The sequence below is a fragment of the Nocardia sp. PE-7 genome, from assembly GCF_030486425.1.
In the GTDB taxonomy this organism is placed as follows: Bacteria; Actinomycetota; Actinomycetes; order Mycobacteriales; family Mycobacteriaceae; genus Nocardia; species Nocardia salmonicida_A.
Genome location: NZ_CP129614.1, coordinates 804,832 through 920,174, shown reverse-complemented (window position 1 = coordinate 920,174; position 115,343 = coordinate 804,832). Strand labels below are relative to the sequence as shown.

108 protein-coding genes, 2 tRNA genes and 6 rRNA genes (2 of these 116 only partly in view) are annotated in these 115,343 nt (G+C 66.3%); 36 read left to right on the top strand and 80 right to left on the bottom strand.

The genetic code is table 11. From position 1 onward, the window contains the following. Positions 1-1,030, bottom strand: partial view of a KasA/KasB family beta-ketoacyl-ACP synthase gene (locus QX204_RS04245; protein ID WP_301905259.1) — the 5' portion only. Its footprint begins 191 nt before the window's first position; the window shows 1,030 of its 1,221 coding nt (coding positions 1-1,030); it begins with the start codon at positions 1,028-1,030; its stop codon lies off the left edge, out of view. A gap of 227 nt (positions 1,031-1,257) precedes the next feature. Between QX204_RS04245 and QX204_RS04240 the strand changes: the two genes are divergently transcribed. Next, positions 1,258-2,250 (top strand): acyl-ACP desaturase, encoded by a 993-nt coding sequence (locus QX204_RS04240; protein ID WP_301905258.1) that lies wholly within the window; start codon positions 1,258-1,260, stop codon positions 2,248-2,250. An 18-nt stretch (positions 2,251-2,268) separates the two neighbouring features. Here QX204_RS04240 and QX204_RS04235 read toward each other — a convergent pair whose 3' ends face one another. From QX204_RS04235 to QX204_RS04210, 6 genes are all read right to left on the bottom strand, one after another. After that, entirely contained in the window at positions 2,269-3,561 is a 1,293-nt protein-coding gene (locus QX204_RS04235) for a sensor domain-containing diguanylate cyclase (protein WP_301905257.1), read from the bottom strand. Positions 3,562-3,596: 35 nt separating this feature from the next. Next, positions 3,597-4,406 carry an SAM-dependent methyltransferase gene (locus QX204_RS04230; RefSeq protein WP_301905256.1) on the bottom strand — a complete coding sequence of 270 codons (810 nt, stop codon included), beginning with the start codon at positions 4,404-4,406 and terminating at the stop codon, positions 3,597-3,599. A gap of 138 nt (positions 4,407-4,544) precedes the next feature. Continuing rightward, positions 4,545-5,198, bottom strand: coding sequence for a YdcF family protein (locus tag QX204_RS04225; protein WP_301905255.1), 654 nt, complete (start codon positions 5,196-5,198; stop codon positions 4,545-4,547). A gap of 122 nt (positions 5,199-5,320) precedes the next feature. Continuing rightward, positions 5,321-5,437 (bottom strand): 5S ribosomal RNA (rrf, locus tag QX204_RS04220). A gap of 136 nt (positions 5,438-5,573) precedes the next feature. Continuing rightward, a 23S ribosomal RNA gene (locus QX204_RS04215) occupies positions 5,574-8,710 on the bottom strand. Positions 8,711-9,041: 331 nt separating this feature from the next. Next, positions 9,042-10,558, bottom strand: a 16S ribosomal RNA gene (locus QX204_RS04210). The 16S, 23S and 5S rRNA genes sit together here, the layout of an rRNA operon. Before the next feature lie 704 nt (positions 10,559-11,262). Between QX204_RS04210 and QX204_RS04205 the strand changes: the two genes are divergently transcribed. Beyond that, complete coding sequence (locus QX204_RS04205) at positions 11,263-11,748, top strand: MarR family winged helix-turn-helix transcriptional regulator (RefSeq protein WP_301905254.1); 486 nt, start codon at positions 11,263-11,265, stop codon at positions 11,746-11,748. Positions 11,749-11,823: 75 nt separating this feature from the next. Here the strand turns inward: QX204_RS04205 and QX204_RS04200 are convergent, their stop codons facing one another. Beyond that, on the bottom strand, positions 11,824-12,228 hold the full coding sequence (locus QX204_RS04200; protein ID WP_301905253.1) for a DUF7144 family membrane protein: 405 nt from the start codon (positions 12,226-12,228) through the stop codon (positions 11,824-11,826). 80 nt (positions 12,229-12,308) lie between these two features. Continuing rightward, on the bottom strand, positions 12,309-13,808 hold the full coding sequence (locus tag QX204_RS04195) for a flavin-containing monooxygenase (RefSeq protein WP_301905252.1): 1,500 nt from the start codon (positions 13,806-13,808) through the stop codon (positions 12,309-12,311). Positions 13,809-13,908: 100 nt separating this feature from the next. Between QX204_RS04195 and QX204_RS04190 the strand changes: the two genes are divergently transcribed. From QX204_RS04190 to QX204_RS04180, 3 genes are all read left to right on the top strand, one after another. After that, positions 13,909-14,463 (top strand): YdcF family protein, encoded by a 555-nt coding sequence (locus QX204_RS04190; protein WP_357221458.1) that lies wholly within the window; start codon positions 13,909-13,911, stop codon positions 14,461-14,463. A gap of 65 nt (positions 14,464-14,528) precedes the next feature. Next, the gene (locus QX204_RS04185) at positions 14,529-16,136 is read left to right on the top strand and encodes a GMC oxidoreductase (protein ID WP_301905251.1); all 1,608 of its coding nucleotides are present in this window, start codon (positions 14,529-14,531) and stop codon (positions 16,134-16,136) included. A 9-nt stretch (positions 16,137-16,145) separates the two neighbouring features. Beyond that, positions 16,146-16,871: a VIT1/CCC1 transporter family protein gene (locus tag QX204_RS04180; RefSeq protein ID WP_301905250.1), complete on the top strand. Its 726-nt coding sequence runs from the start codon at positions 16,146-16,148 to the stop codon at positions 16,869-16,871. Positions 16,872-16,998: 127 nt separating this feature from the next. Here QX204_RS04180 and QX204_RS04175 read toward each other — a convergent pair whose 3' ends face one another. The 11 genes from QX204_RS04175 to QX204_RS04125 all read right to left on the bottom strand — a co-directional run bounded on the left by QX204_RS04175 (position 16,999) and on the right by QX204_RS04125 (position 28,619). Continuing rightward, positions 16,999-18,570: a Na+/H+ antiporter gene (locus QX204_RS04175; RefSeq protein ID WP_301905249.1), complete on the bottom strand. Its 1,572-nt coding sequence runs from the start codon at positions 18,568-18,570 to the stop codon at positions 16,999-17,001. 135 nt (positions 18,571-18,705) lie between these two features. Further along, complete coding sequence (locus tag QX204_RS04170; protein ID WP_301905248.1) at positions 18,706-19,347, bottom strand: hypothetical protein; 642 nt, start codon at positions 19,345-19,347, stop codon at positions 18,706-18,708. A 128-nt stretch (positions 19,348-19,475) separates the two neighbouring features. Beyond that, on the bottom strand, positions 19,476-20,429 hold the full coding sequence (locus QX204_RS04165) for an MlaD family protein (protein WP_301905247.1): 954 nt from the start codon (positions 20,427-20,429) through the stop codon (positions 19,476-19,478). Further along, a complete protein-coding gene (locus QX204_RS04160) occupies positions 20,426-21,478 on the bottom strand; it encodes an MlaD family protein (protein ID WP_301905246.1) in 1,053 nt (350 codons plus the stop codon). Before QX204_RS04160 ends, QX204_RS04165 begins: the two co-directional genes overlap by 4 nt. Then, on the bottom strand, positions 21,475-22,572 hold the full coding sequence (locus tag QX204_RS04155) for an MlaD family protein (protein ID WP_301905245.1): 1,098 nt from the start codon (positions 22,570-22,572) through the stop codon (positions 21,475-21,477). Before QX204_RS04155 ends, QX204_RS04160 begins: the two co-directional genes overlap by 4 nt. Further along, positions 22,572-23,591, bottom strand: a complete 1,020-nt coding sequence (locus QX204_RS04150) for an MlaD family protein (protein ID WP_301905244.1) — start codon at positions 23,589-23,591, stop codon at positions 22,572-22,574. The genes QX204_RS04155 and QX204_RS04150 overlap by 1 nt, the downstream gene beginning before the upstream one ends. Further along, on the bottom strand, positions 23,579-24,583 hold the full coding sequence (locus QX204_RS04145) for an MlaD family protein (protein WP_301905243.1): 1,005 nt from the start codon (positions 24,581-24,583) through the stop codon (positions 23,579-23,581). The genes QX204_RS04150 and QX204_RS04145 overlap by 13 nt, the downstream gene beginning before the upstream one ends. Continuing rightward, positions 24,580-25,614, bottom strand: a complete 1,035-nt coding sequence (locus tag QX204_RS04140; protein ID WP_301905242.1) for an MlaD family protein — start codon at positions 25,612-25,614, stop codon at positions 24,580-24,582. Before QX204_RS04140 ends, QX204_RS04145 begins: the two co-directional genes overlap by 4 nt. 3 nt (positions 25,615-25,617) lie before the next feature. Further along, positions 25,618-26,484 carry an MlaE family ABC transporter permease gene (locus tag QX204_RS04135; protein WP_301905241.1) on the bottom strand — a complete coding sequence of 289 codons (867 nt, stop codon included), beginning with the start codon at positions 26,482-26,484 and terminating at the stop codon, positions 25,618-25,620. Beyond that, positions 26,484-27,329, bottom strand: coding sequence for an MlaE family ABC transporter permease (locus QX204_RS04130; RefSeq protein WP_301905240.1), 846 nt, complete (start codon positions 27,327-27,329; stop codon positions 26,484-26,486). The genes QX204_RS04135 and QX204_RS04130 overlap by 1 nt, the downstream gene beginning before the upstream one ends. A 198-nt stretch (positions 27,330-27,527) precedes the next feature. Then, positions 27,528-28,619, bottom strand: a complete 1,092-nt coding sequence (locus QX204_RS04125; protein WP_301905239.1) for a calcium:cation antiporter — start codon at positions 28,617-28,619, stop codon at positions 27,528-27,530. A gap of 104 nt (positions 28,620-28,723) precedes the next feature. Between QX204_RS04125 and QX204_RS04120 the strand changes: the two genes are divergently transcribed. The 4 genes from QX204_RS04120 to QX204_RS04105 all read left to right on the top strand — a co-directional run bounded on the left by QX204_RS04120 (position 28,724) and on the right by QX204_RS04105 (position 31,357). Continuing rightward, positions 28,724-29,374 (top strand): phosphate signaling complex PhoU family protein, encoded by a 651-nt coding sequence (locus QX204_RS04120; RefSeq protein ID WP_301905238.1) that lies wholly within the window; start codon positions 28,724-28,726, stop codon positions 29,372-29,374. A gap of 198 nt (positions 29,375-29,572) precedes the next feature. Continuing rightward, positions 29,573-30,349 (top strand): HNH endonuclease family protein, encoded by a 777-nt coding sequence (locus QX204_RS04115; protein WP_301905237.1) that lies wholly within the window; start codon positions 29,573-29,575, stop codon positions 30,347-30,349. A gap of 35 nt (positions 30,350-30,384) precedes the next feature. Further along, the gene (locus QX204_RS04110; protein ID WP_082844342.1) at positions 30,385-30,609 is read left to right on the top strand and encodes a hypothetical protein; all 225 of its coding nucleotides are present in this window, start codon (positions 30,385-30,387) and stop codon (positions 30,607-30,609) included. A 25-nt stretch (positions 30,610-30,634) separates the two neighbouring features. Further along, on the top strand, positions 30,635-31,357 hold the full coding sequence (locus QX204_RS04105; RefSeq protein WP_301905236.1) for a phosphatase PAP2 family protein: 723 nt from the start codon (positions 30,635-30,637) through the stop codon (positions 31,355-31,357). Here the strand turns inward: QX204_RS04105 and QX204_RS04100 are convergent. Next, complete coding sequence (locus QX204_RS04100) at positions 31,306-32,382, bottom strand: zinc-dependent alcohol dehydrogenase family protein (protein WP_301905235.1); 1,077 nt, start codon at positions 32,380-32,382, stop codon at positions 31,306-31,308. The two genes, QX204_RS04105 and QX204_RS04100, sit on opposite strands and share 52 nt — an antisense overlap. A 123-nt stretch (positions 32,383-32,505) precedes the next feature. Here QX204_RS04100 and QX204_RS04095 point away from each other — a divergent pair, with 123 nt between their 5' ends. Beyond that, positions 32,506-33,309 carry a helix-turn-helix domain-containing protein gene (locus QX204_RS04095; protein WP_301905234.1) on the top strand — a complete coding sequence of 268 codons (804 nt, stop codon included), beginning with the start codon at positions 32,506-32,508 and terminating at the stop codon, positions 33,307-33,309. 51 nt (positions 33,310-33,360) lie between these two features. Here the strand turns inward: QX204_RS04095 and QX204_RS04090 are convergent, their stop codons facing one another. The 4 genes from QX204_RS04090 to QX204_RS04075 form a co-directional block, all read right to left on the bottom strand. Then, the gene (locus tag QX204_RS04090) at positions 33,361-34,572 is read right to left on the bottom strand and encodes an FAD-dependent oxidoreductase (protein ID WP_301905233.1); all 1,212 of its coding nucleotides are present in this window, start codon (positions 34,570-34,572) and stop codon (positions 33,361-33,363) included. 145 nt (positions 34,573-34,717) lie between these two features. Continuing rightward, positions 34,718-35,353 carry a PadR family transcriptional regulator gene (locus QX204_RS04085; protein ID WP_301905232.1) on the bottom strand — a complete coding sequence of 212 codons (636 nt, stop codon included), beginning with the start codon at positions 35,351-35,353 and terminating at the stop codon, positions 34,718-34,720. Positions 35,354-35,434: 81 nt separating this feature from the next. Further along, the gene (locus QX204_RS04080; RefSeq protein ID WP_301905231.1) at positions 35,435-37,465 is read right to left on the bottom strand and encodes an MDR family MFS transporter; all 2,031 of its coding nucleotides are present in this window, start codon (positions 37,463-37,465) and stop codon (positions 35,435-35,437) included. A 68-nt stretch (positions 37,466-37,533) separates the two neighbouring features. Beyond that, a complete protein-coding gene (locus QX204_RS04075) occupies positions 37,534-38,163 on the bottom strand; it encodes a TetR/AcrR family transcriptional regulator (RefSeq protein ID WP_301905230.1) in 630 nt (209 codons plus the stop codon). 126 nt (positions 38,164-38,289) lie between these two features. Here QX204_RS04075 and QX204_RS04070 point away from each other — a divergent pair, with 126 nt between their 5' ends. Both QX204_RS04070 and QX204_RS04065 read left to right on the top strand, forming a co-directional pair. After that, entirely contained in the window at positions 38,290-39,207 is a 918-nt protein-coding gene (locus QX204_RS04070) for a sigma-70 family RNA polymerase sigma factor (protein ID WP_301905229.1), read from the top strand. A 37-nt stretch (positions 39,208-39,244) separates the two neighbouring features. Next, positions 39,245-40,120, top strand: coding sequence for an oxidoreductase (locus QX204_RS04065; RefSeq protein WP_301905228.1), 876 nt, complete (start codon positions 39,245-39,247; stop codon positions 40,118-40,120). A 1-nt stretch (position 40,121) separates the two neighbouring features. Here the strand turns inward: QX204_RS04065 and QX204_RS04060 are convergent, their stop codons facing one another. After that, on the bottom strand, positions 40,122-41,054 hold the full coding sequence (locus QX204_RS04060; RefSeq protein WP_301905227.1) for an NADP-dependent oxidoreductase: 933 nt from the start codon (positions 41,052-41,054) through the stop codon (positions 40,122-40,124). Positions 41,055-41,174: 120 nt separating this feature from the next. Between QX204_RS04060 and QX204_RS04055 the strand changes: the two genes are divergently transcribed. The 3 genes from QX204_RS04055 to QX204_RS04045 are packed head-to-tail and all read left to right on the top strand — an operon-like array spanning position 41,175 to position 42,995. Next, the gene (locus QX204_RS04055; RefSeq protein ID WP_301905226.1) at positions 41,175-42,140 is read left to right on the top strand and encodes a GlxA family transcriptional regulator; all 966 of its coding nucleotides are present in this window, start codon (positions 41,175-41,177) and stop codon (positions 42,138-42,140) included. A 43-nt stretch (positions 42,141-42,183) separates the two neighbouring features. Then, positions 42,184-42,621, top strand: a complete 438-nt coding sequence (locus tag QX204_RS04050) for a transcriptional regulator (RefSeq protein ID WP_301905225.1) — start codon at positions 42,184-42,186, stop codon at positions 42,619-42,621. A gap of 26 nt (positions 42,622-42,647) precedes the next feature. Further along, positions 42,648-42,995: a DUF3817 domain-containing protein gene (locus tag QX204_RS04045; RefSeq protein WP_194830084.1), complete on the top strand. Its 348-nt coding sequence runs from the start codon at positions 42,648-42,650 to the stop codon at positions 42,993-42,995. Between the two features lie 72 nt (positions 42,996-43,067). Here QX204_RS04045 and rdgB read toward each other — a convergent pair whose 3' ends face one another. The 10 genes from rdgB to clpS form a co-directional block, all read right to left on the bottom strand. Then, positions 43,068-43,673, bottom strand: coding sequence for an RdgB/HAM1 family non-canonical purine NTP pyrophosphatase (gene rdgB, locus QX204_RS04040; RefSeq protein WP_301905224.1), 606 nt, complete (start codon positions 43,671-43,673; stop codon positions 43,068-43,070). A gap of 2 nt (positions 43,674-43,675) precedes the next feature. Then, positions 43,676-44,440, bottom strand: a complete 765-nt coding sequence (rph, locus tag QX204_RS04035) for a ribonuclease PH (protein ID WP_301905223.1) — start codon at positions 44,438-44,440, stop codon at positions 43,676-43,678. Positions 44,441-44,511: 71 nt separating this feature from the next. Then, positions 44,512-45,276 (bottom strand): cyclic nucleotide-degrading phosphodiesterase, encoded by a 765-nt coding sequence (locus tag QX204_RS04030; RefSeq protein ID WP_056817804.1) that lies wholly within the window; start codon positions 45,274-45,276, stop codon positions 44,512-44,514. Between the two features lie 69 nt (positions 45,277-45,345). Continuing rightward, complete coding sequence (locus QX204_RS04025) at positions 45,346-46,032, bottom strand: rhomboid family intramembrane serine protease (protein WP_301905222.1); 687 nt, start codon at positions 46,030-46,032, stop codon at positions 45,346-45,348. Positions 46,033-46,103: 71 nt separating this feature from the next. Beyond that, a complete protein-coding gene (locus tag QX204_RS04020) occupies positions 46,104-47,066 on the bottom strand; it encodes a cysteine synthase (protein ID WP_301905221.1) in 963 nt (320 codons plus the stop codon). 4 nt (positions 47,067-47,070) lie between these two features. Beyond that, positions 47,071-47,346, bottom strand: coding sequence for a MoaD/ThiS family protein (locus QX204_RS04015; protein ID WP_062991799.1), 276 nt, complete (start codon positions 47,344-47,346; stop codon positions 47,071-47,073). A 38-nt stretch (positions 47,347-47,384) separates the two neighbouring features. Then, the gene (locus QX204_RS04010) at positions 47,385-47,798 is read right to left on the bottom strand and encodes a M67 family metallopeptidase (protein WP_056817810.1); all 414 of its coding nucleotides are present in this window, start codon (positions 47,796-47,798) and stop codon (positions 47,385-47,387) included. 207 nt (positions 47,799-48,005) lie between these two features. Beyond that, positions 48,006-49,064, bottom strand: coding sequence for a P1 family peptidase (locus tag QX204_RS04005; protein WP_301905220.1), 1,059 nt, complete (start codon positions 49,062-49,064; stop codon positions 48,006-48,008). A gap of 73 nt (positions 49,065-49,137) precedes the next feature. Continuing rightward, positions 49,138-49,707 (bottom strand): oxidative stress transcriptional regulator AosR, encoded by a 570-nt coding sequence (locus tag QX204_RS04000; RefSeq protein WP_301905219.1) that lies wholly within the window; start codon positions 49,705-49,707, stop codon positions 49,138-49,140. 22 nt (positions 49,708-49,729) lie between these two features. Next, a complete protein-coding gene (gene clpS, locus QX204_RS03995; protein WP_056817816.1) occupies positions 49,730-50,077 on the bottom strand; it encodes an ATP-dependent Clp protease adapter ClpS in 348 nt (115 codons plus the stop codon). 121 nt (positions 50,078-50,198) lie between these two features. On the opposite strand from clpS, the gene QX204_RS03990 reads away from it, so the two are divergent. The 6 genes from QX204_RS03990 (at position 50,199) to QX204_RS03965 (ending at position 57,035) form a co-directional block, all read left to right on the top strand. Next, positions 50,199-51,452 (top strand): nicotinate phosphoribosyltransferase, encoded by a 1,254-nt coding sequence (locus tag QX204_RS03990; RefSeq protein WP_301907902.1) that lies wholly within the window; start codon positions 50,199-50,201, stop codon positions 51,450-51,452. Between the two features lie 78 nt (positions 51,453-51,530). Next, positions 51,531-52,085 (top strand): isochorismatase family protein, encoded by a 555-nt coding sequence (locus tag QX204_RS03985; protein ID WP_301905218.1) that lies wholly within the window; start codon positions 51,531-51,533, stop codon positions 52,083-52,085. A gap of 11 nt (positions 52,086-52,096) precedes the next feature. Next, positions 52,097-52,633, top strand: a complete 537-nt coding sequence (locus QX204_RS03980) for a DMP19 family protein (protein WP_301905217.1) — start codon at positions 52,097-52,099, stop codon at positions 52,631-52,633. Positions 52,634-52,688: 55 nt separating this feature from the next. Beyond that, a complete protein-coding gene (locus QX204_RS03975) occupies positions 52,689-54,734 on the top strand; it encodes an ATP-dependent DNA helicase (protein ID WP_301905216.1) in 2,046 nt (681 codons plus the stop codon). Between the two features lie 94 nt (positions 54,735-54,828). Next, positions 54,829-55,533 carry a malonyl-ACP O-methyltransferase BioC gene (locus QX204_RS03970; RefSeq protein WP_301905215.1) on the top strand — a complete coding sequence of 235 codons (705 nt, stop codon included), beginning with the start codon at positions 54,829-54,831 and terminating at the stop codon, positions 55,531-55,533. 200 nt (positions 55,534-55,733) lie between these two features. Next, complete coding sequence (locus QX204_RS03965) at positions 55,734-57,035, top strand: glycosyltransferase 87 family protein (protein ID WP_301905214.1); 1,302 nt, start codon at positions 55,734-55,736, stop codon at positions 57,033-57,035. A 1-nt stretch (position 57,036) separates the two neighbouring features. Here QX204_RS03965 and QX204_RS03960 read toward each other — a convergent pair whose 3' ends face one another. From QX204_RS03960 to QX204_RS03935, 6 genes are all read right to left on the bottom strand, one after another. Continuing rightward, on the bottom strand, positions 57,037-57,846 hold the full coding sequence (locus tag QX204_RS03960; RefSeq protein ID WP_301905213.1) for a hypothetical protein: 810 nt from the start codon (positions 57,844-57,846) through the stop codon (positions 57,037-57,039). A gap of 216 nt (positions 57,847-58,062) precedes the next feature. After that, entirely contained in the window at positions 58,063-58,611 is a 549-nt protein-coding gene (locus tag QX204_RS03955; RefSeq protein WP_301905212.1) for a DoxX family protein, read from the bottom strand. A gap of 182 nt (positions 58,612-58,793) precedes the next feature. Beyond that, positions 58,794-59,207 (bottom strand): MTB12 C-terminal domain-containing protein, encoded by a 414-nt coding sequence (locus QX204_RS03950; protein ID WP_301905211.1) that lies wholly within the window; start codon positions 59,205-59,207, stop codon positions 58,794-58,796. A 68-nt stretch (positions 59,208-59,275) separates the two neighbouring features. Continuing rightward, a complete protein-coding gene (locus tag QX204_RS03945; RefSeq protein WP_301905210.1) occupies positions 59,276-60,637 on the bottom strand; it encodes an NCS2 family permease in 1,362 nt (453 codons plus the stop codon). 83 nt (positions 60,638-60,720) lie between these two features. Then, on the bottom strand, positions 60,721-63,291 hold the full coding sequence (glgP, locus tag QX204_RS03940; RefSeq protein WP_301905209.1) for an alpha-glucan family phosphorylase: 2,571 nt from the start codon (positions 63,289-63,291) through the stop codon (positions 60,721-60,723). 36 nt (positions 63,292-63,327) lie between these two features. Then, positions 63,328-63,747, bottom strand: coding sequence for a VOC family protein (locus tag QX204_RS03935; RefSeq protein ID WP_301905208.1), 420 nt, complete (start codon positions 63,745-63,747; stop codon positions 63,328-63,330). A gap of 80 nt (positions 63,748-63,827) precedes the next feature. On the opposite strand from QX204_RS03935, the gene QX204_RS03930 reads away from it, so the two are divergent. The 4 genes from QX204_RS03930 (at position 63,828) to glgB (ending at position 69,336) form a co-directional block, all read left to right on the top strand. Then, positions 63,828-64,418, top strand: coding sequence for a TetR/AcrR family transcriptional regulator (locus QX204_RS03930; protein WP_301905207.1), 591 nt, complete (start codon positions 63,828-63,830; stop codon positions 64,416-64,418). Between the two features lie 51 nt (positions 64,419-64,469). Then, positions 64,470-65,114, top strand: a complete 645-nt coding sequence (locus QX204_RS03925; RefSeq protein ID WP_301905206.1) for a LysE family translocator — start codon at positions 64,470-64,472, stop codon at positions 65,112-65,114. Positions 65,115-65,179: 65 nt separating this feature from the next. Then, on the top strand, positions 65,180-67,180 hold the full coding sequence (locus QX204_RS03920; RefSeq protein WP_301905205.1) for an alpha-1,4-glucan--maltose-1-phosphate maltosyltransferase: 2,001 nt from the start codon (positions 65,180-65,182) through the stop codon (positions 67,178-67,180). Further along, entirely contained in the window at positions 67,180-69,336 is a 2,157-nt protein-coding gene (gene glgB, locus QX204_RS03915; protein ID WP_301905204.1) for a 1,4-alpha-glucan branching protein GlgB, read from the top strand. The genes QX204_RS03920 and glgB overlap by 1 nt, the downstream gene beginning before the upstream one ends. Here glgB and QX204_RS03910 read toward each other — a convergent pair. The 4 genes from QX204_RS03910 to QX204_RS03895 all read right to left on the bottom strand — a co-directional run bounded on the left by QX204_RS03910 (position 69,333) and on the right by QX204_RS03895 (position 72,408). Next, a complete protein-coding gene (locus QX204_RS03910; RefSeq protein WP_301905203.1) occupies positions 69,333-69,725 on the bottom strand; it encodes a nitroreductase/quinone reductase family protein in 393 nt (130 codons plus the stop codon). The genes glgB and QX204_RS03910 overlap by 4 nt on opposite strands. Before the next feature lie 95 nt (positions 69,726-69,820). Then, positions 69,821-70,690 (bottom strand): tetratricopeptide repeat protein, encoded by an 870-nt coding sequence (locus QX204_RS03905; RefSeq protein WP_301907901.1) that lies wholly within the window; start codon positions 70,688-70,690, stop codon positions 69,821-69,823. Positions 70,691-70,751: 61 nt separating this feature from the next. After that, positions 70,752-71,120 carry a DUF3817 domain-containing protein gene (locus QX204_RS03900; RefSeq protein WP_301905202.1) on the bottom strand — a complete coding sequence of 123 codons (369 nt, stop codon included), beginning with the start codon at positions 71,118-71,120 and terminating at the stop codon, positions 70,752-70,754. A 103-nt stretch (positions 71,121-71,223) separates the two neighbouring features. Further along, a complete protein-coding gene (locus QX204_RS03895; RefSeq protein WP_301905201.1) occupies positions 71,224-72,408 on the bottom strand; it encodes an acetyl-CoA C-acetyltransferase in 1,185 nt (394 codons plus the stop codon). Between the two features lie 131 nt (positions 72,409-72,539). On the opposite strand from QX204_RS03895, the gene mce reads away from it, so the two are divergent. Together mce and QX204_RS03885 are read left to right on the top strand one after the other, a co-directional pair. Continuing rightward, positions 72,540-73,001: a methylmalonyl-CoA epimerase gene (gene mce, locus QX204_RS03890; protein WP_194830079.1), complete on the top strand. Its 462-nt coding sequence runs from the start codon at positions 72,540-72,542 to the stop codon at positions 72,999-73,001. Positions 73,002-73,087: 86 nt separating this feature from the next. Beyond that, positions 73,088-74,086, top strand: coding sequence for a coiled-coil domain-containing protein (locus tag QX204_RS03885; protein ID WP_301905200.1), 999 nt, complete (start codon positions 73,088-73,090; stop codon positions 74,084-74,086). A 91-nt stretch (positions 74,087-74,177) separates the two neighbouring features. On the opposite strand, the gene QX204_RS03880 is transcribed toward QX204_RS03885, so the two are convergent. The 28 genes from QX204_RS03880 to argS all read right to left on the bottom strand — a co-directional run bounded on the left by QX204_RS03880 (position 74,178) and on the right by argS (position 105,199). Then, positions 74,178-74,468, bottom strand: coding sequence for an Rv1322 family protein (locus tag QX204_RS03880; RefSeq protein ID WP_194830080.1), 291 nt, complete (start codon positions 74,466-74,468; stop codon positions 74,178-74,180). A gap of 12 nt (positions 74,469-74,480) precedes the next feature. After that, positions 74,481-75,224 carry an endonuclease NucS gene (gene nucS / locus QX204_RS03875; RefSeq protein WP_301905199.1) on the bottom strand — a complete coding sequence of 248 codons (744 nt, stop codon included), beginning with the start codon at positions 75,222-75,224 and terminating at the stop codon, positions 74,481-74,483. A gap of 76 nt (positions 75,225-75,300) precedes the next feature. Continuing rightward, positions 75,301-75,417: ribosomal RNA gene (gene rrf, locus QX204_RS03870) — 5S ribosomal RNA — on the bottom strand. Positions 75,418-75,505: 88 nt separating this feature from the next. Next, positions 75,506-78,642: ribosomal RNA gene (locus tag QX204_RS03865) — 23S ribosomal RNA — on the bottom strand. A gap of 331 nt (positions 78,643-78,973) precedes the next feature. Next, positions 78,974-80,490, bottom strand: a 16S ribosomal RNA gene (locus QX204_RS03860). A gap of 437 nt (positions 80,491-80,927) precedes the next feature. Then, entirely contained in the window at positions 80,928-82,217 is a 1,290-nt protein-coding gene (gene murA / locus QX204_RS03855; protein ID WP_301905198.1) for a UDP-N-acetylglucosamine 1-carboxyvinyltransferase, read from the bottom strand. A 91-nt stretch (positions 82,218-82,308) separates the two neighbouring features. Further along, positions 82,309-82,887, bottom strand: a complete 579-nt coding sequence (locus QX204_RS03850) for a cob(I)yrinic acid a,c-diamide adenosyltransferase (protein ID WP_062984468.1) — start codon at positions 82,885-82,887, stop codon at positions 82,309-82,311. Beyond that, on the bottom strand, positions 82,884-83,312 hold the full coding sequence (locus QX204_RS03845) for a DUF2550 domain-containing protein (RefSeq protein WP_301907900.1): 429 nt from the start codon (positions 83,310-83,312) through the stop codon (positions 82,884-82,886). Before QX204_RS03845 ends, QX204_RS03850 begins: the two co-directional genes overlap by 4 nt. Before the next feature lie 185 nt (positions 83,313-83,497). Beyond that, positions 83,498-83,875 carry a F0F1 ATP synthase subunit epsilon gene (locus QX204_RS03840; RefSeq protein ID WP_056817892.1) on the bottom strand — a complete coding sequence of 126 codons (378 nt, stop codon included), beginning with the start codon at positions 83,873-83,875 and terminating at the stop codon, positions 83,498-83,500. Positions 83,876-83,881: 6 nt separating this feature from the next. Further along, positions 83,882-85,330: a F0F1 ATP synthase subunit beta gene (gene atpD / locus QX204_RS03835; protein ID WP_056817894.1), complete on the bottom strand. Its 1,449-nt coding sequence runs from the start codon at positions 85,328-85,330 to the stop codon at positions 83,882-83,884. A 25-nt stretch (positions 85,331-85,355) separates the two neighbouring features. Next, entirely contained in the window at positions 85,356-86,327 is a 972-nt protein-coding gene (locus QX204_RS03830; protein ID WP_301905197.1) for a F0F1 ATP synthase subunit gamma, read from the bottom strand. A gap of 58 nt (positions 86,328-86,385) precedes the next feature. After that, entirely contained in the window at positions 86,386-88,026 is a 1,641-nt protein-coding gene (atpA, locus tag QX204_RS03825; protein ID WP_301905196.1) for a F0F1 ATP synthase subunit alpha, read from the bottom strand. A gap of 67 nt (positions 88,027-88,093) precedes the next feature. Next, the gene (locus QX204_RS03820) at positions 88,094-88,906 is read right to left on the bottom strand and encodes a F0F1 ATP synthase subunit delta (protein ID WP_056817900.1); all 813 of its coding nucleotides are present in this window, start codon (positions 88,904-88,906) and stop codon (positions 88,094-88,096) included. A 19-nt stretch (positions 88,907-88,925) separates the two neighbouring features. After that, the gene (locus QX204_RS03815; protein ID WP_056817902.1) at positions 88,926-89,483 is read right to left on the bottom strand and encodes a F0F1 ATP synthase subunit B; all 558 of its coding nucleotides are present in this window, start codon (positions 89,481-89,483) and stop codon (positions 88,926-88,928) included. 5 nt (positions 89,484-89,488) lie between these two features. After that, the gene (locus tag QX204_RS03810) at positions 89,489-89,737 is read right to left on the bottom strand and encodes an ATP synthase F0 subunit C (protein WP_056817903.1); all 249 of its coding nucleotides are present in this window, start codon (positions 89,735-89,737) and stop codon (positions 89,489-89,491) included. A gap of 73 nt (positions 89,738-89,810) precedes the next feature. Continuing rightward, positions 89,811-90,665, bottom strand: a complete 855-nt coding sequence (gene atpB / locus QX204_RS03805) for a F0F1 ATP synthase subunit A (protein ID WP_301905195.1) — start codon at positions 90,663-90,665, stop codon at positions 89,811-89,813. Between the two features lie 286 nt (positions 90,666-90,951). Next, positions 90,952-91,410 (bottom strand): Cg1360 family ATP-synthase-associated protein, encoded by a 459-nt coding sequence (locus QX204_RS03800; protein ID WP_056817905.1) that lies wholly within the window; start codon positions 91,408-91,410, stop codon positions 90,952-90,954. 28 nt (positions 91,411-91,438) lie between these two features. Beyond that, the gene (locus tag QX204_RS03795) at positions 91,439-92,569 is read right to left on the bottom strand and encodes an MraY family glycosyltransferase (protein WP_062984462.1); all 1,131 of its coding nucleotides are present in this window, start codon (positions 92,567-92,569) and stop codon (positions 91,439-91,441) included. Positions 92,570-92,582: 13 nt separating this feature from the next. Next, positions 92,583-93,248 (bottom strand): L-threonylcarbamoyladenylate synthase, encoded by a 666-nt coding sequence (locus QX204_RS03790; protein ID WP_056817909.1) that lies wholly within the window; start codon positions 93,246-93,248, stop codon positions 92,583-92,585. A 254-nt stretch (positions 93,249-93,502) separates the two neighbouring features. Beyond that, on the bottom strand, positions 93,503-94,384 hold the full coding sequence (gene prmC, locus QX204_RS03785) for a peptide chain release factor N(5)-glutamine methyltransferase (protein ID WP_301905194.1): 882 nt from the start codon (positions 94,382-94,384) through the stop codon (positions 93,503-93,505). A gap of 126 nt (positions 94,385-94,510) precedes the next feature. Further along, complete coding sequence (prfA, locus tag QX204_RS03780; protein WP_067447677.1) at positions 94,511-95,590, bottom strand: peptide chain release factor 1; 1,080 nt, start codon at positions 95,588-95,590, stop codon at positions 94,511-94,513. 214 nt (positions 95,591-95,804) lie between these two features. Continuing rightward, a complete protein-coding gene (gene rpmE / locus QX204_RS03775) occupies positions 95,805-96,041 on the bottom strand; it encodes a 50S ribosomal protein L31 (protein ID WP_301905193.1) in 237 nt (78 codons plus the stop codon). A gap of 220 nt (positions 96,042-96,261) precedes the next feature. Next, positions 96,262-98,340: a transcription termination factor Rho gene (gene rho / locus QX204_RS03770; RefSeq protein ID WP_301905192.1), complete on the bottom strand. Its 2,079-nt coding sequence runs from the start codon at positions 98,338-98,340 to the stop codon at positions 96,262-96,264. Positions 98,341-98,701: 361 nt separating this feature from the next. Continuing rightward, entirely contained in the window at positions 98,702-99,628 is a 927-nt protein-coding gene (gene thrB, locus QX204_RS03765; protein ID WP_301907899.1) for a homoserine kinase, read from the bottom strand. Between the two features lie 25 nt (positions 99,629-99,653). Beyond that, positions 99,654-100,748 carry a threonine synthase gene (gene thrC / locus QX204_RS03760; protein ID WP_301905191.1) on the bottom strand — a complete coding sequence of 365 codons (1,095 nt, stop codon included), beginning with the start codon at positions 100,746-100,748 and terminating at the stop codon, positions 99,654-99,656. After that, on the bottom strand, positions 100,745-102,085 hold the full coding sequence (locus tag QX204_RS03755) for a homoserine dehydrogenase (RefSeq protein ID WP_056817919.1): 1,341 nt from the start codon (positions 102,083-102,085) through the stop codon (positions 100,745-100,747). The genes thrC and QX204_RS03755 overlap by 4 nt, the downstream gene beginning before the upstream one ends. Beyond that, positions 102,082-103,503 (bottom strand): diaminopimelate decarboxylase, encoded by a 1,422-nt coding sequence (gene lysA / locus QX204_RS03750; RefSeq protein ID WP_301905190.1) that lies wholly within the window; start codon positions 103,501-103,503, stop codon positions 102,082-102,084. The genes QX204_RS03755 and lysA overlap by 4 nt, the downstream gene beginning before the upstream one ends. A 34-nt stretch (positions 103,504-103,537) precedes the next feature. After that, positions 103,538-105,199, bottom strand: coding sequence for an arginine--tRNA ligase (gene argS, locus QX204_RS03745; protein ID WP_301905189.1), 1,662 nt, complete (start codon positions 105,197-105,199; stop codon positions 103,538-103,540). A gap of 89 nt (positions 105,200-105,288) precedes the next feature. Between argS and QX204_RS03740 the strand changes: the two genes are divergently transcribed. The 3 genes from QX204_RS03740 (at position 105,289) to QX204_RS03730 (ending at position 107,083) form a co-directional block, all read left to right on the top strand. Continuing rightward, positions 105,289-106,176 (top strand): thioredoxin-like domain-containing protein, encoded by an 888-nt coding sequence (locus tag QX204_RS03740; RefSeq protein ID WP_301905188.1) that lies wholly within the window; start codon positions 105,289-105,291, stop codon positions 106,174-106,176. Then, on the top strand, positions 106,176-106,898 hold the full coding sequence (locus tag QX204_RS03735; protein WP_301905187.1) for a DUF305 domain-containing protein: 723 nt from the start codon (positions 106,176-106,178) through the stop codon (positions 106,896-106,898). Before QX204_RS03740 ends, QX204_RS03735 begins: the two co-directional genes overlap by 1 nt. Before the next feature lie 112 nt (positions 106,899-107,010). Next, positions 107,011-107,083, top strand: a tRNA-Arg gene (locus QX204_RS03730). Between the two features lie 176 nt (positions 107,084-107,259). Here the strand turns inward: QX204_RS03730 and QX204_RS03725 are convergent. The 4 genes from QX204_RS03725 to QX204_RS03710 all read right to left on the bottom strand — a co-directional run bounded on the left by QX204_RS03725 (position 107,260) and on the right by QX204_RS03710 (position 109,579). Continuing rightward, positions 107,260-107,913 (bottom strand): GAD-like domain-containing protein, encoded by a 654-nt coding sequence (locus QX204_RS03725; protein WP_301905186.1) that lies wholly within the window; start codon positions 107,911-107,913, stop codon positions 107,260-107,262. 358 nt (positions 107,914-108,271) lie between these two features. Beyond that, complete coding sequence (locus QX204_RS03720; protein WP_301905185.1) at positions 108,272-108,706, bottom strand: hypothetical protein; 435 nt, start codon at positions 108,704-108,706, stop codon at positions 108,272-108,274. A gap of 181 nt (positions 108,707-108,887) precedes the next feature. After that, positions 108,888-109,220 (bottom strand): MafI2 family immunity protein, encoded by a 333-nt coding sequence (locus QX204_RS03715; protein ID WP_301905184.1) that lies wholly within the window; start codon positions 109,218-109,220, stop codon positions 108,888-108,890. Between the two features lie 185 nt (positions 109,221-109,405). Then, a complete protein-coding gene (locus tag QX204_RS03710) occupies positions 109,406-109,579 on the bottom strand; it encodes a hypothetical protein (RefSeq protein WP_301905183.1) in 174 nt (57 codons plus the stop codon). A gap of 13 nt (positions 109,580-109,592) precedes the next feature. Here QX204_RS03710 and QX204_RS03705 point away from each other — a divergent pair, with 13 nt between their 5' ends. Beyond that, positions 109,593-109,931: a hypothetical protein gene (locus QX204_RS03705; RefSeq protein WP_301905182.1), complete on the top strand. Its 339-nt coding sequence runs from the start codon at positions 109,593-109,595 to the stop codon at positions 109,929-109,931. A 64-nt stretch (positions 109,932-109,995) separates the two neighbouring features. After that, the gene (locus QX204_RS03700; RefSeq protein WP_301905181.1) at positions 109,996-110,832 is read left to right on the top strand and encodes a Cof-type HAD-IIB family hydrolase; all 837 of its coding nucleotides are present in this window, start codon (positions 109,996-109,998) and stop codon (positions 110,830-110,832) included. A 23-nt stretch (positions 110,833-110,855) separates the two neighbouring features. On the opposite strand, the gene QX204_RS03695 is transcribed toward QX204_RS03700, so the two are convergent. Further along, positions 110,856-111,887: an alpha/beta fold hydrolase gene (locus tag QX204_RS03695; RefSeq protein ID WP_301905180.1), complete on the bottom strand. Its 1,032-nt coding sequence runs from the start codon at positions 111,885-111,887 to the stop codon at positions 110,856-110,858. Positions 111,888-112,234: 347 nt separating this feature from the next. Between QX204_RS03695 and QX204_RS03690 the strand changes: the two genes are divergently transcribed. From QX204_RS03690 to QX204_RS03675, 4 genes are all read left to right on the top strand, one after another. Continuing rightward, positions 112,235-112,861: an Rv0361 family membrane protein gene (locus QX204_RS03690; protein WP_301905179.1), complete on the top strand. Its 627-nt coding sequence runs from the start codon at positions 112,235-112,237 to the stop codon at positions 112,859-112,861. A gap of 103 nt (positions 112,862-112,964) precedes the next feature. Next, positions 112,965-113,036, top strand: a tRNA-Cys gene (locus tag QX204_RS03685). 39 nt (positions 113,037-113,075) lie between these two features. Further along, on the top strand, positions 113,076-113,663 hold the full coding sequence (locus QX204_RS03680) for a MarR family winged helix-turn-helix transcriptional regulator (protein ID WP_301905178.1): 588 nt from the start codon (positions 113,076-113,078) through the stop codon (positions 113,661-113,663). Between the two features lie 25 nt (positions 113,664-113,688). Further along, positions 113,689-114,741 carry a hypothetical protein gene (locus QX204_RS03675; protein WP_301905177.1) on the top strand — a complete coding sequence of 351 codons (1,053 nt, stop codon included), beginning with the start codon at positions 113,689-113,691 and terminating at the stop codon, positions 114,739-114,741. Here the strand turns inward: QX204_RS03675 and QX204_RS03670 are convergent. After that, on the bottom strand, positions 114,738-115,343 hold the 3' portion of the coding sequence (locus QX204_RS03670) for an enoyl-CoA hydratase (protein WP_301905176.1). Its footprint extends 189 nt past the window's final position; the window shows 606 of its 795 coding nt (coding positions 190-795); its start codon lies off the right edge, out of view — the gene reads right to left on this strand; the stop codon is at positions 114,738-114,740. The genes QX204_RS03675 and QX204_RS03670 overlap by 4 nt on opposite strands.

Sequence of the window (115,343 nt, the reverse complement as noted above, 5' to 3'; positions counted from 1 at the left end):
CCAGCGCACCGACCGCGCCGATCGAATGCCCGAGTGCCGATTTCGGCGCGTACACCGAGGCGTGTGAGCCGATGGCCTTGGCGATCGCATTGGCCTCGGCGGTGTCGCCGATCGGGGTCGCGGTGGCGTGGGCATTGATGTGCGTGACGTCGGTGCGGCTGATCCCGCCGGTCTCCATCGCCCGCGTCATCGCCCGCGCGGCGCCGGTGCCCTCGGGATCCGGTGCGACGAGGTGGAATCCGTCGGAGGTGACGCCGGCGCCGAGCAGGCGCGCGTGGATCGTCGCGCCACGCGCCTTGGCGTGTTCCTCGGTCTCGATCACCATCATCGCGCCCGCCTCGCCGAAGACGAACCCGTCGCGGTCCGCGTCGAAGGGACGCGAGGCCGCCTTGGGATCGTCGTTGCGGGTACTCATGGCCCGCATCTGCGTGAACGCCGCGATCGGCACCGCCTGGATGGAGCCCTCGACACCACCGGTGACCACCATGTCGGCATCGCCCATCATGATCATCCGCCACGCGTTCGCGATGGCCTCCGAGCCCGACGAGCAGGCCGAGACGGGAGTGGAAACCCCCGCGCGCGCACCCAATTCGATGCCGACGCAGGCCGCGGGGCCGTTGGGCATGATGGCCTGCACGGTGAGCGGGGAGACCTTGCGGTAGCCGCCGTTGCGGAGCCGGTCGCGGGCGTAGATCAGCGATTCCGCGCCGCCGAGGCCGGTGCCGATCGAGACGCCGAGCCGGTCGCGGTCCACTTCGGGACTGCCCGCGTTGCGCCACACCTCGCGGCCGAGGACCACCGCCATCTGTTCGACGTAGGACAGTTTGCGCGCCTCTTCGCGGGTGAGCGAGAAGGTGGGCGACACTTTCAGGTGGCCGCCGATTCGCACCGGAAGTTCGAAGTCGTCGATGAAGGAATCTTCCAAGACGTCGATTCCGCTCTCGCCGTTGAGCAGACCTTTCCAGGTCGAGTCGACGTCGCCCGCGATCGACGTGGTCGCCGCCAGGCTCGTGACCACGATGTCCGTCATAATTTTTCGCTCACTCTCTCTAGCTATGCCACGACTGAACGGGAACCGCTGATGGAGCTGAACTGGTGGAGCGTATATGCACACGACGCGACGCGCCCAAATTCCGAACAGTGCCGAGGAGCACCGTGTCGTTTCCAGGCGCGATGCGCCGGGTCTATTGTGACGACGGGCAACACTACCGGACCGACGCAACTCTCGCTTTTCACTAACCGGAAAGGGCAACGAGCGTGGCCAGGAACCTGACCCAACTGGAACTACTGATCGAGCTGGAACCCATCGCCGCGAGCAATGTGAACCGCCATCTTTCGATGGCCAAGGACTGGCATCCGCACGATTATGTGCCGTGGGACCACGGCCGCAACTTCGCGGCCCTTGGCGGAATCGATTGGGACCCAGAACAATCCGCCCTCAGCGAACTAGCCAAGGCGGCGATGGTCACCAACCTGCTCACCGAGGACAACCTGCCCTCCTACCACCGTGAGATCGCCGAGAACTTCTCCAAGGACGGCGCCTGGGGCACCTGGGTGGGCCGCTGGACCGCCGAGGAGAACCGGCACGGGATCGTCCTGCGCGACTACCTCGTAGTGACCCGTGGAGTCGACCCGGTGGCGCTCGAGCAGGCACGAATGATCCACATGACCAACGGCTATTCGGCGATGGCCGTCGTGGACGACAAGGCCCCGGGCTTCGACATCCACACCTCGACCGGTGCCGGATTCTTGTTCTCCGTCGCCTATGTGACCTTCCAGGAACTGGCCACCAGGGTCAGTCACCGCAATACCGGTCGCGTCTGCGACGATCCGATCGCCGACCGCATGCTCGCCCGCATCGCCGCCGACGAGAACCTGCACATGATCTTCTACCGCAACCTGTGCGCCGCCTCGCTCGACCTGGCCCCCGACCAGACCATCGAGGCGATCAACACCATCGTGCAGAACTTCCAGATGCCCGGCGCCGGCATGCCGGGCTGGCGGCGCAACGGCGTGCTGATGGCCAAGCACGGCATCTACGACCTGCGCCAGCATCTGGAAGAAGTTCTGATGCCGGTGTTGCGCAAGTGGGAGATCTTCGAGCGCAACGATTTCGGCCCGCGCGGCGAGCGCGCACGCGAGGATCTGGCGGCATTCCTCGAGCGACTGCGCGAGGACGTGCTGCGCTTCGAGGAACAGCGGGATCGCTCACTCGCGCGGGCGGCCGAGCGTCAGCGCGAAACGGTCTGAACGGATCCGGCCCGGCCGCTACCGGGCCGGATCGCGGCGCGCGTCGTTCTTGTTGCGATACATCGCCGAGTCGGCCGCGTGCACCAATTCGTCTACGGCACCGGGCAATTGCTCGAAGAAGGCGACCCCGATGCTGGCTCCGACGGCGAGCATGTGTCCGTCCACCGCCAGCGGCTCGGTCAGGGCGGTCAGCAACTCGTCGGCCAGCTGCGCCAATTGTGCTTCACCGGAACAGTTTTCGACCAGCACGAGGAACTCGTCACCGCCGATGCGGGCGGCGAACGCGGCGGCCGGGCGCACCGCGTCGCGCATCCGATCGGCCACGACCTGGAGCACACGGTCCCCGATCGTGTGTCCCCACAGGTCGTTGATCTCCTTGAAGCCGTCCAGGTCGAGGTAGCAGACCCCGATCGGGGATGTCGCGTCGGCGAGTCTGTTGAACAGGTGCGGGCGATTCGGTAGGCCGGTGAGCGCGTCGTGATTGGCGTCGTGCCACAGGCGGTCGGCGAGCTCCTTGCGCTCGGTGACATCGACCGCGACGCCGATCAAGAACTCGATACCGCCGTCGGTGCCGCGCACCGCCGACATCGACAGGTCGATCGTGGTGACCCGGCCGTCGGTGTGCAGGTGCTCGGTCTCGGTGCGGAAGCTCTCGGACTCGCCCGCGACCATGCGCTGGAGTTGTTCGAACGCGAAGTTCAGGTTATGCGGGCCGAGGATTTCGGCCACGGTCCGGCCAGGCATCGTCTCCGGGGTCCGGCCGAGCATCTGAGCCATGGTGGCATTGCAGTTCACCACCTGACCGGACATGTCGACGGTGCCGATACCGACGAGAGCGCCGTCGAAAACCGCCTCGAAACGCGCTTCCGACAGCGCTCGGCGGTTCTCGGCTTCCTGCGCCGCGGCGAGCACGGCGGCCAGCGTGGCCTCCTGCTCGGCCAGCGCGGCGGCCCGCAGCGCCGCGGTGAAGCCTGCCGCGAAGTCGGCGGCCAAGCGGATCGCCCGGTCGCGGATCCACGGCAGCGCGGGGTCTGCTGGACCCTCGGAGGCGATCTCGACCAGATCGGCGCACATCACCGGTACCGAACGGCTGACCGCCGCCGGATCACGGTAGTTGGCGGCGACCAGCATCCGAGCGGCCCGGCGCGCGATATCGGGATCGTCCCCGCCGCGCGCCGCGTCGATCAGACCGGTACAGAGGGCGGCCAGCATCTCCTCGATCTGCGAGCGGTTGAGGGTAGGAGCTACAACGCCGTCGAGGGCATCCGCCCACCGCTGCGCCAGCTCCCACGACCCCACTGCTTCATCCACCTGTCATCGTCTATCGCCCCGCCATGTCAGGCGGTCTACTTCTTGATCGCGACTCCACCCAGGCCGAGCGAACGGCCGGGCTTCTCGTGCTGGTCGCGCTCGGACTCGGGCCGCCACAGCGGCAGCTCGACAACGCCGGGCTCGACCGAGTCCCATCCCTCGAACAGGGCGACGATCTGATCCTTGGACCGGAAATGAATTCCGACCTTGGACTGGTTCACCGAGTGCGTACCCAGTTTACCGGCGTCATCAGGCCGAAGCTCCGACGTGAGATGTGAAATGGCTATGAAACTACCCGGTACCACCGCTTCCCGCAGCGCGGTCACCTTACTGACCGGGTCGTCGACGTCGGGCACCAGATGCAACACCGCGATCAGCAGCAGTCCCACCGGCTCGTCGAAGTCGATCAGCCCGGTCTCGCGCACGGCCTCGATCAAATCGCCGGATTTGCGCAAGTCGGCCTCGATCGCGCCCGCGCGCTCGTTGCCCTGCAGGATCGTTCGCGAATGGGCGACCGCCACCGGGTCGATGTCGACATAGAGCACCCGAGCCTCCGGGTCGAGCTCGTGCACGATCTCGTGCACATTGCCCGCGGTGGGGATACCCGACCCGATGTCGAGGAACTGCCGGATACCCGAGTCGAGCATGAAACGGACAGCACGGCGCAGGAACGCGCGATTGCTCAGCGCCAGCCGAGGCAGATCGGGGACAAGCTTGATCGCAGTCTCCGCGGCATCCCGGTCGACGGCGAAATTGTGCGAACCACCGAGCAAGGCGTCGTACATCCGAGCCGGGCTCGGATACTGCATGTCGACACCCTCCGGCGCCCACAGTGGCCTGTCCATCGAAATCCCCTATCTGCCAACACCGACAGCGCCATCGCAACCCGCGATGGCGCCAGTCGCATAGTAAACGGCGTCACCGACATCGGCGCGACCTATCGGTTAGCGGGGGTCACTTACTACTTCTCTGTGCCGTAGGCGTTACTTCTCCGTGCCATACGGCTGGGCCCACAGGGGGGCTACGTCCGGTGTCATCGTGGCGACTACCGGGACGCCGGCGGCCAGGAAATTGTCCAGGGCTCGACGCATATGGTCGGCGGAGGTGATCAGGACGGCCTTGTGCGCGCCGAGGGCTTCCATCATGCGCGCCGAGAACTCCGCGTTCTGCACTGTGGAACCGGCCTCGGTCTCGGCGTGCAGCCGGTGCCCGGCGATGCCGCGAACATTGAGCCAGTCGGCCATCACCTGAGCCTCGGTGACACCGTTGCGCGGGTTTCCGCCGGTGACGATCACCGGAGACTCGGGTGACATGTAGGCCTGAATCAGGGCCGCGTGCAAGCGATTACCCAATTCGGCCCGCATCGTGCCGTCGGGCAGCAGCCCATATCCGAGCACCACGATCGCCGTCTCGGGCCCGTAGGTGGCGGGCAGCTCGATGCCCGCGATGCCTGCGATCGAATCGACAACCCCGATCAGCGGGTCAGGCGCGGCGGCGCCGGCGGGCGCGGTGGCGACGATCGTCGCGATCAGCGCGGCGGGCAGCACCAGCGCGGCCGCGCCACGACACAGAGTCCGATGAGTGCAGAACCAGTCCATGGTGACCTCCCGAAGAGACGTCGCATCATCGTCGCTCACCGGGAGTTCGAGCATGGAGGTTTTCTGAAATGTTGATGATTCGGATTGCGATCCTCCACCCAAGGGCATCCGGGAACGCAAAAAGGCCCCCAACCAATGGTTGAGGGCCTTTCGCAATGATGTTCCGGCAGTGTCCTACTCTCCCACACCCTGTCGAGTGCAGTACCATCGGCGCAGGTGGCCTTAGCTTCCGGGTTCGGAATGGGACCGGGCGTTTCCCCACCGCTATAACTACCGTAACTCTATGAAACTGTCACACAGAGAGCCACCACCAGAAACCCAAACCCTCCCTCACGGGAAGACCTGGACAACCAGTCGTTGTCTCCATGATCTGTGTGCTGTTTCAGAAACCGCACAGTGGACGCGTAACACCTTCGTAGTAAGCCCTCGGCCTATTAGTACCAGTCACCTACACCAGTTACCTGGCTTCCAATTCTGGCCTATCAACCCCATGGTCTGTAGGGGGCCTTAACCCATCAAGTGGGAGAGAAACCTCATCTTGGAACAGGCTTCCCGCTTAGATGCTTTCAGCGGTTATCCCTTCCGAACGTAGCCAACCAGCAGTGCTCCTGGCGGAACAACTGGCACACCAGAGGTTCGTCCGTCCCGGTCCTCTCGTACTAGGGACAGCCTTCCTCAAGTTTCTTACGCGCGCGGCGGATAGAGACCGAACTGTCTCACGACGTTCTAAACCCAGCTCGCGTGCCGCTTTAATGGGCGAACAGCCCAACCCTTGGGACCTACTCCAGCCCCAGGATGCGACGAGCCGACATCGAGGTGCCAAACCATCCCGTCGATATGGACTCTTGGGGAAGATCAGCCTGTTATCCCCGGGGTACCTTTTATCCGTTGAGCGACACCGCTTCCACTTGCCGGTGCCGGATCACTAGTCCCGACTTTCGTCCCTGCTCGACCTGTCAGTCTCACAGTCAAGCTCCCTTGTGCACTTGCACTCAACACCTGATTGCCAACCAGGCTGAGGGAACCTTTGGGCGCCTCCGTTACATTTTGGGAGGCAACCGCCCCAGTTAAACTACCCACCAGGCACTGTCCCTGAACCAGATCATGGTCCGAGGTTAGAAGTCCAATACGATCAGAGTGGTATTTCAACGACGACTCCACAAACACTAGCGTGCCCGCTTCACAGTCTCCCACCTATCCTACACAAACCGTACCGAACACCAATACCAAGCTATAGTGAAGGTCCCGGGGTCTTTTCGTCCTGCCGCGCGTAACGAGCATCTTTACTCGTAATGCAATTTCGCCGAGTCTGTGGTTGAGACAGCAGAGAAGTCGTTACGCCATTCGTGCAGGTCGGAACTTACCCGACAAGGAATTTCGCTACCTTAGGATGGTTATAGTTACCACCGCCGTTTACCGGGGCTTAAATTCTCAGCTTCGCGGATAAATCCGCTAACCGGTCCTCTTAACCTTCCGGCACCGGGCAGGCGTCAGTCCGTATACATCGTCTTACGACTTCGCACGGACCTGTGTTTTTAGTAAACAGTCGCTTCTCTCTGGTCTCTGCGACCCCACCCAGCTCCAACCGCAAGGGTTATCACCGGGCGTGGTCCCCCTTCTCCCGAAGTTACGGGGGCATTTTGCCGAGTTCCTTAACCACAGTTCTCTCGATCGCCTTAGTATTCTCTACCTGACCACCTGTGTCGGTTTGGGGTACGGGCCGTGTACCAGCTCGCTAGAGGCTTTTCTCGGCAGCATAGGATCACTGAATTCCCCTCAACGGGTACGCATCACCTCTCAGGCTATATGAGACACGGATTTGCCTATGTCTCGCCCTACAGGCTTACACCAGGACTTCCATCACCTGGCCCAGCTACCTTCCTGCGTCACCCCATCGCTTACCTACTACAGCGAAGGTCCTGTGCAGCCGTCATCCCTCTCGCCCGAAGGCTCGATAAGACAACATTTGGACAGTTAGTACCACTGATTCAGCATTGGGCGCGGATACACGGGTACGGGAATATCAACCCGTTGTCCATCGACTACGCCTGTCGGCCTCGCCTTAGGTCCCGACTCACCCTGGGCGGATTAACCTGGCCCAGGAACCCTTGGTCATTCGGCGGACGAGTTTCTCACTCGTCTTTCGCTACTCATGCCTGCATTCTCACTCCCGTGGCCTCCACAGCTAGTTCACACTGCTGCTTCCACGGCCACAGGACGCTCCCCTACCCATCCCAGCACCTGGCCCAACCCCAAAGGATTGGACGGGCTATTGCTGAAATGCCGCGGCTTCGGCGGTGTACTTGAGCCCCGCTACATTGTCGGCGCAGGATCACTTGACCAGTGAGCTATTACGCACTCTTTCAAGGGTGGCTGCTTCTAAGCCAACCTCCTGGTTGTCTAAGCGACCCCACATCCTTTTCCACTTAGTACACGCTTAGGGGCCTTAGCCGGCGATCTGGGCTGTTTCCCTCTCGACTACGAAGCTTATCCCCCGCAGTCTCACTGCCACGCTCTCACACACCGGCATTCGGAGTTTGGCTGACTTCGGTAAGCTTGTAGGCCCCCTAGGCCATCCAGTAGCTCTACCTCCGATGTGAAACACGTGACGCTGCACCTAAATGCATTTCGGGGAGAACCAGCTATCACGGAGTTTGATTGGCCTTTCACCCCTACCCACAGCTCATCCCCTCAGTTTTCAACCTAAGTGGGTTCGGGCCTCCACGACGTCTTACCGTCGCTTCACCCTGGCCATGGGTAGATCACTCCGCTTCGGGTCCATAATGTGCGACTAAAGTTTCGCCCTATTCAGACTCGCTTTCGCTACGGCTACCCCTCGACGGGTTAACCTCGCCACACACCGATGACTCGCAGGCTCATTCTTCAAAAGGCACGCCATCACCCCACACATCCGAAGATGGAAGGCTTTGACGGATTGTAAGCGCACGGTTTCAGGTACTATTTCACTCCCCTCCCGGGGTACTTTTCACCTTTCCCTCACGGTACTAGTCCGCTATCGGTCACCAGGGAGTATTCAGGCTTACCGGGTGGTCCCGGCAGATTCACAGCAGATTTCACGGGCCCGCTGCTACTCGGGAGACATCCACAACAGCCAAGAAGTTTTCGTTTACCGGACTATCACCGTCTATGGCAGGCCGTTCCAGACCACTTCAACTAACCACTTGGTTTCTTACTGTTGCCCTGATCGGCAGATCAGAGAAGAATGTTCCCACTACCCCAGCTAGACAACGACTGCCGTCTATCACATCTAACTGGTTTAGCCTCATCCGCTTTCGCTCGCCACTACTCACGGAATCACTGTTGTTTTCTCTTCCTGTGGGTACTGAGATGTTTCACTTCCCCACGTTCCCTCCACACACCCTATATATTCAGATGCGGGTAACACGACATCACTCGTGCTGGGTTTCCCCATTCGGAAATCCTCGGATCTCAGCTCGGTTGACAGCTCCCCGAGGCTTATCGCAGCCTCCTACGTCCTTCATCGGCTCCTGGTGCCAAGGCATCCACCGTACGCTCTTAAACACTTACTAACAAAGATGCTCGCGTCCACTGTGCAGTTCTCAAACAACACACCCGAAGTGACCTCATACCCGGACCAACTCGGCGTTACCGCCGGCGGTATCTAGGAAGATCTCTCCAGATCGTTTGTTTTGCCATGAAAAAACACTTCGCGTGTTCTTTCAGGACCCAATAGTGTGTCGGTATACCCATCGCGAATGATCACTGAGGACCATCCGTATGCGATGAAAGTTGTCAGCGTTCCACCCATGAGCTCCAGCCGGACCACGAATGGGTCCGAAACTGTCTCTGCCAGCAGCGATCTCGACTCTTCGAGACACTCACTGGAGAATTGCTCCTTAGAAAGGAGGTGATCCAGCCGCACCTTCCGGTACGGCTACCTTGTTACGACTTCGTCCCAATCGCCGATCCCACCTTCGACGGCTCCCTCCACAAGGGTTAGGCCACCGGCTTCGGGTGTTACCGACTTTCATGACGTGACGGGCGGTGTGTACAAGGCCCGGGAACGTATTCACCGCAGCGTTGCTGATCTGCGATTACTAGCGACTCCAACTTCACGGGGTCGAGTTGCAGACCCCGATCCGAACTGAGACCGGCTTTAAGGGATTCGCTCCACCTCGCGGTATCGCAGCCCTCTGTACCGGCCATTGTAGCATGTGTGAAGCCCTGGACATAAGGGGCATGATGACTTGACGTCGTCCCCACCTTCCTCCGAGTTGACCCCGGCAGTCTCTCACGAGTCCCCGCCATTACGCGCTGGCAACATAAGATAAGGGTTGCGCTCGTTGCGGGACTTAACCCAACATCTCACGACACGAGCTGACGACAGCCATGCACCACCTGTACACCGACCACAAGGGGGCCTACATCTCTGCAGGTTTCCGGTGTATGTCAAACCCAGGTAAGGTTCTTCGCGTTGCATCGAATTAATCCACATGCTCCGCCGCTTGTGCGGGCCCCCGTCAATTTCTTTGAGTTTTAGCCTTGCGGCCGTACTCCCCAGGCGGGGTACTTAATGCGTTAGCTACGGCACGGAGTCCGTGGAAGGAGCCCCACACCTAGTACCCACCGTTTACGGCATGGACTACCAGGGTATCTAATCCTGTTTGCTACCCATGCTTTCGCTTCTCAGCGTCAGTTACTTCCCAGAGACCCGCCTTCGCCACCGGTGTTCCTCCTGATATCTGCGCATTTCACCGCTACACCAGGAATTCCAGTCTCCCCTGAAGTACTCTAGTCCGCCCGTATCGCCTGCAAGCTTAAGGTTGAGCCCCAAGTTTTCACAAACGACGCGACGAACCGCCTACAAGCTCTTTACGCCCAGTAATTCCGGACAACGCTCGGACCCTACGTATTACCGCGGCTGCTGGCACGTAGTTGGCCGGTCCTTATTCTACAGGTACAGTCACTTGCGCTTCGTCCCTGTCAAAAGCGGTTTACAACCCGAAGGCCGTCATCCCGCACGCGGCGTCGCTGCATCAGGCTTGCGCCCATTGTGCAATATTCCCCACTGCTGCCTCCCGTAGGAGTCTGGGCCGTGTCTCAGTCCCAGTGTGGCCGGTCACCCTCTCAGGTCGGCTACCCGTCGTCGCCTTGGTGAGCCGTTACCTCACCAACAAGCTGATAGGCCGCGGGCCCATCTCGCACCGATAAATCTTTCCACCCGAAGTCATGCAACCTCAGGTCATATCCGGTATTAGACCCAGTTTCCCAGGCTTATCCCGAAGTGCAAGGTAGATCACCCACGTGTTACTCACCCGTTCGCCGCTCGTGTACCCCGAAGGGCCTTACCGCTCGACTTGCATGTGTTAAGCACGCCGCTAGCGTTCGTCCTGAGCCAGAATCAAACTCTCCGTTGAAGACTCTCGAAACAACCCTCCCAAGGGAGAGCGAATCAAAATTATCTAACTAGAGTCCGAAAACCTAGCAAATGCGAACACCAGCAAAAAGTTCGCTGTTGTTCAATGTCCAACCTCCCACGACCGGGGGGTACATGAAAGATTGGAACCAATAATAATTATTGGCACTGACATTCATCGACACACTATTGAGTTCTCAAAGAACACACGCACACACTTCTACCAACAACATGTCGTCGGGGTTTCGGTGAGGCAAGGGTTCAAACTTAGCTCAGACAACCAACCGGAAGCAAATCCGATCCCAGTCGCACTGAACACGCAATCAGTCAGGCGCTCAACGTCCTACCTCGTGTCCCAGCCAGTGGCTGAGTCGGTGTCCGTGTCGCTCTGACTCGAATAAAGTTACGTGCCGACAAACACGAAGTCAAATCGCCTGCAAAATCCGGCATTTCCCCAGGTCGCGACCACCATCTCACCCAGGGCCGAAGGCCGGCGCTCATCGATGGACATGGCGCGCGACGGCAGTGAACAATCGGCGATCGGTCGGCAACTGATCACTTGTCCAGTGTGTTCTTGATCAATAAGAAGCTGTTTACCTGGCGATATGACGCGACATACATAGACAGCATTCACCGCTCGCTATACAGTTTGCCGACATTCAGCAATTTTGTAGCTATCAAGCGGGTGGAAGGCAGGCCGAGGTGATGGAGTATCTCGACCCGGTCGAGCGGCGCGCGTGGAGCGCGATGATCACCCTCTCGACGCTCGTACCGAGCGCACTCGACGCACGACTGCAGCGAGAGTTCGGGGTAACCCATTTCGAGTACCGGGTCATGGCCTTGCTCCACGACGCGCCGCGGCGCCGGATGCGGTTGAGCGTGCTCGCGGCGCGCGGGCACGGGTCCATCTCCCGGGTCTCCCACGTGATTTCGAAGCTGGAACGGGTGGGGTGGGCACGGCGTGAGGCCGCGGAATCGGGCCGCGGGATCGACGCGGTACTCACCACGAGCGGGCAGGCCAAGGTGCTGGAGGCGACGCCCGACTATCTCCTCGCGGTGCGCAAGCTGGTGCTCGACGGACTCGACGATCCGCAGAAGGCCGAGCTCGCGGTGTTGGGCGAGCGGCTCTCGCTGCACATCGTCCGCACGCTCGGCCCCGTCGAAGCGGGGCATTCGGCCCTCGACCCCTGAACGATCCGACGACCGAACAGACGAACAACGCCGCCCCGGTGACCGGGGCGGCGTTGTCGAATGGATCAGAACAGCTCAGACTCGGTTCGGTCGCCAGGTGGCCACCGCCCAGATCACCACGATGTCGACGGCGATGATCAGGATCGACCACCACGGGTAGTAGGGCAGCCACAGGAAATTGGCGATGATCGACAGTGCCGCGATCACCATCGCCGATACCCGGCCCCACGTCTGACCGGCCAGCAGGCCGATCGCGACGATCACCGCGATAGCGCCGAGAACGATGTGCCACCAGCCCCAGCCGGTGATGTCGAACTGATAGAGGTACTCCGGTCCGACGACGATGAGGTCGTCCTTGGCGACCGCGGAGATTCCCTGGAGAATCTGCAGAACACCGACCACGGCCAGCAGGATGCCAGCGCCGATGGAGGTTCCTGCCGCAATTCCGTCGCGCAGCTGGTGCTGATTCGTGTCTGTCATCGCTGGGCCTTCCCATGAGGTCAACGCCACGTGCCACCACGGCACACGTCAACGGTAGGAAACCCGGCGAGTCGCGCGCCTCACCCGTTGCGGGTGAACTCCCCTACCCGACGCGACACCGGTCGCAGGGTTTTGCCGAGGTCGGTGCGCAAGGTGATCAGCGCGTCGAGCAGGTAGTTCTGTCTGACCCGCCACGGATGACGGTCGCCCTGACGTGGGAACGCGGCGATCGAGCGCAGGACGTAGCCGGCGTTCAGATCGAGTAGCGGACGCTCGGCGAGCGAGCCCCTGGGCTCGGGGACCACCGCGGCGCTACCGGTGCGGTCCAGATGGGTGAGGACTTTGCAGACCAGACGGGAAGTGAGGTCGGCGCGCAGGGTCCACGACGCGTTGGTGTATCCGACGCAGATGGCGAAGTTGGGCAGGCCGGTGAGCATGGCGCCCTGCCAGACGAATTGATCGGCCAGCGGCACGGGGGTCCCGTCGACCGAGGGCGCGATGCCGCCGAACGCCAACAGGCGCAGGCCCGTGGCGGTGATCACGATATCGGCGGGCAGCGTCTCCCCCGAGACCAGGCGGATCCCCTCCGGGACGAAAGCATCGATGTGGTCGGTGACCACCGAAGCCTTGCCCTTCTTCATCGCCTTGAAGAAGTCGGCGTCGGGGGCGGCGCACAGGCGCTGGTCCCACGGGTCGTAGTCGGGCGTGAAGTGTTCGGCGACGAGCCTGTCGTCTTTGAGGATGCGCGCGGTGAGGTCGGTGAGCAGTTTGCGCGCGGCGACGGGACGACGGCGGCAGAATTGGTAGAAACCGATGCTGAACAGGATGTTCTTGGTGCGGATGAGCCGGTGGGCGAGTCCGGCGGGGAGCAGTTTGCGGAGCTTGTCGGCGTGCTTGTCGCGGCCGGGAACGGCGCTGATCCAGGTGGGGCTGCGCTGCAACATGGTGACGTGTGCGGCGTCGGCGGCGAGGTTGGGCACCAGGGTGACGGCGGTGGCGCCGCTGCCGATCACGACGATGCGCTTGCCGCTGGTGTCGAGGTCGGCGGGCCAGAACTGCGGGTGCACCACGGTGCCGGCGAAGTCGTCGCGGCCGGGGAACTCGGGGGCGTGCGGCTGCTGGTAGTCGTAGTAGCCGGCGCAGGCGTAGAGGAAACCGCAGGTCAGGGTGCTCAGTTCGGGGCCGTCGGGGCCCTCGTGGGCGATGGTGAGCTGCCAGTGGGCCTGCGCCGATGACCAATCCGCGCCGATCACCCGGGAACCGAAGCGAATGCGCCGATCGATGCCGTTCTCCTGCGCGGTCTCGCGGATGTAGTCCAGGATCGCGGAGCCGTCGGCGATGGAGCGGGCCGCGCGCCACGGCTTGAACGGGTAGCCGAGGGTGAACATGTCCGAATCCGAGCGGATGCCCGGGTAACGGAACAGGTCCCAGGTGCCGCCGAGGTCGGCGCGCGCCTCGATGACGGCGTAGCTGCGATGCGGGTGCTCGGTCTGCAGCCGGTAAGCGGCCCCGATGCCGGACAATCCGGCGCCGACGATGACGACGTCGAGGTGTTCGGGGGCAACGGCGGTGTCGGTCATGGGCTCCAGTGTGCCTGGCGTGCGACCGTGACAGAAGAGCGTGTGCCCGGTCGACAGCGGGACCGACGGCCCACTTCGAGATTTCGGTATCGTCGGAGCCGTGTCGATTTTTCGGCGTGCGGGATGGTTGCTCGTCGGCGCACTGGTCACCGTGCTGGCTGCCGCGTTCGCTGGATGGCCGGTCTTCGTGCACCCCCAGGTCGACCCGCTGCGGCCCGCGGACGTGATCGTGGTGCTCGGTGGCACCGCCTACGAACGGTTCGACCTCGGCATCGAACTCGCCGAGCGCGGCCTGGCCCCCGAGGTGCTGATCTCACAGTCCACCGGACCCGACGATCCGATGATGGACAAGTACTGCGGCGGCCGATTCGCCTTCCGGGTCTCGTGTTTCGTGCCCGACCCGTGGACCACCGACGGCGAAGCACGCGAAATCGTGCGGCGCGCAAAGATTTACGGCTGGAACCACATCATCGTGGTCACCTTCACGCCGCATGTGTCACGCGCCAGGTACATCGTCGAGAAATGCTACGACGGCGAGATCACCATGGTCGCCAGCCCGTCGGATTCCGGGGTGGAGTTCTGGTCGTGGATGTATGTGCGCCAATCCGCCGGGTACATCAGAGCTTTCGTCAATCAGCATTGCGAGACCGACTGACACAGGGTGGTCCGGCTCCTACAGTGAAATCAGCACTTCGGGGGCAGCTGGTGAGAGGACCGCCGATGCTTGTGGAGGACCTGCGCACCGTCGGCGACGACGCGCTGCGCACCCAGGTGTGCGTCATCGGGTCGGGCCCCGCGGGGTTGACGGTGGCCACCGAACTCGCCGCCGCCGGACTGCGCGTGCTGGTGCTGGAAAGTGGCGGGCACGAGATCACCGCGGACGAGCCGGAATTCGCCGCGATGGAGAGCATCGGCGCCGCGCGCGCGGAACAACACCGGATCGCGGGAAATCGGGTGCTCGGCGGCAGCTCACACAGTTGGGCCGGCCGTTGCGGCATGCTCGACGACCTCGACTTCGCGCATCGGCCCTGGGTCACCCGGTCCGGCTGGCCGATCGACGCGGGCGCGCTGCGGCCCTACGCCGAACGGGCCGCCGAGCATGCCGGACTCGGACACGGCACCGGCTTCACCGGCACCGAGTTCTGGTCACTGGCCGGGCGGCGAGCACCGGCCGACGAGCTCGACACCGCCTCGTTGCGCCCCTACTTCTGGCAGATCAGCCGCGACCCGGCCAACCGGTTCGACTGCAAGCGATGGGGTCCGCACGTGCGTGACATCGTCGCGCCGACTGCTCGGGTGCTGGTGAACGCGACGGTCACCCATATCGACACCGACGCCACCGGCGCGCATGTGAATTCGGTCGAGGTGACCGGGGCGGGCGGGCGCGTGCGCACGGTCGAGGCGCGGATGTTCGTGCTGGCCGCGGGTGGAATCGCCACGCCACGACTGCTGCTGGCCTCGCGGCGCACCGTCGTCGGCGGGATCGGGAATCGGTACGACCAGGTCGGGCGATACCTGATGGATCACCGCTGCGGGGTGGTGGCGACGCTGCGGACCGCCGAGGCCGGGGCGGCGCTCGACCGGTTCGGAAAGTACGTGGTCAAAAGTGCGCGAGGCCGCCACACCTATCTGCACGGCATGGCGCTGTCATCGGCGCTGCAACGGCGCGAATCGCTGGTGAACTGCGCGCTGTGGTTGCAGGAGGTCACCGCCGACGACGATCCGTGGGACTCGGTGAAGCGGTTCCTGCGCGGACGGGCGCACTGGCGGGACCTACTGATCATGCTGTCCGACACCGGGCTTCTGCTCGACGGTGCGCGACGCAGGTTGGTCGACAGTGTCGGGATACCGCATCGACTGGCCTGCGTCGAGGTGCGGGCGATGGTGGAGCAGACCCCGAACGCCGACAGCCGGGTGCGGCTTTCGACGCGGACCGATCCGGTGGGAATGCCGCTGCCGCAAGTGGATTGGCGGACGAGCGAGCAGGAGGATCGAACGGTGCGCCGGGCTACGGCGTTGCTCGTCGGTGAGTTCGCCCGGCTCGGTTTGCCGACGCCGCAGGTGGTTCCGGCGGCGCTGCCCGACAGCACCGATCCCCTACCGCTCACCGACTGGGCGCATCCCTGCGGGACCACCCGGATGTCGGCCGATCCCCGGCACGGCGTCGTGGACCGGCACTGCCGGGTGCACGGGGTGGACAACCTCTACATCGCCGGTAGCTCGGTGTTTCCGACGAATGGGCACGTCAATCCGACGCTGACGGTGATCGCGCTCGCGGTGCGCCTGGCCGACACGTTGCGCGCGGGGCTGGTGGCCGCTCCCGACTAGGCTGGGCCGGTGCCGGACTCGTCGACGACCAGCCATCCCCACGAACCCCACGCCGAGGGCCTCGCCTCGCGGTTGAACTGGCTGCGCGCCGGGGTACTCGGCGCGAACGACGGCATCGTCTCCACCGCCGGGCTCGTCGTCGGCGTGGCCGCGACCACGAACAACGCCCAGACGATCCTCACCGCGGGTATCGCGGGACTGGTCGCGGGGGCGATCTCGATGGCCGCGGGCGAATACGTGTCGGTGAGCACCCAGCGGGATTCGGAGAAGGCATTGCTGGCCAAGGAGCGCCGCGAATTGGCCGACGAGCCCGATTTCGAACTGGCCGAACTGGCCGGGATCTACGAGAAGAAGGGCCTCAGCCCGGCCACCGCGCGTGTCGTGGCCGCCGAGCTCACCGCCCACGACGCGTTCACCGCGCACGCCGAGGCCGAACTCGGCATCGACCCGCGCTCGCTCACCAACCCGTGGGCAGCCGCGTTCTCCTCGGCGATCGCGTTCACCTGCGGAGCGCTGCTGCCCTTGCTGGCGATCGTGTTGCCGCCCGCCGAATGGCGAGTCCCGGTGACCTTCGCCGCGGTGCTGATCGCGCTGGCGATCACCGGCTCGGTGAGTGCCCGCCTCGGCGGCGGCAACCGCGGACGAGCGGTGCTCCGTGTGGTCATCGGCGGGGCGCTGGCCATGGCGATCACCTACGGAATCGGCGCCCTCACCGACACACTGAGCGCCGGCTGAGCTCCGGCCAGACCTACCGCTGAACCCTGGGTACCCGCACACCCAGCGAATCCGCGAACCGCAATGTAGGCGCCTACCAAAAACTGAGGTCAGACCACGAATCCGTGAACTACCCGGGTCTGCGCACTCAATGCATCGGGCCGAGGTCGAGGCGGCGGGTGACCCGATCGACGACGTCCGGTGGCATGCCGGGTTCGCGGCGGGCGGCTTGGGCCTCGCGGCGGCCCGCTTCGGTGACTGCGGCGCGGACCGCCCGCATCTGCGAGGCGAGTTTTCGTTCCTTGTCCAGAGCCGCCTTGGCGTCGGCGTCGGCCGCTTCGGGATCGGCCTTGGCGGACAGCCGGCGCAACAGCGCCTTGAGGTCCTCGTAGACGTCTTCGGGGAGATTGTCGCGGGCGGAGATCGCTTTGAGCTCGGCGAGTTCGGCATTCACGACCCTGGTCCAGAGGGCCTGTTCGACGGCGCGTTCGTGCCGGGTGTCGGCGTGGACGCCGGTGAGGCGAACCACCAGCGGAAGTGTCGGGCCCTGGACGAGCAGGGTGAACAGCACGACCGCGAACGCGATGAACAGGATTTCCGAGCGGGCCGGGAAGTCGGCGCCGGTGTCGAGGGTGAACGGCACGGCCAACGCCAGCGCCACCGTGGCAACGCCGCGCATTCCGGCCCACCAGGTAACGACGACCTCGCGCCAGGTGAACGGTTCGTCGGTGTAGGGCAGTTTGGCGCTGATCGCCCAGGTGGCCATCAGCCAGGCCAGGCGCAATCCCACGACGACCACGATCACCGCGACGGTGACCCCGGCCAGCCCAGGCCAGTTGTGGCCGGTGGTTTCGATGACCACCCGCAGTTCCAGGCCGATCAGGGCGAAGGCGAAACCGGTGATGAGCATTTCGGTGATGTCCCAGAACGAGTCGGCGACCAGGCGGTAGTCACGGTCGCCGATCTCGGTCACGGCGTCGGTGAGATACAGCGCGCAGACCAGCACGGCCAGGACCGCCGAGCCTTCCCAGTGTTCGGCGATGCCGTAGGCGGCGAAGGGCAGCAGCAGGCTCAGGGCGACCTGGCCGGTGGCGGTGTCGAGGTGCTTGGTGAGCGTGCTGCCGAGCCAGCCGAGCACCAGTCCGACGACGAGCCCGACCAGCGCGGCGATCGCGAAGTCGGCGAGCGCGTGCCACGGACTGAACAGGCCGGTCATGACCACCTGGAGACCGACGGTGTAGATGACGATCGCGGTGACATCGTTGAACAGACCTTCACCACCCAGCGTGACGATCAGTCGGCGCGGCAGCCCGAGGCGGCCCGCCATCGATGTGGCCGCCACCGGGTCCGGCGGCGCGACGAGGGCGCCGAGCACTACGGCCGCGGCGACGGCGGTGCCAGGACTCCAGGCGTGGAAGACCGCGGCGACCGCGATCGCGGTGACGATCACGAGGCCGACCGCGCGCAGCGCGATGATCTGCCAGTTCTCCGCGAACTGCCGCCACGAGGTGCGGCGGGCGGCGGCGTAGAGCAGCGGCGGCAGGACCAGCGGCAGGATCAACTCGGGTGGGATGCTCAGGCTCGGCACGGCCGGAATCAGGGCGAGCAGGCAACCGAACAGGGTCATCAGGATCGAGGGCGCCAGACCGATGCGCGCACCGAGGGGTTCGGCGAGTACGGCCGCGAGCAGGATCACCAGAGTCAGCACCAACTGGTCCATAGCTGACCAGTCTCACCGACATCGACGGTGCGCGGTGATCGACCCGCCGCCGGTCAGGGGGCCGAACGGCTGATTCGACTCACCCGCGCGACCGCACCGGAGCCGGTCTTCTCGACGGCGCGGTGCGAGCGCGGATCAGGGTCGGACGGCCGCCGCCGGTGGGAGCAGGATCGGCGGAAGGGGGAACGGGAGTTGGAGGACGGGGGGCGGCGGAGGTGGTGGGGGCGGCGCCGGGGCGGGTTCGGGTTCGAAGACCGGGGGCGCCGGCTCGGGCGGGGGCGGCGGTTCGTAGGCGGGCGGCTCGTAGACCGGCGGCGGGGGCGGCGGTTCGTAGGCGGGCGGCGGCGCGGGCGCCTCCACGGGCGCGGGCCCGGGAGCGGGCTCGGTTCCGGGCGGCGGAGGCGGCGGCGCGGGGACCGCTGTCGGGGGCTGGGCGTCGGGGGTGGTCACCGTACATTGCCATCGGCCGTCGTCGTGGACGCGCCAGTGCGCGACGATGCCACCGGCCGAGCAGTTCCCGCCGACTCGCCTTGCCGGCCACGGTGGCGCGAATTTCTGGTCCTGATCGGCGGCTTCTCGATCAGACCCGGCGACCGGGAGACCGTTGGCGTCGGATCCCATCGGGTTCACCGACGGGTTGTCGTCACCCTGGTCGGCGCGCAGCAACAGACCGAGCGCGCCCACCAGTGCGAGTATCGCGGCGAGTACCGCCGCGATCGCGATCATTCGAGTACTGCTGCCGGTCCGAGTTTCCGGACCCTCGCCGCTCTCTGCCATCGCACCGCCTCCACCGCGGACCAGGTCCCCCGTCCAGCAGGCTACCGCAAGGTTGCTCGCGGACCGCTCGGCTCGACCGAACAACCACTGGCCAGGGCTGATACCTATATACGATGGTTGCCAGATATTTACTTGATCGCGACCCGCACCTTGACCGCGTCGGCGTCGGTGTTGTGCAGCGCCTGGGTGACCAGCGCGCTCAGATCGAGCTGCGGAGCGGTCGCGGTGACCGATTCGGTGAGCGGGCGCAGCCCGGGCAGCAGCGCGGAGAGCTCGGGGCCGAGCTCGTTCAGCTTGGCGGTGAGCTGCTCGAGCAACGACACCAGACCGCCGTCGCGCAGGTACATCCGCGGATCGCCCTCGGTGGCCCGGCCGACCGATTCGACGAACTGATCGATCACCTGACTCAACCGGATGAAGGCGGGCGCGGCGGCGGAGGTGGCCGGGCCCGCCCAGCCGATATCGCCGGAGACATACTCGAAGTTGTTCTGCAGCTCGCCGATCGCCGGGGCGCGACTCATCAGCGCCGCGGCGAGCAGGTCGCCTGCCCTCGCCAGCTCGGGGACCACGTTCTCGGTGCCGACCATCGCCGTGCCGAGCGTGTCGACCAGAGAGCCGACGACCGCGGGGTCGAGCTGCTCGACGGTCTTGGTGACCAGCCGCGCGACCTCGGGGATCGACATCGGGGTGCGCACGTTCTCGCCGGAAAGGCGCTGTCCGTCGGTGAGATAGGGCCCGTTGGCGTCGCGCGGCACGAACTGCACGTACGGCTCACCGAGCGAGGACAGGTGCTCGATGGTGACGACACTGCTCAACGGCACCTTGTGCTCGGCGCCGAACCGGAATCCGACCTGGACGCGACCGCTCGCCGAAGTGTCGACGCCGGTGACCTCGCCGATCTCGATGCCGGTGAGCAGGATCGGCGAACCCACGCTGAGGCCACCGGAGTTCGCGATCTCGATCGAAGCCGCGGTGTAGTCGGCGAACGGGTCGACGCGCACCACCCCGAAGGTCAGGTAGCTCGCGCCGAGCACGGTGATGGCGGCGATGCCGCCGAGTGAGGCCAGGGCACCGATCTTCATCGCACCATTCCGATCATCCGCAGCGCGGTGACGATCTGCGCCAGCTGGTCTTGTTCGGACACCTCGACACCGGTGACGTTCACCTTCGGTCCGCGCTCGGCGAAGGGAATGATCTTGTCGCGCAACAGGGCTGTCAGCAGCGCCATATTGGTCGAGGAGCGCAGGTCGGCTGAGCCGCCGGTGGCCAGCGGGAGGAACGCGGTCGCGGCGGCGTCACCGGAGCTCGCGATCGGAGCCAGCCAGGTGAGCGAGGAGCCGACCGGGCCGAGTGCGTCGAAGATCTTCATTGTCTTGGCGATCGAGTCCTGCGTGCCCGTCAGCGAGGCCACGGCCTCGGGGGTGAGGATGTCGGTGAGCGCCTGTTCGGTGTCGTCGTGCAGGATCGTCGCATTGCGGGACAGGCCGTTCACCAGCAGGTCGACCTGGTCCAGATTCGCGGCAAGATCAGCGGCGTCGGCGCCCATCACCGCGGAGATGCGGGCGGTTTCCCTGGGATCCTGTGGCATCACCGAGTTGATCCGGCCGAGCATCTCCTGCAGCTGACCGATCGCCCCGCCCTGGACGAACAGGGCCATGGTGGCCATCGTGTCCTCCAGTTGCACAGGCGGTTTCGTCCGTTCGATCGGGATCGTACCGCCGTCGCGCAGCAACTCGCCGAAGCCGTCCTTCGGGGTGGTGAGCGAGAGGTGGATATCGCCGAGGATGGTGTCCTGGCGCAGTTCGGCGATGGACTTCGTCGGCAACTGCACGGTGTCGAGGATGTCGGCCTCGACGATGACGTAACCGCCGCGACCGGCGGGCGCGTCGGCGGGCTGGACCACGCGCACCCCGTCGACGATGCCGATCTCGGCGCCGTTGGCGATCACCTTCGACTTCGCGGGCAGGTTCAGCGCGCTGCTGAACTCGATCTGCACGCGGTAGGTCGAACCGCTGACAGTCGAGCCCGGCACCGGTACCTCGGCGGGGTCGAAACCACAGCCGCCGACCGCGAGTCCGCCCGCGATCACCAGTGCGACCGCACTGCGTCGCAACATCTTTCGCGTGTTCATCGAGCACCTGCCATTCCCAGCACGACCTGCACGAGATTCACATCGGCCAGTCCCTGCGCCGGATCGGGGCACTGCCCCGGGATCAGCTCGTTCACCGCACCGCACACCTGGTCGGCCTCGCCGACGGGGAGGGCGACCTTCGGCGGCGCGTAGGTGATCGCGGTGCCGCCCGCGGGATCGGTGGCGCTGTGGAAGGCGGAGGCGAGCGCGGGCATCTTCGCCACGATCTCGCTCAACGATCCGACGTTGGCGCGCAACAACTTCACCAGCGGGACCGCGTCGTCGAGCACCCCGATCAGCGGGTCACCGAGAATGACCGCGATGTCGTCGAGCATCGGCAACACCTCGCCGAGACCGTCGAACAGCGACGTGGCCGGGCCGAGCAGATCGTCGGAGGCCATGTTGAGCAGCGGCGCCAGGCGGACCAGCATCGTCTGCAGGTCACCCCAGTTCGCGGCGACCCGGTTCGACACCGAGGCGAACGCGTCGAAAAGGCTTGCGAGATGGCCGATATCGGCGTCGGGCTTGTTCATCGCCGAACCGAGTTTGTGGATGAGTTCGTTGACCGTCGGGCCGGTGCCCGCGGTCGCGCGATTGAGCGAGGACAGGCCGTCGGACAGGGCACTCGGCTCACCCGCGGCGCCGCCGGAGAGCTGATCGGACAGGCTCGCCAGCGCCGTGAGCGTTTCGGTGATGCTCTTGGGGGTCAGGGTTTTGGTGATGCAGCCGCCCGCCAGCGGGGGCGCGGTCTTGCCGCTGGTGAGCACCGCCAGATTGCGGTCCGCCGCCACCGAGTACGCGACCGTGGTGGCGGAAGCATCGGAGTAGACCGGGAATTCGGCGTCGACCTCGAATTCGACGCGGACCTTGGCGCCCTCGTTGCGCACCGCGGTCACCTCGCCCACATCCATGCCGCGCATGGTGACGTGGTTGCCGGGGTAGAGGCCGATCGCGTCGGGCATGAGCGCGCAATAGGATTCGGTCTTCTTCAGCGGATCGAAGGCGACGAAGTAGCCGCCGGTCACCAGCGCCACGAGCACCGCGACACCGGCGATCGACATGAACGCCTGGGATCCGAGCAGTCGTTTCAGCATCAGCACGCCTTCCCGGGCAGCGGTACGCACACGCGGGCGCTCGACTGGTCGACCACCACACCGGCTTCGGGCGTCGCCAGCTGCGACAACTTCGTCTGCAGCGCGCCGACGGTCCCGATGACGGGCTCGAGCCGGCCGCCGAGTTCCTGCAGGCGAGGCAAGGTGTCGGCCAGGGCCTGCGCCTGTGGTTTCAGAGTCGATTCCCAGGTCGGCGCGAGACCGGCCAGTCGATTCACCACCGAGGTGAGCAGCCGAACCGCTTCGGCCAGCTCGGCCCGCTTGCTCAGCAGCAGGTCTTCGAGGAGGTTGACGTTGTCCATCAGCCTGCCCAGATCGGACTTGGCGCCGTCGTACATGGAGATGTACTCGTCGACGACCGCGATCGACTTCGACACCTGGCTGCGCTGACGATCGAGCATGTCGACGTACTTACCGACGGTGTCCAGCGTGGTGCGCAGCGCCTCCGGCGAGGTCGCGATCGCGGAGTTCGCGGCGGCCAGGTTGTTGCGCACGGTGTCGCCGTCGACGGCGGCCAGCGGGGCGGTGGCGTCCTGGAAGGTCTCGATCAGGCTGTAGGGCAAGCGGATTCGATCGGAGGGGATCGCCTTGTCCCCCAGCGGGGCCGTGCCGGCCGGGTAGAGCGCGACGTAGTGACCGCCGACCACGGTGAGCATGCGGATATCGAGGGAGGTCTTGTCGCCGACGAACACCTCGTTGTCGACGGTGAACTGCATGAGCACCTTGTCGGGCTTCAGCTCCAGGGAGGTGACGCTGCCGACCGAGATGCCCGCCAGGCGCACGTCGTCGCCCTCGCGCACCGACTGCGCTTCGCTGAGCTCGGCGGTGTAGGTGTGCTTGCCCAGCGGCACCACGTAGACCACGCCCGCGGCGATGATGAACAGCACGACCAGGCTCAGGCCGATGATCCCCATCCGCAGTTCCCGCGCGCGTTTGCCCGCTTCGTCGGGGATCGGGCGATCACCGGCGAACATCCCGGTGAGCTTCTTCAGCGGTTGCATACGGTGACCTTCTGTCCGGCGATCAGCACCTGCAGCGGCGCGGGCACCTCGGCGGCGCCGTTGCTGCAGTGCGGCGTGAAGTCGGCGAAACCACGCGAGAGCGAGGCGTCGACCGTGGCCAGCAGACCGGGGAGCTTGCCGAATACCTCGACGGCTTCCTTGGGATTCGGGAAGAGCCCGCGGATCATCGCGTCGACGTCGGCGCCGCCGCCTTCGACCAGGCCGAGCGAGGCGAGCAACCGGTCCACCGGGGCGAGCACCGAGGGCGCGGTCATCGCGAACTGCGCGACGCCGCCGATATTGCGCTGCATCGCCTCGAAGATGTCGGTGAGCCGGGCCAGCAGCGGCAACAGGTATCCGACTCGACCACCGTGCCGGTCGCCCATGTCGGACAGGTTGCGGATCAGGACGCCGATCACCTGCTGACGGTCGTCCGCGTAGCTCGCGAGCTGGTCGATCGCGGTCAGCGCGGGACCCAGGCCCGTGCCGTCGCCCTCGATGACGGCGAGCATGCTCGCAGTGAACTGGTTGATCGCTTCCGGCGACAAGGTGGCGAGCACCGGCTTGAGGCCGCTGAACAGGCTCGTCACGTCGAAGGACGGCACGGTCATGTTCGCGCCGATCCTGGCGTTCGCCGCGATGGCCTTACCCGGGTTGGGCGCCTGCTGCAGGTCGATATAGCGCTGGCCGGTGAGGTTCTGGTAGCGGATGGCCAGCTTGGAGTTGTCGTAGATCGGGGTGTCGGTCTTGACCGTGATCGCGACCTTGGCCTTGTCGCCTTCGAGGCTGATCTTCTCGATCTTGCCCACCTGCACGCCGAACATCCGCACGTCGTTGCCGACCTTGAGGCCGTTGGCGTCGGTGAACAGCGCGTCGTGGGCGTAGGTGTCGCCGTCGACGGGACGCTTGATCAGGGTGAACACGAGCCCGAGGACGGTGATCATCACCAGGGTGAAGGCGCCCAGGCGCAGCGCGGTTCCGCGAATCTTCATCGCCCACCGGCCTTTCCGAACAGCGGCACCGCGATGCCGGGGACACCGCTGAGCTCGACGTCGAGGTTGAGGACTGGACCGTTCGGGCTGTCGGGCATGGCGCCGCGCAGGTTCTGCAGCAGGGCGGTGAGATCGGCACCGGTCCGGCGCGGGTTCGGCGACATCTGGGCCAGCGCCAGCAGCATCGGGGCGAGCATGTCGGTGGTCTCGGCGAAGTGGCCGCCCGCGGTACTCAGCGTGGTGGTCAGCGCGGGCAGGATGCTGCCGCCGATCACGCCGACGCCGATGTCGTAGCGCTCCTTGTCGACCTGGGTGACCCTGATCTCGCTGAGCTGGTCGATCACTTTCATGGTGGCGCCCGCGAACTCACCGCCGCCGTCGAAGGCGGGGCCGAGCTTGCCGAACAGCTCCGAGGGCAGCACGTCCTGGTTGTCGGCGAGGGTCTTCGCGACCGTGATCAGGGCCTGCACCAGCGGGGTGAAGGCCTTGAAGTCGGCGGCCAGCTGGGAGATGACGGTCGCCATCTGCGGGCTGGTGACGGTCATGCCGACCTGCGAGAGGCTGCGCAGGATCGCGCTCATCGTCGCGTCGTAGACCCGGTCGCCGTTGGCGCCGGTGAGGTCGAGGACCGCGCCCTCGCGCAGCGGCGAACCGCCCGCGCCACGGCGCAATTCGATCTCGGCGATGCCGAACAGGTTGGTCGGGGCGTAGTCGATCGCGAGGCTGTCGTCGATGCCGACCAGCCGCTGCGAGTCGAGCAGCAGCGAGATCTGCTGGGTGCCGCGGGCGCCGGGGGTCACCTCGGCGACCTCGCCGACCGTCACGCCGTCGACGCGGACCTGGCTGCCCACGCTGATGCCGTCACCGAGATGTTCGGTGTGCAGGGCGATGCGCAGGCCGTCTTCGGTGCGCAGGTTGTTGTAGGCGACAGTGCCGAGCAAAACCGCTGTGATCAGTCCGAGGATGATCGCGCCGGTCGTGCGCGCGCTGCGCCGATCGGCCGCGACGCCCGGCATTCCGTAATTAGGCATAGCTCACCCCGTAAAACTGATCGCCGAGTTGAAGCCCCAGAGCATGATCGTGAGGACCATGTCGATGGCGATGATGGCCACCGAGCTGGCGCGCACCGCGCGACCGGAGGCGATGCCGACCCCCTCGGGACCGCCGGTGGCGAAGAACCCGAAGTAGGCGTGCACCAGGATCACCACCGTGCCGAAGACCGCCACCTTGATCACCGCGGCGATCATGTCGAAGCCGGAGATGAACTGGAAGAAGTAGTGGTCGTACACACCGGCCGACTGGCCGTAGACCATCGTGAGCAGCCCGCGGCAGGCGCCGTAGGCCAGGATCAGCGCGATCAGGAAGGTCGGCACGATGGCGATGGCCCCGGCGATCACTCTGGTGGTGACGACGTAGGGCACCGATCGCAGGCCGAGCGCCTCGATCGCGTCGATCTCCTCGGAGATGCGCATCGCACCGATCTCGGCGGTGATCCGGCAGCCGGCCTGTGCGGCGAAGCCGATGGCCGCCGCGATCGGGGCCAGCTCACGGGTGGTCGCGTAGGCCGAGATCACGCCGGTGACCGGGCCCATGCCGAGCATGTCGAGTGAGGCGAACGATTCGACGCCCACCGAGGCGCCCATCACCAGGCCGAGCACGATCATCATCGGCACGGTGCCGCCGCCGACGATGATCGACCCGCGACCCCAGGTCATATCGGTGACCGCGCGCAGCGTTTCGTCCCGGTAGCGGCGCAGCGTCAGCGGCACCGACGACAGCACCTGCCAGACGAACACCGCGACGAAGCCGATCGATTCACCGGCGGTGACGATCCGCTTGCCGAGGCGGGCGGGCTTGCGCAGCCAGTGCAGCGAGGTGGGGATGTACGACGAGGCAGCCATCACGCCAACTTCGTCGGCAGGAACATGGCGCTGATCTGGCTGGCCAGCAGGTTCACGATCGCGATCGAGACGACCGAGAGCACCACCGCCGCGTTCACCGCGTCGGCGACGCCGCGCGGACCGCCCTTGGCCTCGAGTCCGCGCTGGCAGGAGATGATCACGACCAGGAAGCCGAAGATCAGCGCCTTGAGCAGCGAGACCCACACGTCACCGGCGGTCGCGAACGAACCGAACGTCGACCAGTAGCTGCCCGGGGTCACGCCCTGACCGCCGACGGCGACCGCGTATCCGGCCAGCACGCCGACGAAGATGATCAAGACATTGAGCATCGGAGCGACCAGCAGCATGGCGGCCAGGCGCGGGATGACGAGCCGGTGCACCGGGTTGATGCCCATGGTGTTGAGCGCGTCGATCTCCTCGCGGATGGTGCGCGCGCCGAGGTCGGCCGCGATGGCCGCCGCGCCGGCGCCGCCGAGCAGGAAGCCGGTGGCGATGGGCGCGCCCTGTTTGATCACGCCGAGGCCGCCGGTGGCGCCGAGCATGGAGTCGGCGCCGAGGCTGTGGATCAGGTTGCCGACCTGGACCGAGACGATCACGCCGAACGGGATCGCCATCAGGATCGCGGGAATGGCGGTGACCGTGATCAGCCGCCAGGCCTGTACGAGGGTCTCCCGCCACTGGAACTGTCTGCGGGCGATGTCGGAGAACGATCCGCCGACCGCTTGCTGTGCGAGATCGACCGCACGCCCGAAGGTCCGCAGCGATGACACGACGGTGTCGGTGAAATTCTCGCGGACGATCTGGGTAGCGGAATCCGGCTTCGCGGAGTGCAGATCGGTAGGCATCAGAGATGCCTCCGGGCCGCTCGTGAAGCACGGGGCTTGGTGATTTTCATACCGCACTCTCTGGCTTCGGCGTCGGTGCCAACTCCAGCAAGCTAACCGGTACTCTGCGTCACAACAAAATTTCCAGTGGGTGACCCTGGTCGCTTTTCCGCGATTTTCATGACAGATCTACACGCCGTGTGATCCACAGCACCTCACCTACGGACTTGCGGCCAGGAACACAAAAGCCGCGAACAACGCCAGGTGAACGCCACTGTGTAGCAGGGTCGCGCGGCCGGGAACGATCGTCAGCGTGCCGACCACGACCGTGAGCGCGAGCAGAACCATCTGCGTAGCACCGAGACCGAGCACCAGCGGACCGCTGAGCCAGATGGTCGCGATCGCGATCACCGGAATGGTCAGGCCGATGCTGGCCATCGCCGAACCGAGCGCCAGGTTCAGACCGATCTGCACCTGGTTGCGGCGCGCGGAGTTCACCGCGGCGAGAGTCTCGGGCAGCAGCACCAGCATCGCGATCACCACACCCACCGCCGACGGCGGCAATCCCGCCGAGGCGATCGCCGACTCGAGCGCGGGCGAGACCACCTTGGCCAGGCCGACCACGCAGACCAGAGCGAGCACCAGCATGCCGAGACTGATCAGTGCGGCCCGATTGGACGGCGCGTGACTATGGGTGTCGCTGTCGTCGACAGCGCCGCCGTCTTCCACCGGAAGAAAGTCGTCGGGGTGGCGCACCGTCTGCACCATGACGAACAGCCCGTAGAGCGCCAGCGAGGCGACGGCGGCGAAGGCCAGCTGCGCCGGCGAGAACTCGGGGCCGTGCGCACTGGTGGTGAAGGTCGGCAGCACCAGACTCAGCGTGGCCAGGGTCGCGACGGTGGCCAGGGCGGCCCCGGTCCCCTCCGCGTTGAACACCGCCACCCGTCTGCGCAGCGCGCCGACGAGCAGCACCAATCCGAAGATGCCGTTGCAGGTGATCATCACCGCGGCGAAGACGGTGTCGCGGGCCAGCGAGGCGGCCTTGTCGCCGCCGGAGATCATCATCGTGACGATCAACGCCACCTCGATCACGGTCACCGCCACCGCGAGCACCAGCGACCCGTAGGGTTCGCCGACCCGGTGGGCGACGATCTCGGCGTGATAGACCGCGGCCAGCACGGCACCCACCAGGGCGATACTCACCAGCGCGACGATCAATCCCGGTACCGAACGGCCCCAGCTGAGTACGAGCACGAGCGCGGCGAGGATGGGCACGTACATGGTCCATTTGGTCGTCAACGCGGCAATCATGACCTCCATCCTTCCAGCTACGACCGGGCACACCCGGATCCGTCGCGGCACGGATCTCGGCGATGGATTCACTCGCACCCCCTCGATGGGGAACAATTCAGCGCGTGCGGACCCAGTTCACCCTCGAGCTCGTCGCTTTGGCCAACGATCTCACCCTGATGTCGCGCGTCGCTCATGACGCGACCGAGCGGGTCACCCAGGCGCTGGCCGGCGCCGACCTCGCTGCCACCTACGAGGTGTTCGCGCTCGACGAGCAGCTACAACTGATGTTCGCCGCCTGCGAATCCCGCACCATGGCCCTGCTCGCGTTGCAGGCGCCGGTCGCGCGCGACCTGCGCCACGTGGTGACCGCGATTCAGGTCGCCGGCGAGCTGTCGCGGATCGGTCGGCGCACCGAAACCGCTGGGCAGTACGTGTATCGGGCACATCCGAGCGCGGTCGCTCCCGCATCGGTGATCACCGAACTGGTGTCGATGGGCACGCTCGCGGCCGCCTGTGTCGCGCGGGTGAGCGCGTCGGTGGCCAGCGGTCGATTCGCCGCCGACGACGGCAGCGACATCGAGGCGATGGAAACGCTGTGCAAGCAGTTGCGCACCGCCCTCAGCGAGGCCGAGGTGAGCACCGAGGCCGCGATCGATATGGCGTTGCTGGGCAGTCAATTCCAGCGATGCGTCGACCATGCCGCCCGCATCGCACGGCTGATCCGGTTCCTGGACACCGGGATTCCGCCGGAGTCGGGATCACTGCCCGACTGACGGATTGTGATGTCGATCACCCCGAGTTTGCACCCGGACGGCAACGGTCATTTCCATCCATAGATGAACGCTATTGAGCCACAATCGGTTCCCGCTGTGCTGTGCGGAACTTCATAGCGGACAATCACTGACGACACCCGGTGCGGCCGTTAGGTTGTGCCGGTTCATTTCTCGACGGAGCGTCTGGGCGGTACGGGCATGAAGTGGTCTTCGATCAACGGCAGGATCCTGGGACGAGCCCTGCTCGCCTTCGTCGCGGCGGTGTGCCTGGCTGTGGTGGCCGCCTGTTCGAACTCGCTGCTGGACGAGGTGAATCCAGGGCCTGGCGCCGCGGGCGCGGTGACGTTGTCGGGCAAGGAGATCGGTGATCTGGTCGCCACCCTCGTCGTCGCGAAGGAAGGCCCGATGACGGGCTACACGCGCGAGAAGTTCCCGCACTGGGACACCAACAAGCCCGAGCACGGCTTCACCGGCGACCTGGCCAAGTACACCAAATGCACCAGTCGCGAGGTGATGATGCTGCGTGACGCCAACGGCAAGGTCACCCTCGACGCCAAGACCTGCGACTTGACGGTGGCGGCCGGTGGCGGCTGGCAGGACCACTACGGCTTCATCGACAAGAAGACCGGCCAACTCGGGCCCTACAAGTTCATCACCGATCCGTCCAAGGTCGACGCCGAACACATTGTCGCCCTTGCCGAAGCGTGGCGATCCGGCGCCGCCGACCGCGACGAGGACACCCGCCGCCGCATCGCCAACGACTCGATGAACCTGGTCGCCGCCGACCCGTCGGCCAACCGTTCCAAGGGTGATCAGGATCCCGCGAACTATTTGCCGCCCGGTAACTTCCGGTGTGCCTATGTGGAGCACTATGTCAAAGTGAAGGTAAAATACGCACTGACCGTTGATACCGCCGAGCACACCGCATTGCGCACCGCAGTCGATGACTGCCTCCGCCGAGGAGAGTTCAAATAAGCGAGCCCATCGAGATCACCGCCGAGAGCGCCGTCATGACCGAAGAGGAAGGGACGGTGTCCGGCGAGCTCGATGTCATGCTCGACGACGCGGGCAAGGGCCTCGTCCGCTACCGCGGCACCGATACCTGGTTCACGATCGGCAACATCGACTGCGAACCCCCGCGCACCTGGGACTGCGTCGCCGACCTGGTGAAGGCGATCAAGAAGGACGCGGGCACCCGAGATGTCGCCGGAAACATCGTGGTCTTCGAAGCATGAGGATTCACCTGGCAATCTGGTAGTTATGCCGACTACCTCTCGACAGCCATCGCCCACCGACGTCGCCTGGTCCGCGCTGTGCCGCCGGACGCCGTACGTGGTCGCGCTCATCGCGACCACGGCGGTGTTGATCGCAGCCCTCACCTGGGAGGTCACCAGCGGTGTCAGCCGGATGGACACCGTGGTGCTCGACTGGATGGTCGCGCACCGCGGCGAACCGCTGACCAGCATCGCCACGGTGATCACCGACCTCGGCAGCACGCTGTCGATGACGATCCTGGCGTCGTTCACCGTCGGCGTCTTCGCGTTGCGGCGCAACCTGCCGGTCGCCGCCCTGGTCGCCATCACGTCGCTGGGTGCGGGAGTGCTGGTGTGGGTGATCAAACGTCTCGTCGGCCGCCAGCGACCGCCGGAGGCGTCGCGGCTGGTCTTCGAACCCAGCCTGTCGTACCCGTCGGGGCATACGCTCGGGTCCACCGTGGTCGTCGGCATCGTGGCGTTGGTGGTGGTCCCGCGGCTGCGCAGACACTGGGTCCGGGTGATCGCGACCGTGTTCGCGATCGGCTTTCCCCTTGCCGTCGGATTATCGCGCATCTATCTAGGGGTCCACTGGACCACCGATGTGCTCGCCGGCTGGATCATCGGGCTGCTGTGGCTGGTCCTGTGTGTCACCGCGTTCACCCGCGTGCTGAGCCCTCAGCCCGCCGCGATCACCACCTTGCCGAACGCGGCCCCCGAGCGCAGGTAGTCGTAGGCCTCGACGGCGTCGTCGAAATCGAATTCGCGGTCGATCACCGGGCGCAGACGATGCTCGGTGATCGCGCGATTCATCGCTTCGAAACCGGCTCGGCTGCCGACGGCGATCCGCCGGATGGACAGATAGGAAGAGCCGAACGGGTTGTCCGGCAGTGTTGTTCCCGGCGCGGGCGCCATCGCGCCGACCATGGTCACCGTGGCGTTGTACGCGCCGGCGCGTACCGACTGTTCGAGCGTGGGCAGGCCGACCGCGTCGATGATGTGCTCGGCGCCGGTGCCTGTCATCTCCATCACCGCGTCGCCCCAGTCCGCGGTCACGGTGCGGTCGATCACCGCGTCGGCGCCGAGGGCCCGCAACCGGTCGGCCTTTCGTCGGCTGGACGTGATCGAGATGACCTCGGCTCCGAGGATCTTGGCGAACTGGATCGCGTACAGCGCCACCGCACCGCTACCGACGGTGAGCACCCGCGCACCGGGGGCAGGCAGGGCGGGAGTAGTGAGCGCCGACCAGGCGACCAGACCCGCGCAGCTGAGGGTCGCCGCCTCCGCATCGGTGAGATGCGTGGGTACGTGCACGATCGAATCCTCTTCTATCAGTGCGTACGTGGCGAGGAACCCGTCGAAGTTCGCGCCGTACTGTTCGGCGGCCGTGGCGAGGGTTTGCGGGCCGTCGACCCAGTGCACGAAGTAGCTCGCGGTGATCCGGTCGCCGATTGCCGCGCGGGTTACGCCGGAGCCGAGCGCGACCACCTCACCGACGCCGTCGGAGAGCGGCACGATGCCCGGGGTGGCCGGCAGCGGGTAGGTCGCGTCCATCAGCATCAGGTCGCGCCGGTTCACCGAGGCGGCGCGCACCCGGATCAGCACCTGGTGCGGACCGGGTTCGGGTCGTGGCCGCTCGGCACGGGTGAGACCACCGTCGAGGTAGTAGGCGGTGTCGATTGCCGGGAGCCGAGACCGGTGATCGGCGCGGGTCGGCGCGTCGGTCAGGAGGCGGTGGATGTCGTTGTCACTCATGGGCAGAACTCTGGCGCGGACGGTGTGGTCGCGCGATTCCCCGGAGGGTATGAGCCGGGATGCGGGCCGCATGATTCCTTCGAGGGAATGGCGGATAATTCGTCGACGCGGTTGACTCGGGCGATGACGACCGCGCTGTCCACCACCGGGTTCGGCCCGCAACTGCGGCACTGGCGCACGCTGCGCCGGGTCAGCCAGCTCGACCTGGCGATCCGGGCCGAGACCAGCCAGCGGTACCTGAGTTTCCTCGAGCAGGGCAGGTCGAAGCCGGGTCGAACGATGGTGGTTCGGCTGGCGGAATCGCTCGAGTTGTCCCTGCGCGACCGCAACACCCTGCTGCTGGCCGCCGGATTCGCCCCGGTGTTTCCCGAAAGCGATCTCGCCGCACCGGAATTGGCACCGGTGCGCGAGGCGATCACCGCCGTTCTCGACGGGCACATGCCCTACCCCGCGCTGGTCGCCCGACCGCGCGGCGAACTCGTCACCGCCAATGCCGCGTTCGACCTGTTCACCGAGGGTGTCGACCCGCGACTGCTGAATTCGCCGATCAATGTCCTTCGGCTGGCCGTGCACCCCGACGGCGTCGCCCCGCGCGTGCGCAACCTCCCCGACTGGGGCAGGCACATCATGGATTCGCTCCGGAGCCGCGCCGCGCACACCCCCGATCCGGCGCTCGACCACCTCATCGCCGAGCTGTCGAGCTACCTGCCTGCCCCCTCCCCCGGCCCCGACCATGTCGGCTTCGCCGTTCCCCTCCACCTGCGCACCCCCGACGGTGACCTCCGCCTGATCACCACCCTCACCTCCTTCGCGACGGCTACCGACGTCACCATCGCCGAACTCCACCTCGAGGCATTCCTGCCCGCCGACGCGGAAACCGCGCGCATCCTGAGACTGCGCGCGGACCGTCACCGAACGAAACGGTGATCGCGCACCGCGTGACAGCCCTCGATCACCGTCGACCGAGGGCTGCCCGGATCACTGTGCGGCAGTAGCCGATTCCGCCCCGACCGGCGCATCCCAATCGATGCGGTACCGGCGTTCGGCGCCCATCGTCTTCTCCGGGTTCATCACCGTCTTGACCATGAGCGGCATCATCGCGTTCATCACCTTGCGGGCGAGGGGTCCCGGGGTCTTGCTGTGGTTGATCTTCGCCGCGCGCGCCGCGATGCCTTCCACACGGGCCCGCCGCAACTGCTCGTAAGCCGCGAAAGCCTCGGTGGGCGAGGCGATATCGCGCAGGCATCGCGCCAGTTGCACGGCGCTCTCGATCGCCAGTGACGCACCCTGTCCCGAGCTGTTCGACGGTGCGTGCACCGAGTCGCCCACCAGCACCATGCGGTCGCGATACCAGTGCGGCACCGGGCCCATGATGTGCAGGGCGCCGGTGATCTCCAGATTCTGCGCCGTGGTGCGGCGGGTGAATTCGGCGCCGGGAGAATCGGGGGCGTACGTCTCGCGCAGTACTTCCAGCCAGTGCTCCGCGGGGACGGCACGGGCATCGGTGAGCGAAAGATATTGCTTGCTGGGCAGGTTCGCGCCCCAAGCCACGCGGCCGTCGGCCTGTTTCCAGTACAGGTAGTACGCCTTGGCGCCGAAGGCGAACACCATGGTGTCGTCCGGCAGGTCGAGGTCACATTCGACCAGCGCACCGAAGCCGAGCATGCCGGTGTAGCCGGGACCGGGCGCGGCCGGGTCGATCAAATTTCGTACGGTGGAGCGGATTCCGTCCGCGCCGACGAGGATATCGGCGGTGGCGGTCGATCCGTCGGCGAAGTGCGCGGTGACACCGTCGGGGTGTTCGTCGACGCTCGTCAGCCGCTTGTCGTAGCTGAACGGCACGCCCGCGGCGATCGCGTGATCGTGCAGGGTGCGATGCAGTTCGCCGCGGTCGACAGCCTGGAGCGGGGGCTGGTCGGCCAGCACCGGCATGATGTGTTCACGACCGCTGACGCGCAGTCGCATCTGCGCGACCGGTAGAGCGATCTCGCGCACCGCGTCACCGGCGCCGATGATGTCGAGCGCCGCGACACCGTTGGGTGCCAGCGCCAGCCCGGAGCCGATGCCCTCGGAGGGGCCGGAATAGGCCTCGTAGACGTGGGCGTCGATGCCTGCTTTGTGCAAGGCCGTGGCGGCGACGGGTCCGGCGATGCCGCCGCCGATGATCAATGCGGAACGGGTGGTGGACATGGGTGATCTCCAGATCTGTGTCGGCGCCACCCAGCTATCCTGTGGTTGCCTCACCTCGTGGCCGGGTGCGCCTGGTTTCGAGACGGTTTCTCGGGCTCGGTGGGGTGTTGCCGCACGCCACCGGGTCCGGGTCTTGGGGCGGGAGCTAGTCGTTCCCCCTCTCGCCGAGTTCGGGGATCTGTTCGGCGGGCATGCCGTCGACATGCCACTGCCGCCAGAGTTCGAGGCCCTCGAAGGTGCCCGCGGCGAGTTCCGCGCGCAGGGAACGGGCCCAGTTGGCCTCGGCTTCCAGCATCGCCAGGCCGAATTCGGACTCGACGAGGAACAGCCGGGGCAGCGTCAGCTCGGCCAGTTCGGCCTTGGTGGTCTCGATGGTTCGCTCCAGCGCCGCGACGCGGGTGCCGAGCAGGGCGATCACCTCGTCCGGCGGCAGCACCGCCAGAATCGACAGGCCCGCGGTGAACCGGTGATGTTCGGGCTCGGGCGCGGCGAGCAGCTCGCGGGTCCAGTCCGCCATCTCGGCGCGGCCCGCGTCGGTGATCCGGTAGATCACCCGCTCGGGGCGCGCGCCGTCGCGTTCGCTACCGATGACCTCGAGGAATCCGGCCTTCTCCATGTTCTGCACGACGGTGTAGAGCGAGCCCCACTTGATGTCCATGTCACGGTCTTTGCCGTGCGCGCGCAGGGTGGCGGCGATCTCGTAGCGGTGCATCGGGCGCTGCACGATCACCGAGAGCACGGCGAGCGCCAGCAGATTGTTCACTTTGCGCTTCGTAGCCATGACTGCCTCCTTACTCGTCTACGAATATACGTTTACGAGTATTCGGCGGCAAGGCTTGTCCAGCGGAGTGGACGCCGGAACTCAAACTTTCGATACCTCGCCGCTATCAGCGCCCTGGTCGAGCAGCTTGGCCGCGATCTTCGACAGGGCCTCGTCGAGCAGCGCGCGGTCGACCGGATCCTCGGAATTCCAGTCGTCGAGGCGATCACCGAGCCAGCGCCGCCAACCCGCGCGCAGCTTGTCGACCTCGGCGTCACCGTCGTCGGTCAGCGACAGGACGCCCCCGTCGTCGTGCAGCAGGCCCGCGTCGGCGGCCTGGCGGAAGACGGGCGAGAGCACCTCCACCGGCAGCCGGTGCCGGTAGGAGATGGCGTGCACCGTGGCAGGGATACCTTCCTTGGCATAGAGGTAGGTCTGCCCCAGCGCCCACGCCGTGTCCGGGCTCAGCGTGCTGCCGGAGGCCGCGATGAGCTCGGGGATGATCGGTTTCTCCGCCCTGGCCTTGCGCACCGTCGTGGCGACCGCGCGTTCCAGCTGCACCACCCGGTCGTGCGAATCGGGCACCGAGAATCCCTCGCCGACATCGCCGGCGCCATGGCGGGCGCTGTCACGTAGCCGCACCTGCGGCAGGAACCACGCCACGACGAAACCGACCAGCGCCACCGGAACGACCCAGCGGAACACGTGGTCGATCGACAGCGCGTAGGCGTCGATGATGGGCGCGGCCTGCTCGTAGGGCAGTTCTCGCAACAGTTTCGGATTCGCGACCACCTCGGGCGGGACGCCCGGCGTCTGCGTCAACGCGTTCTCCAGCGCGGTCTTGCTCTGGTTGGTGTAGAGCGTGCCGAAGACGGCGGTACCGAACGCGCTGCCGAGAGTGCGGAAAAAAGTGACGCCCGAGGTGGCGGTACCGAGGTCGGCGTAGGGCACGGTGTTCTGCACGACGATGGTGAGCACCTGCATCGACAGGCCGAGCCCGGAGCCGAGAATCAGCATGTACAGCGATTCCAGCCACAGACTCGTGTCGTGCCCCATCGTCGACATCAGGCCCAGGCCCACCGCCATCACCGCCATGCCGACGATCGGGAAGTACCGGTACTGCCCGGTCTTCCCGACCACCTGCCCGGAGAAGACCGAGGTGATGAACAGGCCGACGACCAGTGGCAGCGTTCGCACGCCGGAGATCGTCGCTGTCGCGCCGTCGACATATTGCAGGTAGGCGGGCAGGTAGGTCATCGAGCCGAGCATCGCGAAGCCGACGATGAAACTGAGCACCGACGACACCGTGAACACCCGGCTGCTGAACAACCGCATCGGCAGCATCGGCGCCTTCGCCCGGTTCTCCACCAGCACGAACCCGGTGAGCAGTACCACCGCGAGCACGAACAAACCGATGATCTGCCAAGAGCCCCACGGATATTCGTTGCCGCCGAACTCGAGTCCGAGGATCAGCGACGAGACGCCGAGCGCCACCAGGCCGATGCCGAGGTAGTCGATCACCGGCCGGGTGACCGCGCGCAGGCGTGGCAGCGTGCGCGCCGCCATCACCACCATGACGATCGCGATCGGCACATTCACGTAGAAGCACCAGCGCCAACTCGCGTGGTCGGTGAACAGCCCGCCGAGAGTGGGCCCGACGACGGTGGTCACGCCGAACACCGCGCCGAGCGCGCCCTGATATTTGCCGCGTTCGCGCAGCGGGATGGTGTCGGCGATCAGGGCCATCGAGGTGACCATCAACCCGCCCGCGCCGACGCCCTGGATCGCGCGGGCCACGATCAGGACGGCCATGCCATTGGACACGCCGGCCAGCGCCGAGCCCGCGATGAAGATGATGCCGCTGATCTGGAACAGCAGTTTGCGGCCGAACAGGTCACCGAGTTTGCCCGCGAGCACGGTCGCGACGGCCTCGGCGAGCAGATACGCGGTCACCACCCAGGCCATGTGCCCCGCGCTGCCGAGATCGGCGACGATCGAGGGCAGCGCCGCCGACACGATGGTCTGGTCGAGTGCGGCCATGAGCATGCCGAGCACCACGGTCGCGAAGATGATGTTGATCTTCGCCTTGCTCATCGGCTCGACGGGCTCGTCTGCAGCAACACCATCCGGCATTGCCTCAGTATGGGCTTTCAGGTCCGGCGCCAGACCCCAGTGACACGGCAGCAATCGCCGCCGATCGCTCAGCGGACGGCGTAGTTTCCCAGGCCGGGTTCGAGCGCGTCGAAGGCGATCTCGGCATCGCGGGTCAGCGCGGCGGCGATCTCGGTGTCGGCTTCACCGGCGAGCGTGCGGCGGGTGACCTCGTCGAACAACACCCGCAGCACACCGGCGAGCTGGGCCGCGGCCACCCGGGGGGTGATGTCGTCAGGCGCGGCGCCGGTCTCGGCGGCCAGTGCCACGGCCAGTGCCACCTGACGGTCGTCGTTGAAGTCGCGCACGCGGGCGGTCAGCGCCGGACTGTCGGCGATCATCCGGGCAAAGGGTTCGCCGCTGAAGCCGATGAGCTGGTCGTGGGCCGCGACGGCCGCCAGGTACGCGTGACGCAGCGCCGCCAGGGCCGATTGCCCCGGTTCGCGGCCGCGCACGATCGCGGCGAGTTGCTCGATGTAGACCTCGCCGAGGTCGAGGGCGAGGTCTTCCTTGCGGGGGAAGTAGTTGGTGACGGTCATTTTGGCGACGTCGGCGGCGGCCGCCACTTCCGCGATGGTCACCCGGTCGAAGCCGCGTTCCAGGAACAGTGCGGTGGCCCGGTCGGAGATATGTTCCCGCGTCTGCTGCTTCTTCCTGGCCCGTAGCCCCGGTTGCGTCATGCCGCCAGCATATCTGAAGCCGTCATAAATTTACCCTTGACATATTTTTATGTTCGTTCTAAGTTTGTGCTCGTTGTACTGAGCTCATCGGCCCCACTTCTCGCCGCAGATCGAACGGGAGTCTTCTTGACCGCCACTGTCACCGCCGATCCCATTCGCGACTACCTGACCACGATCGGCCGCACCCCCCTGCTGACCGCCGAGCAGGAATACGCCCTCGGCGCGCGCATCGCCGCGGGTGCCGCCGCGCGCGCCGAGATCGACTCAGCCGGTGCCGAACTCACCGCCGCACGACGAGAACTGTTGCACCGCACCGAACTCGACGGTCTGCGCGCGAAAGATCACATGGTGCGGGCGAACCTGCGCCTGGTCGTCTCCATCGCCCGCCGGTTCCCGACCAATACCGGGATGTCGCTGCTCGATCTGATCCAGGAGGGCACGCTCGGACTGATGCGGGCGGTGGAGAAGTTCGACCACGAGCGCGGGCTCAAACTCTCCACCTACGCGACGTTCTGGATCCGGCAGTCGATCGGTCGCGCGCTCACCGATCAGGGGCGCGCGATCCGGCTGCCCTCGAATGTGGCCGACGTGCTGCACCGGGTGATCCGGGTGCGACGAGAGCTGTCCCACCAGTTGGGGCGGGCGGCCACGACGGAGGAGATCGCCGTCGGCGCCGAACTCACTGTCGCGCAGGTCGAAGCGACGCTGCGACACGAAGCCGAGCCGGTGTCGCTGCACGCACCCGTCGGCGAGGACACCGAGCTGGGCTCACTACTGCCCGCCACCACGCCCGCACCGGCGGATGTGGTGGCGGATCGAATGCTGGGTGGTTACGTCGAGACGGCCTTGACGGTGCTCACCGAGCGAGAATCCGCCGTGATCCGGCTGCGGTTCGGCCTCGATCGCGGTGAAGGCCGCACGCTGGAGGAGGTGGGTTCGGCTCTCGGTTTCTCCCGCGAACGGGCACGCCAGATCGAGGCGAAAGCCATGATCAAGCTGCGCAGACCCGCTTGCGCCCGTACGCTAGCCGGATTGCTGGGGTGACCTTCCCTCCTATCTTACTCCAGAGTAAGATAGGCGCATGGCATGGAAACCAACTGACATCGCGGACCAGTCCGGGCGCACGTTCGTGATCACCGGGGCCAACGGCGGCCTCGGTGCCGAAACCACCAAGGCGCTGGCAGGTAAGGGCGCCACCGTGATCATGGCCTGCCGCAACGCGAGTAAGGCGCAGCCCATCGCCGACGCCATCCCCGGTGACGTCCGGGTGGCCGCGCTCGACCTGGCCGACCTGGCTTCCGTGCGCGAATTCGCCGAGCAGCAGGGCGAATTCGATGTGCTGATCAACAACGCGGGCCTGATGAACATCCCCTTCTCGCGCACCGCCGACGGGTTCGAAACCCAGTTCGGCGTCAACCACCTCGGCCACTACGCGCTCACCGGACTGCTGCTCGATCGCGTCCGCGACCGGGTGGTGTCGATCGCCAGCATCGCGCACAAGCAGACGCCGAAGCTCTGGATCGACGACCTCAACTACGAGAACCGCCGCTACCAGCGCAATCTCGCCTACGCCCAGGCCAAGCTCGCCAACCTGATGTTCGGCCGTGAACTGCAGCGCAGGCTCACCGAGGCCGGATCGGCGAAGAAGTCCTACGTCGTACACCCCGGGGTCTCGGCAACGGATCTGTTCGCCCGCACCGAGACCCCGCTGGACCGGATCAGCAAGCCGTTCATCAAGCTCATCGGCCACGCGCCGGCCAAGGCCGCGCACTCCACCCTGTTCGCGGCGACCGAACCCGACGCCGATCCCACCACCTACTGGGGTCCCAACCGTTGGATGCAGTCCCAGGGGCCGGTCGAGGCCTGCCCGTCGAGCAAGATCTCGCGCGATCCCGAACTGCTGCGCAGGCTGTGGGAGGAATCCGAGCGGATGACCGGGATCAGCTACAAGTTCTGAGTCACGCCACCACCGCGAGCACGATCTTGCCGCGGGTGCGCTGATTGTCGCTGATCTCGTGGGCCTTGCTCACCAGATCCAACGGCAGGACGGTCTCCACGTGGGGTCGCAGCGCACCCGCGTCGACCAGGTCCGCGATGGCGCGCAGGCTCGCTCCGTCGGGTTCGACGATCATGAATCCGGCACGCACTCCGAGCGGGCCGGCCTGCTCGACCAGAGCCGCTTCCGCCGGGGAAGCCAGCGAGACGACGATGCCGCCCGGGCGAAGCACCCGCAAGGATCGCGGGCCGTATTCGCCGCCGACGGTGTCGACCACCACGTCGACGTCGCGAACCGCGTCGACGAAATCTGTTGTCGTGTAGTCGATGACCTCGTCGGCGCCGAGATCACGGACGAAGGCGTGATTGTCGGCACGCGCCGTGGCGATCACATACGCGCCGCGCGCCTTGGCGATCTGTACCGCGACGTGGCCGACCCCACCCGCTCCGGCGTGGATCAACACCCGCTGGCCCGGCCGCACGTCGGCGGTGTCGACGAGCGCCTGCCACGCGGTGAGCGCGACGAGCGCCAGCGCGCCGGCTTCGATGTGGCTGAGGTTCGCCGGCTTGCGCGCGAGATGGCGGGCCGGCGCGGTGACGTATTCGGCGTAGGTGCCCGCGGCGTGCGGCAGGCGCGGCATGCCGAACACCTCGTCACCAGGGGCGAACAGCGTCACGCCGAGGCCGACCTCCTCGACCACACCGGACACGTCCCAGCCCAGCGGCGTGATCGCGCCGAACAACCCACCGCTGCTGCGATGCCAGGAATCGGTCGGGTTCACCCCGGCGGCGTGGACGCGGATCAGCACTTCCCCGGGACCCGGCGTCGGCTTGTCGACCTCGATCACCCGCAGTACCTCGGGTCCGCCGAAGGTGTCCTGCCCGATTGCCCGCATTGCTCGTCTCCCTTGTCTCGCAAGCCGTTTCGTCGGGAACCGGCTGTGTGAGAACCACGATGCCGGGTCGGCGAGACGGCGACGAGTGGCAAGAAAGCCAATATGTGAAAGAATCTTGCCATGCATCGCGTGGTGGTTCTGGCACTGAACGGGGTCTATCCGTTCGAATTGGGGATCCCGGCCCGGATCTTCGGCACCGCGGAAGATCCCGACGGCGCAGCGCTCTACGACGTGCGCACCTGCAGCCTCGACGGGGCGCCGGTGTCGACGAATGCCGATTTCACGATCGCCGTCGAGTTCGACAGCAGTGCGCTCGACGAGGCCGACACCGTGGTGATTCCGCCGTTCTCCGCGTGCGGCGCACCGAAGGCGGAGTGGATGCCCGCCGGCCTGGCCGCTGCGCTGGGACGCCTGCGGCCGGATACTCGCATCGTTTCGATCTGCACCGCGGCCTTCGTCCTGGCTGCTCTGGGCCTACTCGACGGCCGCCCCGCGACCACGCACTGGAAGCAGGCAGACCGGTTCCGCACCCTGTTCCCGCGGGTGGAGATGGACGCCGATGTGTTGTTCGTCGACGAAGGCCGCATCCTCACCGCGGCGGGCAGTGCCGCGGGCATCGACGCCTGCCTGCACCTTTTGCGCCGTGACCACGGCAGCGCGGTCGCCAATCGGGTCGCCCGCCTGTGCATCGTGCCGCCGTGGCGCGACGGCGGCCAGGCCCAGTTCATCGACCGCCCGATCCCCGAGCCGACCACCGCGACGACGGCGGCCACTCGCGCCTGGGCCATGACCCACCTCGACCGCCCGCTCCCGCTCACCGAACTGGCCGCCCACGCCCGGATGAGCGTGCGCACCTTCTGCCGCCGCTTCCGCGAGGAGACCGGCCTGCCACCCGGCCAATGGCTCACCCAGCAACGCGTCGGCCACGCCCGCCACCTCCTCGAAGCCACCGACCTTCCCATCGACCGCGTCGCCGCCGACGCGGGCCTCGGCACCGCGGCCTCGCTGCGTCAACACCTGGCCACCGCCATCGGCGTCTCCCCGACCGCCTATCGGCAGACCTTCCACGCCAGGACCGCGCGGTGAGCACCGCGACCTGCTCCTACGCAGCCTGTAGTAGGCGGGTACCGTGGAGCGCGTGTCCGTTCCACCTCCTCGCCCGGCGCACAATCGTCCGGCTCTGATCGCGCTGGTGTGTATCGCCGCGCTGGGCTGTCTGGCGCTGGCCTGGTGGCAGTGGGAGCGGTACGAATCGTCGTCGGGGACCGGCCAGAATCTCGGCTACGCGCTGCAGTGGCCGCTGTTCGCCGGTTTCGCGGTGTTCGCCTACGTGCGGTTCGTGCGACTGGAACGCGAGGCCGGCGAGCCGACGCCGCCGCGTCCGGGCAAAGCCGAGGCGCCGCGCGAGATCCCCGCGGGCATCCTGCCTGAACGCCCCACCGCCGCCCCGGCCGACGACCCGGAAACGGCCGTCTACAACCAGTACCTGGCGCAACTGCACGCCAACGACATCGATGCGCAGGTCCGCACCGCCGGCTTGCACTCCCTCGAGAGGAATGCCGGGTGACCGACAACAACACCACCGCACCGTCGCTGGACACCGACTCCGCCGCCCCCGCGGGCAGCGCCCCCACCGCCAAGATCGCCTCGGCCCTGCTGCGCTACCGCGTCCTGGCCTGGGTCACCGGTCTGTGGCTGCTGCTGCTCACCGTCGAGGTGATCGCCAAGTACGGCTTCGGCGCCGACACCCCCAGCTGGATCGCGGTCGTGCACGGCTGGGTGTACTTCGCCTACCTGTTGGTCACCGCCGACCTCGCCGTGAAGGTCCGCTGGCCCATCGGGCGCACCGTCGGCACCCTCATCGCGGGCACCATCCCCCTGCTGTCCTTCTTCGTCGAGCACCGCAACGCCAAGGAGATCAAGCAGCAGTACAGCCTCTGACCTCGACGACAGCGCCGCCGCCCCGGTGATCCGGAGCGGCGGCGCTGTCGTTGTACGGTCAGCTCGCCGAGCTCAGGCCAGGGCGGCCAGGGCGGGGAGGAGCTGGGTCAGGGCGCGGCCGCGGTGGGAGACCGCGTCCTTCTCGGCGGGGGTGAGTTCGGCGGCGCTGCCGGTGCCGCCCTCGGGGAGGAACAGCGGGTCGTAGCCGAAACCGCCGTCGCCGTGGGGTTCGCGGGCGATGGTTCCCGGCCATTCGCCGCGCACCACCGTGGTCGTGCCGTCGGGCAGGACCAGTGCGCAGGTGGAGACGAAGCGGCCACCGCGGCGGTCGTCGGGGACGTCGCCGAGTTGGGCGAGCAGCAGCGCGTTGTTCGCGGCATCGTCACCGTGTCCGCCCGCCCAACGGGCCGACAGCACGCCGGGCATCCCGTTCAGCGCGTCCACTTCGATACCGGAATCGTCTGCCACACAAGGCAATCCGGTGGCGACGGCACCGTCACGCGCCTTCGCGATCGCGTTCTCCTCGAAGGTGGCGCCGGTTTCGGGCGCCTCCTCGTAGGGCGGCACCTCGTTCATGCTCACCAATTCGATTCCGGCCACGCCTGCTTCATCGAGAATTCGGCGGAGCTCTTTCAGCTTCTTGGCATTTCGGCTGGCAACCAGCACGCGCGCAGCCACGACTACTTCTTCGCGGACAGCTCGGGCAGGGCGCCCGGGTACGGCAGCGCCAGCGCCGCCTTCTGGATCGCGAACAGTTGCTCGGCGCCGAGGAAGGCCGAGTCGAGCATCTTGTCCAGGGTCGACCGCGGGAACGTCGCGCCCTCGCCGGTGCCCTGGATCTCGACCAGAGTTCCGGTGTCGGTGGCCACCACGTTCATGTCGACCTCGGCGCGCGAGTCTTCCTCGTAGGGCAGGTCGAGGCGAACGCGCCCATCGACCACACCCACGCTGACCGCGGCGATCATGCACGAGATCGGCTGCGGGTCAGCCAGTTTGCCCGCGGCGGCCAGGTAGGTCACCGCGTCGGAGAGCGCCACATAGGCGCCGGTGATCGCGGCGGTGCGGGTGCCACCGTCGGCCTGCAGTACATCGCAGTCGAGCGCGATCGTGTTCTCGCCGAGCGCGGCCAGGTCGATGCAGGCCCGCAGCGAACGCCCGATCAGCCTGCTGATCTCCTGCGTCCGACCGCCGACCTTGCCCTTCACCGACTCCCGACCACTGCGGGTGTGCGTGGCGGCGGGCAGCATCGCGTATTCCGCGGTCAGCCAGCCCAAGCCCGAATCCCGGCGCCACGGCGGCACCCCCTCGGTGACGCTCGCGGTACACATCACCCGCGTCTGCCCGAATTCCACCAGCACCGAACCCGCCGGGTGCGTGGTGAAACCCCGAGTGATCTTCACGTCGCGGAGTTCGTCATCCGCCCTACCATCAGCTCGTCTAGACACGCTGGACAGACTAACCCGTACCTCGCCACCTACCACCCCAGGTCCGCCATGACCGCGTCTCAGGCCTGGACCTACAGGTCGAACGTCTCCCCCGGCGATACCGCGTGCACCGGACCCGAGAACGCCGCCTTGGCCTCCGCGATCACATCCTCACGCGAAGTCCACGGCGGAATGTGAGTCAGCAACAGTTCCTTCGCCCCGGCGCGGGTCGCGATCTCGCCCGCCTCGGTTCCCGAAAGGTGAATCCCCGCCGGACGATTCGCCGGATCGTGGGTCCACGACGCCTCGGCCAACAGCACGTCGGCGCCCTGCGCCAGCTCGACGACGGCATCGCACATCGCCGTGTCGCCGGTGTAGACGAAGACCCGACCGTCGGCGGCGGTGATCCGCAGCCCGTAGGACTCCGGCGGGTGGAACATCCGCCGGGCTTCCACCGTGTGACCGGGACCGAACGGAATCGGCGTGTTCTCGACCCAGGCCTGCGAGTCGATCACGTCGGACCAGTCGTCGGTCTCGCCCCCGATCTCGGCGGACGCGTTTCCGATCCGCAACGGCGCATCGGACGGCCCGCGGACCAGGGCCTTACCGGTCGGCGGATTCGGATGGTAGCGACGCCACACCAGCAGTGCGGGCAGATCCAAGCAATGATCCGCGTGCAGGTGGGTGAGGAAGATGTCGACATCGGCGGGGTTCATGTGCTTCTGCAGCGCGCCGAAGATCCCCGGGCCGAAGTCGATGACTGTCGGCCGCATATCAGGGCCCGTCAGCAGGTAGCCCGACGCTGGAGAATCCGGGCCGGACACGCTGCCCGAGCACCCGAGGACGGTAAGGCGCATGCCCCCATGCTGCCACGACGTGCTGGTACTCAATGCAGGATCCCCCCAATTTCCAGACCGGATCCCCGGCTACCGCGTTGGTGCTGCGCGGCCGACCGATGCTCCACGGCGGCGTCGACGTTCATCTGACGAGAGTACCCAGCCCGCGAGCACTCCACCCACCGCCCCGAAAAGATGTCCCTGCCAAGAAATTCGAGGGTCGCTCGGCAGCACGCCCCACAGCATCGAGCCGTAGAACACCAGGATCACCAGCCCCACCACGATCTGGCCCACATTGCGGGCGAACCACCCGCGACAGATCAGATACGTCAGCCAACCGAACACGATCGACGACGCTCCGACGTGCACACTCCCCGTCGAACCGGTGAGCCAGGTGCCGACGCCCGCGATCACCCAGATGATCGCCGTGGCGGCGATCCCCCGCCCGACCCCGGAGAGCAACACGAGGAACCCGAGCACCAGCAACGGCAGCGTGTTGGCGAACAGGTGGTCCCAGCCGCCGTGCAACAGCGGAGCCCAGAGAATGCCGTCGAGCCCGGCCACCTCACGCGGTTCGATCCCCGCCGAGTCCAGTTCGCCGGGCGAGCCGGGGGGCGAATCGTAGGAGAGCACCATGTCGACGCCCTCGATCACATACAGCGACCCCACGAAGCCCAGGATCACCACCGCGGCCCGAATCCACGACCCGCCTCGCGACGCGCCGACGCTCGGACTCACGTTATCGAACGAGGCACCCACCCCACCGCTCACCGACATCGCCTCCACTCCGGCAAGGGACTGCCGAACAGCCCGTTGACCAGAGCGTACCGAAGCCGCCCGGCATCCGGTCAGGCCCAGAGTTGCCCGTCCAGCTTCTCCTCGGCTTCGTCCAGCGTGCCGTCGTATGCCCCGGTAGACAAATACTTCCATCCGCCATCGGCGACCACGAACGCGATATCGGCCCGTTTGCCCGCCTTCTGCGCCTTCTTCGCGATGCCGAGCGCGGCGTGCAGAATCGCCCCGGTGGAGATCCCGGCGAAGATTCCCTCCTCGCCGACCAGTTCCCGAGTCCGCTTCACCGCGTCGTAGGGCCCCACCGAGAAACGGGTGGTCAGCACCTTCTCGTCGTAGAGCTCCGGAATGAATCCCTCGTCGATATTGCGTAGGCCGTAGACCAGCTCGCCGTACCGGGGTTCCGCGGCCACGATCTCGATATCGGGCACCTGCTCACGCAGAAACCGGCCGGTGCCCATCAGGGTTCCGGTGGTACCGAGCCCCGCGACGAAATGCGTGATCTCCGGCAGATCGGCCAGCAATTCCGGCCCGGTGTTCTCGTAGTGCGCGAGCGCGTTGGCGGGGTTGCCGTACTGGTACAGCATCACCCAGTCCGGATTCCGCGCCGCGATCTGCTTGGCCATCGCCACGGCTTGATTGGACCCACCCGCCGCGGGCGAGTCGATGATCTCGGCGCCGAACATCGTCAGCAGCTGCCGCCGCTCCACCGAGGTGTTCTCCGGCATCACACAGACGATCCGGTAACCCTTGAGCTTGGCCGCCATGGCCAGCGAGATCCCGGTGTTGCCGCTGGTGGGCTCCAGAATCGTGCACCCGGGGGTGAGCAGCCCGTCGGCCTCGGCCTGTTCGATCATCCGCAGCGCGGGCCGGTCCTTGATCGAGCCCGTGGGGTTGCGGTCCTCCAGCTTGGCCCACAGCCGCACATGATCGTCGCCGTCCCATCGGGGCGACAGTTTCTGCAATCCGACGAGCGGGGTGTTGCCGAGCGTCGCGATCAGGGATTCGTAGCGGGCCACGGTGTCAGGCGCCGCCGGCCACGGCGGGCAGGATGGTCACCGACGCGCCCGCGGGCACCTCGGCTTCCAGACCACCCGAGAAGCGCACGTCCTCGTCGTCGACGTAGATGTTGACGTAGCGGTTCAGCTTGCCGTCCGACAGCAGCTTCTCGGCCAGGCCGGGGTGATTGGCGTCGAGGTCGGAGATGAGCGCCGACAGCGTCGAGCCCTCGCCCTGTACGCGCTTCTCACCTCCGGTGATACCGCGCATGATGGTCGGAATGGACACGGTTACCGGCATGGGGACTCCTCGGGGTGGTGACTTCTTCTCGGATGGGTTCAGTAGGACTCGACGATGCGCACCGGTTCTTCGGTGACCTCGCCGTCGACGATGCGGTAGCTGCGCAGTTCGTGGGACTGCGGATCGCGCGTGGAGACGAGCACATAGTGCGCGTCCGGTTCGGCGGCGTAGGAGATGTCGGTGCGGCTCGGGTAAGCCTCGGTGGCGGTGTGTGAGTGGTAGATGACGACCGGCACCTCGTCGGCGTCGTCCATCGCGCGCCACACGCGCAGTTGTTCCCCGGAATCGAACCGGTAGAAGGTGGGCGAGCGTTCGGCGTTGACCATCTCGACGAAGCGTTCGGGCCGGTCACTGCCCTCGGGACCGGCGATGATGCCGCAGGCCTCGTCGGGGTGGTCGGCGCGGGCGTGCGCCACCATCGCGTCAACGAGATCGGCCCTGATCACCAGCACTTGTCGACCCTTTCCACATCCTGCATGCGTGCTGTCGAGCACCTTCCTCGACAACGACTCACCCTATTCGGGTATTCCGCGGGGCACGCACTCCGGTCCCGGACGGGCCGTCACCGCAGGCGCGGAACGTCGACGAAGGGCTGGTCAGCAGGTGGTCCGAGCCGCAGGTCGGCCCTCACCGACCGAAAGCGGGCGACGACGCGCCGATCAGCGCGGGAACAGGTCGTAGTAAGCGGGGATTCCGGCGATCGAGGTCGCGGCGAGCACCGCGTCGACGACGGCGCGCTCGACGACCACCGCCGCGGCCGTACACAACTGGTCGAGCAGCAGCAGGTCAGCGGGAAAAGCGGGCGGCAGCGCGAGCGGGGCGACCTCGATCCCGCCGGTGGACAGCGCGAACAGCGTGTCGCCGTCGAGCGGGGAATGCACGGGTCGGATCGCCCGGGCGAGTCCGTCGTGCCCGGTGGCGGCCATCCGTCGACACCCGGCCGGGTCGAGGGCGGCATCGGTGGCGATCACGCCGATCGTCGTGTTGAGAACCATGCTCTTCGCGGGTAGCGCGGCGAGTGCGGCGAGCTCGTCCGGTGTCGCGTGCCGCAACCCGAAGAAGTCGGGTCCGTCGGTGCCGACGCCCCACGGCAACCCGGTGCGCGGATCGACGACCGACCCGACGGGATTGGCCACGATCACCGCGCCGACGGTCACCCCGGCCCCCGGGCCGTCCGCGAGAACCACACTCGCCGAACCGATTCCGCCCTTGATCGCGCCCGCCCGCGCACCCACGCCCGCACCCGCGGTGCCCCTGGCGAACTCGGTCGACGCCGCCGCGGCCGCGCGATATCCGAAATCGGCGTCGGGCCGGATGCCCCAGTCACCGACCGGGAGATCGAAGATCACCGCGCCGGGCACGATCGGCACCACCCGACTCGGGTCGGCCGGGTCCATCGGAATGCCCTCGCGGTGTTCCTCCGACCAGCGCATCACCCCGTCCGCGGCGGCGAGGCCGTAGGCGCTACCCCCGGTGAGGAGCACGGCGTTGAGCCGGCGGACTGTGTTGGCCGGGTCGAGCAGGTCGGTTTCCCTGGTGCCGGGTCCGCCGCCGCGTACGTCGACCGAGGCCGTCGCGCCGCCGGGGACCCGTACCACCGTGCAGCCTGTCGCGGCGCCGGTGCCGAGGGTGACTTCGTCATCGAGCGCTCGGTGATGCCCGACCAGCACCCCGGCGACATCAGTGATCGAGTTGCGGGCCCCGGAGCTGCTGCGCATGTGTCTCGTCCTTGTCTGATCAGCGAATCCGGCCGTTCGCACCTCGGTCAGACGGCGCGACCCACGACAGGGGTCAGGGAGCCAGCGCCTGGAGCAGTGAGTCCTGCATCCAGGTCAGCCAGTGGTAGACGTCCAGATGCGGGGCGCGCGGATCTTCCGGATCGAAATGGTCGGGCGTGTCGTCGTCGATGTCGAGCAGGGTGCCCAGCGCGAGGCGGACGTCGGTGAGCGCGGCCAGCCACGCGTCGGCCTGCTCGGGCGTGAGCACGATCTTGCCGCCTGTTTCCGGGCAACTGTCGAGCACAGTCCGGCCCGCGGCGAGTTTCGCGTCGATGATCTCCGGCTCGTGCAGGCTGCGCAGCGCACTGTTGAGATCGGCGCGCTTGGCATCGGGGGAACCGGGTTCGGCGCGGTGGAAATCGGGCAGCAGGCGCAGCAGCTGCGGATCCTCGGGCGGGGTGGAGTTGCCGGTACGCAGGCCGGTGAGTGCGGCGAGTTCGTCCTCGGGGGCGTCGGCGGCGCGGTCGCTGAGCAGTCCGGACACCGCGCCGATCAGGGAGCGAAGGACGGTGGCCTCGTGCTCGTCCATTTCGGATCGAAGCTTGAGGCCACTCAGTGAGTTCTTCCTGCTCCACTTACGCACAGGGCCCAGGTTACTCAGGTCGTCAGTCGCGCTGCATGGTTGCCCAGAGCCCCGCGGCGTGCAATCGACGCACGTCCTGCTCCATCTTGTCGCGCGAACCCGAGGACACCACCGCCTTGCCCTCGTTGTGCACCTGCATCATCAACTCGGTCGCCTTGGCTTTGCTGTAGCCGAACAGCTTCTGGAAGATGTAGGTGACGTAATGCATGAGGTTCACCGGATCGTCCCAGACGACGGTGACCCAGGGCCTGTCCTCGGCCTCCAGGATCTCGGTGTATTCCGTAGTCTCCGGCGTCGCCTGCGGTGCCGGCAGTGCGGCGTTCACAGCGTCGGTGACGGCGCCGGCCCGAACGGTATTGCACACGGCCATGAAAACCAGGGTACGACGAGGCCCGCAGGAAACAACACCCGCGGTGACTAGAGTTTCTGGTGTGCAGATCCGTGACGAGTTCGCCAGCACCGCGCTGCTGACCGACCAGTACGAGCTGACCATGCTGGCCGCGGCGCTGGCCGACGGTTCGGCCCGTCGACAGTGCACCTTCGAGGTGTTCGCCCGGCGGTTGCCGCACGGGCGCCGCTACGGCGTCGTCGCCGGTACCGGCCGCCTGCTCGACGCGCTGACCCATTTCCATTTCGGCGACGACGAGCTCGAGGTGGTCGCGAAGTTCCTCGACCCCGCCACCGTCGACTGGTTGCGGGAATATCGCTTCACCGGCGCTATCGACGGCTACGCCGAGGGTGAGCTGTACTTCCCCGGTTCGCCGATCCTGACCGTGCGCGGCAGTTTCGCCGAGTGCGTCCTGCTCGAGACCCTCGCGCTGTCGATCTTCAATCACGACAGCGCGATCGCCTCGTCGGCCGCGCGCATGGTGAGCGCCGCGGCCGGTCGGCGGATGATCGAGATGGGATCGCGACGCACCCACGAGCTCGCCGCGCCGTCGAGCTCACGCGCCGCCTACCTGGCCGGATTCGACGCCACCTCCAATCTCGAGGCCGTGCGCAGCTTCGGTGTGCCCGGCGCGGGCACCAGCGCCCACGCGTTCACCCTGCTGCACAGCGGCGCCGACGGTGAACACGAGGCAGCGGCGTTCCGCAGCCAGATCGACACCCTCGGCATCGGCACCACCCTGTTGGTCGACACCTTCGACATCACCAGGGGCGTCGCCACGGCCATCGAGGTGGCCGGTCCCGAACTGGGCGGGGTGCGCATCGACTCCGGCGACCTCGGCGTGTTGGCCAGACAGGTCCGTGACCAGCTCGACGAACTCGGCGCCACCGGCACGCGCATCGTGGTGTCCGGTGATCTCGACGAGTACGCGATCGCGGCACTGCGGGCCGAGCCGGTCGACGTGTACGGCGTCGGCACCTCGGTGGTCACCGGTTCGGGCGCGCCGACCGCGGGCATGGTCTACAAGCTGGTCGAAGTCGACGGCATCCCGGTCGCCAAACGGTCGAGCCACAAGCAGTCGCGCGGCGGGACCAAGAAGGCCGTGCGGTTGGCCCGTGCCACCGGCACGATCGTCGAGGAGATCGTCTATCCCGAAGGTGGAGAGGCACCGGCTACCAACGGTTTTCAGGTGCGGGAGTTGCAGATTCCGCTGGTTCGCGACGGCGAGGTCGTCGACGGCGTCGCCACCCTGGCGCAAAGTCGCGACCTGGTCGCGCGCGGATTGGTGAGTCTGCCGTGGGAAGGACTGAAACTCTCCGCGGGCGAACCCGCCGTGCCGACGACATTCCTGGGCTGAGCACCGGCCTTTCGGACACAGTGGCCGCCGCTCCGTCCGCAGCGGAGAATGGTGCGCGTCGACAAGGTGGAGGAAAACATGGCACGCGGCCTGATAATCGTGGATGTACAGAACGACTTCTGCGAGGGCGGTTCGCTCGCGGTAGCGGGTGGTGCGGCAGTAGCGGCCGCGATCACCGCCTTCGTCGCGCGTGAGAACTACGACGCGGTCGTAGCTACCCGCGACTGGCACATCGATCCCGGCCCCCACTTCTCCACCGAACCCGACTATGTCGACTCGTGGCCACCCCACTGCCGAGTGGGCACCCCCGGCGCCGACTTCCACCCGGCTCTCGACACCTCGCCCATCCAGGAAACCTTCTCCAAGGGCGAATACACCGCCGCCTACTCCGGATTCGAAGGCGCGGCGGCGGACGGCACCTCCCTCACGGATTGGCTGCGCGCCCACGACGTCGACGCCGTCGACGTGGTCGGCATCGCCACCGACCACTGCGTCCGAGCCACCGCTGTCGACGCCGCCGACGCCGGATTCGACACCACCGTGCTGCTCGACCTCACCGCGGGCGTCGCCCCCGACACGACCGAATCCGCCCTGGCCACCCTCCGCGATGCGGGCGTGCGCCTGCGCCCCTGAATACTTGCCGCATGGACTATCGATTTCCGGCGCACACCCGATCCGCCCTGACGAAGGCACTCGCCGAGACCGACAGCATCCACGACGCCGCCGACACCGTCTTCTGGTCGAACCCGGCCACCGACGATCTCCAGCGCCTCGGCATCGGCGCGTTCGGCAAGCTCCCCCCGGCCTTCTCGCATCTGCTGGCACTGTCGAGCCTGCACACCAGCGTCCTCGACGCCGGATTCTCGGGCTACCTGAAAACCCGTCGCAGTGAACTCCCTTGGGCAACAAGGGGTTTGCGAGCGGCGGGCATGCCCCAACTGGCCGCCGCCGCCATCATCGCCGCCCGCGACGCCTCCCTCAGCTCCCCCAACGACGACCTCGACCGATTCTGGGAAGACGAACACCGAACCCTCGACACCCCCGACCAGATCCGCCGCCCCACCGGCGACCGCGCCGAGGACCCCGACGAGATATACGACATCAACGAACCCCAGGACTTCGAACAGCGCGTCATGGACTACGTCCGCGACCACATCGACGACTTCGTCCGCGAGTCCTGAGCGGGCTCGCCGTCGCTCGGGCGAACCTGTCCGAGGGTGCGGATAAGCTGCCAGCGTGCCCGAACTTCCTGCCGTCGCCGACCTGCTCGTCACCGCCGTGCACGCCCTCGGCGGCAAGGAACGCTCCGGGCAGACCACCATGGCCACCGCCGTCGATCACGCGATCGACACCAAGGAACACCTGGCGGTCCAGGCGGGCACCGGCACCGGTAAATCGCTGGCCTACCTCATCCCGAGCCTGCGCCACGCGGTCCGCACCGGTCGCACCGTAGTGGTCTCCACGGCGACGATCGCGCTGCAACGCCAGCTCGTCGACCGCGACCTGCCGCGCCTGGCCGAGGCACTGACCAAGCCCTTGGGCCGTGCACCCAAGTTCGCGATCCTCAAGGGCCGCAACAACTATCTCTGCCTGAACAAGATCAACAGCGTGATCCCGGAGGACACCGGCGGCGAGGCCGAGCTATTCGACGCCTTCGCCATCTCCCGCCTCGGCCGCGAGGTCCAGCGTCTCAACGAATGGGCCTCCGACACCGAAACCGGCGACCGCGACGAACTCGCCCCCGGCGTCACCGACCGCGCCTGGCGTCAGGTGAGCGTCGGCTCGCGCGAATGCCTCGGCAAGTCCCGCTGCCAGTTCGGCCAGGACTGCTTCGCCGAGAAGGCCCGCACGGAATCGTCCCAGGCCGACGTGGTGGTGACCAACCACGCGCTGCTGGCCATCGACGCCATCAGCGGCATCCAGATCCTGCCCGAACACGACGTGGTGGTGATCGACGAGGCGCACGAACTGGTCGACCGCGTCACCGGCGTGGCCACCGCCGAACTGGCCGCCACCGCGATCAGCGCCGCCGCGCGCCGCTGTACCAAACTGATCGACGAACGCGAGGTAGACCGCTTGGAGGGGGCCGCGGAGGCCTTCCACCAGGCACTGGAGGATCTGCCGCCCGGCCGCTGGGACCAGATGCCCGACGGCATCGCCCCGGTCCTGGCCCTGGTCCGCGACTCCGCCTGGAACGCGCGCACCGCCATCGCACCGCAGGGCACCGTCAAAACCCAGGACGACCCCGACAACGCCGCCGCCCGCACCATGGCCGTGGCCGCCATCGACGACGTGCACGACGCCGCGGTCCGCGCCCTCACCGCCTTCGAGGAGGCCGATCCCGCCGCCCGCCGCGATGTGATCTGGTTGTCGGCCGACGAGATGCGCGGGGTCGCCCGCCGCACCTTGCGGATGGCTCCGCTCTCGGTCGGCGGGCTGCTGCGCAGCAGACTGTTCGGCACCGCGACGGTCGTGCTCACCTCCGCCACCCTGCAGATCGGTGGTTCGTTCGACGGGCTCGCGATCACCTGGGGTCTGCCGTCGCAGTCGGGCGGCAAGGTCGATCCGGCGATGGCCAACGGCGCCACCGCACCCGCCGACCTGGAATCGGTGCGCTGGAACGCCCTCGATGTCGGGTCCCCGTTCGACCACGCCAAGTCCGGCATCCTCTACGTCGCCAAGCATCTGCCCGCGCCCGGCCGCGACGGCCTCTCGCCCGCCTATCTCGACGAGATCGAACAGCTCATCACCGCAGCCGGTGGTCGCACGCTCGGTCTGTTCTCCTCGATGCGCGCCGCCAAGGCCGCCACCGAGGCGCTGCGCGAACGGCTCGACACCCCGGTGCTGTGCCAGGGCGACGATTCGATGGGCGCGCTGGTGCGCAAGTTCGCCGACGACCCGGCCACCTCACTGTTCGGCACCCTCACCCTGTGGCAGGGCGTGGATGTGCCGGGTCCGTCGCTGAGTCTCGTTATCCTGGACCGCATTCCGTTCCCCCGACCCGACGATCCGCTGCTCACCGCACGTCAGCGGGCGGTGGAGTCGCGCGGCGGCAACGGTTTCATGACCGTGGCCGCCAATCACGCCGCGCTGCTGCTGGCCCAGGGCACCGGCAGGCTGCTGCGCAGCGTCGACGACCGCGGCGTGGTCGCGATCCTCGATTCCCGCCTGGCCACCGCGCGCTACGGCAGTTACCTGCGCGCTTCACTGCCGCCCTACTGGGAGACCAGCGACCCCGAGGTGGTCGCGAAGGCACTGCGCCGGCTCACCGATACGGCCTGACCTGCCCGACCTTCGCAGGTCGAGTCTTGCAAGCGCGGTGACCACACTCGTGAATCAGCGAGCGTGCGAACGCAAGTCGTGAGAACGTGTGGTGATGATGCACCACGCCGATGGCGAGGTACTCGGCGAATTTCTGGTCAGCGCACGATCTTTGGCCGAGTACCGCGCGATGTTCCATCTCTCCGACGATGATCTCTCCGGTCGCCGCGTCCTCGATTGTCCCGGTGGCGCAGCCAGTTTCGCGGCCGAGGCGAGCGCATTGGGCGCCGAAGTCACCGCGATCGACCCCATCTACGCCACCCCGCCACTCGAACTCGCCGCCCGCGCGACCCCCGAAACCGAACGCGCGGTGGCCTGGGCGCACTCCCACGCCGACCGTTACCGCTGGGACTGGTACGGCTCCACCGCCGAGCACGCCGCGATCCGCCGCGGCGCCGCCGCCCGTTTCGCCGACGACGTGCGCGTCGCGCCCCACCGCTACCTGGCCGGTTCCCTGCCCTCGCTCCCCTGCCCCGACGACGCGTTCGATCTGGCCTTGAGCTCGCACCTGCTGTTCAGCTACGCCGACCGACTCGACGCCGATTTCCACCTGGCCGCCCTGCTCGAATTGGCCCGTGTCGCCACCACCGAAGCCCGGGTCTACCCGTTGCTCGACTACACCGGCGCCCCGCTCGACGACCTGATCGATCACCTGCGCGCCGAACTCCACGACAAAGGCGTCACCACCGCCCTGCAGAAGACCGAATATGAGTTCCATCACGGCGCCGACACCATGCTGACGTTGCGCCCAGCCGCCTGATGGGCGCGCACCCGCACCTCTCGCGCGGTCGTTCACGGACGGCCGAGAACGGTTCGCCGCCAGGCGTACCCGCTTTCATGTCGTTTTCCTACCGAAGTCGGTCCGCCGCCGAACCCCGTTCACCCGGCGCGGTAGGTTCTTAGTCGTGCATACGATGTGGGCCGGCCGGTAGCACGGCCGTGGCGGAGAGATCACGAGGCGTGGCACTGCCGCGCACGACCCTGACGCTTCTTCTGCTACTCGGTACCGCTGTCTTCGGCGTGACACTGCTGTTCACGACCATGGATCCATGGATGGACAGCGGCGGCATTCTCGTCGGTGGTCTCGACGTGCACATCTACCGCGACGGCGGCTGGCGCGTGGTGCACGACCGGGCGCTCTACATCGACCCGACGCACTACGGCCTGCTCTACACCTACACGCCGTTCTCGGCCCTGGTGTTCCTGCCGCTGTTGCTGGTTCCGTGGGCGCACGTCACCACGACCTGGATGGTGCTCAACCTGCTGGTGCTGTTCGCGGTTGCGCTGCAGAGCTTTCGGATGCTCGGCTACCGGGCCACCCCCAAGTTGGCCGCCGTCTGCGCACTGCTCACCCTGGCCTGCACCTTCGCCGAACCGGTGCGCACCACGCTCTACTACGGGCAGATCAATCTGGTGCTGATGCTGCTGGTGCTGTGGGACTTCTCCCGCGCCGAGAACAGCAAGTTGCGCGGCATCGGCATCGGCATCGCCGCGGGCATCAAACTGACCCCGCTGTACTTCATCGCCCAGTACCTCGCCCAACGGCGGTGGCGCGCAGCCGCGACCGGCGCCCTCACCTTCCTCGCGTCGATCGGCCTGACCGCGCTGGTACTGCCGAGGGACTCCTATCAGTACTGGACCTCGACCTTCTTCCATTCCGGCCGCATCGCCCCCGACGTCCACCCGGCCAACCAATCCCTGCGCGGCGCCATCGCCCACCTCACGCACGGCCCCGCACCGGTGTGGTTGTGGCTGTTGATCGCGATACCGATCGCACTGGCGGCCCTGTGGCTCTCGGCCGTGCTGGTCCGGCGCGGCGAACCCCTGCTCTCGGTCACCCTCGGCGGCCTCACCGCCTGCGCGATCTCCCCGTATTCCTGGGGCCACCACTGGGTCTGGTTCGTCCCGCTGCTGGTCTACCTGATCCACCGCGCCCAGACCCGCGCACCCTGGTGGCTCGCCGCGGGCGGCCTCTACCTGGCCATCGCCGCCTGGAACTACACCTATACCCCCACCTGGGTCAGCGTCGGCACCTTCCTGCTCCCCCCGTGGTGGCCGCTGTCCCAGGTGCTGATGAACGTCTACGTGATCATCTACCTGATCACCCTGGCGGGCATCGCCCTGCACATCCGTTCGCGCACACTACCGCCCGCTCCCATCGAGCCGATGATCGATATCCCCGCCCCCGAACAGGTTTCATCCGAAACCCGGACGGTCGCCGCAGCACACCCCGACGACGACCGTCCGGCGATGATGAACTGAGCTATCCGCAGGACCAATCGAAAACGCCCGACTCCAAGTCGAGTTGGGCGTTGCCGCCGCCGAAGTTCATGCCGGAGATCTCCTCGATTTCCAGGTAGTACGGAGTCAACCCCTCGGGCAGAGCCTGGACGGGGAAGGCGGTGCCGCCCAGGTGCGAGCGGCCGAACAGCGGCTCGGCCCACGCGGTCCAGCCGGAGTCGTCGGTGAGCGGGTCCTGGTACTTCGTGTTCGGTTCGTATTCGACCGGAGGGATACCGACATTGGGGTCGGCGGTGCGCTCGGCGAGCCAGACGCCGACGGTGGGATGCACATCGTCCCAGGCATTGCAGCCCTCATCGCTCGCGCTCGGAGATCCGGGCAGGCGAACGTCGGCGGGCGGGGCCACGGGGCCGCCGGCGAATTCCTTGTCGGTGAGCCAGATCAGCGCGAAAGCGCCGCCGATCTCGTCGTGCATGATCTGCGACTTCGGGTGCGGGCGGGTGGCGACCAGGTCGCGCGCGAGGGGGTCATCCGATGCCGCGTCCGCCTCGACCGCGTCGGTACCGGCGAACTGCCCCTCGCCCTGGAAGAGCGCGATGGCGGGGAACCCGGGGCCGCGGCGCTGGAAATCGGTGGGCAGCCGCAGGGTGAGCGCGTGCATCATCGGCAGGCCGGTGACGGGTCCGCGCGGCCAGGTGGCCGGATCGATGGCCGGTCCTTCACTGCCGATCCAACCGGAGCGCACCGGCGCGTCCAGCGTCAGCGGCTCACCGTCGGGCGTCTCGGCCAGTTTGTCCGCCGAGTCCCCGAAACCCAGGTCGTAAGCCTTCATCGCAGCTCTCCTCTTCCATCCGCGGACAATGCGTGGCGCCGCTGAGAACAAGCGCCGCCCCGAGGTTAATCGTTGCCACCGACTCCCCGCGCCCGCTCCGTGGAACCACGGGCGTACGCCCGATGACGAGTCGGCTCGCCACACCACGAAAGAGCCGGCGAGGCAGCCGGATCCCGGTCACCACGCCGCCCTCGCGGTACACAGTGCTGCGCCAGGTCAGAGCACAGCCTTCAAGATCAACGTCACCACCGCGGCCACCACGGCGACCGCGACGGCCCCCGCGCCCCACACCACGCCCTGGCGCTGCCACGGTCGGCCCGCATCGAGCGAGAAACGCCCCGGCCCGGTGAATGCCAGAGCCGCGGCGACCAGCGCGAACAGCAGCGGCGTGGTGTACCCCGGCGTCGACGGATCCGACGGGAAGAGCCCACCGCTCCACAACACATTGATGGCGTTGATCATCGTCCCGAGCACGACGGCGGCGGCCAGCGGTGTGAACAGCCCGAACACCAGCAGCAGGCCGCCGACCAGTTCGGTGAGCCCGGCCAGCGTGCCGAAGATCTCGCCGGGGTTGTAGCCCATGGCGGTGAAGCCGTCGGCATTGGCACGCCAGCCGGGGCCGTTGAACCAGCCGAACAGCTTCTGGGTTCCGTAGGCGGCCATCAGACCACCGAAGCCGACGCGCAGCACCAGCAGGCCGATACCTGCGGCGGTGGTCTCGTCGGTGGTGGCGGTAGGGGTGATGCGGGTAGCGGTGTCGGTCATCGTTTCCTCGTCTGCGATTCGAAACATGCCCGCAACCGGACCGTGGTCCGATTGCCTTCCTCGGTCACAACCCTGGGTCCGCAGCCACTATTTCACGCCCTTCCAGGCAATACTGTGACCCCGCCCACAGGGCAAACGAAAAGGGCCGCCCCAGCGGGACGACCCTTGTCGAAAATGTCAGTTCACCAGGCCATGGTGGCGTAGCCGACCAGCGTCTCCTCGGACTCCTGCGACAGCTTCCAGGTGCCGCCGACGTTCTTCCAGGTCACCGGGATCGGGAAGGCGTAGTCACCCAGGCGGCTGTTCAGCGTGGCCGACAGGGTATCGCCGTCCACGGTGACCGGGCCGGAGACATCCCAGCTGTAGCCGGGGATCCGGTTGACGGTGTCGCGCACGACCGCGAGGCCACTGGCATTGCCCGACTCGAGCTCGGACGCCGAACCATTCATGGCCGCCTGCAGCTTGCCGTACAGCTCACCGACCGAAGGCGTCGCAGGGGCGGCGATCGCGGCGGGGGCGGTGGCGACGACAGCGGCGGTGACCGGCGCGAAGATGGTGGCAAACGCCATCGACGCGGCAACGAGCGAACGCTTCATGGATGGATCTCCTCTAGTTAGGCAAGCCTAGGCTAGCCTGAGTATAGACACACCTACGGCCGGAACGCCTACTCCACCAGGAAGATGAAGTACGCGAGGAACAACACCATCAGTGCCCACATGGCCGGGTGCACTTCCCTGATACGGCCCTTGGCGACCATCACGATCGGGTAGAAGATCATCCCCATCGCCAGCCCGTTGGCGATCGAATACGTCAGCGGCATCATGATGACGGTGATGAACGCGGGCACCGAGTACTCGAGGTTCTGCCAGTCGATGTCACCCAGCGAGCGCGCCATCAGGATGCCCACCACGATCAGCGCGGCAGAGGTGATCTCGGCCGATCCGGCGACCACCGAGAAGATCGGATAGCAGAACATCGCGACCAGGAACCAGCCCGCGGTGGTCACCGCCGTGAGTCCCGTTCGACCACCCGCCGACACACCCGCCGTCGATTCGACATACGCGGTGGTAGTAGAGGTACCGATGATCGCGCCCGCGGTGGTGCCGACCGAGTCGGCGGCCATCGCGCTCGCCGCGCGGGGCAGGGTACCGTCCTTGTTCAGCAGACCGGCCTGGTTGGCGACGCCGATCAAAGTGCCGGAGGCATCGAAGAAATCGACGAACAACATGGTGAGGACCACCACGATCATCTGCCCGGTGAAAGCGTCCGGCAGGTGGATGATCGCCTGGCCGAAGGTCTGATCCAGCCCCTTCGGCATCTCGGCGATGCCGCTCGGTATGTCGACCAGACCGGTCACCATGCCCAGGATCGTGGTCGAGACGATGCCGTAGAGCACCGCGCCGTGCCAGCCGATCACCAGGAAGACCACGGTCACGATCAGACCGAACAGAGCCAACAGTGTGGTGCCGTCGGTGAGATTGCCGAGAGTCACCAGCGTCGAATCACTGTTGACCACGATGCCCGCGTTCTTCAACCCGAGGAACGCCACGAACAAGCCGATACCCGCGCCGACGGCGAACTTCATCTGCAACGGGATCGCGTTGAGGATGCGTTCCCGGACCTTCGTGATCGCCAGAACGAAGAAGATGATGCCTGACAGCAGGGTGCCCGACAGCGCCACCTGCCACGGGATGCCCATGCTGAGCACCACCGTGTAGGCGAAGAACGCGTTGAGACCCATGCCCGGCGCGAGCGCGATCGGGTACTTCGCCCAGATGCCCATCACGAGGGTGCCGAAGACCGCGGCGACGGCGGTGGCCGTGAAGACCGCCTGCATCGGGATGCCCTTGTCGCCGAGAGCGCCCTCGTCACCGAGGATCGACGGGTTCACCGCCAGCACATACGACATCGCCAGGAACGTGACCGTGCCCGCCATCGCCTCGCGCTTGAAGGTGGACCCACTCGACGAGATACCGAAATATCCGTCGACGCGCCCTCTGGCACGGGTCAGGGCATCACTGGCCATGATTCTCCTCAGTTATCGACCCCGGAACGGTAGCGGAAAGTTCACTGAATCGAAGAACCCGGCACTCGCGTCACCGTGTACGGTTACGCGCCCGCGACGGCCACCGAGCCCAGTTCGGCGTCGGAGGCGAGCAACGCGTTGTGGGGAAGGACACGGACCGTGTATCCGACCGCGCCCGACAGCGGGACCGGAGCCTGGATCGAATACAGCTCGCTGCCTTCGTCGGCGCCGGTGTGGCGCATCTCGATCGTGGTCGTGTCGGAGAGGTCGTCGGTCGGCGAGACCCGGCCGAGTACCGCCTGCACCACCACATCCGTCGGCGCGAGCCCGCCGAGATCGATGCGCGCGTGCAGCGACAGTTCCGCGCCGATCACCGGGGTATCCGGCAGGCCAGAGCTGTCGACCTGCGCGACCCGCACCGAGGGCCACGCGGCGTCGACGCGCTTGCGGTATTCGGCGATCTCGGTGGCACCGGCGAACTTATCGGCTGCGGCGCGACCGAACGCGGCGGCCGCGGGTCCGTAGTACTGCTCGGCGTAGTCGCGCACCATCCGCGAGGCCAGGACCTTCGGGCTGGTGGTCTGCAGGGTGTGGCGCACCATCTCGGTCCAGCGGATCGGCACATCGCTCGCGTCACGGTCGTAGAAACGCGGCGCGACAGTGCGCTCGACGAGTTCGTAGAGCGCCGAGGCCTCGAGGTCGTCGCGGCGGGTCTCGTCGCGGATGCCGTCGGCGGTGGGGATGGCCCAGCCGTTCTCCCCGTCGTACATCTCGTCCCACCAGCCGTCGCGGATGGACAGATTGAGGCCGCCGTTGAGCGCGGACTTCATGCCCGAGGTCCCACAGGCTTCGAGCGGGCGCAGCGGATTGTTCAGCCACACATCGCAACCCCAGTACAGGTAGCGGGCCATCGACATGTCGTAGTCGGGCAGGAAGACGATGCGGTGCCGCACCTCCGGGTCGTCGGCGAACCGCACGACCTGCTGGATCAGCGCCTTGCCGCCGTCGTCGGCGGGGTGGCTCTTGCCCGCGACCACCAGCTGCACCGGACGTTCGGGGTCGAGCAGCAGCGCGCGCAGGCGTTCGGGGTCGCGCAGCATGAGGGTGAGTCGCTTGTAGGTGGGAACGCGACGGGCGAAACCGATGGTGAGCACGTTCGGGTCGAAGACGTCGTCGATCCAGCCGAGTTCGGCGTCGGCGGCGCCGCGCTGTCGCCAGGAATCGCGCAGCCTGCGCCGCACTTCGTCGATCAGCACCCCGCGCAACGTGTTCCGCGTCGACCACAGCTGACCGAGGTCGACATCGCTGAGCTTCTCCCAGCCCCGCGCCTCCTCGACCAGTTCGGGGCCGACCAGTTCGCGCGCCTTGTCGATCCATTCGCGTGCGGCCCAGGTCGGGGCGTGCACGCCGTTGGTGACCGAGCCGATCGGCACCTCGGCCGCGTCGAAGCCCGGCCACAGCGCCGCGAACATCTCCCGGCTGACTTCACCGTGCAGTCTCGATACGCCGTTGGCGCGCTGGGCCATTCGCAGACCCATGTGCGCCATGTTGAACACCGAGGGATCGCCCTCACGACCGAACGCGAGGATCCGGTCGACGGAAAGCCCGGGCAGCAGGGCGGATTCGGACTCACCGTGCGAACCGCCGAAATACCTGCGCACCAGAGGCATCGGGAATCGGTCGATGCCCGCGGGCACCGGAGTGTGCGTGGTGAAGACGGTGCCCGCTCGCACCGCGGCGAGCGCGGTCTCGAAATCCAGTCCGCCCGCGATGAATTCACGCATGCGCTCGACGCCGAGGAACCCCGCGTGACCCTCGTTCATGTGGAAGACATCGGGATCGGGGAGCCCGTTGGCGCGGGTGTAGGCGCGCACCGCGCGAACGCCACCGATCCCGGCCAGGATCTCCTGCTTGATGCGGTGGTCCTGATCGCCGCCGTAGAGCCGGTCGGTGACGGCGCGCAGTTCGGGATCGTTGTCGGCGATATCGGAATCGAGCAGCAGCAACGGGATCCGGCCCACCTGCGCGATCCACACCCTGGCCCGCAGCACCCGCCCCTCCGGCATGCCGACGCGGATGAGCACCGGCGAGCCGTCGCTGGTGAGCAGCCGCAGCGGCAGACCCTGCGGGTCGAGCGCCGGGTAGTGCTCCATCTGCCAGCCGTCGGCCGACAGCGACTGCCGGAAGTACCCCGAGCGATACAGCAGCCCGACGCCGATCAGCGGCAGGCCCAGATCCGAGGCGGCCTTGAGATGATCACCGGCGAGGATGCCGAGACCGCCGGAGTAGTTCGGCAGCACCTCGGTGACACCGAACTCCATCGAGAAGTAGGCGATCCCCGCCACCTCGGTGCCGGTCTGCTCCTGGAACCACCGCGGCCGAGTCAGGTAGTCGCGCAAGCCCGCGGCGGCGGCGTCCACCCGCGCGGTGTAGCCGGGATCGGCGGCGAGCTCATCGAGCCGCTCGGCGGGCACCTCGCCCAGCATCCGCACCGGGTCCTGGCCGACGGTGCGCCACAACCCCGGATCGAGCTCGGCGAACAGATCCTGCGTCGGGCCGTGCCACGACCACCGCAGGTTCGTCGACAACTCACCCAGCGCGGCGAGCCGCTCCGGCAAATGGGCACGGACAGTGAACCGACGAAGTGCCTTCACCCCGGAAGAATAAACGATCGAGCCCGCACCGGGGATCTAGGTGAACTGGGCAGCGAATTCGGGGGTGGGCGGGACCTCGGTGATCACGTCGATCAGCACGCCGGCGGGATCGGCGACGATGAAGTGGCGTTGCCCGAAGTCTTCGGTGCGCAACGCGAGTTCGGGGCGAAGGCCGCCGGTCCGCACGAGTCGATCCCACTCGGCGTCGACGTCGTCGACCTCGAAATTGAGCACCACCCCCTGCACCGGCTTGCCGAAGCCTGCCGGGATCGTGGGATGGGTGGGGTCGAGCAGTGCCAATTCGTAGGTCGGCTCGTCGCCGGCGCCCGGCCGCCGCAGGCTGACGTACCAGTCCGCCTCGAAGACGATCTCGAAGCCGAACCAGGCCGTGTAGAAGTCGCGCGATTCCGCGATCCGGCTGGTCGCGAGAACCGGGTAGTAGCTGCTGAGTCTCATGGGATTCCCCTTTCACATACCGATGGTATGTGTCGTACGATAGTTCACATACCATCGGTAGGTCAACGGGAGGACAGTCGATGACATCGACCGCGCGAACGCGGCAACGCGAACAGACGCGGCGCGTCCTGTTACACGAGACAAGGGCCCTGTTCGCCGCGAAAGGCTATGCCGCCGTGGGACTTTCGGAGATCGTGACGTCCGCCGGGGTCACCAAGGGCGCGCTGTATCACCACTTCGACAGCAAGGCCGACCTGTTCCGCGCGGTCCTCACGCAGGTACAGGAGGAGGTCGGCGCGCAGGTGGCCGCCGCGGCCGACACCGAGTCCGACCCGTGGGCGCAACTCACTACCGGCTGCGCCGCGTTCCTGCGAGCCTGCGCCGACCCCCGCGTTCAGCGGATCCTGCTGATCGACGGCCCCGCCGTCCTCGGCTGGCACGAATGGCGCGCCATGGACGAGGCCAATTCGGCCCGCCACCTGCACGAAGCCCTGCAATCCCTCGTCGACACCGGTGTGCTTGCTCCGCAACCGATCGCCCCGCTGACCCGACTGCTCTCCGGCGCGATGAACGAGGCCGCGCTGTGGTCGGCCACCACCACTGATCCCAACGCGCTGACCGACACCATCGCCGCCCTCGACCGCCTCCTCGCGGGCCTGCGCAGCGCCTGACGCCACGAAATCCGTTCGCCATACCCCGGCACTGCGTGCCACGATGCACCGATGCCGCACTGGGTCGATGTCCTGCCCGAATTCCTGGTCGCCGCCATCATCCTGGCCGCGCTACCCGGGCCCGCGACGGCACTGTTCCTGCAGCGATCGGTTCGCGACGGGCGCAGCGCCGGCTTGGCCGCGGTCGTCGGCAACGAGATCGGCATTCTCGGCTGGACGCTCGCAGGCGGCACCGGGCTGTCGATTCTGCTGGCCGCCAACCGCTGGCTCAACACGACCATGCATGTCGTCGGCGCCGTCGTCCTGATCTGGCTCGGCGTCCAGTCCTGGCGCCACGCCCGCGGCCACAGCGACGACTTCGGCGCCGCCCTCACCGCGAAACTCCCGGGCGGCAACACCCCCGCCGCCGCCTTCCGCGCCTCACTGATCTCGATCGCCGCCAACCCGAAGGCTGCGGTCTTCGGCATGACGATCCTGCCCCAGTTCCTCCCGAACGAAGGCCCCGTCCTGCCCACCCTGTTCATCCTGGCCACCATCCAGGTCGTCGTCGACGGCGCGTGGTGCGTCGGCGTGGTCCTGGCCGCCGACCGAGCAGGCGCCTGGCTGCGCCGTGCCACGATCCGTCAGCGGGTAGAACGCGCCCTCGCCGCCGTCCTGGTGGCCCTCGGCCTGGGCCTAGCGGCCGATACACGCTGAAACCACCCCGGGGCACCCCCGTCCGCCGGCGCTCCCCACCCGGAAAAATGCAGTAAGTTAGCCGAGTGACCGGCCGGATAGCCATCGATGACATCGCCCCGTCCATTCCCGGCGGCCGCCCGGCTAAAGCCGCAGTCGGCGAGGTGTTTCCTGTCCGTGCCGTCGTCTGGCGCGAGGGTCACGACGCGGTAGCCGCCACCCTGGCGGTCCGAGCCCCCGGCTCCTCCCGGATCACCCGCATCCGCATGGCCCCCGACTACCAACCCGACGTCTTCAACGCCCACTTCACCCCCAGCGCCCCCGGTCTGTGGACCTACCGCGTCGAAGGCTGGAGCGATCCCGTCGCCACCTGGCGCTCGGCCGTCGAAGCGAAGTTGTCCGTCGGCCAGACCGCCGCCGACCTGGCCAACGACCTCGAGACCGGCGCCATCCTGTTCGACCGGGCCGCCCAAGCCGTCCCGAAGAAGCAGTTCGAACGCCTGCGCGCCGCCGCCACCGCCCTGCGCAGCGACGAACAACTCCCGGCCCGGGTCGCCCCCGCGTTCTCCGAGGAGATCAGCGAGATCCTGCGCGCCACCCCGCTGCGCGAGATGGTCACCCGCGGCGCCCAGTTCTCGGTCCTGGTCGAACGCCGCCGCGCCCTGGTCGGCTCCTGGTACGAATTCTTCCCCCGCTCCACTGGCGGCCGCGACGCCGAAGGCAACCCGATTCACGGCACCTTCGCCACGGCCGCGCGTGAACTCCCCCGGATCGCGGGCATGGGATTCGACGTCGTCTACCTCCCGCCGATCCACCCGGTCGGCGTGGTGAATCGCAAGGGCCGCAACAACACCCTCACCACCGAGCCCGGCGACGTGGGCTCCCCCTGGGCCATCGGCTCGGCGGACGGCGGACACGATGCCGTGAACCCGCTGCTCGGCACCGAGGCCGACTTCACCGAATTCGTCTCCACGGCAACAGCTCTCGGCCTGGATGTCGCCATCGACCTGGCCCTGCAATGCGCACCCGACCATCCCTGGGTCGCCGCCCACCCGGAGTGGTTCACCACCCTGCCCGACGGCACCATCGCCTACGCCGAGAATCCCCCGAAGAAGTACCAGGACATCTACCCGGTCAACTTCGACAACGACCCCGACGGCCTGTACGCCGAGATCCTGCGGGTGATCCGGCACTGGATCTCGCTGGGCGTCACCATCTTCCGCGTGGACAACCCGCACACCAAGCCCGCCGATTTCTGGGAGTGGCTGATCACGGAGCTGCGCCGCACCGACCCCGACGTGATCTTCCTGTCCGAGGCGTTCACCCGTCCGGCCCGCCTCTACGGCCTTGCCCGGCGCGGCTTCAGCCAGTCGTACACGTATTTCACCTGGCGCGTGCACAAGTGGGAACTCACCGAGTTCGGCTACGAGATCGCCGCCAAGGCCGACGAAGCCCGACCGAATCTGTTCGTGAACACCCCCGACATCCTGCACGAAAGCCTGCAGCACGGCGGCCCCGGCATGTTCGCCATCCGCGCCGTGCTCGCGGCCACCCTGTCCCCCACCTGGGGCGTGTACTCCGGTTTCGAACTGTTCGAACACGAGGCGGTCCGCGAGGGCAGCGAGGAATACCTCGATTCGGAGAAGTACGAACTTCGTCCCCGCGATTTCGCCGGCGCCCTCGAGCGCGGTGAATCGCTGGAACCGTGGCTCACCCGCCTCAACGAGATCCGGCGCAATCACCCCGCGCTGCAACAGTTGCGCTGCATCCACTTCCATCACATCGACAACGACGCGCTGATCGCCTACTCCAAGATCGATCCGGTCACCGGCGACGCGGTCCTGGTCATCGTGAACCTGAACCCCTATGCCGCCGAGCAGGGCCATATTTCGCTCGATCTCCCCGCGATCGGCCGCGAATGGCACGACCATCCGGTGGTCTTCGACGAGATCAGCGGCGAGGAATACCACTGGGGCCAGCAGAATTTCGTGCGACTCGACCCCGCGCGCGCGGTCGCGCACATCCTGGCGCTACCCGCGGTCCCCGCCGCCGCCCGCGCACCGCTGGCCTACCGCGAGACACTGTGATGAAGCGCCGCGATCTGCTGCTGCTGGCCGCGGGCACCCATCCCGACCCGCATACCGTCCTGGGCGCACACCCCCATGCCGACGGCACCGCGGTCCGGGTCCTTCGCCCTCACGCCGACACCGTGACGGTGCTCGTCGGCGAGTCCGAGCATCGGCTGAAGTCGTTGGGCCACGGTATTTTCGACGCGGTCCTGCCGTATCCGCAGATCGACGACTACCGGGTCCGCGCGGAATACCCGGCCGGCCAGACGGTGGTTTCCGCCGACGGCTACCGCTTCCTGCCCACCGTCGGCGAATTCGACCTGCACCTCATCGGCGAAGGCCGACACACCCGCCTCTGGGAGGTACTCGGCGCGCACCCGCGCCACTACACCACCCTCGACGGCGAGGTCGACGGCACCTCGTTCGCCGTCTGGGCCCCGAATGCTCGCGGGGTCACCGTCTTCGGCGATTTCGACCACTGGAGCGGCACCTCGGCGCCGATGCGCGCCTTGGGCAGTTCCGGGGTGTGGGAGGTGTTCGTGCCGGGCGTCGGACCGGGCACGCGCTACAAGTACCGGATCCACGGCGCCGACGGTCGTGTCGTCGATCACGCGGATCCCCTTGCCTTTTCGACCGAGGTACCGCCCGCGACGGCCTCGGTGGTCACCCGCGCCGACCACGTGTGGACCGACAGCGCCTGGCTCGACCGACGCGCGAAGACCGACGCGGTCCGCTCCCCCATGAGCGCCTACGAAATCCACCTCGGTTCCTGGCGACCCGGCCTCGACTACCGCGAATTGGCCCATCAGCTGGCCGATTACCTGCGCGCGACCGGATTCACCCACGTCGAACTGCTGCCGGTGGCCGAGCACCCGTTCGGCGGCTCGTGGGGATACCAGGTCACCTCCTATTACGCCCCGACCTCGCGTTTCGGCAGCCCCGACGACTTCCGCTACTTCGTCGACCACCTGCACAACGCGGGCATCGGGGTGCTCCTGGACTGGGTGCCCGCACACTTCCCGCGCGACGAATGGGCACTGGCCCGCTTCGACGGCACCCCGCTCTACGAACACCCCGACCCGCGCCGCGGCGAGCAACTCGACTGGGGCACTTTCGTTTTCGACTTCGGTCGCAACGAGGTCCGCAACTTCCTGGTCGCCAATGCCGCCTTCTGGATCGAGGAGTTCCACATCGACGGCCTGCGCGTCGATGCTGTGGCCTCGATGCTGTACCTGGACTACTCCCGCCCCGACGGCGGCTGGGAGCCGAATATCTACGGCGGCCGGGAGAATCTGGAAGCGGTCGACTTCCTGCAGGAGCTCAACGACGCCGTGCACGGCGCCCATCCCGGCGTGGTCACCATCGCCGAGGAGTCCACCACCTGGCCCGGCGTCACCCGCGGCACCGACGTCGGCGGCCTCGGTTTCACCATGAAGTGGAACATGGGCTGGATGCACGACACCCTCGGCTACCTGGGTCGCGACCCGATCCACCGCTCCTGGCACCACAACGAGATGACGTTCTCGCTGGTGTACGCGTGGAGCGAGAACTATGTGTTGCCGATCAGCCACGACGAGGTCGTGCACGGCAAAGGCACGCTGTGGACCCGCATGCCCGGCGACGACTTCGCCAAGGCGAGCGGCGTACGCGCCCTGCTCGCCTACATGTGGGCCCACCCCGGCAAACAACTGCTGTTCATGGGCCAGGAATTCGGCCAGTTCCGCGAATGGGACAACGACCGCGGCCTGGACTGGCAGGAACTGGAAAACCCACTCCACCAGGGCATTGCGACCATGGTGGCCGACCTCAACCGCACCTACACCGCCCACCCCGCCCTGTGGACGCAAGACGCCACCCCCGGCGGTCACTCCTGGATCGAAGCCGACGACAGCACCGCCAACGTCTTCGCCTTCCTGCGCTGGGGCACCGACGGCAGCGCGGTGGCGGCCGTCTTCAACTTCTCCGGTTCCCTCCGCGAGAACTACCGCATCGGCCTGCCCCACCCCGGCCCCTGGCACGAGATCCTCAACACCGACGCCCACGAATACGCGGGCTCCGGCATCGGCAATCTCGGCATCGTCACCGCCGTCGACACCCCCAGCCACGGCCACCCCGCCTCGGCCACCATCACCATGGCACCCCACAGCGCCCTCTGGCTGTCCTCGACGGCTTAACTATCCAGGTCGACCCGAATCGTCAACAGGTCGGTACCGAACGCCCGCACCGCGGTGCTGTTGTAGCGCGGCAACTGCCGCAGCCTGGCCCGTGGATCGTCCCCGGGCAGCAACACGGCGGTCCCCGCGTACCAGCGCCCGCGCAGGCGCACCCTGACCTTGTTGTCGGCCTTGATGTTGCGCACATACTGCGAGCGATCCCCGAACTCGGAGACCAACCAGAACTCGTTTCCGACGCGCCGACCACCGATCGGTGTGACCCGCGGTTGCCCGCTCACCCGCCCGATCGTCTCCAGCAACTGCTGACCGGGCAGTCTGCCCAGTATCGGATTCAGTCGCCGCTGCAACGCGGTGACGATCCGATGCTGAATATCGTTCTTGGACGCCATATTTCGACCGTAGCACCGCTCATACGCGGCGAAGCCGCCCCGGCGATGTTCGGCCGGGGCGGCTTCGAAAAGCAATCTCTGCTGGGCTGTGGGTGTCAGTACAGTGCGGCAGCGAGCTTGCGCCGGGCGGCGATCACGAAGGGCTCGGCGGGATCGAACAGCTCGAACAGCTCGAGCAGGCGGGTGCGGGCCCTGGTGCGGTCGTCGCCCGCGGTGCGCTTGACGATCGCGATGATCCGATCGAAGGCCGCCTCGGGTCGCTGCTCGAACATCTCGATGTCGGCGGCGTCGAGCGCGGCGTCCAGATTCGCCGGGTCGGCGTCGGCGGTGGCGACCACGGCCGGGTCGAGCTGCTGGGCCCTGGTCAGGAAGCGCAGCTGGCGCAGGGCCGCCTTGGCTTCCTCGTTGCCGGGTTCCTCGGCGATGATCGCCTCGTAGGCCGCCTCGGCGCCGGCGAAGTCACCTTCGGACAGCTTGTCCTCCGCGTCGACGAAGCGCGGGTCCTCGATCTCGGGCTCGACGGGAGCCGCGTCGGGGTCGCCCTCGAGCTTGCCCGCTGTCGCGTCCATCACAGCGTCGAGCCACTGCCGCACCTGCGGGTCCGGCTGCGCGCCTTCGAAATCGGCCAGCGGCTGCCCGCCCGCCACCGCGATCACCGTCGGAATGCCCTGCACGCGCAGCGCCTGCACGATGTTCATATTGGCTTCGGCCTCGATCACGGCCAGGTCCCAGGCTCCACCGTCGTCGGCGTTGAACCGCTCCAGCGTGCGAACCAGCTCGACGCTGCCCGCGCTGCGCTGCGAGAACAGCGCGACCACCACGGGCACCTGCGTCGAGCGCCGAATCACCTTGGCTTCGAAATCCGCCTCGGTGACCGTGTGGTTTCCCGAGGCCGGAGCAGCAGCGGCGCCGCCGGGAGCGGCGGGCGGCTGCTTGAGCGCGGACAGATCCACCGCACCGGACATGGCGGCGGCAGCGGCGGGCGAAGGACGGCGGGCAGCGGGTCGAGTCACGCTTTCCAGTTTGTCACGAAGCTGTTGGAGCGGCAGCCGCGGAGCCCTTGCTCACGTTTGCGCTCAGCTCACCGAGCTGACCGGTGCGCACCGCCCAGACCTCGAAGATCACGGTGAACAGCGGCGGAATGCTCGACGCCAGTGCCAGCACGGTGGTCTTCCAGTTCCAGTTCAGTTCGCGCGAAGTCAACAGCGCCGTGATCACGAACAGCACGAAGATGGCGCCGTGCACCGGTCCGAAGATCTTCACGCCGATCTCGTTGCCCTCGGCGGGCAGGTACTTGAACGCCATACCGGTCAGCAGCCCGATCCAGGACAGCGCCTCGAGCACCGCGAAGAACCGAAACCGACTGGCCGTGGACCGCAAATCGAAGAAACCCATGCCCACTATTGTGCCGCATGATCTACGACACCACGTAGTTGGACCGGTCACAATGAAAGCCCTGGTACCCACGCGGAGTACCAGGGCTTTCGGTCGAACGGGATCAGGCGGGTACGCGGATGATCAGCGCGTCGCCCTGACCGCCGCCACCGCACAGCGCGGCGGCACCGACGCCGCCACCGCGACGCTTCAGCTCCAGCGCCAGGTGCAGCAGGATGCGCGCACCGGACATGCCGAGCGGGTGACCGATGGCGATGGCGCCACCGTTGACGTTGACCTTCTCCGGGTCGAAGCCGAGCTTGCGGGTCGAAGACACGCCGACAGCCGCGAATGCCTCGTTGATCTCGATGAGGTCCAGCTCGGCGGGCGTGATGCCCTCCTTCGCGCACGCGGCGAGGATCGCGTTGGCCGGCTGGTCCTGCAGGGTCGAATCCGGCCCGGCGACCTGGCCCGCGGCGCCGATCTCGGCGATCCACTCCAGCCCGAGCTCTTCGGCCTTGGCCTTGCTCATCACGATCACCGCGGCCGCGCCGTCGGAGATCTGCGAGGCGGTGCCCGCGGTGACGGTGCCGTCCTTGCGGAAGGCCGGACGCAGCTTGCCCAACGACTCGACGGTGGTGTCGGCGCGAATGCCCTCGTCCTCGCTGACGTAGACCGGGTCGCCCTTGCGCTGCGGCACGGCGACCGGCACGACCTCGTCTTCGAACAGCCCGTTCTTCCACGCGGCGGCAGCGCGCTGGTGCGAGGCCGCGGCCAGCGCGTCCTGCTCCTCGCGGCTCACCTTGTCGAGGTCGTTGCGATCCTCGGTGAGCAGGCCCATGGCCTGATCGGTGATCACGTCGTGCAGGCCGTCGTAGGCCATGTGGTCGACGAGGGTGGTGTCGCCGTACTTGAAGCCCTCACGGCTCTTGGGCAGCAGATGCGGGGTCTGGCTCATCGACTCCATGCCGCCGGCGACCACGATCTCGTGCTCACCCGCGCGGATCAGCTGATCGGCCAGCGCGATGGCGTTGATGCCGGACAGACAGACCTTGTTGATCAGCAGCGACGGCACATCCATCGGGATACCCGCGGCGATGGCGGCCTGACGCGCGGGCAGCTGCCCCGCACCGGCCTGCAGCACCTGGCCCAGGATCACGTAGTCGACCTGCGCGGGCGCGACGCCGCCCTTCTCGAGCGCGGCCTTGATCGCGACACCGGCCAGATCCGAGGCCTTGAAGCCCTTCAGACCGCCGAGCAGCCGACCGACCGGGGTACGCGCACCGGACACGATGACAGAAGTGGTCACGAAAGCCTCGCATTCATTGAGTCGAACCTCGCCGGAGGCACACGGCAGCACCGCGCGCGTACAGGAGTTGGACTCCACGGTAACCGGTATCGGCCCGCGCCCGGCACGCAGGTCCGCGCTAGCTTCGTAGGGTGACCAATGAGAACTTCATCCCCGCCGACTACGTCATCGCCGTCGACCACGTGGGCATCGCCGTGCCCGACCTCGACATCGCCGTGGCCTGGTACACCGACAACCTCGGCATGGTCGAGACCCACCGCGAGGTGAACGAGGCCCAGGGCGTCGTCGAGGCCATGCTGTCGTGCCCCGCCGCCGCGGACCGCGCGACCGCCCTACAGTTGCTTGCCCCGCTCACCGCCGAGTCGACCATCGCCAAGTTCATCGACCGCAGCGGCCCCGGACTGCAGCAGCTGGCCTACCGGGTCACCGATATCGAAGCGGTTTCGGACTTCCTACGCGGACGCGGCGTGCGTTTGCTGTACGAAGCCCCCCGTCACGGGACCGCCGATTCCCGCATCAATTTCATCCATCCGAAGGATGCTGGCGGTGTGCTGGTCGAGCTCGTGGAGCCGAACCCGGACGTTACGCACTAGTACGGCGGTACTGTCGGTAAATCTCGGCGAGATCACAATCACGGTCGAGTCTCCATAGGCTCGCTCGAGGCTGTATTTTGTGTGCCATGTCGTCACCTGAGTCCGATCGCAATCGCTTCGTTGCACTGCCCTTCACCGTTGTGCGCAAGGGTTATGCGCAAGACGAGGTGCGCAACTACTTCGACCGCTTCGACGCTGAGCTCCGCGTCACCGCCACCGACCGGGATGCTGCCGCCGCGCAGGCCCGCAATCTCGCCAGCCAGCTGGAAGATGCGCGTGACGAGATCGATGAGCTCCGCAAGGAGGTCGACCGGCTTTCCGTGCCGCCGACCACCGCCGAAGGCATGTCCGACCGCATCTCGCGCATGCTGCGCCTGGCCTCGGACGAAGCGTCCGAGGTCCGCGCGCTTGCGCAGGCCGAAGCCGCCGAGATGGTGTCGATCGCCGAGCAGCAGGCCACCGAGATGCGTGGCAAGTACGAGTCGCTGCTCGCGGAGACCAAGGAGAAGCGCGAGGCGCTCGAGATCGAGTTCGAGCAGACCCTCGCGAACGCGCGCACCGAGTCCGCCAAGATCATCGAGGCCGCACAGGCCGATGTGGAACGTCTCGGCAAGGAGGCCGAGGCCAAGCGCAAGGCCACCCAGCAGGACTTCGAGGCCACCATGAACGATCGGCGCACCAAGCTGACCCGTGCCATGGAGGAGCTCGAGGCCACCAGTCGCGCCGAGGCCGCCCAGCGGATCAAGGATGCGACCGATGAGTCCAACCGCCTGATCAGCTCCGCCACCCAGACCTCCGAGCGCAAGATCGCGCACGCGAAGGAACTGGCCGAGGAGATGCGCGTGCTGCGCGGCCGGGTGCTCGCCCAGCTGCTCGGAATTCGCGGTCAGCTCGACTCCGTGCCCGCCATGCTCGCCGCGGTCAACCGCGAGAGCGAACTGCTCGACGGCACCCCCGAGCGCAAGTCGATCAGCAACAACAACGGCAACAAGTCCGTTGCGAGCTCGCGCCAGAACAAGGCCATCCCGGAGGTCGCCGACGAGGACATCGTCGACGAGGACCGCGAGAGCGCCGACGTCAACTGATCAGTCTGTCGGACTCGTAACGACATTCACCTGGAAAACCGAAGGCCGCCTCGAATCGACGAGGCGGCCTTCGGTTTTCGTTGTCTGTCGGTCAGGACCAGCGGCGGGTGATGCCGCGGGTGCGTCGGCCGTTCCAGCAACCCTGGTGCCAGTGTCTGCGGTCGTCCTCGCCGCCCTCGGCGGCCCAGGCGACGATATGGGCGACGCCGACGGCGATCTCGTGGTCGCAGCCGGGGCACCGATAGGTCTTCACCGCGCGGGCGCCGGGAACCGTTCGCACGATATAGGTTTCGTCGCCCGGCCCGTCCTCGGTCCGGCCGTACACGTCACCGAGCGGTGCGGGGCCCGTAGGACGTCCGGTGCGTGGTTTACGTCGCGGCATCCCACTTCCCTCCTAGAAGAGGCGGAAAACGTTGCTCTCCGTGCCACGTAGCTCGTCGTAATCGAGCGTGAGGCAGCGGATTCCACGGTACTCGGCCAGCGTCTTCGCCTGCGGCTTGATCTGCTGCGCCGCGAACACTCCGACCACCGGGGCCAGCAGCGGGTCGCGGTTGAGCAGCTCGAGGTAGCGGGTGAGCTGCTCGACACCGTCGATGTCACCGCGCCGCTTGATCTCCACCGCCACCGTGGCGCCGTCGGCGTCGCGGCACAGCAGGTCCACCGGGCCGATCGCGGTCATGTACTCGCGCCGCACCAGGGTGTACCCCTCCCCGAGCTTCGTCACGTGCTCGGCGAGCAACTCCTGCAGATGGGCTTCGACGCCGTCCTTCACCAGGCCGGGATCGATGCCGAGCTCGTGTGAGGAATCGTGCTCGATCTCCTCGATGGTGATCCGCAGTTCCTCGCCGGCCTTGTTCGTCACCACCCACAGCGCCTTCGCGGTCACCGGCTCCGGTTCCTGGCCCTCCCGCAGCGGCGTGACGCCGTCGGGCAGCTCGGCACGCATCGCGTCCGGCACGTCCTGTTCGACCAGCCAGCACGGCGGACTCATCCAGTTCAGCGGCTTGTAGGAGCCGCCGTCGGAGTGCACGAGCACCGACCCGTCGGCCTTGATCAACAACAGCCGACGAGCCATCGGGAGGTGGGCGGTCAGTCGACCGACGTAGTCGACCTGGCAACGAGCAATGACGAGGCGCACCCAAGCACTGTAGGCGACTGCCCTGGGAACGCAAAAAGGCCCTCCAACCGAAGTTGGAGGGCCTTTCGCAATGATGTTCCGGCAGTGTCCTACTCTCCCACACCCTGTCGAGTGCAGTACCATCGGCGCAGGTGGCCTTAGCTTCCGGGTTCGGAATGGGACCGGGCGTTTCCCCACCGCTATAACTACCGTAACTCTATGAAACCAGACAGCGCTCCCCCTACGGGGTTTGCTGCAGTGTCTGTTGTTTCAGAAACCGCACAGTGGACGCGTAACACCTTTGTAGTAAGCCCTCGGCCTATTAGTACCAGTCACCTACACCAGTTACCTGGCTTCCAATTCTGGCCTATCAACCCCATGGTCTGTAGGGGGCCTTAACCCATCAAGTGGGAGAGAAACCTCATCTTGGAACAGGCTTCCCGCTTAGATGCTTTCAGCGGTTATCCCTTCCGAACGTAGCCAACCAGCAGTGCTCCTGGCGGAACAACTGGCACACCAGAGGTTCGTCCGTCCCGGTCCTCTCGTACTAGGGACAGCCTTCCTCAAGTTTCTTACGCGCGCGGCGGATAGAGACCGAACTGTCTCACGACGTTCTAAACCCAGCTCGCGTGCCGCTTTAATGGGCGAACAGCCCAACCCTTGGGACCTACTCCAGCCCCAGGATGCGACGAGCCGACATCGAGGTGCCAAACCATCCCGTCGATATGGACTCTTGGGGAAGATCAGCCTGTTATCCCCGGGGTACCTTTTATCCGTTGAGCGACACCGCTTCCACTTGCCGGTGCCGGATCACTAGTCCCGACTTTCGTCCCTGCTCGACCTGTCAGTCTCACAGTCAAGCTCCCTTGTGCACTTGCACTCAACACCTGATTGCCAACCAGGCTGAGGGAACCTTTGGGCGCCTCCGTTACATTTTGGGAGGCAACCGCCCCAGTTAAACTACCCACCAGGCACTGTCCCTGAACCAGATCATGGTCCGAGGTTAGAAGTCCAATACGATCAGAGTGGTATTTCAACGACGACTCCACAAACACTAGCGTGCCCGCTTCACAGTCTCCCACCTATCCTACACAAACCGTACCGAACACCAATACCAAGCTATAGTGAAGGTCCCGGGGTCTTTTCGTCCTGCCGCGCGTAACGAGCATCTTTACTCGTAATGCAATTTCGCCGAGTCTGTGGTTGAGACAGCAGAGAAGTCGTTACGCCATTCGTGCAGGTCGGAACTTACCCGACAAGGAATTTCGCTACCTTAGGATGGTTATAGTTACCACCGCCGTTTACCGGGGCTTAAATTCTCAGCTTCGCGGATAAATCCGCTAACCGGTCCTCTTAACCTTCCGGCACCGGGCAGGCGTCAGTCCGTATACATCGTCTTACGACTTCGCACGGACCTGTGTTTTTAGTAAACAGTCGCTTCTCTCTGGTCTCTGCGACCCCACCCAGCTCCAACCGCAAGGGTTATCACCGGGCGTGGTCCCCCTTCTCCCGAAGTTACGGGGGCATTTTGCCGAGTTCCTTAACCACAGTTCTCTCGATCGCCTTAGTATTCTCTACCTGACCACCTGTGTCGGTTTGGGGTACGGGCCGTGTACCAGCTCGCTAGAGGCTTTTCTCGGCAGCATAGGATCACTGAATTCCCCTCAACGGGTACGCATCACCTCTCAGGCTATATGCTGTGCGGATTTGCCTACACAACGCCCTACAGGCTTACACCAGGACTTCCATCACCTGGCCCAGCTACCTTCCTGCGTCACCCCATCGCTTACCTACTACAGCGAAGGTCCTGTGCAGCCGTCATCCCTCTCGCCCGAAGGCTCGATAAGACAACATTTGGACAGTTAGTACCACTGATTCAGCATTGGGCGCGGATACACGGGTACGGGAATATCAACCCGTTGTCCATCGACTACGCCTGTCGGCCTCGCCTTAGGTCCCGACTCACCCTGGGCGGATTAACCTGGCCCAGGAACCCTTGGTCATTCGGCGGACGAGTTTCTCACTCGTCTTTCGCTACTCATGCCTGCATTCTCACTCCCGTGGCCTCCACAGCTAGTTCACACTGCTGCTTCCACGGCCACAGGACGCTCCCCTACCCATCCCAGCACCTGGCCCAACCCCAAAGGATTGGACGGGCTATTGCTGAAATGCCGCGGCTTCGGCGGTGTACTTGAGCCCCGCTACATTGTCGGCGCAGGATCACTTGACCAGTGAGCTATTACGCACTCTTTCAAGGGTGGCTGCTTCTAAGCCAACCTCCTGGTTGTCTAAGCGACCCCACATCCTTTTCCACTTAGTACACGCTTAGGGGCCTTAGCCGGCGATCTGGGCTGTTTCCCTCTCGACTACGAAGCTTATCCCCCGCAGTCTCACTGCCACGCTCTCACACACCGGCATTCGGAGTTTGGCTGACTTCGGTAAGCTTGTAGGCCCCCTAGGCCATCCAGTAGCTCTACCTCCGATGTGAAACACGTGACGCTGCACCTAAATGCATTTCGGGGAGAACCAGCTATCACGGAGTTTGATTGGCCTTTCACCCCTACCCACAGCTCATCCCCTCAGTTTTCAACCTAAGTGGGTTCGGGCCTCCACGACGTCTTACCGTCGCTTCACCCTGGCCATGGGTAGATCACTCCGCTTCGGGTCCATAATGTGCGACTAAAGTTTCGCCCTATTCAGACTCGCTTTCGCTACGGCTACCCCTCGACGGGTTAACCTCGCCACACACCGATGACTCGCAGGCTCATTCTTCAAAAGGCACGCCATCACCCCACACATCCGAAGATGGAAGGCTTTGACGGATTGTAAGCGCACGGTTTCAGGTACTATTTCACTCCCCTCCCGGGGTACTTTTCACCTTTCCCTCACGGTACTAGTCCGCTATCGGTCACCAGGGAGTATTCAGGCTTACCGGGTGGTCCCGGCAGATTCACAGCAGATTTCACGGGCCCGCTGCTACTCGGGAGACATCCACAACAGCCAAGAAGTTTTCGTTTACCGGACTATCACCGTCTATGGCAGGCCGTTCCAGACCACTTCAACTAACCACTTGGTTTCTTACTGTTGCCCTGATCGGCAGATCAGAGAAGAATGTTCCCACTACCCCAGCTAGACAACGACTGCCGTCTATCACATCTAACTGGTTTAGCCTCATCCGCTTTCGCTCGCCACTACTCACGGAATCACTGTTGTTTTCTCTTCCTGTGGGTACTGAGATGTTTCACTTCCCCACGTTCCCTCCACACACCCTATATATTCAGATGCGGGTAACACGACATCACTCGTGCTGGGTTTCCCCATTCGGAAATCCTCGGATCTCAGCTCGGTTGACAGCTCCCCGAGGCTTATCGCAGCCTCCTACGTCCTTCATCGGCTCCTGGTGCCAAGGCATCCACCGTACGCTCTTAAACACTTACTAACAAAGATGCTCGCGTCCACTGTGCAGTTCTCAAACAACACACCCGAAGTGACCTCATACCCGGACCAACTCGGCGTTACCGCCGGCGGTATCTAGGAAGATCTCTCCAGATCGTTTGTTTTGCCATGAAAAAACACTTCGCGTGTTCTTTCAGGACCCAATAGTGTGTCGGTATACCCATCGCGAATGATCACTGAGGACCATCCGTATGCGATGAAAGTTGTCAGCGTTCCACCCATGAGCTCCAGCCGGACCACGAATGGGTCCGAAACTGTCTCTGCCAGCAGCGATCTCGACTCTTCGAGACACTCACTGGAGAATTGCTCCTTAGAAAGGAGGTGATCCAGCCGCACCTTCCGGTACGGCTACCTTGTTACGACTTCGTCCCAATCGCCGATCCCACCTTCGACGGCTCCCTCCACAAGGGTTAGGCCACCGGCTTCGGGTGTTACCGACTTTCATGACGTGACGGGCGGTGTGTACAAGGCCCGGGAACGTATTCACCGCAGCGTTGCTGATCTGCGATTACTAGCGACTCCAACTTCACGGGGTCGAGTTGCAGACCCCGATCCGAACTGAGACCGGCTTTAAGGGATTCGCTCCACCTCGCGGTATCGCAGCCCTCTGTACCGGCCATTGTAGCATGTGTGAAGCCCTGGACATAAGGGGCATGATGACTTGACGTCGTCCCCACCTTCCTCCGAGTTGACCCCGGCAGTCTCTCACGAGTCCCCGCCATTACGCGCTGGCAACATAAGATAAGGGTTGCGCTCGTTGCGGGACTTAACCCAACATCTCACGACACGAGCTGACGACAGCCATGCACCACCTGTACACCGACCACAAGGGGGCCTACATCTCTGCAGGTTTCCGGTGTATGTCAAACCCAGGTAAGGTTCTTCGCGTTGCATCGAATTAATCCACATGCTCCGCCGCTTGTGCGGGCCCCCGTCAATTTCTTTGAGTTTTAGCCTTGCGGCCGTACTCCCCAGGCGGGGTACTTAATGCGTTAGCTACGGCACGGAGTCCGTGGAAGGAGCCCCACACCTAGTACCCACCGTTTACGGCATGGACTACCAGGGTATCTAATCCTGTTTGCTACCCATGCTTTCGCTTCTCAGCGTCAGTTACTTCCCAGAGACCCGCCTTCGCCACCGGTGTTCCTCCTGATATCTGCGCATTTCACCGCTACACCAGGAATTCCAGTCTCCCCTGAAGTACTCTAGTCCGCCCGTATCGCCTGCAAGCTTAAGGTTGAGCCCCAAGTTTTCACAAACGACGCGACGAACCGCCTACAAGCTCTTTACGCCCAGTAATTCCGGACAACGCTCGGACCCTACGTATTACCGCGGCTGCTGGCACGTAGTTGGCCGGTCCTTATTCTACAGGTACAGTCACTTGCGCTTCGTCCCTGTCAAAAGCGGTTTACAACCCGAAGGCCGTCATCCCGCACGCGGCGTCGCTGCATCAGGCTTGCGCCCATTGTGCAATATTCCCCACTGCTGCCTCCCGTAGGAGTCTGGGCCGTGTCTCAGTCCCAGTGTGGCCGGTCACCCTCTCAGGTCGGCTACCCGTCGTCGCCTTGGTGAGCCGTTACCTCACCAACAAGCTGATAGGCCGCGGGCCCATCTCGCACCGATAAATCTTTCCACCCGAAGTCATGCAACCTCAGGTCATATCCGGTATTAGACCCAGTTTCCCAGGCTTATCCCGAAGTGCAAGGTAGATCACCCACGTGTTACTCACCCGTTCGCCGCTCGTGTACCCCGAAGGGCCTTACCGCTCGACTTGCATGTGTTAAGCACGCCGCTAGCGTTCGTCCTGAGCCAGAATCAAACTCTCCGTTGAAGACTCTCAACTCACTCCCGAAGGAGCAAATCAGAAATATCTAACTAGAGTCCGAAAACCTAGCAAATGCGAACACCAGCAAAAAAGTTCGCTGTTGTTCAATGTCCAACCTCCCACGACCGGGGGGTACATGAAAGATTGGAACCAATAATAATTATTGGCACTGACATTCATCGACACACTATTGAGTTCTCAAAGAACACACGCACACACTTCTACCCACAACATGTCGTCGGGGTTTCGGTGAGGCAAGGGTTCAAACTTAGCTCAGACAACCAGCCGGAAGCAAATCCGATCCCAGTCGCACTGAACACGCAATCAGTCAGGCGCTCATCGTACTACCTCGTGTCCCGGCCGCTGGGCGGCTGAGTCGGTGTCCGTGTCGCTCTGACTCGAATAAAGTTACGTGCCGACAAACACGAAGTCAAATCGGCTGGTCAGAGGCCATATTTCGGCGCATCGACCCGTTCGACCTGTCCCCCGAGCGCCTGCATCTGCTCGACGAACCTCGGGTAACCGCGGTCGATGTGATAGACGTCGTGCACTTCGGTGACGCCATCGGCGACGAGGCCGGCCAGGACCAGGCCCGCTCCCGCGCGGATGTCGGATGACCAGACCGGCGCACTCGACAGGCGCGGGATCCCACGGACCACCGCATGGTGACCGTCGGTCCTGGCGTCGGAGCCCAGCCGGATCATCTCCTCCACGAAACGGAACCGTGCCTCGAAGACGTTCTCGGTGATCATCGAGGTGCCGTCGGCGATGGCGGCCAAGCCGATGGCCATCGGTTGCAGGTCGGTCGGAAAACCGGGGAACGGCAGCGTCGCGAAGTTCACCGCACGCGGACGTTCGGCCTGTACGACCCGGAAGCCGTTGGGCTCGTAGGAGATTCGCGCACCGGCCGAGCGCAGCTTGTCCAGCACCAAGGCGAGGTGCTTGGGGTTGACCCCGGTGACACGGACGTCGCCGGTGGTCATCGCGGCGGCGATGCCCCAGGTGGCGGCGACGATGCGGTCACCGATCACCCGGTGTGTGGTCGGCGAGAGGCTCTTGACGCCCTGCACGGTGAGCACGGAGGAACCGGCACCGTCGATCTGCGCACCCATCTGGACGAGCATGGTGCACAGGTCGACGATGTCGGGCTCGCGCGCGGCGTTGTCGATGACCGTCTCCCCCTCGGCCAGGACCGCGGCCATCAGGATGTTCTCGGTCGCGCCCACCGACGGGAAGTCGAGGCGGATCCGCGCGCCCTGCAGCTGTTCGGCCGACGCCACGACGCAACCGTGCTCGATCGCACTGGTCGCACCGAGCAGACGCAGCCCTGCCTGGTGCATATCGAGAGGGCGCGAACCGATGGCGTCACCACCCGGCAGCGCCACCACGGCGCGTTTGCAGCGCGCCATCAGCGGACCGAGCACACACACCGAAGCGCGGAACTGGGTTACCGCGGGGAAATCCGCGTGGTACTTGGGTTCGGCGGGGGTATCGATGGTTACCACCGAGTTGTCACCGCCGACGTCGTCGGAGATCGTCACGTCGCAGCCGAGGCCGCGCAGCACCTCCGCCATCAAGGGGACATCGAGGATGTCGGGGCAGTTGGTGATGGTGGTCGTGCCCTCGGCCAGCAACGAGGCAGCCATCAGCTTCAGCACGCTGTTCTTCGCGCCGCCGACCGCGACCTCGCCGACGAGTCGATTGCCGCCGGAGACCAGAAACCGTTCGCTCACCACGCCAGCTTATCGACCGTCACGCGACGACACGCCCCCCTGCCACGAAAGAACAAGAAACCGACCGATTCTCCGCGTCGGAGAGTCGCTTTCAGCGTGGCAGCCCGCCGCCGGGCTGCCACAACACGTCGCCGGAAGGATTGGTGGCGCGGCTGAGGATGAACAGCAGGTCCGAGAGTCGATTCAGGTATTTCGCGGGCAGCACACTGGTGTCGTCAGGATGCGTTTCGACGGCCGACCACGCGGATCGCTCGGCGCGTCGCACCACGGTGCGGGCTGTGTGCAACAACGCAGCCAACGGCGTGCCGCCGGGCAGAATGAACGAATTCAGCGGTGCCAGACCGTCGTTGAACTCGTCGCACCACTTCTCGAGCCGGTCGATATAGGGCTGGGTGATGCGCAGCGGCGGGTACTTCGGTTCGGCGACAACCGGGGTGGACAGGTCGGCGCCCGCGTCGAACAGATCGTTCTGGATCTGGCGCAGCACCGTCAGCACAGCGGGTTCGGGCGCACCGAGGGCGACGGCGACACCGAGTGCGGCATTGGCTTCGTCGCAGTCGGCGTAGGCGATCAGTCGTGGATCGTTCTTGGCGACGCGCGAGAAGTCGCTGAGACCGGTCGTGCCGTCGTCACCCGTACGGGTGTAGATACGGGTCAGATGCACGCTCACGATGGGCCTCCACGAGTACGGCGGGCGCGATCGGACGGTCGCGACTCCACCCAGGACAGAAAAGCCGCCATCGAACCGCGGTCGAGCGCTAGCTCGAAACTGCTCTGCGGATCGGTGACGGCTACCACCACGATGTCATCGCTCATGATGTCGAATTCGTCGCCCTGCGGCGCTCGACGCTCGACGATCTCGAGACCCTGCCGATGCACTGTGGAGTCAGGACCGAATTTCAAGCTGGTCAGTTTGAAGAAGACGAGGCAGTCCTCGTCGTAGCGAATGAGCCCGTGCCGCCAGCCGTGACCGCCGCGCGCGGGCAGTGCGCGTAGTAGCGCGGCCGTGCCCCCTCGGCGCAACATCACCAGGCGATATGTCGACGCACCGGCTACGAACACGAGCGTCAGCACCAGAATGATCAGGAGAACCATCCCGGTTTGCAATGCTGTACGCCCTTTCGTTCTTGCCGGTGTCACAAAACCCCCGCTCCCCCATTCAATCACGACCGCCACGGGGCGCTCCGGCCGGATCGTTCATCCCCACGAAAACGCTGCGCAAACAACTCTGCCGGCGCGGAACCGAAGTTCCTCGCCGGCAGAGCGTTGTTCTACTGCGATCAGTCGGTCACGGTCGCTTCGACCGCGCGCACCTGGCCCTGCGCCGCGCGCAGCTCCACTTCGGTGGCGCTCGCGTCGGAGAGCACCTTGCGCGCCGCGTCGACGTCGACCTCACCCGCGAGATCCGCGGACTCGGCCAGCACACGCACGGTGTCGGCGGTGACCGAGAAGAAGCCGCCGTGCACCGCCGCGACGATCCGCTCGCCGTCGGTCGACACGATGGAGACCGTGCCGCCCTCGACGAGCTGACCGAGCAGCGGCTCGTGGCCTGCCATGATGCCGATCTGACCTTCGGTGGTCTGCGCGCTGACGAACGAAGCCTGGCCGGACCAGATCTTGCGCTCGACAGCTACGAGATCAACTGTCATCTCCGCCATAGTGGACTACTTCCCGAGGATCTTCTTCGCGGCTGCCTCGACGTCGTCGAGACCACCGCAGGAGTTGAACGCCTGCTCCGGGTAGTGGTCGAACTCGCCCTTGCAGACACGGTCGAAGTCGTCGATGGTCTGTTCCAGCGGAACGACCGAGCCGACCTGGCCGGTGAACTTCTCGGCGACGATGAAGTTCTGACCGAGGAACTTCTCCAGGCGACGGGCGCGACCGACGAGGACCTTGTCCTCTTCGGAGAGCTCGTCCATGCCGAGGATCGCGATGATGTCCTGCAGTTCCTTGTACTTCTGCAGGATCCGCTTGACCTCGTTGGCAACCCGGAAGTGGCGCTCGCCGACGATCGAAGCCTCGAGGATACGAGAGGTCGAGGTCAGCGGGTCGACGGCCGGGTAGATGCCCTTCTGCGAGATCGGGCGCGAAAGCTCGGTCGTCGCATCCAGGTGGGCGAAGGTGGTCGCCGGCGCCGGGTCGGTGTAGTCGTCGGCGGGGACGTAGATCGCCTGCAGCGAGGTGATCGAGCGACCCTTGGTCGAGGTGATGCGCTCCTGGAGCTGACCCATCTCGTCCGCCAGCGTCGGCTGGTAACCCACGGCCGAAGGCATGCGACCCAGCAGGGTCGAGACCTCGGAACCGGCCTGGGTGAAACGGAAGATGTTGTCGATGAAGAGCAGCACGTCCTGGTGCTGGACATCGCGGAAGTACTCCGCCATGGTCAGCGCCGACAGGGCCACGCGCATACGCGTGCCCGGCGGCTCGTCCATCTGGCCGAAGACGAGGGCGGTGTCCGGAAGGACGCCCATCTCTTCCATTTCCAGACGGAGGTCGGTGCCCTCACGAGTACGCTCACCGACGCCCGCGAACACCGAGGTGCCGGAGAACTCGCGAGCGATACGGGTGATCATCTCCTGGATCAGAACGGTCTTGCCGACACCGGCACCACCGAACAGACCGATCTTGCCGCCCTTGACGTACGGGGTCAGCAGGTCGATGACCTTGACGCCGGTCTCGAGGATCTCGGTCTTGCCCTCGAGCTGGTCGAAGCTCGGCGGCTGACGGTGGATGCCCCACTGCTCGCCGTCCCGGCCGAGGCCGGGGGTGTCGAGGCAGTCACCGAGGGCGTTGAACACGTGGCCCTTGACGATGTCGCCGACGGGCACCGAGATCGGCTTGCCGGTGTCGGTGACAGTCGCGCCACGGACCAGGCCGTCGGTCGGCTGCATCGAGATGGTGCGCACGATGTTGTCGCCGAGGTGCTGAGCGACCTCGAGGGTGAGGGTCTTGGCTACCGACGGGAGCTCGATGTCGGAGTTCAGAGCGTTGAACAGCTCGGGAATGGCGCCACGCGGGAACTCGACGTCCACGACGGGGCCGATGACACGGACGACGCGACCAGCGGTTTCGCCCGCCTTCTTCGCGTTGTCCTGAGTGACAGCTGCGGTCATTAGATTGGTTCTCTTCCTGCGCTACTTAGTCGCGGTCCGAGCTCGACGCCAGCGCGTTGACGCCGCCGACGATTTCGCTGATTTCCTGCGTGATCTGGGCCTGACGCACCGAGTTCGCCTCGCGCTGGAGCACATTGGCCAGCTCGTTGGCGTTATCGGTCGCCGCCTTCATTGCGGTGCGCCGAGCCGCGGACTCGGATGCCGCTGCCTCGAGCAACGATGCGTAGATACGCGTGTTGATGTACTTGGGCAGCAGAGCCCCGAGCAGCACATCGGCGTCCGGCTCGAACTCGTACTGTGCCGTGGCCACCGCGTTCGGCGAGTCCGACATCATGTCGTCACCGAGCTCGTAGTTCTCGTCGACGTAGCTGACCTGGATCGGCGCCAGACGGCGCACCTCCGGGTTCTGGGTCAGCATCGACACGAACTTGGTGTACACGATGTGCAGCTCGTCGACACCCTCGATGGTTCCGGTTTCGTCGAGCGAGGCGACCTCGCCGTCGGAGCCGGCCATGAAGGCCTCGACCAGGTGCTTGCACGCGGCCGACGCGTCGGTGTACTTGGGCTGCTGGGAGAAGCCTGCCCACGATGCCTGGAACGGACGGTTGCGGAACTTGTAGTACGTGATGCCCTTACTGCCCATCACGTACAGAACGGGTTCCTTGCCGTCGCCACGCAGCGAGGTCATGAGCTCCTCGGCACGCTTGAGCACGTTCGAGTTGTAGCCACCGCACATACCGCTGTCACTGGTGATCACCAGGACAGCGGCCCGACGAGCGTTGGCACGCTCGGTCAGCAGCGGGTGCGACAGGTTCTTCGAAGCGCTCGCCAGTTCGCCGAGGACCTTGGTGATCTCCTCGGCGTACGGCTTGGCAGCCGCAACCCTGGCCTGGGCCTTGGAAATTCGCGAGGTCGCGATCAGTTCCTGAGCCTTGGTGATCTTCTTGATCGAATTCACACCACGAATGCGGGAGCGCAATTCGCGCAAACTTGCCACTAGCGGTTCACACTCCCTTCATTCGCCAGATCGGAAATTGCCGACATCATGACCCGGCTTACTTGTCGACGTGCTTGCGAGTGACCGACAGCGACTCGACCTCTTCGTGGTCCAGCTCGCCTGCGGCAGCCTCGTTCACGATGCGATTGCCGTCCGAATCGAGGAAGCCCTGCTTGAACTTGTCGGTTTCGGCCTTGATCGCGTCGGCGGCCTCGCCGGCGAGCGGCTTCTTGCCACCCTCGAGCGCGTCGAACGAGGACTGGGTGGCACCGTGCAGGTACTCCAGCAGCTCGTTGGTGAAGCGACGCACGTCGGCGACGGGCACCGACTCGTAGTAGCCGGCGTCGACCAGGAAGATCGAGACGACCTGATCCTCGACCGAGACCGGGGAGTACTGGTCCTGCTTGAGCAGCTCGACCCAGCGGGCGCCACGCTCGAGCTGCGCCAGCGACGCGGCATCGAGGTCGGAGGCGAAGGCGGAGAACGCCTCCAGCTCGCGGTACTGCGCCATTTCCAGACGCAGCGAACCGGCGACCTTCTTCATGGCCTTGGTCTGGGCGGCGCCACCGACACGGGAGACCGAGGTACCGACGTTGATCGCCGGGCGGACGCCCTTGTTGAACAGGTCGGACTCGAGGAAGACCTGGCCGTCGGTGATGGAGATGACGTTGGTCGGGATGAACGCCGAGACGTCGTTGGCCTTGGTCTCGATGATCGGCAGACCGGTCATCGAGCCCGCGCCCATCTCGTCGGACAGCTTCGCGCAACGCTCCAGCAGACGGGAGTGCAGGTAGAAGACGTCACCGGGGTACGCCTCGCGGCCCGGCGGACGACGCAGCAGCAGCGAGATGGCGCGGTACGCCTCGGCCTGCTTGGTCAGGTCGTCGAACACGATGAGGACGTGCTTGCCCTGGTACATCCAGTGCTGGCCGATGGCCGAACCGGTGTACGGAGCCAGCCACTTGAAGCCGGCGGAGTCGGAGGCCGGGGCCGCGACGATGGTGGTGTACTCCATCGCGCCGTGCTCCTCGAGCGCGGTCTTGACGCCCGCGATGGTGGAGCCCTTCTGACCGATCGCGACGTAGATGCAGCGAACCTGCTTGTCGGCGTCGCCGGTCTCCCAGTTCGCCTTCTGGTTCAGGATCGCGTCGATCGCGACGGCGGTCTTGCCCGTCTTGCGGTCGCCGATGATCAGCTGACGCTGGCCGCGGCCGATGGCCGTCAGCGCGTCGATCGCGGTGATACCGGTGGCCAGCGGCTCTTCGACCGGCTGACGCTCCAGCACGGACGCGGCCTGCAGCTCCAGCACGCGGCGCTCGTCGGACTCGATCTCGCCCAGGCCGTCGATCGGCTGGCCGAGCGGGTTGACGACGCGACCGAGGAACTTGTCACCCACCGGGACCGAGAGCACGTCGCCGGTGCGACGGACCTGCTGGCCCTCTTCCAGCGAGGCGTACTCGCCGAGAATGACGGCACCGATGTTGGTGTCCTCGAGGTTCAGCGCGACGCCGAGTACCCCACCGGGGAACTCGAGCAGCTCGTTGGCCATCGCCGAAGGCAGGCCGCTGACGTGCGCGATACCGTCGCCGGTATCGGTCACGACGCCGACTTCTTCGATGGAGGTTTCCGGGGTGTAGCTCTGGGTGTAGCTCTCGATCGCGCTACGGATCTCGTCGGAGGAGATCGTCAGCTCCGCCATGTTGTTCCTGCTCTCGCTGTGGTCTCGAATGTCGGGGGTCGGAAAAATACTGCGTTGAGCGCCCTTTTCAGGACAGTGCCCGACGCAGCTTCTCCAGTCGGCCGGTGGCGCTGCCGTCGATCACGTCGTCTCCGACGCGGACGACGACGCCGCTCAGCAGCGTCGGGTCGACCTGCACGTGCACGGTGACCGCCTTGCCGTAGATCCGCTGCAGGGAAGCCGACAGCTTCGCCTTCTGCTGATCGGTCAGCTCGACCGCCGAGTGCGCGTGGGCGACGATCTGGTCACGACGGGCCGCCGCCAGATCGGACAGGGCGTCGAGGGCGACGCCGATGTTGTTGGACCGCAGGCGGGTCACCGCCTGCTCGGCCAGCGCCAGGGTGACCGGCTCGACCTTGCCCGTGAGCAGCCGCTCGATCAGTTCGCGCCGCGCCGAGGCGGGCTTGCCGTGATCGGAGAGGGCCTGCTCCAGCTGCGGGTTGTCGGCGACGATGCGTCCGAGCCGGAACAGCTCGTCCTCCACCGCGTCCTGCCGGCCACCGACGGCGGCCGACTCCAGCAGAGCCTCCTGCCCGAGCAGCACCAGGGTGTCGACCAGATCGCGGGTGCGTGACCAGTTCTGTGCCACCGCGGTGGTCAGCACTGCCTGCGTGGCAATGCTGACCTTGCCGCCGAAGACCCGCTCACTGAGTTCAGCGCGCGCCGAACCCGGCACCGAGGCGTCCGCGAGCGCCACACGCAGCGAACGCTGGTCGTCCAGCACGGCGACAACGGCGAACAGTTCCGACCCCGTTGTGGCCGCAACAGTTTCGCTTCCGGTCAGAGCGACCCGAAGCGCCTCGCGAGACCGGGTACTGGCCTCGCGGCTCGCTGCGTACATGCTTCTCACTTTCGCGTCGCTACCTTCCGACCCCGATGGCGTCGGTGTCGTCGAGTTCGCTGAGGAACTTGTCGATCGACGCCGCCTGCTTGGCTTCGTCCGAAACCGACTGACCGATGATCTTCTCGGCCAGGTCGACGGCCGTACGGCCGACCTCGGAACGCAGCTCCGTCAGGATCTGCTGGCGCTGGGCTTCCAGCTGGGAGTGACCGGCGGCGACGATGCGGTCGCTTTCGGCCTGGGCATCCGTGCGCATCTGCGCGAGGATCTGCTGACCCTGGGTGCGTGCTTCCTCACGGATGCGCGCGGCCTCGAGCCGGGCGTCGGCGAGCTGCTGCTGGTACTGCTCCAGCGTGTGCTGCGCCTCGACCTGGGCTGCTTCGGCCCTGGCGATACCGCCTTCGATCTTGTCCGTGCGCTCTTCGAGTGTCTTGGTCACACGCGGGATCACGTATTTCCAGAAGAGCACGCCGATGATGACGACGCAGACGATCGACCAGACGATGTCGTACGTTTCGGGAACGAGAGGATTCACATCCTCTCCACCCTCAGCTGCGAGCGTGATGAGTTCGCGCATCGGAATCAGAAGATGAAGCCGGCGACGAGGCCGATCAGCGCCAGGGCCTCGGTGAACGCGATACCGAGGAACATGGTGGTACGGATCTGGCCGGACAGCTCGGGCTGGCGAGCGATGCCCTCGATGGCCTTACCGACGACGATACCCACGCCGATGCCGGGGCCGATCGCGGCCAGACCGTAGCCGATGGCGCCGAAGCCCTTGAAGGTGCTCTCGGTGGTCGCGGCTTCCTGGGCCAGGTAAGCGAGGCTCATGAATCTTTCCCTTTCTGTTGCTCACCCGCCGGTCGGCGTGTGTAGCAGGTTTCCGGTAGTTGTTTCAGTCAGGTCAGTGGTCGGCAGCGTGCTGCGCTTCGCCGATGTACACAGCGGCCAGCAGGGCGAAGACGTACGCCTGCAGCGCGATGACCAGCAGCTCGAACAGCGTGAACCCGATGCCCGCGAGCAGCGAGAACGGCGAGAAGACCTTCATCCACGCGGTGGCGTCGAACAGGAAGAACCAGGTCGCGCTGAAGAACAGCACCAGCATGATGTGGCCGGCCAGCATGTTGGCCATGAGTCGCACGGTGAGCGTGAACGGGCGCAGGATGAAGGTCGAGATGAACTCGATCGGGATCAGCAGCACGTGCAGCGCGATCGGCACGTCGGGAACGACGATGCTGTGGCGGATGTAGGAGAAGAACCCGTACTTCCGGATACCGACGAAGTTGTACGTGATGTACACGATCGCGGCCAAGACCAGCGGCATGCCGATGCGCGCATTGGACGAGATGTTCAATCCTGGAATCACACCGGAGAAGTTCAGGAACAGAACCGTGAAGAAGATCGTCGCCAGTAGCGGCAGGAACTTCTTACCGTTTTCCTTACCGAGTACTTCGTCGGCGATCTGCTCCTTGACGAAAACCACACCGGCTTCCATCACGTTCTGCAGGCCGCGCGGCACGATCTTCGGTGCGCGGAAAGCCAGCACGAACACGATCACCACAACGGCGGTCATCAACAGGCGGACCAGCATCAGACGATCGAGTTCGAACGGCGTACCCTCGAACAGCACTGCTGGAGGGAAGAAGTCGGACAGCGATGGCGCGTGGAACTCGCCCGCCGCCAAAGTGATGACGCTCAGCGTTCTCTCCCGTGTTCGGGCCGCGGGTACGACGGTCATTCCCGCGGTTCGATCGGACATTGACGATCAATGGGGTCGACTCTGGTCGGCTCGAAATTCGACAGCCGCTCGTACGGTGTAACCCGTATCGGCTTCTGTTCGGGCGTCGGCGACATCGTCGACATGCTTCAACCGGGCACATTCCACCCGGATCGGCAGTAAGCATAGCGGCACCGGGTGGGATCGTCAGGATCCCCCCTGGTAACTCGAGGCAATGCCCCGAGTTTGTCGGGCCGAGCCTCTAGCTTGGGTGCTTGCTTACCAACACTTTACCAAGCTATCTACGACAGTGTGTAGCTGGGTGGGATTATTCCTGCTCGGAAGCCGTTTCGCTGTCTCCCGCGCGTGTCGTGACGTACGGAACCTTCTGGCTCACAACGCCGTACGTCTCCGCGCCGAGAACGATCAGCAGGGCTCCTACCACCGTAAAGAACAGCGCGGGCCTGCTGTAGAAGTCGAACTGGTTGAGCACGACGATGACCAGCAGCGCCACCAGCATCTTCCCGACCCAGCTGACCAGCATCACCGCACCGGCCATGGTGGGCGGCAGCTTCGCGCCCAGCAGCACCGCGACGACCGTGGTGAGGATGAACCCACCACCGATCGCGGCGCCGAGCAGCGCGCCCCACAGCCCGGCCGTCCCGGCCACCGCGGAGGCGATCGCCACGGAGACGACCACGAGCACGCCGAGGCCGATCAGGCCGTAGCGCAGCGCGGCGCGCAGAGGAGCGTCAGGGCCTGGCACGGTTTCGGGTGTAAAGCTCACGGCCCGGACTTTACCTTGCGCGCCGAACTCAGTGCTGCGTCGACTCCGACCTACGCACCGATGGGATCGCGGTCACTACCAGCGCGAACACCAATCCACCTGCCACCAGCAGGACAACGAGGCGTCTATCCATCAAGGAAGTCCCCACCGCGCCGAACGCGAGTACGCCGACCCATAAATAAATCAGCAAGACCACGCGACGGTGCGAATGTCCGATCTGGAGCAATCGGTGGTGTAGATGCATTTTGTCCGGTGTGGAGAAACTCACGCCCGCGCGCACCCGGCGCACGATCGCCAGCAACAGATCGAGCACCGGAATGAACATCACCGCGCCGACCAGCAACAGCGGTGACAGCAAACCGACAATGTCGCGCGGGCCGTAACCCTGCAGCGGAATTCGACCGGAGGCGCCGGTGGATACCGCGGCCAGGATCAAACCGATCATCATCGAGCCGGTATCGCCCATGAATATTCGGGCGGGCGAGAAATTGTGCGGCAGAAATCCGAGACAGGCGCCCGCCAGCGCGGCGGCCAGCAACGCGGGCGGATAGGTGTCGACCGAACCGCCCTGGTCGTAGAGCAAACCGATGGAGAACACGAAAACCGCGGTCGCACAGATCAAACCGAGGCCGGCGGCCAAGCCGTCCAATCCGTCGACGAAGTTCATCGCATTCACGAGGGTGACGGTGATGCCGACGGTGACCAAACCGCCCTGCAACGCGTCGAGCACGACGGTGGTGTCGTTGAACGGGTTGTAGATCACGTACCAGCTCAGACCCATCACGGCCATGACGCCGGCCGCGGTGATCTGGCCGACGAACTTGGTGAGCGCGTCCAGGCCCCACCGGTCGTCGACGATGCCGACGACCACGATGATCGTCGCGGCGACCAGCACCGCCGGGATATCCGGGGCGTAGTCGAAACCTCTTCGCAGCGCGGGCAATTGGTGTGCGAACAACACCGCGGCGACGACGCCGACGTACATGCCGACACCGCCCATTCGCGGCACCGGCTTCACGTGCACATCGCGCTCACGTGGCACCGCCACCGCGCCGAATGCGATAGCGAGCACCCGGACACCACCGGTGGCCAGGAAGGTCACCGTGGCCGAGACGAGCAGCACGAGCAGTAGCTCGCGCAGGGGAACGACTGAGCTCATCAGCGGCGTGCGATCACCGCTGCGCGGAGCTGATCAGGGCTTCCGGCACCATCCCGAGCACCTCCGCGATATCGGCCACCGACACAGCACCCTCCCGCAACACCCGCGGCTGATCCGCGGTGAGATCGACGATCGTCGAGGCCACGGCGTGCTCGGCCGGACCACCGTCGAGATACACACTCGCCAGTGAACCCAACTGCTCACGCGCCTGCGCGGCGGTGGTCGCGGGCGGCTGCCCCGAGACGTTGGCGCTGGACACGGCCAGCGGCCCGACCTCACGCAACAGTTCGAGTGCGACCGGATGCAACGGCATCCGCAGCATCACCGTGCCCCGGGTATCACCGAGATCCCACGCCAGCGAGGGCGCCGCCTGCACGACAAGGCTCAGCGCACCGGGCCAGAACGCGCGAATCAAGTCCCGCGCCTGCGGCCGCACCGAGAACACCAGCCCATCGATCGTGTGCCACGACCCGACGAGCACCGGCACCGGCATATCCCGCCCACGCCGCTTGGCAGCCAGCAGATCACTCACCGCGGCGGAGTCGAACGCGTCGGCGGCGAGGCCGTAGAGCGTGTCGGTCGGCATCACGACCAGTCGACCGGACTTCAACGCGCTGGTGGCGGCGGTAATGCCCGCCGCACGCGAATCGGCTTCGGCACAGTCATAGACGGTACTCACAGCGTCTCCGCCTCTCCGCGAAAAATTCCGGTCGTTGGTGCGCGCAAGAGTCTAACTCCCAGGCTGACGGCCGAGCGCCGGGGGACTTTTCGGCATACCTGGCGATCCGCTGCTCGAAGTGTGCTGGACACCCGGGCGACGGCCGGGTTCCTAGGACAGCCCGGCAATTGGGTGGTTGGTCAGAGTTTGCTACGGCAGCGGCGGACTGCCTGCGAGATGCCGCACCGGCCCTCCGGCAGCCGGATCGGTCTCGGTCAGGGGGTGCCGGGGCTGCGGGCGACGACGAAGCGGGGCTTGTCCGCGAGGTCGGTGTGTTCGACGATGTCGGTGAAATCGGCAGCCGCCAGCAGCGCCGCTACTCCCCCGCCGTTGGTGTCGTCGTGTTCTATGCCGGTGGCGCCCTCGGCGCGTAACAGGCGGGCGATGGTGGGAACCATCGCTCGAATGACATCGAGACCGTCCGGCCCGCCGAACAGGGCGCGGTGCGGGTCGTGGTCGGCCACCTCGGGGTCGAGGATCGCGGCTTCGGGGATGTAGGGCGGGTTGGAGATCACCAGGTCGACGCGGCCCGTCAGCGAGGTGAGCACGGTCGGGTCGGTGACATCGTCGGCGTGCAGGGTGATCGGGGTGTCCCCCTCGGCGATGCGGGTGTCGGCGTTGCGCCGGGCCCAGGTGAGGGCGTCGGGGTCGAGTTCGACGGCGTGCACCTCGGCGTCGGGGCGGGCGTGCGCGATGGCCAGCGCCAGCGCGCCCGAGCCGGTGCACAGGTCGACGACAACCGGCGCGTGGTCGTGCGGGAGGGTCTCCAGGTAGGCCAGCGCCCACGCGAACAGCAGTTCGGTTTCCGGGCGCGGGACGAACACACCGGGGCCAACAGCGAGATCGATCTCGCCCATCGCGGCCGTTCCGGTCAAGTGCTGCAAGGGAATTCGCGCGGCCCGCTGCTCGATCAACGCTCGGTACCGGTCGGCGACCTCTGGCTCGATCAGCGGGATCAGCGCCAGCCGCATGCGCTCGGTGCCGAGCACGTGGGCGGCCAGATTCTCCGCGTCGGGCATGGGCGAACCGACGCCGACCTCGGCCAGCCGTGCGGCGGCCTCGACGATCAGCGGTCGCAACCGGAGACGTTCGCTCACTGGATCACCCCGCGCACTCGGGCGCACGATGGGTCACGTTCGGGCGCCGACCGCCGATGTGGCCGTTCGGCCCGATCACGCGGCCGGTGGTTACGCGGGCCGGCGCCGCCGAACCGTTCACGTCGATTACTCGGCAGCCATTCGCGCGTCGCGGTCGGCTTTGCCGAGCGCGTCGAGCAGCGGGTCGAGGTCACCGTCGAGGACGGCATCCAGATTGTGCGACTTGAACCCGATGCGGTGGTCGGCGATCCGGTTCTCCGGGAAGTTGTAGGTACGGATCCGCTCGGAGCGGTCGACCGTACGGATCTGGCTGGCGCGACCGGCCGCGGCTTCCTGGTCGGCCTGCTCCTCGGCCAGCGCTTGCAGCCGGGCGGCGAGCACCTGCATGGCGCGCGCCTTGTTCTGCAACTGCGAGCGTTCGTTCTGGCAGGTCACCACGATGCCCGACGGCAGGTGGGTGATGCGGACCGCGGAGTCGGTGGTGTTGACGCCCTGGCCGCCCTTGCCGGAAGACCGGTAGACATCGATGCGCAGGTCGGTCTCGTCGATCTGCACCTGCTCGACCTCGTCGGGCTCGGGGTAGATCAGCACGCCCGCGGCAGAAGTATGGATGCGGCCCTGCGATTCGGTCACCGGCACGCGCTGCACCCGGTGCACCCCGCCCTCGAACTTGAATCGCGACCACACCCCGTCGCGCGCGGCGTCCTTGCTCTTGATCGACAGCGTCGCGTCCTTGTATCCGCCCAGGTCGGAATAGGTGACGTCGAGCGTCTCGACCTTCCACCCGTGCCGCTCGGCGTAGCGGATGTACATGCGGGCCAGATCCGCCGCGAACAGCGCGGATTCCTCGCCGCCTTCGCCGGACTTCACCTCGAGCACCACGTCGTCCCCGTCGTGCGGGTCGCGCGGGGCGAGCAGGTCGGCGAGAGCCTGTTCCAGCTCCACCAGCTGTGTCTCCAGCCCCGGCACCTCGGCGGCGAACGAGGCGTCGTCGGAGGCCAGCTCACGGGCGGCCTCCAGATCGTCGCGCACGGTCTCGAGCTTGCGATAGGTGCTCATCACCGGCGCCAACTCGGCGAACCGCTTACCCACCCGTCGCGCCGCACCCGCGTCGTTGTGCAACGACGGATCGGCGAGCTGAGCCTCGAGACCCGAGTACTCGGCTAGCACGTCATCGATGGCGGAAGGGGCCGTCTGATCGGCCATGCGTTGAGCTCCTACTGGAAGGGAAGACCCGGGATGTCTCTCAGGCCGAAGGCCGTTTCTCGGCCGCCTCGATCTGGACTGACCGGAGGGTGCGACGAAGGAGTACCCGGAGGGAGGGAAGATCGAGGCCGAAAGGCCGAGAACCCGCGGCGCCCGCGCCGCCAACCAACAACGCCCGGCCTGCGTGAGCAGTACCGGGCGTCGGGGGAGGTAACTAGGAGGCGTCTTCGGCCTTCTTGGCACCCGCGCGCTTGCCGTAGCGAGCCTCGAAGCGAGCCACGCGGCCGCCGGTGTCGAGGATCTTCTGCTTGCCCGTGTAGAACGGGTGGCACTGCGAGCAGACCTCGACCGAGATCTGGCCGGACTCCTTGGTGGAGCGAGTCTGGAAGGTGTTGCCGCAACCACACACAACGGTGGTGTCGACATACGTGGGGTGGATTCCTGCCTTCATGGGCGTCCTCTCGATAATGGTCGCCGGGTCGTAGCTCCATGGAGTGGAGTACGTGAACCGGAACCGACTAGGCGGGAGTCTGCGAGAACTCGCAGACACACAGCGGTCCAGTATGCCAGATCAGGCCGCACTCACTCAGAACACCCCCCACCTCCGGTTTGTTCCCGGAAGACAGCAAGGGCCCCGCCGAAGCGGGGCCCTGGCCTGCGGTTCTAGACGATCACTCGTCGAGAGCGCTCGGTGCGGTCTTGGAGACCGTCATCAAGAACTCGAGGTTGTTCTTGGACTTGCGCAGACGATCCATCAACAGATCGATCGCCTGGTGCGAGTCCAGACCCGACAGCACGCGCCGCAGCTTGTGCACGACAGCCATCTCGTCGGGCGAGAGCAGCAGCTCGTCGTGGCGGGTGCTCGACGGGTTGATGTCCACCGCGGGGAACACGCGCCGCTCGGCGATCTTGCGGTCGAGCTTGAGCTCGGCGTTGCCGGTGCCCTTGAACTCTTCGAAGATCACCGTGTCGCCGGTGGAACCGGTCTCCACCATCGCCGTGGCGATGATGGTGAGCGAGCCGCCGTTCTCGATGTTGCGTGCCGCGCCGAGGAAACGCTTCGGCGGGTACAGCGCGGTCGAGTCGACACCACCGGAGAGGATGCGGCCCGACGCAGGCGAGGAGTTGTTGTACGCACGACCCAATCGAGTGATCGAATCGAGCAGCACCACAACGTCTTTGCCCATTTCCACCAGACGCTTGGCACGCTCGATGGCGAGCTCGGCGACGGAGGTGTGGTCACCCGGCGGGCGGTCGAAGGTGGAGGCGATGACCTCACCCTTCACCGAACGCTGCATATCGGTGACCTCTTCGGGACGTTCGTCGACCAGGACCACCATGAGGTAGCACTCGGGGTTGTTGATCGCGATCGCGTTCGCGATGTCCTGCATGATCGTGGTCTTACCCGCCTTGGGCGGGGACACGATCAGCGCGCGCTGACCCTTACCGATCGGCATGATCAGGTCGATCACGCGCGTGGTGAGCTTGTTCTGCGCGGTTTCCAGGCGCAGGCGCTCGTTCGGGTACAGCGGGGTGAGCTTCTGGAAGTCCGGACGACGACGCGCTGCTTCGAGCTCGCCACCGTTCACGGTGTCCAGGCGAACCAGCGGGTCGAACTTCTGTCGCTGGTTGTTCTGCTCGCCGTCGCGCGGGGCACGCACCGCACCGGTGATCGCGTCACCGCGGCGCAGGCCGTTCTTGCGGACCAGGTTCATCGACACGTACACGTCGTTGGGGCCGGCGAGGTAGCCGGAGGTCCGCACGAACGCGTAGTTGTCGAGGACATCGAGAATGCCGGCGACCGGCTGCAGGACGTCGTCCTCGCGGATGTCGTAATCGCGGGCCTCGGTCTGGCCACCGCCGACGGGACCACCGTCGCGGTCACGACCACGACGACGCTCGCGGAATCGACGACCCCGGCGACCGCGGCCGCCTTCCTCGTCGTCGCCACCACGGTCGTCGCGGGGACCGCGATTACCGCCGGTGTTGCCGTTCTGGCTCTGGTTCTGGTTGCGCTCGTTCTGATTACGGTCGCCACCGGCGCGCTCGCCACGGTCGTTGCCGCCACGATCGTTGCCGTTGCGCTCGTTGCGCTCGGCACCGTTGCGGTCGCCACGATCGCGTCGGCGGTCGCCCTGGTCGCCGCCCTCGGCCTTATCGGCCTGCTTGGTCTCCTCGGCGCGGTTCTCGGCAGGGGCGCGGTTCTCAGCGGGAGCATTGTCGCCACCACCGGAACGGGCCTGGTCGCGCCCACGGCGCTGCCTGCCACGACCACGCTGACCACCGTCGCGACCGGACTCCTCGCCTGCGTCGGCGGGGGCATCGGTCTTGACCTGCTCGGTCGCGGCCGGTTCGGCCTGCGCCTCGACGGTCTTGACCTCGGTGGCCTTGACCTCGGCGGGAGCCGGCTTCTCGGCGGGCGCGGCCTGCTTCTCGGCCTTGGCGGACTTGTCCGCCTTCGCGGGCGCTTCGCTCTTGGCGGGCGCTTCGCTCTTGGCGGGCGCTTCGGTCTTGGCGGGCGCTTCGCTCTTGGCAGGCGCTTCGTTCGCGGCAGGCGCGGCGGCCGTCACGGCGGCGGGCTTGTCACCCTTGGCCGGCGCTCCGGATTGATTTTCCTTGATAGCGGCGATGAGATCGCCCTTACGCATTCCGGAGGTACCTCGGATACCGAGCTCCCCCGCCAGTGCGCGCAACTGCGGCAACAGCATTCCAGTCAGCCCCGATCGTGCGACGTCGGTTTGTTCGCTCATTTTCGAAATCTGTCCGGATTCACTTTCGCGGCTGCCCGAGTTCGTAGGGTTGGAATCCACCCCGGGTGTCGCGAGCAGGTCCGTTTCTGTCACGGAAGTCCTTTCCTTCCCTCGAATGCCGTGTGCTGATTCGAGGGTTCCGTTCCGTAGACCCGGCAACATATGCCGAGCTCGGATTATGCGTCCATGTTCGACGCCTGTGCCGTACTACCCGCCGCGGGAGGACCGGAGGCCTTCGCCACCAGAAGACAGTGGTGAGGGGAGCGATTGCCCTGATGAAGCACCGGCGTCTGATGCGCACGATGTACGGACTTGCTCAGAATAGCTGCCTATTGCGAACAACGGCAAGGCAGGCACGCCGTCAGTCGATCGATACTCCGGAAGCGATGCCTGGCTCGACCACGCGCAAACCGTCCGATTCGGCCTGTTTGCGCAGGTCATCGGGGAATTCTTCGGTGGTCAGCGCGAGAATCGTCGGCCCGGCGCCCGAAACCGTCGCCGCGATTCCCGCAGCGCGCAGCAGCTCGATCCACTTCGTGGTGAGTGGTAGCGCGGGTGCACGCTGGGTCTGGTGCAACCGGTCGGCGGTGGCCGACATCAGCAGATCGGGGCGGTCGGTCAGCGCGACGACGGCCAGCGCCGCCCGGCTGACGTTGAACGCCGCGTCGCCATGGGGCACCTGCTCGGGCAGCAGCCCGCGGGTGTGCGCCGTGGAGGAGCGTTCCTGCGGGATCAGCACCACCGGACGAAGAGCCGACGCCGGGGTGAGGCGCACGGCCCGGTAGGCGCGGGTCTGCGCGGCATCGGTTTCGGTCCACGACACCACGATTGCCCCGAGCACGCTGGCAGCGGCATTGTCGGGGTGGCCCTCGAACTCCGAGGCGAGCTGCACCAGCCGGTCGTCGTCCATCCGCAGCGCGGGGTCGAACTTCGCGGCCAGCCCGGCGCCCGCGGCCAGTCCACCGACCACGGCCGACGCGCTGGAACCGAGCCCACGCGAGTGCGGAATCACGTTGCGGCACACCACGTCGAGACCGTCGGCCCACACACCCAGCGACTCCAGTCCACGCTCGATCGCGCGGACCACCAGATGGGTTGGGCCCCATGGCACGTCGTCGGCGCCTTCACCCTCGACGCGGATGTCGAGTCCCGATTCGGTAGTGCGCACCACGATTTCGTCGTAGATGCCCAATGCCATTCCGAGACAATCGAATCCGGGACCGAGATTGGCCGTGGAGGCGGGAACGCGCACGGTCACTTCGAGACCGGCGGGCAGCGTCGCTGTCATCAGCGTGGGCTCGGGTGCGGTCAACTCAGGCCAGCTCGAGTTCGCGGGCGATCGCGACCGGGTCGACCGCGATGGGCTTGACCTCGGGCATTCCGGCCAGCGCGTTGTCGGGGTCCTTGAGACCGTTGCCGGTCACCGTGCACACCACGGTCAGGCCCGAATCCAGCCAGCCTTCCTTGCGCGCGGCCAGCAGACCGGCCACGCTCGCGGCCGACGCGGGCTCGACGAAGACGCCCTCTTTCGCGGCGACGAGGCGGTAGGCGGCCAGGATCTCGTCGTCGGTGGCCGCGCGGAAGGCGCCGCCGGACTGCTCCTTGGCCTCCATCGCACCGTTCCACGACGCCGGGGCGCCGATCCGGATGGCGGTCGCGATGGTCTCCGGGTCTTTCACCGGCGCACCGTTGACCAGCGGCGCAGCACCGGCGGCCTGCACGCCGAGCATGCGCGGCAGCACCGAGGTGATGCCGTCGGCGTGGTATTCGCGGTATCCACGCCAGTAGGCGGTGATGTTGCCCGCGTTGCCGACCGGCAGCACGTGCACATCGGGCGCCTTGCCGAGCACGTCGCAGATCTCGAACGAGGCGGTCTTCTGGCCTTCGATACGCGCCGGGTTCACCGAGTTCACCAGGCCGACCTGCGGAAATTCCGCGGTCACCTTGCGCGCCAACTCGAGACAGTCGTCGAAGTTGCCCTCGACCTGGATGATCTTGGCGCCGAGCATCACGGCCTGGGCCAGCTTGCCCATCGCGATCTTGCCCTGCGGGATCAGCACCGCGCACTCCATGCCGGCGCGGGTGGCGTACGCCGCGGCCGAAGCCGAGGTGTTGCCGGTCGACGCGCAGAGCACGGCCTTCTGACCGCGGTACTTGGCGTCGGTCATCGCCATGGTCATGCCGCGGTCCTTGAACGAACCCGTCGGGTTGGCACCTTCGACCTTGAGGTACACCTCGCACCCGGTGAGCGCGGACAGGTGCGGCGCGGGGACCAGCGGGGTACCGCCCTCGAACAGGGTCACCGGCTCCCAGTCGGCCGCACCGGCCAAGCGGTCGCGGTAGGCAGCGATCAGACCGGGCCAGCGCGAGTGCACGCCGGTCTGGGGGGCGATGCCGGTGGAGCTCATTCTTCTGTGCCTTCCAGTCTGAGAACGCTGGTCACAGCGGTGACGGATTCCATGTCCGCCAATACGGCGACAGTATCTGCCAGCGACGACTCCACCGCATGGTGGGTGACGACCACGAGTCGGGCGCCGTCGCCGTGGCCCTGCTGACGCACGGTGGAGATGCTCACCCCGTGCTGGGCGAAGGTGTCGGCGACCGCGGCGAGCACGCCGGGACGATCCTCCACCTGCAGGTTCACGTGATAGCGGGTGGGGGTGTCACCGATCGGCGCGATCGGCAGCTCAGCATAAACCGATTCGCCGGGTGCCCGACCACCGTAGAACTTGTTGCGCGCGGCCATCACCAGGTCGCCGAGCACGGCCGACGCGGTGGGGGCGCCACCGGCGCCCTGCCCGTAGAACATCAGGCGACCGGCGTTGTCGGCTTCGACGACCACCGCGTTGAACGCGCCGTTGACCGAGGCCAGCGGGTGCTTGCGCGGGATGAGCGCCGGGTAGACGCGCACCGAGACGCGATCCTTGCCGCCCTGTTCCAGCGTCGGCTCGCCCGGCCCGGCCGAGACGCGCTCGCAGATGGCGAGCAGCTTCACCGTGCAGCCGACGGCCGACGCGGTCTCAAGGTCTTCGGCGGTGATCTTGGAGATGCCCTCGCGGTAGACATCCGCCGCGGTCACCCGGGTGTGGAACGCCAGCGAGGCCAGGATCGCGGCCTTGGCGGCGGCGTCGTAGCCCTCGACGTCGGCGGTGGGGTCGGCTTCGGCGTAGCCGAGCGCGGTGGCCTCGGCGAGCACGTCGTCGTAGGCGGCGCCGGTCTCGTCCATCGCGGAGAGGATGAAGTTGGTGGTGCCGTTGACGATGCCGACGACCTTGTTCACCCGGTCACCCGACAGTGACTGGATCAGCGGCCGGACCACCGGGATCGCACCGGCCACCGCCGCCTCGAAGTACAGGTCGGCGCGGCTGCCTTCAGCGGCGGCGGCGAGTTCACCGGTGTAGTCGGCCAGCAGCGCCTTGTTGGCGGTGACGACGGACTTGCCCGCGTTGAGCGCGTCGCCGATCAGCTTGCGGGCGGGGTCGATACCGCCCATGACCTCGACCACGAGGTCGACATCGTCGCGGGCGACGAGCGCGGCGGCATCGGTGGTGAGCAGTTCGGCGGGCAGGCCGCGGTCCTTGCTGATGTCGCGCACGGCGACACCACGCAGCACGAGCGGTGCTCCGACGCGCGAACGCAGGTCATCGGCGTGATCGCGCAGCACGCGAACTACCTCGGTACCGACAGTGCCCATCCCGAGCACGGCTACGCCGAGCGGACGCCCCGCATCTTTGGTGCCGTTCATTCTTCCACCTCCAGGCTGAGCAGGTCCGCCACCGTTTCCCGGCGCAGAATCAGTCGAGACGCACCGTCACGCACCGCGACCACGGCGGGCCTGGTGAGCAGGTTGTAGCGGCTCGACATCGAATAGCAGTACGCACCGGTCGCGGCAACGGCCACCAGGTCACCGGGGGCCGCGTCGGCGGGCATCCAGGTGTCACGAATGACGATATCGCCACTCTCGCAATGCTTTCCGACCACGCGAGCAACGACCGCATGGGCGTCCGACGAGCGCGAGACCAGACGGCAATCGTAGTCTGCCTGGTACAGCGCGGGACGGATATTGTCGCTCATCCCGCCGTCCACGCTCACGTAGCGACGGCGCGCGCCACCATCGAGTTCGACATCCTTGATGGTGCCGACCTCGTACAGGGTGACAGTGCCCGGACCCGCGATGGCGCGGCCCGGCTCCACGGCGATGGTCGGCTCCGGCAGCCCGGCGCGGGCGGCCTCGGCGGCGACCAGGGCGCGCAGATTGGTGGCGAATTCGCCCAGCGGGGGCGGGTTGTCGCTCGGCAGGTAGGAAATACCGAGGCCGCCGCCGAGATCCAGAGTCGAGATCTGGGCGGTGCGGTCGATGCCGAACTTGTCGATGGCCTCGCGCAACAGGCCGAGCATGCGGCGCGCGGCGATCTCGAAGCCGTCGAGTTCGAAGATCTGCGAGCCGATATGGCTGTGCAGACCGACCAGACGCAGGTTGTCGGCCTCGAAGACGCGCGCGAGCGCTTCCATGGCGTCGCCGCCGGCGATCGAGAAGCCGAACTTCTGGTCCTCGTGCGCGGTGGAGATGTACTCGTGGGTGTGCGCCTCGACGCCGACGGTGACGCGGACCAGCACGTCCTGCACCACGCCCGCCGCGCCGGCGACCGCTTCGAGCCGCTCGATCTCGTAGAGCGAGTCGACGACCACGTGCCCGACACCCGACGCCACGGCCGCTTCCAGCTCGGGCACCGACTTGTTGTTGCCGTGCAGCGCGATGCGCTCGGCCGGGAAACCGGCGTTCAGCGCGACCGCGAGCTCGCCGCCGGAGCACACGTCGAGGGAAAGACCCTCGTCACGGATCCAGCGCGCGATCTCGCCACACAGGAACGCCTTGGAGGCGTAGTGCACGCGGGCGTTCGCCCCGAACGCGGCCACCATGTCGCGGCAGCGCGAGCGGAAATCGTCCTCGTCGATCACGAACAGCGGCGTGCCGTACTGCTCGGCGAGCTCGGTGACGGGCACGCCGGCCAGCCGGACCACCCCGTCGTCAGCGCGCGAGGCATTGCGCGGCCAGACGTTCGCGGGGAGGTCGATCATCTCCCTCGGATCGGTCGGGCGCTCGGCCAGACTCGGTGCGTGCGGGATCTCTGCGTGCCGGGGACCGGCCGGGTGTGCACTCATCTCGGTGCGTCCTTCCTGAAAAGCTTGCCGGTGTTCACATGCGCTCCGGTGCGCTCACGCCGAGCAGGGCGAGGCCGTTGGCCAGCACCTGACGGGTCGCCTTGACCAGTTCGAGCCGGGCCGCGTTGAGCGCAGTGACGGCTTCGTCGCCCTTGGGGAGCACGCGCATGTCGTCGTCGGACTGGAACGGGTGGTAGACACCGGCCAGTTCTTCGAGGTAGCGGGCGATGCGGTGGGGTTCGCGGGTGTCGGCGGCGGTGGCGACCACGCGCGGGAAGTCGCCCAGGGTGCGAATCAGGTCGCCTTCGCGACCGGACGTCATCAGCGCGAAATCCGGTGCCACCGAAGCGAATTCGGGATACTTCGCGGCGTTGCCGATGATGCTGTTGGTCCGTGAGTGCGCGTACTGCACGTAGTAGACCGGGTTCTCGCTGCTCGCCTTGGTCCACAGGTCGAGGTCGATGTCGATGCTCGAGTTCACCGAGGAACGCACCAGCGAGTAGCGCGACGCGTCGACGCCGATCTGCTCGACCAGGTCGTTGAGGGTCACCACGGTGCCCGCGCGCTTGCTCATCTTCACGGCGACGCCGTCGCGCACCAGGTTCACCATCTGGCCGATCAGCACCTCGACGGTGTCGGGGTTGTCACCGAACGCGGCCGCGGCGGCCTTCAGCCGGCCGATGTAGCCGTGGTGGTCGGCGCCGAGCATGTAGATGGCCAGGTCGAAGCCGCGGCCACGCTTGTTCTGGAAGTAGGCGATGTCACCGGCGATGTAGGCGGCGTTGCCGTCGCTCTTGAGGACGACGCGGTCCTTGTCGTCGCCGTACTCGGTGCTGGCGATCCACCACGCACCGTCCTTCTCGTACAGGTTGCCGGAGTTCTTGAGCTGCTCGACGGCCTGTTCGACGGCTCCGGAGGCGAACAGTTCGCTCTCGTTGAAGTACACGTCGAAATCGGTGCCGAACTCGTGCAGATCCGCCCGGATCTGGGCGAACATCTGCTGCACGCCCTCGCTGCGGAATACCTCGTGACGCTCGTCGGCGGGCAGGGTGAGCACCTCGGGATGCGCGGCCACGATGCCCGCGCTGATCTCGGAGATGTACTCCCCCGCGTAGCCGTCCTCGGGGGTCGGCTCGCCCAGCGCGGCCGCGACCAGACTCTTCGCGAAGCGGTCGATCTGCGCGCCGTGGTCGTTGAAGTAGTACTCGCGCGTCACGTCAGCGCCCTGAGCTGCAAGGATGCGACCCAGCGCATCACCGACGGCGGCCCAGCGGGTGCCGCCCAGGTGCACCGGCCCGGTCGGGTTCGCCGAGACGAATTCGAGGTTGATCTTGGTGCCTGCCAGCGCGAACCCGGTGCCGTAGATCTCCCCCGCGGCCAGGATCTGGCTCACGATCGCACCCTGCGCCGAAGCGGCGAGGCGAATGTTGAGGAATCCGGGTCCGGCGATCTCGGCCACATCGATACCCTCGGTCGCCGAGAGCGCCTCGGCCAGCCAACCGGCCAGCTCGCGGGGGTTGGTTCCGACCCGCTTGGCCACCTGCATCGCTACATTCGTGGCATAGTCGCCGTGTTCGGGGTTGCGCGGACGCTCCACTGTGACCTGCTCGGGCAGGACCGACGAGTCCAGTCCGCGTTCGACAAGCACCTTCGCCGCGGTGGTACGAAGGAGATCTGCAAGGTCAGCTGGAGTCACGAGTCTCTATCCTATTGGCTGGGCCCCTTGCAACCACGACCGCCCGCCACGAACCCACCGATCCACACGTCGAAAGAGCACAACGAGCGATGCCTAGCAGGACCAGCGCCACATCAGCCAAGGCCGTGCGGGCCGCGGGGAAGTCGTCTCCGTCCCGCAAGACCCGTAAGGGCAACCTTCCGGGTAAGAAGCGGGACACCCCATGGGCCCTGCTCGGCGCGGGCCTCGCCATCGTCGCGCTGATCGGCCTGCTGGCCTACAGCCTGGTGCCCAAGTACATGGACCAGGCCGCGATCCGGGAAGCCCAGACCGATCTCAAGGAATGGGTGCCCTCCAAGGAGAACCAGGACCCGTCGGCGAAGATCGACGGCGTCGTGAAGGCGGAGTACCCGGCCGGTCTGCACGTGACCGCCAGCCAGCGCGTGGCCTACGACAAGACCCCCGCTTTCGGCGGCCCGCACGACGGCGCCTGGGCGAATTGCACGGGCACGGTGTACGCCAAGCCGATCCGCATGGAGAACGCGGTGCACTCGCTCGAGCACGGTGCGGTCTGGATCGCGTACAACCCCGACAAGGTCGACGCGGCCGGCGTCGAGAAGCTGTCGAACTTCGTCAAGGGCCGTCAGTACTCGCTGATGTCGCCGTACCCGGGTCTCGACTCGGCGATCTCGCTGCAGTCGTGGGGCCACCAGCTCAAGCTGGACAACCCCGACGACGCGCGGATCAAGCAGTTCATCTCCGCACTGCGCGAGAACCCCTACGCCTACCCCGAGGTCGGCGCGAGCTGCTCGAACCCGATCTTCGACGCGAACAACCCGCCCCCGTTCGACTCCTCGCCCTACGGTCCGGAAGCGGTGCCGATGGACGGCAAGGGCCTGACCCCCGACGCGACCGAACTCGGCGGCGGCGGCACCGGCTCGGGCATCCCCGGCCTGCCGAACATCCCGATGCCGGGCGGCCTGCCCTCGGGTCAGTAGTGAGCACAGAGGAAAACGCGGTCGAATCCGACGACACCGCACCCGAGTCGAGCGCGCGTCGCCCGGCCGGGGCGGTGCTCGTCCTCGGCGCGATCGGGCTGCTGCTGCTCGGCGCGGTGGCGGGCGTGCTGTTGCGGATGCCGCTGGAGAAGAACGCCGAACCCGAGCCCAGCGCGGTCGACATCGGTTTCAGTCAGGACATGTCGGCCCATCACGCCCAGGCCGTCGACATGGCAGGCGTGGCGCTGATCGCCTCGACCGACAACGACGTACGCCGCCTCGCCTACGACATCCTGACCACCCAGCAGAATCAGATCGGCCGCATGCAGGCCTGGTTGCAGCTGTGGGGCGAGTCCAACCAGAACGTGGACGGCTACATGGGCTGGATGACCGACGACCACGGCAGTGCAGGCCACCACGGCGGCAGCGCGGCCGAACCCGCGATGTCAGGCCCGATGCAGCAGATGCCCGGCATGGCGAGCCAGGAAGAGATGACCGCGCTGCGCCAGTCCACCGGCCCCGCGCTCGACACGATGTTCCTGCAACTGATGCTGCGCCACCACCAGGGTGGCGTCCCGATGCTCGACTACGCCACAGAGCACGCCGACACCACCGCGGTCCGCACCCTGGCGGCCACCATGTCGAAAACCCAAGAGGGCGAATCCCAGCTGATGACGAGCATGCTCGCCACCCGCAACGCCACCCCCCTCCCCCTCAACTGATCCCCGAGGCCGGACCGGCCCATCCCCCGGTCCGGCACGGTTTTTGGCGCACCGCACTCGATGCGATACGCTGTCGCTGCCCGATCGCCTCACCGCGACCGGCACCTATCCCGCCCTCGTAGCTCAGGGGATAGAGCGTCTGCCTCCGGAGCAGAAGGCCGCAGGTTCGATTCCTGCCGAGGGCACACACGAAGAAGGCCCCCGACCCGCATTCGAGCGGTCGGGGGCCTTTCTCGTCTGCACTGTCAGCCTCACTCAAACTCTTCGAAGCCGCGGCCAGTGCTTCGGACGGTGACTGGGAGGTAGATCCTGGCTGTCACACTGGCGTCCGCATGACCCAGCCACGGATCGACGCCGCGATCTAGTCGAGAGTCAGCTCCGGCTCCTGGAGTGCGCGCAACGCGGCCAGTTCGGTGGCGGCGTCGGCGAGCACCGCGTACTCGGCGCGAATATCGCCGCCCTCCTGGATCCGCGATGAGAAGCTGTAGACGGTGTCGTGCGAGGTGCGTCCGATCCGCGCGACGATCCGCGCGAACATGTCCTCCTGCAGGTCGTAGCCCTCCACCGGGTAGTCGGCGTCGACGAGGAACTGACCGTCCGGGAAGCTCAGGACATCGGTGATCCCCATATCGATCCATTGCTGCCCGGCCAGCGCCTCCGGCTCGAAGAGGCCGACGCCGGAGAGGATCGGGTTGATCTCGATCTTCTGCCCGAGCCCGGCGCGGAAGCAATAGATCTTGCCGTAGGCGGTCCGGAAGATCGGAATCTGATCTCCCGCATACCGCTGCGGAAGCTCGACGCTCGCCAGCCACGCGTCCGCGATCGGCTGCCAGTAGTGCGGGTCGCAGACCCACAGCAGCCCGTCACTGAACCCACCGAATCCGATCTCCCTCCACAGATCCAGCATGAGCTCCGGAAGCCGCCCGCTGTACTCGGCGAAGTAGCTCTCGGGCACCGGAACCGGGTCGATCGGTTCGCCGCGTCGAGACAGCAGGTCGAACAGTTCGATGCGCACTGCCGCATCCTGCCACGACCCGCGTTCTCGACGGACGAACGATTCTTCGAGCTACCGCGACCGAGCACGTGGCTGATGTCCGCAGCTCCCGCACAACCACCACCCAGCACAACCACCGCCGAGCCAACGGGTCTCAGGCGCCTGCGGCGCATACCGAGGACGATTACAGGTTCGATTCCTGCCGCGTCGGCGCGATCATCTGGGGGCGATGACACGCGATGACTCAACTTCACCCGAAGTCCGGACGGCATCCCACAGCGCTTCGTCCCGAGAGCGCGCGTAGGTCCGCGCGGTGACGTCGGCATCCGCGTGCCCGACCCTTCGACCCGACTACAGCTTGGTTGGCCGGCCGATGTTGCTAGAGAAAAGGCCGATCCCGATCGGGTACATCCGCGATGACCAACAGCATCAATCCAATCAGCGCCGTTTGCGTAAACAGCTGTGCCACTGGGTCTCCCAAGGGCATCCCCGTACGGATGAGCGACGTGGTGATACCCGCCAGGACCGAACCGGCCACGACAAGCCCGGCAATCTTCCTACGCTTTGTCCGTTGTTTCGCCGGACGGTTTGCCGCCATCGTGTCCAGCCCGTCTGCCAAGACCAGCAGACCACCGACGAAGAGGGTCAGGCCGAACAGCCGATCTGCCGGGAGGTCGTCCCAGTCCTTGCTGACAGCCAATCTGATCAGGGAAGCAAAATACAGCCCGATGACCGCAAGCGCGCCGACCCTCCTGAATCTCGACCATCGCGTCTGCGCATATGCGACAACCGATCCCACCCCATTTGCGCTCACACCGTGAGGCTACAAGGCCGTCCGACGGTTCCGCAGCACGGAATTCGACCTCTACCTGATCGGCGACCAACCAGCACCCACGCCCCTGTGATGTGCGAATCCATCACAGAACAGGGTCGATGCTGGTCACCGGGAATACGCGATCGGTATGTGCCGCACTGGCGCTGACGTGTCAGCACCACTAGCGACCTTCGACGCCGAGCTCGTCGCGCCGGAAGGCGAGCAGCCATCCGGGCGGATTTGCTACATGTGAGGGTGCATCCAGCCGCTCGACGCTTTCCTCGATCAGATAGGGAGCAGAAAAATCTGCGATGACTTCGGCTCCGATGCAGGAGACCGAGTCCCAGTCGTCATCTGAAATCTCGCCGTCGACGACGAACCGAAGGAAAACACGAGAGCTTTCGTCCTTGCAGAACACCGCCCTGACAACAGGTGGAAGGTTGCCTGACATGGCGCGATTCACCGAACCCAACAGGGCTTTGCGCTTGCGTTCTTCCTCGATATGCGGGACCACGTTGTGAGTATCCCGGACCATCAGAAGCGCGCCCTCATCGGCAGAGCGGACGTTCGATGGTCAGCGACTGGGCCCAGAACAGGACCCGGTCTTGCCTAGTTCGCGTGTGGGCAGACACGGTGGTGAGCAGTTTCAGGTGGACGGAAGCAGACACCCGTGGCGGACACAGACGCCGATCCTGTGATTCAGCCGAGCTCGAGGACGTCCAGAGGGAGCGCCCGCAGGAAGTCGGCCGCGTCGAAAGCCTCGAAGACGGTCCAGCCATGCTGGCAGAGCGGCCCGTCGGACCGCACCCTGATTTCACACGCCACCGAGGAATGTGCGGTCGCCATCCAATTCGAGAGCGACGCGAATTTCATTGAAGGACAACAAATGATGCCTGACGGGAACGAACCCCCAGTGCGCTACTTCGCATTGTTCGATGACGAGAGGGGCTACCCCGAGGGTTGGCGCGCGCGTCGGATTACCGGGCTTGTGCGCCGGACCGCCACCCAACCTGTGCCCACCGACGAAGCGCTCGGCAGGGACTTCACCTGGGGTCCCACCGAGTACCTCCAGCGCTACAACCCCGGAAGGGACGAGCCGCACGTGGAGATCTCCGCCGAGAGAGCCGAGCGATTCATCAAGAGTTGGCGCGCCTCGAGGGCACCCCGCGAGGCCGAACGCGCAGGCCCCGAGGCGAACCCGCCCATCGACGAGGCGCAATCCTGATCGGAATCGTGTGCGCGAGTGAGCACGCGGGCCCGGATGCCGGACGTATCCATAGAGTGATCCGATGATGCTGCCCCGCCTCATCGCCACCGATCTCGACGGCACCCTCCTCCGCGCTGACGGCACAGTCTCCCAGCGCACGCTCGACGCACTGCGGACCGCCATCAGCGCCGGAATCGAGATAGTTGTCGTCACCGCGCGCCCACCCCGCTACCTCGACGCCCTCGTCGACGCGGCAGGGCTGACCGGAACGGCGGTGTGCAGCAACGGAGCCCTCGTTTACGACATCGCGTCTCGCACCGTGGTCGAGTCCCGTGCCCTGTCCGTCGCCGCGGCGCGCACCGTGGCGTCCGCGGTCGCCGGAGCGGTCGAGGGAGTCGGGTTCGCGGTCGAGACCGGCCACCGGGTGTTCTTCGAACCGGGCTACCGACCGAGGCTGACGCGGGACACCGGGGCCGAGTCGCCTGTGCGGGCGCTCGCCGACCTGTGGACCCTCGATGTCCCCATCGTGAAGCTCCTCGCCTACTCCGCGCGGCACGACGCGGATTTCCTGGTGGCCGCCGCCGAGGAATTCGCATCAGGGACAGCGCAATTCACTCATTCCGGCGGCCGCGGCCTGCTGGAGATCAGCGCACCGGGCGTCACCAAAGCCGGCACGCTCGCCAAGCTGTGCGCCGAACGCGGCATCGCCGCCGACGACGTCTACGCCTTCGGCGATATGCCCAACGACCTCACGATCCTGAACTGGGCAGGCACCGGGTACGCGATGGGCAACGCCCACGCCACCGTGCGGGCGGCGGTGGCCAGACAGACCGCGTCGAACGAGGAAGACGGGGTCGCGGTCGTCATCGAGCGGCTCTTCGAGCGCCCGTCATCGGAGTCTGGCCAACACTCGGAGTAGGGCCCTTACACCGCCGCCGATGGCTAGACGGCCGCCTCCTTCGGACGGTGGTAGGCGGCCTCGACCAATCGCGTCAGTTCCGCGTTGAATTCCGGCTGGGCTTCGATGTTGCTGAGATGGCCGGTCGGCAAAACTTCCATCCGCACGAAACTGCCTGTCGCGCGCAGCATTTCCGAGATTCGATCGGAGTGCGCGACCGGGATCACGTCGTCGAAGGAGCTTGCGACGATCGAGGTGGGTACCACCAGATTTCGCGCGGATTCGCCCAGATCCATGTCGGCTGCCAGCAATCCGAAGCGAGCCCGGACCAGGGCTGGGCAGGACCGGACGATGTTCATGCCGAAGTCGAGCAGGTCGCCCTTGGCTGCGGTGCTCATGATCTGGCGGGCGAACAGCCATTCCACCGGGGCGATCGGCGGGAAGACGATCGGGAAGCCGATGCCGACGCGGCCGACCAGGAACGGCAGCGGCACTTTGAGTTTCAGCAGCCGGGACGGCCGGTTGAACAGCGGCACGACGGTGGTCTCGAAGATCAGGTGGGCGGCCGCGGTATTGGCGAGCAGCACCGAATGCGCCCGTGCCGCGACCTGTTCCGGGTAGCGACCGGCCCAGGCTTGCAGAGTCATGCCACCCATGCTGTGGCCGACCAGGACCGCGCGTTGCCCGGCGGCCAGGGTCGCGTCGAGCACATCGGCGAGATCGTCGGCGAGCAGGTCCATGCTGAGCTTGCTCGGGCCGAACTCGCTGGCGCCGTGCCCACGCTGGTCATAGGCGATGACGCGGTACTCGCCGGCGAACGCGTTGATCTGGGCATTCCAGTATTCGATCGCGCAGGTCCAGCCGTGCACCAACACGATGGCCGGCGCGTCCTCGGGGCCGTAGGAGTGCACGCGCAGCCGAGTTCCGTCCCTGGTGGTCACGGGGACGACCCGGCGGGCGACGGTAGGCGGATTGAACGCGGCGGTCGCGTAGGAACGGGACCGCAAGTTCGCGCGGTGAGCGTCGAACAGAGCACTGGATATGCCCGTCCAGGCCGTCGCCAGCAAGGCAAGCATCGGACAACTCCTTTGTTGTTACTGATCGAGACAGTAGGGCCAAGGAGGTGCTCATCTACTGGTGCTGACAGTGAATAGGTACAGACCACAGGAATGGCAGCGAATAGCCGTGATCGGTCCAGCGCCGACATCCGCGACAGCCGGGCGTGGCCAAATTTGGCCGGACCGGATCGGCGGGTTACGGTACGCCGAAAGCTTGGTGTACCCGCACGAACAGGGCGAGGCTGCTTCGGAGCAGAAGGCCGCAGTTTCGATTCCCGCCGAGGACACAGTTCATTTCGGTTTGATCTCGCACGGTTCCATACGTTGTGGGGGCCGACGCCCCCGCTGACATCAGGAGCGTTGCCATGACGAATCCGCCTGAGGGACAGCAGCCTCCCTTCGGTCAGCAGCCGCCGGTCGAGCCGGGGATGCCATCCGGCCCGCCGGGGTATCCGCACGCGGGGTTCGGGGCCGGTGGACCGCCGGGGCCCGAATATCCGGGTGGACCCGACGTTTTCGTACCGCCGCCCGCGCCGAAGAAGAAGCGGACCGGGTTGTTCGTCGCGCTCGGTGTTGTCGCGCTGGTGGTGATCGGCGCCCTGGTGACGGGCGTGGTCCTCACGTTGCAGGGTCGGACGCCGTTGTCGTCGGACGAGAAGCAGATCGATGTCGCGGTGCGCGACTTCTACGACACGCTCGACTCCGACGGTTTCATCGCCGCCGCGCAACTGGCCTGCCAGGCCGATCGCACGGAGATCGACAATCTCACCACCGAGCAGCGCGCGCAGTTCGAGCGGGCGACGGTGCAGGTGACGATCGATGACGTCAAAGACATCGTCATCACCGGTGACGATGCGAAGGCGACGGTGACCGGCCAGCTGACCCTGTCGGTGGAGGGCGAGGAGCCCGATACCGAGTCCAGCACCGAGGAGCACCTCACCAAGGAAGACGGCACCTGGAAGATCTGCTCGGCACCGGCCAACAAACACTGATCGAACGCCGCTTCGACACCCTCCGCATCACCCGCCTCTGTTGCGATCACGCTGATCCCAACCCTGGCCGTGCACACCGGCGCACGGCACTATCAATGACGAGGCGGGCGTGGCTGAGTGGTTTAGGCAACGGTCTGCAAAGCCGTTAACGCGGGTTCAATTCCCGCCGCTCGCTCTGTGGGGAAAGCGGCTGGGTCGTGGAATGATCGGATTCATGTCACGGCCCAGACCGCTCTCCCATGACCCCATCGCCGAGGCGTACCGGCAGTGGGTGGCCCACGGCTGGGAATCGGTCGCCGACGGAATGGCCCTGGTGACCTCGCTGGTCCGGGCGCAGCAGATCGTGATGGCGCGCGTCGACGAGGCCCTCAAACCGTCCGGCCTGACGTTCTCCCGCTACGAACTGCTGCAATTGCTCAGTTTCAGCCGCACCGGCGCGCTGCCGATGGCCAAGGCGAGCGCGCGTCTGCAGGTGCACCCGACGAGCGTGACCAATACCGTCGATCGACTCGAAGCCGCCGGGCTGGTGGTTCGGGTCCCACACCCCAGCGATCGCCGGGCAACTCTCATCGAAATCACCGATGCGGGAAGAAAATCCGTGTCCGAAGCCACGGAGGCGCTCAACGCCGAGGTGTTCGCCGAACCCGGTCTGCCTGCCGAACAGGGTCGCGATCTGATACAACTGCTGGCACAATTCCGACACGCCGCGGGTGATTTCGATATCGACGACCCGGAAAACCTCGCATTCCACGCGACCTGGCTACCGACGGGTGAATCTTCGGCCGATCCCCTTGGCAGTTAGCGCGAAAAGGTCCACGATGTAGCCCATGGTGCTGATCCTGGGGGTATCGGCGGGCGCGGGTGGAGCCCGCGCCGTGCTGACCCATTCCGATCAGCCCCACATGCCGCCGATCGACCGGATCCACGTACCGCGCCGGGCCGGGGGCTCGGTGGAGGAATCGGTGCTCACCGCGATCCACCGCATGCGCGCGGCGGCGGCCGAACGCGACGAGTACATCTCCGGCACGGCTGTCACATGCCGCAGCGAGCTACAGGCCGACGCGATCAGAGCGGCCGCGGGTCGAGCCGACTTCGCGATCGTCGACGAACCGCTCGCCCAGCTGCGCTATCTGCGTTTCACCGGCCTGCTGCCCGCCGCCGACTCGGTCATGCTCTACGACCTCGGCAGTTCCGGTTTGACCATCACCCACGCCGATTGCCGCACCGAAACCATCATCGCGGGCAAACGCAGCACCGTCCTCAGCGGCAACGGCTACGACGCTCTGCTGCGCTGGCAACTCGCGCGACGCGGCGTCTCGGCCGACGCGCACGCCAGCCGCGAGCATCGAGAATCGTTGAGCCGCACCAGGGTTGTCACCGCCGCCGATGCAGGCACCGGCGGCCGCGCGGTACTGACCCGCAGCGACCTCGCCGCGTTATGCGAAGCGGGACTGCATCATTCGGCCTCGTTCGTGCGCCTGCTGATCGAGGAGACGGGGGTGCGGCCGGGAGCGCTGGCGCTGCTGGGTGGCTGCTCCCGTAACCCGAGTCTGCGGGCGGATCTGGGCAGGCTGATCGGTCTGCCGATCGTGTACGACCCCGAGCCGGAATATGTTTCGGCTCGGGGCGCGGTGCTGCTGTGTGCCCGCCGTCCCTCGGCGCGGTTACGCATGGCGCGAAAGGGTACGGGCGTCATCGGCGTCGCGCCGCATGCGAGCCGCCGAAAACTTCTCGCCGCGGTCGCGGTGACGGCCACCCTCGGTGGCGCCGTCGTCGGCCTGCTCAGCAACGAAAACACCTCGGCGCGGTCCCCTGAGGAGGGCACCGCGCCGACTACCGCGCACTTCATCGACGGTGCGCCGCACTGGAAACCGAACTAGCGGTTGCTGAAATTCGGCGGTCGCTTCTCGACGAAGGCGGCCATGCCTTCCTTCTGGTCCTCGGTCGCGAACAGCGAATGGAACACCCGGCGTTCGAACAGCAGCCCCTCGGCGAGGGTGGTCTCGAACGAGCGGTTCACCGCCTCCTTGGCGATCATCGCGACCGGCAGCGACATCGACGCGATGGTCTGCGCGGCCTCGAGCGCGGTGTCGAGCAGTTCGTCGGCGGGCACCACCCGCGACACCAGCCCGGAACGCTCGGCTTCCTCGGCGCCGATCATCCGGCCGGTCAGGATCAGATCCATCGCCTTGGCCTTGCCGATCGCGCGCGTGAGACGCTGCGAGCCGCCGATGCCGGGGATGACGCCGAGCGTGATCTCGGGCTGACCGAACTTGGCGTTGTCGGCGGCGATCAGGATGTCGCACAGCATCGCCAGCTCACAACCGCCACCGAGCGCGTAGCCCGAGACGGCGGCGATGGTGGGCTTGCGGAAGTTGGCCAGCCGGTCCCAGCGGGCGAAGTAGTCGGCCAGGAACATGTCCATGTACGTCTTGGGCGCCATCTCCTTGATGTCGGCGCCCGCAGCGAAGGCCTTCGCCGA

What these genes read in the sequence shown, in the direction of transcription:
- QX204_RS03810 (WP_056817903.1), bottom strand. Translation starts at nt 89,737, where the DNA reads ATGAGCCTCGCTTACCTGGCCCAGGAAGCCGCGACCACCGAGAGCACC.
- QX204_RS03990 (WP_301907902.1), top strand. Translation starts at nt 50,199, where the DNA reads ATGCTGGCCGCGGCGCTGGCCGACGGTTCGGCCCGTCGACAGTGCACC.
- QX204_RS04005 (WP_301905220.1), bottom strand. Translation starts at nt 49,064, where the DNA reads ATGCGCAGCAGCTCCGGGGCCCGCAACTCGATCACTGATGTCGCCGGG.
- QX204_RS03945 (WP_301905210.1), bottom strand. Translation starts at nt 60,637, where the DNA reads ATGGCCAGTGATGCCCTGACCCGTGCCAGAGGGCGCGTCGACGGATAT.
- QX204_RS04230 (WP_301905256.1), bottom strand. Translation starts at nt 4,406, where the DNA reads ATGGACAGGCCACTGTGGGCGCCGGAGGGTGTCGACATGCAGTATCCG.
- QX204_RS03710 (WP_301905183.1), bottom strand. Translation starts at nt 109,579, where the DNA reads ATGAAATTCGCGTCGCTCTCGAATTGGATGGCGACCGCACATTCCTCG.
- QX204_RS03970 (WP_301905215.1), top strand. Translation starts at nt 54,829, where the DNA reads ATGATGCACCACGCCGATGGCGAGGTACTCGGCGAATTTCTGGTCAGC.
- QX204_RS03930 (WP_301905207.1), top strand. Translation starts at nt 63,828, where the DNA reads ATGACATCGACCGCGCGAACGCGGCAACGCGAACAGACGCGGCGCGTC.
- QX204_RS04130 (WP_301905240.1), bottom strand. Translation starts at nt 27,329, where the DNA reads ATGCCTACCGATCTGCACTCCGCGAAGCCGGATTCCGCTACCCAGATC.
- QX204_RS04140 (WP_301905242.1), bottom strand. Translation starts at nt 25,614, where the DNA reads ATGCCTAATTACGGAATGCCGGGCGTCGCGGCCGATCGGCGCAGCGCG.
- QX204_RS03845 (WP_301907900.1), bottom strand. Translation starts at nt 83,312, where the DNA reads ATGGTTCTCCTGATCATTCTGGTGCTGACGCTCGTGTTCGTAGCCGGT.
- QX204_RS03795 (WP_062984462.1), bottom strand. Translation starts at nt 92,569, where the DNA reads ATGAGCTCAGTCGTTCCCCTGCGCGAGCTACTGCTCGTGCTGCTCGTC.
- thrC (WP_301905191.1), bottom strand. Translation starts at nt 100,748, where the DNA reads ATGAGCTCCACCGGCATCGCCCCCCAGACCGGCGTGCACTCGCGCTGG.
- QX204_RS03705 (WP_301905182.1), top strand. Translation starts at nt 109,593, where the DNA reads ATGATGCCTGACGGGAACGAACCCCCAGTGCGCTACTTCGCATTGTTC.
- QX204_RS04055 (WP_301905226.1), top strand. Translation starts at nt 41,175, where the DNA reads ATGCATCGCGTGGTGGTTCTGGCACTGAACGGGGTCTATCCGTTCGAA.
- QX204_RS04115 (WP_301905237.1), top strand. Translation starts at nt 29,573, where the DNA reads ATGAAGTGGTCTTCGATCAACGGCAGGATCCTGGGACGAGCCCTGCTC.
- QX204_RS04195 (WP_301905252.1), bottom strand. Translation starts at nt 13,808, where the DNA reads ATGACCGACACCGCCGTTGCCCCCGAACACCTCGACGTCGTCATCGTC.
- QX204_RS03700 (WP_301905181.1), top strand. Translation starts at nt 109,996, where the DNA reads ATGATGCTGCCCCGCCTCATCGCCACCGATCTCGACGGCACCCTCCTC.
- QX204_RS04105 (WP_301905236.1), top strand. Translation starts at nt 30,635, where the DNA reads ATGCCGACTACCTCTCGACAGCCATCGCCCACCGACGTCGCCTGGTCC.
- rho (WP_301905192.1), bottom strand. Translation starts at nt 98,340, where the DNA reads ATGAGCGAACAAACCGACGTCGCACGATCGGGGCTGACTGGAATGCTG.
- QX204_RS03980 (WP_301905217.1), top strand. Translation starts at nt 52,097, where the DNA reads ATGGACTATCGATTTCCGGCGCACACCCGATCCGCCCTGACGAAGGCA.
- QX204_RS04085 (WP_301905232.1), bottom strand. Translation starts at nt 35,353, where the DNA reads ATGGCTACGAAGCGCAAAGTGAACAATCTGCTGGCGCTCGCCGTGCTC.
- rpmE (WP_301905193.1), bottom strand. Translation starts at nt 96,041, where the DNA reads ATGAAGGCAGGAATCCACCCCACGTATGTCGACACCACCGTTGTGTGT.
- QX204_RS03885 (WP_301905200.1), top strand. Translation starts at nt 73,088, where the DNA reads ATGTCGTCACCTGAGTCCGATCGCAATCGCTTCGTTGCACTGCCCTTC.
- QX204_RS04135 (WP_301905241.1), bottom strand. Translation starts at nt 26,484, where the DNA reads ATGGCTGCCTCGTCGTACATCCCCACCTCGCTGCACTGGCTGCGCAAG.
- QX204_RS03755 (WP_056817919.1), bottom strand. Translation starts at nt 102,085, where the DNA reads ATGAACGGCACCAAAGATGCGGGGCGTCCGCTCGGCGTAGCCGTGCTC.
- lysA (WP_301905190.1), bottom strand. Translation starts at nt 103,503, where the DNA reads ATGAGTGCACACCCGGCCGGTCCCCGGCACGCAGAGATCCCGCACGCA.
- QX204_RS04165 (WP_301905247.1), bottom strand. Translation starts at nt 20,429, where the DNA reads ATGAAGATCGGTGCCCTGGCCTCACTCGGCGGCATCGCCGCCATCACC.
- QX204_RS04175 (WP_301905249.1), bottom strand. Translation starts at nt 18,570, where the DNA reads ATGGACCAGTTGGTGCTGACTCTGGTGATCCTGCTCGCGGCCGTACTC.
- QX204_RS04205 (WP_301905254.1), top strand. Translation starts at nt 11,263, where the DNA reads ATGGAGTATCTCGACCCGGTCGAGCGGCGCGCGTGGAGCGCGATGATC.
- QX204_RS03840 (WP_056817892.1), bottom strand. Translation starts at nt 83,875, where the DNA reads ATGGCGGAGATGACAGTTGATCTCGTAGCTGTCGAGCGCAAGATCTGG.
- QX204_RS03925 (WP_301905206.1), top strand. Translation starts at nt 64,470, where the DNA reads ATGCCGCACTGGGTCGATGTCCTGCCCGAATTCCTGGTCGCCGCCATC.
- QX204_RS03740 (WP_301905188.1), top strand. Translation starts at nt 105,289, where the DNA reads ATGCCTAGCAGGACCAGCGCCACATCAGCCAAGGCCGTGCGGGCCGCG.
- QX204_RS03950 (WP_301905211.1), bottom strand. Translation starts at nt 59,207, where the DNA reads ATGAAGCGTTCGCTCGTTGCCGCGTCGATGGCGTTTGCCACCATCTTC.
- QX204_RS04110 (WP_082844342.1), top strand. Translation starts at nt 30,385, where the DNA reads ATGACCGAAGAGGAAGGGACGGTGTCCGGCGAGCTCGATGTCATGCTC.
- thrB (WP_301907899.1), bottom strand. Translation starts at nt 99,628, where the DNA reads ATGACAGCGACGCTGCCCGCCGGTCTCGAAGTGACCGTGCGCGTTCCC.
- QX204_RS03675 (WP_301905177.1), top strand. Translation starts at nt 113,689, where the DNA reads ATGGTGCTGATCCTGGGGGTATCGGCGGGCGCGGGTGGAGCCCGCGCC.
- QX204_RS03935 (WP_301905208.1), bottom strand. Translation starts at nt 63,747, where the DNA reads ATGAGACTCAGCAGCTACTACCCGGTTCTCGCGACCAGCCGGATCGCG.
- QX204_RS04145 (WP_301905243.1), bottom strand. Translation starts at nt 24,583, where the DNA reads ATGAAGATTCGCGGAACCGCGCTGCGCCTGGGCGCCTTCACCCTGGTG.
- QX204_RS03905 (WP_301907901.1), bottom strand. Translation starts at nt 70,690, where the DNA reads ATGTCCGGTGCGGTGGATCTGTCCGCGCTCAAGCAGCCGCCCGCCGCT.
- QX204_RS04200 (WP_301905253.1), bottom strand. Translation starts at nt 12,228, where the DNA reads ATGACAGACACGAATCAGCACCAGCTGCGCGACGGAATTGCGGCAGGA.
- QX204_RS04160 (WP_301905246.1), bottom strand. Translation starts at nt 21,478, where the DNA reads ATGAACACGCGAAAGATGTTGCGACGCAGTGCGGTCGCACTGGTGATC.
- QX204_RS04075 (WP_301905230.1), bottom strand. Translation starts at nt 38,163, where the DNA reads ATGACGCAACCGGGGCTACGGGCCAGGAAGAAGCAGCAGACGCGGGAA.
- QX204_RS04155 (WP_301905245.1), bottom strand. Translation starts at nt 22,572, where the DNA reads ATGCTGAAACGACTGCTCGGATCCCAGGCGTTCATGTCGATCGCCGGT.
- QX204_RS04125 (WP_301905239.1), bottom strand. Translation starts at nt 28,619, where the DNA reads ATGATTGCCGCGTTGACGACCAAATGGACCATGTACGTGCCCATCCTC.
- QX204_RS04015 (WP_062991799.1), bottom strand. Translation starts at nt 47,346, where the DNA reads ATGCCGGTAACCGTGTCCATTCCGACCATCATGCGCGGTATCACCGGA.
- QX204_RS03910 (WP_301905203.1), bottom strand. Translation starts at nt 69,725, where the DNA reads ATGGCGTCCAAGAACGATATTCAGCATCGGATCGTCACCGCGTTGCAG.
- atpB (WP_301905195.1), bottom strand. Translation starts at nt 90,665, where the DNA reads ATGTCCGATCGAACCGCGGGAATGACCGTCGTACCCGCGGCCCGAACA.
- QX204_RS04100 (WP_301905235.1), bottom strand. Translation starts at nt 32,382, where the DNA reads ATGAGTGACAACGACATCCACCGCCTCCTGACCGACGCGCCGACCCGC.
- QX204_RS03985 (WP_301905218.1), top strand. Translation starts at nt 51,531, where the DNA reads ATGGCACGCGGCCTGATAATCGTGGATGTACAGAACGACTTCTGCGAG.
- QX204_RS04080 (WP_301905231.1), bottom strand. Translation starts at nt 37,465, where the DNA reads ATGCCGGATGGTGTTGCTGCAGACGAGCCCGTCGAGCCGATGAGCAAG.
- QX204_RS03900 (WP_301905202.1), bottom strand. Translation starts at nt 71,120, where the DNA reads ATGGGTTTCTTCGATTTGCGGTCCACGGCCAGTCGGTTTCGGTTCTTC.
- QX204_RS04150 (WP_301905244.1), bottom strand. Translation starts at nt 23,591, where the DNA reads ATGCAACCGCTGAAGAAGCTCACCGGGATGTTCGCCGGTGATCGCCCG.
- QX204_RS04065 (WP_301905228.1), top strand. Translation starts at nt 39,245, where the DNA reads ATGGCATGGAAACCAACTGACATCGCGGACCAGTCCGGGCGCACGTTC.
- QX204_RS04025 (WP_301905222.1), bottom strand. Translation starts at nt 46,032, where the DNA reads ATGTCGGTGAGCGGTGGGGTGGGTGCCTCGTTCGATAACGTGAGTCCG.
- QX204_RS03690 (WP_301905179.1), top strand. Translation starts at nt 112,235, where the DNA reads ATGACGAATCCGCCTGAGGGACAGCAGCCTCCCTTCGGTCAGCAGCCG.
- glgB (WP_301905204.1), top strand. Translation starts at nt 67,180, where the DNA reads ATGAAGCGCCGCGATCTGCTGCTGCTGGCCGCGGGCACCCATCCCGAC.
- QX204_RS04095 (WP_301905234.1), top strand. Translation starts at nt 32,506, where the DNA reads ATGACGACCGCGCTGTCCACCACCGGGTTCGGCCCGCAACTGCGGCAC.
- QX204_RS04170 (WP_301905248.1), bottom strand. Translation starts at nt 19,347, where the DNA reads ATGGCAGAGAGCGGCGAGGGTCCGGAAACTCGGACCGGCAGCAGTACT.
- QX204_RS03880 (WP_194830080.1), bottom strand. Translation starts at nt 74,468, where the DNA reads ATGCCGCGACGTAAACCACGCACCGGACGTCCTACGGGCCCCGCACCG.
- atpD (WP_056817894.1), bottom strand. Translation starts at nt 85,330, where the DNA reads ATGACCGCAGCTGTCACTCAGGACAACGCGAAGAAGGCGGGCGAAACC.
- QX204_RS04090 (WP_301905233.1), bottom strand. Translation starts at nt 34,572, where the DNA reads ATGTCCACCACCCGTTCCGCATTGATCATCGGCGGCGGCATCGCCGGA.
- QX204_RS03960 (WP_301905213.1), bottom strand. Translation starts at nt 57,846, where the DNA reads ATGAAGGCTTACGACCTGGGTTTCGGGGACTCGGCGGACAAACTGGCC.
- prfA (WP_067447677.1), bottom strand. Translation starts at nt 95,590, where the DNA reads ATGGCCGATCAGACGGCCCCTTCCGCCATCGATGACGTGCTAGCCGAG.
- QX204_RS04060 (WP_301905227.1), bottom strand. Translation starts at nt 41,054, where the DNA reads ATGCGGGCAATCGGGCAGGACACCTTCGGCGGACCCGAGGTACTGCGG.
- QX204_RS03815 (WP_056817902.1), bottom strand. Translation starts at nt 89,483, where the DNA reads ATGCGCGAACTCATCACGCTCGCAGCTGAGGGTGGAGAGGATGTGAAT.
- QX204_RS04185 (WP_301905251.1), top strand. Translation starts at nt 14,529, where the DNA reads ATGCTTGTGGAGGACCTGCGCACCGTCGGCGACGACGCGCTGCGCACC.
- atpA (WP_301905196.1), bottom strand. Translation starts at nt 88,026, where the DNA reads ATGGCGGAGCTGACGATCTCCTCCGACGAGATCCGTAGCGCGATCGAG.
- QX204_RS03955 (WP_301905212.1), bottom strand. Translation starts at nt 58,611, where the DNA reads ATGACCGACACCGCTACCCGCATCACCCCTACCGCCACCACCGACGAG.
- QX204_RS04030 (WP_056817804.1), bottom strand. Translation starts at nt 45,276, where the DNA reads ATGCGCCTTACCGTCCTCGGGTGCTCGGGCAGCGTGTCCGGCCCGGAT.
- QX204_RS03680 (WP_301905178.1), top strand. Translation starts at nt 113,076, where the DNA reads ATGTCACGGCCCAGACCGCTCTCCCATGACCCCATCGCCGAGGCGTAC.
- QX204_RS03695 (WP_301905180.1), bottom strand. Translation starts at nt 111,887, where the DNA reads ATGCTTGCCTTGCTGGCGACGGCCTGGACGGGCATATCCAGTGCTCTG.
- QX204_RS03820 (WP_056817900.1), bottom strand. Translation starts at nt 88,906, where the DNA reads ATGTACGCAGCGAGCCGCGAGGCCAGTACCCGGTCTCGCGAGGCGCTT.
- clpS (WP_056817816.1), bottom strand. Translation starts at nt 50,077, where the DNA reads ATGGCCGTGTGCAATACCGTTCGGGCCGGCGCCGTCACCGACGCTGTG.